Source organism: Pseudoduganella albidiflava, assembly GCF_004322755.1.
GTDB classification, from domain to species: domain Bacteria; phylum Pseudomonadota; class Gammaproteobacteria; order Burkholderiales; family Burkholderiaceae_D; genus Rugamonas; species Rugamonas albidiflava.
Genome location: NZ_CP036401.1, coordinates 173,014 through 286,984, shown reverse-complemented (window position 1 = coordinate 286,984; position 113,971 = coordinate 173,014). Strand labels below are relative to the sequence as shown.

Sequence of the window (113,971 nt, the reverse complement as noted above, 5' to 3'; positions counted from 1 at the left end):
TGGCCAGTGCGACGACCGCGAGCCCGGCTGGCAACAGCAGCATGGCCGAGGGTTCGGGCACTGGTGGCGGCGGACTGATCGTGAAGGTGGTTTCCGCGGTCCACGCGAAGCGCTCTTCCCACGAGGTGAACGGACCGTAGCGGCCACTGCCAAAGCTGACCCCGGTGTTCACCCCGCCATACCACCCGCTTTCGAATTCGTCGGTGCCGGAGTAGCCGACGGCAAAATCCAGGTTCCCGTTCAAGGCGTAGGTAAATCGGACGACTCCGCAGCTAAGATAGGGGCTGGGGTCAGCCACGCAGCCGCCTCCGGCGGGAGCGATATAGGTCTGGTTATAGGCCGACAACATCGTCAGTTCGTCAGCGGAGATGACGCCGTCGTGATTGCCGTCCGCGCCGGAGAACGAGCCGGTCAGGCGCTCTTCCGGCAGGAACTCGCCGGTCGCGGTATCGATGAATCCCTGGTACGCAAACTGCCAGGTGGTCTCCTGAGCATGGGCGCAGGCAGCACCCGCCGCCAGCACGGCGGCACACATCCAGTCTTTTCGCATTGTTTCCTCCAGGATGAAAGTAATGAAGATGACATTGCCGATGACCCGGCAGGTCATTCTTGCAAAAAAAACAGTGCTTGGGTGGGAGTGCAGATTGGAAGGAATGACCGGCCAGCGATGGCGCGAGACGGATGAAACGTCCCGCCTGCGGATGGCTCAGTAACCGATCCCGCGCGCCATCATCGCGGCCGCAATCGGGATCAGCGCGAACACATGGATCTCGGCCAGCTTGCGCCGGCGCACAGCACCCAGGTCATCGGCCGGCGGCGTGAATGCCGCATCGGCCTTCAGCGATTTCTGCCAGGCCAGGATGCGCACGGTCGGCTTGATCGACAGGATGCCGACCACGGCGAACGCACCCACTTTCACCCAGAAGACCGGATTGTCGACATAGAACGCCGCGCCTTTCGGGCCATGGAAGACCCGGCCGAAGCCGGCCACCAGGATCGCCAGCGCCAGCGCACCGTAGACCGTATCGAAGCGCCCCAGCAGTTTCACGGTGTGCGGCGACATCGCCGCGGGCCGCAGCAATGCCAGCTCCGCCGCCAGGACGGCGGCGATACCGAACACGATCAGGTGGTGGACGATAGCAAGGATGAGGTCGCTCATGGTGCCGACAATGTAGCGCCAGCACCCAGCCAATGTCAAAACACATGCTGTTGTAAAAATGTCTTTCTCAAAACCGGGGACAGTCCCCGAATCCTGGCAACAGCGGAGGCGAAAAAAAAGCCGCCTTGCGGCGGCTTTGCGGGGAGTCGACCCGGTAATCAGTTGTTGCGCTGGGCGACCACGTCGACCACGCACAGCGCTGTCATGTTGACGATGCGGCGCACAGTGGCCGAAGGGGTCAGGATGTGCACCGGCGCGGCGCAGCCCAGCAGGATCGGGCCGATCGCGATGCCGTTGCCGGCCGCCGTCTTGACCAGGTTGTAGGCGATGTTGGCGGACTCGATGTTCGGCGCCACCAGCAGGTTCGCGTCGCGCTGCAGGGTGGAATCCGGCATCAGCTTCTTGCGCAGCTTCGAGTCGAGCGCCGTGTCGCCGTGCATTTCGCCATCGACTTCCAGGTCCGGCGCGCGTTCCTTGATCAGCGCCAGCGCGGCGCGCATCTTTTGCGCGGACTCGTTGTTGGACGAGCCGAAGTTCGAGTGCGACAGCAGCGCGGCCGATGGGTGCAGGCCGAAGCGGCGCATCTCTTCGGCGGCCATGATGGTGATCTCGGCCAGCTGCTCGGCGGTCGGGTTTTCGTTGACGTGCGTGTCGACCATCACGAGCTGCCGCTCCGGCAGCACCAGCACGTTCATCGCCGCGTACACGTTGGCGCCCGGGCGCTTGCCCAGCACCTGGTCGATGTAGTGCAGGTGCAGCTGGGTGGTGCCGAAGGTGCCGCAGATCATGCCGTCGGCATCGCCCTTCTTGATCATCATCGCGCCGATCAGGCTGTGGCGGCGGCGCATTTCCAGCTTGGCGTATTCCTCCGTCACGCCCTTGCGCTTGGCGAGGTTGTAATACGACGTCCAGTAATCGCGGTAACGGTCGTCGTAATCGGGATTGATCACGTCGAAGTCCACGCCCTGCTTCAGGCGCAGGCCGAATTTCTGGATGCGCGATTCCAGCACGGCCGGGCGGCCGACCAGGATCGGGCGCGCCAGGCGCTCGTCGACCACCACCTGCACGGCACGCAGCACGCGCTCTTCCTCGCCCTCGGCGTAGACGATGCGCTTGGTGTCCGGGCTGGTGATCTTGGCCTGCGCGAACAGCGGCTTCATGAACGTGCCGCTGCGGTAGACGAATTGCTGCAGGCTGTCGGCGTAGGCTTCCAGGTCCTTGATCGGACGCGTGGCAACGCCGGACTCCTCGGCGGCCTTGGCCACCGCCGGCGCGATCTTGATCAGCAGGCGCGGATCGAACGGCATCGGGATCAGGTACTCGGGGCCGAACGACAGGTTGGTGAAGCCATACGTGGTGGCCACCACGTCCGACTGCTCGGCGTGCGCCAGGTCGGCGATCGCGTGCACCACGGCGATTTCCATTTCACGCGTGATCGTGCTGGCGCCGCAATCGAGCGCGCCGCGGAAGATGTACGGGAAGCACAGCACGTTATTGACCTGGTTCGGGTAATCCGAACGGCCGGTGCAGATGACGGCGTCGTCGCGCACGGCTTTCACGTCTTCCGGCAGGATTTCCGGGTTCGGGTTGGCCAGTGCCAGGATGATCGGGCGTGCCGCCATGCGCTTGACCATGTCCTGCTTGAGCACGCCACCGGCGGACAGCCCCAGGAAGATGTCGGCATCGCCGATCACTTCACCGAGCGTGCGCGCCGTGGTGTCGCGGGCGAAGCGTTCCTTGTCCGGGTCCATCAGTTCGGTGCGGCCCTGGTAGACCACGCCGGCCAGGTCGGTCACGAAGATGTTCTCGATCGGGAAGCCCAGGTCGACGATCAGGTCCAGGCAGGCCAGCGCGGCCGCGCCGGCGCCGGACACCACCAGCTTGCATTCCTTGATGTTCTTGCCGACCAGGCTGATGCCGTTCAGGATCGCCGCGCCGACGATGATCGCGGTGCCGTGCTGGTCATCGTGGAAGACGGGGATCTTCATCCGCTTGCGCAGTTCGCGCTCGATGTAGAAGCACTCTGGCGCCTTGATGTCTTCCAGGTTCACGCCGCCGAATGTGGGTTCCAGTGCGGCGATGATGTCGATCAGCTTGTCCGGATCCTGTTCGTTGATTTCGATATCGAACACGTCGATGCCGGCGAACTTCTTGAACAGCACGCCCTTGCCTTCCATGACCGGCTTGGACGCCAGCGCGCCGATATTGCCCAGGCCCAGCACGGCGGTGCCGTTCGAGATCACGGCCACCAGGTTGCCGCGCGCAGTGTACTTGTAGGCGGCCGCCGGATCGACGACGATTTCCTCGCAGGGCGCGGCCACGCCCGGCGAATACGCCAGGGCCAGGTCGCGCTGGTTCGTCAATGTCTTGGTCGGGGTCACACTGATCTTGCCCGGCCGCGGAAACTCGTGGTACTCGAGCGCCGCCAGACGCAGTTGTTGCCGCAATTCCTCTTTCTTGTCAGATGACGAATCCATTGCTGCTGCCTTCCTGTGCTGTCTGAAATCCTTTGATTCTAGCAGACCGCATTCCCGGCCAAAGTAGGTATTTTTACCAACGGTTCTGTCAAGACCGAATTTTATATGGTACGTATGGGCAAAACGCCCTGTTCCTATCGGAATGCCCGCGCAGGGCAGGCCCGCCAGCTTCGGGTTTACCGGTAGTACGTTCAGTAAATATCCATGACATCGAGCACGGGCCCAGGCGCCTCGCGGCGACCAGCGGCGGCTAGCGGCTTGAAATTAACAAAGATTTAACAAAAAACTTTACACCAGGCAAATTGCCTTCTAGACTACGCGCATCTCAATCCCTGGAAAGGCCTCGGCATGCGTGCCCTGCTCTGGCGTACGTGTTCCCGCGTGGCGGGCGTGGTGTTTCCGGTCTCCACGGTCGCGCTGTTCTTCACGCCGCAAAAGTCCGAATGGGAGCTGGCCTTGTCGGCCACCGCCCTCACGGCCGGCGGCGCATGGATCTATGCGCGCGGCCGGCCGCGGCGCATCATGGCGCGGGCGATGCGCCGTCGTTAACTCGGATGCCTGTGCCGGATGCCTGTGCCGGACGTCCGTCGCCGGCAGCCGCTTCCAGGACATTGCATGCCGTTACAATGGCGGCATGCTCTCCGAATTCGACCTGATCAAACAGTATTTCGTGCGCCCCGCGCGCGCCGCCAAGGCCCAGCTGGGCATCGGCGACGATTGCGCGCTGCTGGGCCTCGCGCCCGGCCGGTCGTTCGCGATCTCTTCCGACATGCTGGTGGAAGGCCGCCATTTCTTCGCCGGCGAGGATCCGTACCGCCTCGGCCATAAAAGCCTGGCCGTGAACCTGTCCGACCTGGCGGCGATGGGCGCGCAGCCGGCCGGCTTCACGCTGGCGCTGGCCCTGCCCGCCGCCGACCGCGACTGGCTGGCCGGCTTTTCCGCCGGGCTGTTCGCGCTGGCCGATGCGCACGACTGCGAACTGATCGGTGGCGACACCACCAAGGGCCCGCTCAATATCTGCATCACCGTGTTCGGCGAAGTGGCGCAAGGCCAGGCGCTGCGCCGCGACGCGGCCCAGCCCGGCGACGATATCTGGGTGTCCGGCACGCTGGGCGATGCGCGCCTGGCCCTGGCCGGCCTGCGCGGCGAAGTGGCGCTCGCGCCGGAGGCGCAGCAACTGGCCGGGACGCGCCTGCATCTGCCCACCCCGCGCGTGGCGCTGGGCCGCCTGCTGGCCGAGCGCGGCCTGGCACGCGCCGCGATCGACATTTCCGACGGCCTGGTGGGCGACCTCGGCCACATCCTGGAGCGCTCCGGCGTCGGCGCCACGATCGATATCGATGCGCTGCCCGCCGGCCCCGCCCTGGCCATGTCCCCAGCCGCCCAGGACGTCACGCTGCGCCGCGCCTGCACGGCAGCCGGGGGCGACGACTACGAGCTGTGCTTCACTGCCGCGCCGGCGCAGCGGGCCGCCATCCTGGCCGCCGGCGCGGCGTGCGGCACGCCGGTCACGCGCGTAGGCCGCATCGACGCCTCGCCCGGCCTGCAACTGACGGATGGCCAGGGCGCGCCGCTCGAACTGCGGCTGGCCGGCTTCGATCACTTCGGCACCGGCAAGTAGCGTCGGTTGCGTCGGCAAACAGCGCCGGCAAACAGCGTCGGCAAACAGCGTCGGCAAACAGCGTCGGCAATTAGCGCCGGAAAGTTGCGCCGCCCCGTCAGCGGCCCGGTAGCGCCGTGTGGTCCCCGGGCTGGCCGGCCTGCTTGCCGCTGCCGTGCATCAGCCAGTAATGGTGGAAAGCCAGGCGGATGTTGTCGCGCAGTTGCACGTCGTCCCAGGGCTTGGTGTAGAAGCGGTAGATCGCCCCCCTGTTGATCGAATCGAGCATCGCTTCGAGCCCCGTGTAGCCGGACAGGATGATGCGGATCGTGTCCGGGTACATGTCCTTCACCTTGCTGAGGAATTCGGTACCGCTCATTACCGGCATGCGCTGGTCGCACACGATCACCTGCACCGGGTGCAGCGCCAGCAGGTCGAAGCCCTCGGTGGGCGAGGAAGCCGTCAGGATCCGGTAGCCGTCGCGCCGGAACAGCCGGTGCAGCGACGACAGCACGTTGACGTCGTCATCGACGATCAGCAGCGTTTGCGGCGGCTCGGTGGCCAGGTTCGGATCCGGCGGCAGCGACTTGCCGCCCACCACCAGCTGGCCGAACGACAGCACGTTCAGGCCGCGGCTGAAGAAGAAACCCTGCACCTCGTCGCAGCGGTTACGGCGCAGGAACTCCAGCTGCGGCCGCGTTTCCACGCCTTCCGCCACCACCCGCAACTTCAGGCTGTGGGCCATGCTGATGATGGCCAGAGCGATCGCCGCGTCGTTCGGGTTGGTGACGATATTGCGCACGAAGGCGATGTCGATCTTCAGCTTGTCGATCGGGAAGCGCTGCAGGTAGGCCAGCGAGGAATAGCCGGTGCCGAAATCGTCGATCGCCACCTTCACGCCGAGCAGGCGCAGCTTGGTCAGCACGTCGATCGTGCGCTCGGCGTTCGACATCAGCGCCGTTTCCGTCAGTTCCAGTTCCAGCAGGTCGGGCGGCACGCCGTGGCGCTGCAGCGCTTCCTTCACCTCCTGTTCCAGGTCGCCTTCGATGAACTGGCGCGACGCCACGTTGACCGCCACGTTCACCGGCCCCACCGGCGAGGCCATCCACTCGGCGATCTGCCGGCAGGCCGCGTCGATGATCCAGTTGCCGGTCCGGACGATCAGGCCGGTATCTTCCAGCACGCCGACGAATTCGGCCGGGTACACGGTGCCGTGCCCGGGCCGGTTCCAGCGCAGCAGCGCCTCCGCGCCGGACACCCGGCCCGTCAGCAGGTTCACCTTCGGCTGGTAATGCAGTTCCAGTTCGTCCTGGTCGAGCGCGCGGCGCAGCGCCATTTCCAGGTCGAGCCGCGCCAGCACCTGCACGTTCATGCCCGCCGTGAAGAAGCGGTAGGCATCGCTGCCCGCCTCCTTCGCCTGGCTCATCGCCGTGTTGGCATACTTCACCAGCGTTTCCGGATCGGCCGCGTCGTCCGGATACACGGCGATGCCGATCGAGGCCGTCATCGTGGCCTGGTGCCCGCCCAGCTGGAACGGCGAGCGGAGCGCCTCGCGCACCTCGTTCGCCACCAGCACCGCGTCCTGCTGGTCGCGCTGCATCGTCAGGATCAGGCCGAATTCGTCGCCGCCCAGCCGGCCCACGGTGTCGCGGATGCGCGCCGATTGCACCAGCCGGCCGGCGAACTCGCGCAGCAGCTCGTCGCCCATCGCCGCGCCCAGCGAATCGTTGATGTTCTTGAAGCGGTCCAGGCCGATGAACAGGACGACGATGCGCCATTCCTTGTCGCGCGCCAGGTCGATCGCATCGCCCAGCGTACGGTAGAACAGCTTGCGGTTGGGCAGGCCGGTCAGGCTGTCGTAGTGGGCCGCGTGCTGCAGGCGCTCCTCGGCCACGCGCCGCTCGGAAATGTCGCGCGCCACGCAGATCAGCGTGCGCTGAAGATCGGCAGACTGCGCGGAAGACTGCGCGGGGCCCTGCGTACCGTCATGCTGCGCCAGCCCGCCCTGCTGTACCTGCCAATAGATTTCCACCGGCACCGTGGCATGGTCATGGCGCAGCAGCTCGGTTTCCAGCAGCACCGGCGCGCGCGCATCGGCGTCGGCACCGGGCGCGGCGTCGGCGTGCTCGCGCAGCGACTCCTGGCTGCCCAGGCCGATCCGCGCCGGATCCTGCGCCATCAGTTGCTGGCGCGTATAGCCCAGCATGCGGGCGGCGCCGTCGTTGACGTCGACGAAGCGCATCGATTGCGGTTCGATCAGGAAGATCGCGTCGGCCGTCGCATCCATGGCGGTGCGGAAGCGCTGCAGGTCGGCGGTGCGCTCGCGTACCGTGCGTTCCAGGACGATGTTGTGGAACCTGGCTTCGCGCTGCATCAGCCGCACTTCGATCAGGTTGCGGATCCGCGTCAGCACTTCGACCGGGTCGAACGGCTTGCTGACGAAGTCGCGCGCGCCGGCGTCCAGCGCGGCCTGCTTCTTGTCCGGCTCGGCGGTCACCACCAGCACGGGCAGGTAGCCGTCCGGCTCGAGCGGACGCAAGGCGGCCATCACGGCGAAGCCGTCCATGCCGGGCATCTGCAGGTCGAGGATGATGATGTCGTAGTTGTATTGCTCGTGCCACCCCGCCACCACGCGCGGATCGGTGGTGGAACTGACGTGCGTGTAGCCCGTCGACTGCAGCAGGTATTCCAGCAGCTGCACGTTGACGGGCTGGTCGTCGACGATCAGGATGCTCGCGTTCTGGATATCGGCCCGGCTGATCATGACTCCTCCTTCTTTTCCCTGAGCAGCTGGGCCTGCCGCTCGCCGGTAGCGTGGTCGTTGCCACGGTCGTTGCCGCCGTCGCCCGCGGTGCCGGTCCGGTCGAGCGCGGCAGGCGTACCGAGCGTGCTCAGCGTGCTATTGATCGCTTCCGTGAACTCGTCGATATTGATCGGCTTGATCAGGTAACGGAAGAATCCTGCCGCAATTCCCCGTTCCACGTCGCGCGGCATCGCGTTGGCCGTCAGGGCGATGGCCGGAATGCCGGCGGTGCGCGGGTCGGAACGCAACAGGCGCAGCACTTCGAAGCCGTCCATGCCCGGCAGGTTGATGTCGAGCAGGATCATGTCCGGCAGGTGGGCTCGCGCCAGTTCCAGGCCCAGCTGGCCATCCGGCGCCGACAGCAGGCGCAGCTCGGGCCGGAAGCGGATGATTTCCTGTACCAGCTTCAGGTTGGCCGGGTTGTCTTCCACGTACAGCAGGGTGACGCTGTCGCGCGCCGGCGCGGCCATGCCGGGCGGCGGCGCGGCCGCGACGGGGGTCGCCGGCACCGGCACCGGCTCGGTGGTCTTCAGCTCGACCCAGAACATGCTGCCCACGCCGGGGCTGCTGGTGACGCCGATCGTGCCGCCCATCAGCTCGACGAGGCGCTTGGTGACGACCAGGCCGATGCCGCTGCCCTCTTCCACGCCGGCTTCCTGGCCCAGCCGGTTGAACGGCTGGAACAGCATGCGCACCTGCTCCGGCCGCAGGCCCATGCCGGTGTCCTGCACCGACACGCGCAGCAGCCCGGGCCCGGAGGCGGCGCAGTCGATCACCACCGCGCCGCCTTCGCGGTTGTACTTGATGGCGTTCGAGAGCAGGTTCAGCAGCACCTGCTTGAGCCGCGTGCGGTCGGCCGTCACATTGGTGGTGCAGCGTTCCGGGAACAGCAGGCGGATGCCGCGCTCGGTGGCCAGCGGCGCCATCATCGCCTCGCATTCGCGCAGCATTTCAGGCAGCGCCACCGGCTCCATCGACAGCGCCACCGCCCCCGATTCGATCTTGGCCAGGTCGAGGATTTCGTTGATCAGCGTGAGCAGGTGCCGGCCGGACTTCAGGATGTGCTGGGCGAATTCCTTCTTTTGCGCCAGTGTCGAGGGCAGCTTGTCGGACGTGAGGATCTGCGCGAAGCCCAGGATCGCGTTCAGCGGCGTGCGCAGTTCATGGCTCATCGACGACAGGAACGCCGACTTGGCCTGGTTCGCGCTCTTGGCTTCCTCCATCGCCATGGCCAGTTCGCGGTTGGCCATTTCCAGCTGCAGCGTGCGTTCGTGCACGCGCTGCTCCAGCTCCTGGTTCAGCCGCATGACTTCCTGCTGCGCCTCGCGCCGGCGCTCCGATTCGCGGGCGATTTCCCGGTTCGAGGTTTCCAGCTCGCGCTTGCGGCCCTCGATATCGGCCAGCATCTGGTTGAACGAACCGGCCAGCTCGGCCACTTCATCCTCGCCCAGCCGCTCGGCGCGGCGCGACACGTCGCCGGTGGCGATCACGTCGCGCGCCACGTCGGCGATCGACAGGATCGGCCGGGTGATCACGTCGTTGAGCCGCCGGGTCACCAGCCACGCGCAGATCAGCGCCAGCAGGCCGGCGACGATGCCGATCACGATATAGTCGAGGAAGCGCGCCAGCACTTCATAGTCGGCGCGCAGGTACACGGTGCCCAGCAGTTCGCCGTTGTCGGCGATGGGCTTGAACAGGTACAGCTTGCCATCCTCGATGCGGAAGCCTTCCGGCCCCGGCGCCGCCGGCACGGTGCCCTGCTCGCCCTGCGCCGCGTAGCGCGCCACCAGCCGGCCGCCCGCGTCGTAGATGGCGCCCGCTTCGACCTGCGGGCGCAGCCGCAGCAGCGCCAGGTTTTCATGCGCCAGCCGCTCGTCGTCGAACGACAGCGCGGGCGCGCTCATGTGGCCGATCAGCTCGGCCTGGGTGGTCATGTCGTCGGTGATCGTCTGCTCATAGACGTGCAGGTCGTAGGCGACGATGGTGCCGATCGAGACCAGCACGGTCGGCAGCATCACCAGCGCGATCACGCCGAGCAGCTTGGTGCGCAGCGAGCGCAGCGCGATCATGATGCCACTCCCGGCTGCATGTGCACCTGCATGCGCTCCTGCCCGCGCTCTTCCTCACCATGCTGCACGCGATAGGCCGCCGCCAGCAGCCGCGCGCTGATGCGCAGCCGGGCCGCGGCGGCGGCCTTCAGCGACACTTCGAAGCGCACCCGTTCGCCGGCCACGAGGAAATTGATGACGCTGCCCATGCCATGTACCTGGTCGCTGTCCGATACCGTGAGGATCGGCAGGTCGCGGCAGCCGTCGAGCATGCCCTGCGCCGCAGCCCGGTCCCGCGCGCCGACAAACGCGATGTGCGGCGCGCGCTCGCCGCCCATCGCGCCGTCCTTCTTTAATTTCACCACCTGCAGCGCGCGGCCGTTGATGGTGCGGCCGCTCACCGTGCGTTCCAGCGGCGCGGCCAGCTCGTCCGCGCCATGCAGGCCGATCACGAGCGGGCTGTCGGCACGCACGAACGCCTGCGCCGGCCATTCGACGAAACCGCCGAACCGGTACAGGAAGGCGGCCTTGACCTGGCGTTCCAGTTCGCCATCGGCCCGCGCCGCGGGCATGGCCGCAGGTATGCCCGCGACCAGCGCGGCGGCCAGCCATTGCCTCCGGGTGAGCATTCCAGGTTCCACGTTGCCGCGCCCGTGTGATTGATTGGCCCTATTCTATCGTCCAGTTCCCGGCCGCGCCGCAACTTTGGCTGGCGCCCCATGCCGCAAACACGGACCCGACAATTTTTTCCCGCGCGCGTGGCCGGCAATCGATACCGCGCGCTAGAATGGACCCGGACATTCTTTGCCGAAGGAGCTACAAGTGAGTACGGACATCAACGAACTGGCCGCCCAGGTGGGCCGTGCCTTGCAGGACAAGGAATTGCTTCTGGTTACTGCCGAATCGTGCACCGGGGGCGGCGTGTCGCAGGCGATCACCGAGATCGCCGGCTCGACCGGCTGGTTCGATTGCGGTTTCGTCTGCTATTCGAATGCGTCGAAGACGGAGTTGCTGGAAGTGCCGGCCGCGCTGATCGCGCAGTTCGGCAGCGTCAGCGAGGAAGTCGCGGCCGCCATGGCGCAGGGCGCGCTGGCCAACAGCAATGCCCACCTGGCCGTGTCCACCACGGGCATCGCCGGCCCCACCGGCGCGGTGCCGGGCAAGCCGGTCGGTACCGTCTGTTTCGGCTGGGCCAATGGCGACACGGTGCATACCGAGCGGCTGGTGTTTTCCGGCGACCGCCGCGCCGTGCGCGAGCAGACCGTGGTGCACGCGCTGCAGGGCTTGCTGCGCTTCGTGAACTAGCCTTTATCCGGGAAGAGCCCCGATCCCGCCGCGTGGCCAACGCCGCGCAGCGGTTCAGCGCATGAACCCGTAATCCTCGACCGTGGTATCCGGCACGCCGGCCAGTTGCGCGATCTGCGTCAGCTCGCCGGCCGACACCGCCGCGTCTGCCTGCGCCGAGACAAAGCGGTACAGCGCCGTCGACGTGCCATTGCCGATCGCGAACAGAACGCCCTGGCCCACCGCGTAGGCGGCGTCGGCCGAACCGATCAGGGCAGCGGCGCCGGCCAGCGACAGTGGGCCCGCGGCGCCGCTGACGATGACCAGTTCCGCCTCCGTACCGAAGCTCTCGCCGGCGGCGATGGCCACCGCATGCTCGAGCGCGGCATCGTCGTCGCCGATGCCGCGTACCGACACGTCCACCAGCAGGCGGTCGGTGTGCACGACGAAATCGGCCACAGTATCGATACCGCCACCCGCGCCGCCGCCGTCGCTGCGCAGCACGAAGGTGTCCTGGCCGGCGCCACCCGTCAGCGTATCGCTGCCCAGCCCGCCCGCCAGCGTATCGTCGCCATCGCCGCCCAGCAGGCCATCGGCACCGCGGCCGCCGCCGATCCAGTTGTCGAGCGCGTTGCCGGTGCCGGTGAAGGCGCCGTTGCCCGTGTAGTCGAGCCGCTCGATCTCCGCCGCCATCGTCCAGCGCGCCAATGCCGTGCGCACCGTATCGATGCCGCCGCCGGCCGTTTCCACCACCTGGTCGCCAGCGGTGTCGACGACATACCGGTCGTCGCCCATGCCACCCTCCAGCGTATCGCTGCCGCTGCCGCCGGCCAGCAGGTCGTCGCCCTCCCCGCCCAGCAGGGAATCGCTGCCGGCGCCGCCATCGAGGCTGTCGTCGCCCGCCGCCCCGGCCAGGGTATTCGCCGCGGCATTGCCGGTCAGTACATTGGCGGCGGCATTGCCCGTGATGCTGCCCGCCACCCTCGACGTGACCGCCGCATGCTCGACGCCATCGGCCAGCGCATGGACAAAGCCCGCGGTGGCGATGGCGATCCGGGCGGTGTCGGCGCCGGCGCCGGGTGCCTCGACGATCACGTCGCCGGCCGCGCCCACCACGTAGAGATCGTCGCCATCCAGGCCGGCCATGGTGTCGTTGCCGGCCAGGCCATCGATCGTATCGGCGCCCGAGGTACCCGTCAGCAGGTCGTCGCCGGCACTGACCAGGCCCACCTGCAGCTCGGCCAGCGTGGCCGCCACGCCGGCAAATTCAAACGTTTCCGTATGGCGCACGAGGATGATCTCGCCCGTTGCCGTATCCACCAGCCGCAGGTCGTCCGCCGCCGGCCGCGATCGGGCATAGCCGGACAGCGCCTTCGCGAACACCGCCGTGTCATCGCCGGCGCCGCCATCGAGGGTGTCGCCGCCGGTGCCGCCTTCGAGGCGGTCATCGCCGTCGCCGCCGGCCAGGCTGTCCTTGCCGGCGCCGCCGCGCAGCGTGTCGTTGCCGCCGCCACCGGCCAGTACGTCGTTGCCGCTGTTGCCGTCGATGGCATTGTCCAGCCCGTTGCCGGTGAAGCGATATGCCACGCCGGCCTGCGTGCCGGCCAGGTTCTCGACATGCTGCGCCAGGGTCCAGCTGGCCAGCACCGTCTGCACGGTATCGTGGCCGCCGCCATCCGCCTCGATGACGATGTCGCCGGCCGCATCGATGACGTAGCGGTCATCGCCCGCGCCACCGGCCAGCGTGTCCAGCCCGGCGCCGCCGGCCAGCGTGTCGTCGCCGGCGCCGCCGTCGAGCCGGTCGTTGCCGGCGCCACCGTCGAGGCTGTCGTCGCCCTCCAGGCCGGCCAGCGTGTTGGCCGCGGCGTTGCCGGCCAGCCGGTTGCCGCTGTCGTTGCCGGTGACCGCGACCGCGCCGGCGCCCGTGACGATGGCGTGCTCGACATGCTGCGCCAGCGTGTAGAGGCCTTTCGCCAGCGCCACGCGCACGGTATCGGTGCCGCCGCCGGCGGCTTCGACGACGACGTCGCCGGCCGCATCGACCACGTAGGTATCGTCGCCGCCCAGGCCGGTCATCGTGTCGTCGCCCAGCTTGCCGTCGAGCGTGTCGGCGCCGGCGGTACCGGGCAGCACGTCGGCGCCGTTGCTGACGATGCCCGCCACCACGTCGGCCAGCGCCATGGTGGTGCCGGCGAAGTCGACGAACTCCACGTTGCGCAGCGTGACCACGTGGCCGGACAAGCCGGCCAGGCCGGTCAGCACGACGCTGGCCGCGTTCGGGCGCGTGACGAGGTAGTCGCCGGCGGTGCCGGCCAGCCTGGCGGTGTCGCTGCCGGCACCGCCATCGAGCGTATCCCGGCCGCCTTCGCCGGACAGCGCATCGTCGCCATCGCCGCCCAGCAGGCTGTCGTTGCCCAGGCCGCCGTGCAGCACATCGTCGCCGGCCAGGCCGGACAAGGTATCGTTGCCGCCGCCGCCCGTGACCAGGTTGGCCGCGTCGTTGCCGGTGCCGGCAAAACCGCCGCGGCCCGTGAAGGCCAGGTCTTCCACGTTGGCGGCCAGCACCAGCCGCGCCAGCGTGGTATCGACGCGGTCGTGCCCGCCGCCGGCCTGCTCGGCGATCACGACGCCGCTCGCGCCGATCCCGTACAGGTCGTCGCCATCGCCGCCGGCCAGGGTGTCCCGGCCGCTGGCGGACAGCAGCGTGTCGTTGCCGGCACCGCCGTCGAGGCTGTCGTTGCCGATGCCGCCATCCAGGCTGTCGTCGCCGGCCAGCCCGGCGAGCGTGTCGTTGCCGCCCAGGCCTTGCAGCGTGTCGGCCGTGGTGCCGCCGGTCAGCAGGTCGGCCAGCGCCGTGCCGGTGGTGCCGGCATTGCCCGCCGCTTCGTCGAAGCTCCAGGCGACACCGTCGAACAGGATGGTTTCGATATTGCGCAGCACGACGGCGACACCGCTGGCGTTGTCCGTCAACTGCAGGTCGGTGGCGTTCACGCGCACGCGCGTGGTGGCGTCGAAGCGCACCGCCAGCACGGCGGTATCGGTGCCGGCGCCGCCATCGATGGTATCGGCGCCGCCGCCGCCGGCCAGGGTGTCGTTGCCGGCGCCGCCATCGAGCAGGTCGGCGCCCAGGCCGCCCGTGATGCTGTTCGCCAGCGCATTGCCGGTGCCCGCGAAGCCGGCCGCGCCGCCGCTGTAGCGCAGCGTCTCGATGCCACCGCCCAGCGCATAGGCGGCCAGCGTGGTCCACACGGTGTCGGTGCCGCCGGACGCGCTTTCGACCACCACGTCGCCCTGGCTGCCGACCACATAGTCATCGTCGCCCGCGCCGCCCGCCATGAAGTCGTTGCCGCCGCCGCCATCCAGCCGGTCGTTGCCGCCGCCACCGCGCAGGCTGTCGTTGCCGGCGCCGCCGGTGATGCTGTCCCGGCCGGCGCCGCCATACACATCGTCGATCCCGGCGCCGCCCGTGATGGTGTCGCCCAGGTCGTTGCCGATGATCGTCGAGCCGCCGTCGCCGGCGCGCGCGACGCGCACTTCCACGCCATACGCGATCGACACGTTGCGCAGGCCCGCGGCGGTCTCGCTGAAGGCGCCTTCGTTCAGGTCGATCAGCGTGGCGGCCGTGCAGGCGGAAAAATCGAACGTGTTGACGCCGCCGGCATCCCAGATGCATGACGGGGCGGCCGTCTTGCCGAAGGTGTAGACATCGTCGCCGGTACGGTAGGCCATGTTGGCGCCATACAGGTACTGGATCGCCAGCACGTCATACAGCATGGGCGTGACCGCGAACTTGCCGTTGATGCCCGTGCTGCTGCCCTCGTAGTACGACATCAGCGTGTAGTCGGCGTTGTCCGTGGCGAGCGGCAGGTACGGGCCGGGCGCGCCGCCACCGCCCGCGTTGTAGTTGCCGGGGTGTTTCAGTCCCAGCGAATGGCCCAGTTCGTGGATCAGCACATAGGCGCCATAGCTGCCCGGCGTGAAGATCCGGTTATACGACTGGTCGTTCAGGTACAGCGCCGAGACGCCGCCCGGATTCGGATAGTAGGCGTACGCACCGCTCGTATCGCCCTGGTCGTTCATACCCATCAGCAGCCGGCCACCAGTCGCCACTTCGACGAAGGTGACATTGGCCACCGCGGACCAGGTGCCCATTGCCACGCGCGCGGCATCCTGCTGCCCCGTGGTCATCGGCACGAAGCCATGGCGGTCATCGGCGCTGGCGCTGGCCGGCGGCGTGGCCAGGAAGGAGTAGGTCAGCGTCAGCGCCATCTCCGGTCGAGCGTTCCAGCTCGTGTACGCGAGCGCATCGATAGCGTTTATTCCACTGTCCTGCATAAGTCTTTCCATAAGGCATCTTGCCAGCCGCCGATCATATCACTTTTGCGTTGCGGAAACACCGCGGCGGCTTGCGCCGTTGTTCGCGTGCGACTAATATGTGAACACCTATTCAAATGTTATCGATGAGATTGCCGTGATGCGCCAGACAAGATGAACCAGACGTCCATTCATGAAGAGTCGGTAGCCCAGCTGGCCGACCTGTTCCACCTGCTGGGCGATCCCACCCGGCTGCGCATCGTGCTTGCCTGCGTGGCCGCGCCGATCGCCGTCAGCGAGATCGCCGCCACGCTGGAGCTTTCCAGCTCGCTGGTCAGCCACCACCTGCGCCTGCTGCGCGCCGCCCGCATCGTCAAGGCCGAGCGCCAGGGCAAGCAAGTGTTTTATTCGACCGCCGATGCGCACATCAGCGGTGTCCTGCGCGACATGCTCGAGCATATCGCCGAACCCTCCACCGGAAACGACGTATGAGCGGCCACCATCACCATCATGACCACGGGCATGGTCACCATCACCACCATGGCGCCCCGGCCGACCATGGCCGCGCGTTCGCCATCGCGATCACGCTGAACGCGCTGTTCGTGGTTGTCGAATTCAGCTACGGCTTCCTGGCCAATTCCACGGCGCTGATGGCCGATGCCGGGCATAACCTGTCGGACGTGCTGGGCCTGATGCTGGCCTGGGGCGCCGCGATCCTGGCCAGGCGCGAACCGTCGGCCCGCTACACCTACGGCCTGCGCAGCAGTTCGATGCTGGCCGCGCTGTTCAACGGCATGCTGCTGATGGTGGCCTGCGGAGCGATCGCGTGGGAAGCCGTGCTGCAGCTGATCGATCCGGTGCCGGTGCATGGCAGCACGGTGTCGGTGGTGGCCGGCATCGGCATCCTCGTCAACGGCATCTCGGCGTGGCTGTTCATGAAGGGCAGCAAGGACGACCTGAATATCCGTGGCGCCTACCTGCACCTGGCGGCCGATGCCGCGATCTCGCTCGGCGTGCTGGTGTCAGGCCTGGTCGTGATGTTCACCGGCTGGATCCGGCTCGACCCGCTGGTCAGCCTGGGCATCGTGGTGATGATCGTGGCCGGGACCTGGTCGCTGCTGAAGGAATCGCTGCGAATGATGATGGCGGCGGTGCCGGACAACGTCGATTCACGCAAGGTGGAACAGTTCCTGCGCACCCGGCCCGGCGTGACGGACGTGCACGACATGCATATCTGGTCGATGAGCACGACGGAAACGGCGCTGACCGCGCACCTGGTCATGCCGGACGGCTACCCCGGCGACGTGGCGATGGATGGCATCGCGCGCGGGCTGCGCGAGCAGTTCTCGATCCACCACAGCACCTTGCAGACGGAGCTGGGCACGACGGCGCATGCCTGCTGCCTGGCGCCGGATGCGCAAGAGAATGAGCACGAGCACGAGCACGAGCACGAGCATGGGCACGAGCACGGGCAGGCGCATGAGGATGGCGATCATGGGCATGGGGATCACGACCGTGAGGATGACGGCCACGACCACGACCACGACCACGATCATGACCACGCACATGGACATGGCCACAAGCCCGGCCACGGCCACGGTTCTGAGCGCGGCAACGGTCACGGGCATGGCCACGCGCCTGGCCACGCCCACCCTCACTGATCGGCCAGCCCCGCGAACAGCTGCGTGCTCAGGTACCGCTCGCCGAACGAGGGAATGATCGTCACGATCAGCTTGCCTTCATTTTCCGGCCGGCGCGCCACCTGCACGGCGGCCCACAGCGCGGCACCGGCCGAGATGCCCACCAGCAGGCCTTCCTCGCGCGCGGCGCGGCGCGCGAAGTCGAAGGCGTCCTCGTTCTTCACGGCGACCACTTCGCTGTAGACATGGGTGTTCAATACCGCCGGCACGAAGCCGGCGCCGATGCCCTGCAGCGGGTGCGGTCCCTTGGTGCCTTTCGACAGGATCGGCGACGCTTCCGGCTCCACGGCAATACACTGGAACGATGGCTTGCGTTCCCGGATCACCTCGCCCACGCCGGTGATCGTGCCGCCGGTACCCACCCCGGCCACGAGGATGTCGGCGCGGCCATCCGTGTCGCGCCAGATTTCCTCGGCGGTGGTACGGCGGTGGATCTCGGGATTGGCGGGATTGTTGAATTGCTGCGGCATCAGGTAGCGCGGATCGGAGTGCGCCATTTCCTCGGCGCGGCGGATCGCGCCGACCATGCCTTCGGCGCCCGGCGTGAGCACCAGCTCGGCGCCATAGGCGCGCAGCAGCATGCGCCGTTCGCGGCTCATGGTTTCCGGCATCACCAGCGTGCACTTGTAGCCGCGCGCCGCGCAGACCATCGCCAGCGCGATGCCGGTATTGCCGCTGGTCGGTTCGAGGATCACCGTATCGGGCCTGATCAGGCCGGCCTGTTCGGCCGCCGCGATCATCGACAGCCCGATGCGGTCCTTCACGCTGTGGGCGGGATTGTAGAACTCCAGCTTTGCCAGGATCTGCGCCGGGGCGCCTTGTGCCAATCGGTTTATGCGCACCAGCGGCGTATTGCCGATCAGCGCAGTGACATCATTCGCAACGTTCATGAAGGGTCTCCGCATCAACAATGGGAGAACCCAGTGTAACGCCGCGAATTACTTCACGTCGAGCAGTTCGACGTCGAAGATCAGTGCCGAGTTGGCCGGGATACCCGGCATCGCGCGTGCGCCGTAAGCCAGGTTCGACGGGATGATCAGCGTGCGCTTGCCGCCGATCTTCATGCCGGCCACGCCCTGCTCCCAGCCCTTGATGACCTGGCCGGCGCCGAGGCGGAACTCGAGCGGTTCACCGCGGTCGCGCGAGGAATCGAACTTGCGGCCCTTGTGGCCGCGCGCCATCGGACGGTACAGCCAGCCCGTGTAGTGGACCGACACGGTGCCGCCGGTGACCGCTTCACGGCCGGTACCGACCTTGCTGTCGTTGACGATCAGCTGTTCCGCGGCGGGGCCGATCGTGGCGGAACCGGGCACCACCGGGCCGGCCGGCGCTTCCTGGGCGGCAGGAGACGCTTCCTGCGCGGCGGCCGGTTGTGCGGGTTGTGCGGGTTGTGCCGGTTGTGCCGGTTGTTCCGGCGCGGCGGACGGAGTCTGGGCATGCGCAAAGGAGGCGGCGCACAGCAGGAGGGACAGCACTGGAGCGGACAGACGGGTCATCATGTATTCTTTCTGTACTGGGTTTTGAGGCGGCAACATGATAGCAAATGAACCTGAAGGCCGGCCAAACGCCGGCACCACGCGCAAGCTTTTCTTTGCCCTGTGGCCGGATGAGGCGGCGCGCGCCGCATTGACCGCGCTGCAGGCACCCGTCGCGGGAAGGCGCACGCCGCCCGCCAAGCTGCACCTGACACTGGCCTTCCTCGGCCAGGTACCGGCCGATGCCGTGCCTGCGCTGCTCGCCATCCGCGACCGGCTCGCCGTACCGCCGTTGCGGCTCGTGATCGACTGCTACGGCTACTTCGCGCGGCCGCGCATCGCCTGGGCCGGCATGACGCAGGTGCCGGCCGCACTCGTGGCGCTGCATGAGGAGCTGGTGCGGGAGCTGGAAGCGGCCGGCTTTTCCGCCGCCACGCATGGCGCGTTCAAGCCGCACGTGACCCTGGCGCGGGAGGCGAAACAGGCGCCGCCCGAGGTGCCCGCAGCCCCGGTCGAGTGGACCGTGGACCGCGCCGTGCTGGTGGAATCGCTGCCGGACGGGCGCTACGTGCCGCTGGAGCGCCAGCCGGTGTCCGCCATTACGCCGGCTGGCCCACTGGCAGATCCGCCGGCGCCTCTTCTTCCGCCAGCTTCCTGAGCACATGCCCGGCGGCCACCATGCCGAACGTGGCCGTCACCACCATCGCCGAACCGAACCCCGCGCAGTTGATGCCGGTGAGGCCCGCCTTGGCGGGCGGCGCATCGTCCGGGTCGATTTCGCACACGTCGCCCGTCTCGGGAAACTTCAGCGGTTCCATCGAGAACACGGCATCCACGCCCAGCTTGTTCTTGCCGTTCGGCGGATAGTGGAACTGGCTGCGCAGCCGGCGCCGCACCTTCTTCAGCAGCGGTTCCTGTTCCGTCCTGGCCAGGTCGCGCACTTCGATCTTGGTGGGGTCGGTCTGGCCGCCGGCACTGCCGATCATGATCAGGCGGATGCCGCGCGTGCGGCAGTAGTGCACCAGCGCGGTTTTCGCCTGCGTGTTGTCCATGGCGTCGATCACGTAGTCGTAATCGTGGCCGCCGATCATTTCCTCGAGGTTGTCGGGTGTGACGAAGTCCTCGATCTCGGTCACCTGGCAATACGGATTGATCTGGGCGATGCGCTGGCGCAGCGCGGTGACCTTGGCCATGCCCACGGTGCCGGTAAGCGCCTGGATCTGGCGGTTGATGTTCGATTCGGCAACGTTGTCCAGGTCGATCAGCGTGAGGCGGCCGATGGCGCTGCGCGCCAGCGCCTCGACGATCCACGAGCCGACGCCGCCGACGCCGATCACGCAGACATGCGCGGCGCGGTACCGTTCCAGGGCCGCCGCCCCGTACAGCCGGGCGATGCCGCCGAAACGCCGGTCGAAGTCGACGTCGTGCTCGTCAATGATGTTCTCGTCACTGATGTGCACGCCGGGGCCTGGAGAAGATGGGATGATGTCGTTCATCCGCCCATTTTAACGGACGCGGCCCGAAGGATTATTCTACAATCCGTCGTTCCGAACCAAGGATGCCGCCATGACAGATCTCCTCCTCGCCCCCGCCCCCGGCTTCGACCAGCCGATCGCCATGCTGAAGCATTGCCACGACAAGATCCGCAAGCAGCTGGCGACCTTGCAAAACCTGCTGACCCACCTGCCGCAGCATGGCGCGGACGCGGCGGCGCAACAGGCGGCGCAGGCGGTGCAGAAATACTTCAACACGGCGGCCCACCTGCACCATGCCGACGAGGAAGTCGACCTGCTGCCGATGCTGGACGCGACAGCCAGCGGCGCCGACCTGGAAACGGTGCGCCGGCTGCGCCCCGAGATCCTGGCCCAGCACCAGCAGATGGACGAGGCGTGGCATATCCTCGATGGCCAGCTCGACAAGATCGCCAACGGCTCCGGCACCGAACTCTCGGCCGATGCCGTGAACACCTTCGTGCGCATGTACACGGGGCACATGGAAACGGAAGAAGGCCATATCGCGCCGATGGCGAAGCGCCTGTTCAGCCCGGAACAGATGGCCGTGCTGGGCGAATCGATGGGGCGCCGGCGCGGCATCGAGCCGGCCGTCCTCAGCAAAGGCAGCACGGCGGTGGGCGGCATCGCGCTGGCCGACCTGCGCATGGATTACGGGCGCGCCAGCCTTTCCGAGGACGACACGCTGGCCGATCCCGTGGCGCAGTTCGGCAAATGGTTCGAGGAGGCCATGAAGGCGCAGGTGAACGAGCCCAACGCGATGAGCGTGGCCACGGTGGGCAGCGATGGCAAGCCATCCTCCCGCATCGTGCTGATCAAGCAGTTCGATGCGCGCGGTTTTACCTGGTACACCAATTACGAGAGCCAGAAAGGCCAGCAGCTGGCACAGAATCCCCATGCCGCCCTGCTGTTCTTCTGGCCCGAACTGGAGCGCCAGGTGCGCATCGAGGGGCGCGTGGAACGGACCTCGGCGGAGGACAGCGATACCTATTTCTACAGCCGCCCCCTGAAGAGCCAGCTGTCGGCGATCGCCTCGATGCAGAGCGCGCCGATCGCCAGCCGGGCCGACATGGAAGCGAATTTCGCGGCCGTGGAAGCGCGCCTGCAGGCCAGTCCGGATGGCGGCGCGCAGGCGGAAGGCAAGCCGCAACGGCCGGCGCACTGGGGCGGTTATCGCCTGGTGCCCGAACGGATCGAGTTCTGGCAGGGACGCGCCTCGCGCTTCCATGACCGGATCGTGTATACGCTGCAGGCGGATGGGCGCTGGAGCAAGGGCAGGATCCAGCCCTAGTGAGCGAACCTCGGCCCGCCGGCACCGTCGAATCGTTGCGGGCCGGGAGGATCGCGTTCTTGCAAGCGTGCTTGAATCTGCCGCCCGTTGAACCTGCCGCCTATTTCAGCCGCGCGCTGTGCATCTTGCGGAACTTGGCCACCTTCGGACCGACTACGAAGGCGCAATAGCCCTGCAGCGGATGCTGGGCAAAGTAGTTCTGGTGATAGTCCTCGGCCTTGAAGTAAGGCTGTGCCGGTGACAGTTCGGTCACGATGGGCGCGTCCCACACATGGGCCATTTCGGCGATCACCTGCCGCGCGGTCGCTTCCTGCTCCGGCGACTGGAAATACACCACCGAGCGGTATTGCGTGCCGACGTCGTTGCCCTGGCGGTTGAGCGTGGTGGGATCGTGGATCGTGAAGAAGATCTCCAGGATATCGCGGTAGCTGATCACGTCGGGATCGAATTCCAGGCGCACCACTTCCGCGTGGCCGGTCGTGCCCGCGCACACCTGCTCATATGTCGGGTTCGGCTGCTGGCCGCCGGTATAACCCGACTCTACCCTGGTGACACCCTTGACCTCGAGATACACGGCTTCCGTGCACCAGAAACACCCGCCGCCCAGCACGGCGATTTCGCTCTGCGCCATACAATCCTCACTGTTCGCTCACTGTTCTATGAAGCACTACTGTAAAGCAATTGCGAAAACGTTGCCGCCCGCGGCACTGTTTCCCTTCTTGCAGTCGTGCAACCGTTCCCGGCGCCGCGCTCGGCTTGCGCAAACTTTGGCATAATGCCCGGATGAATACCAGTTCCCCACGCGCCGCCTCGCCCGCCTTCGACAGCGGGCATTTCCGGCAGGCGCTGTCGCAATTCGCCACCGGCGTCACCGTCATCACCACCCGGCTGGCGGACGGCACCTTCCGCGGCCTCACGGCCAGCTCGTTCAATTCCGTCTCGCTCGATCCGCCGCTGGTGCTGTGGAGCCTGAAGTCGCAGGCGTCCAGCATGCCGGTCTTCTCGGGCAATTCGCATTACGTGATCAATATCCTGGCCGCCGACCAGGGCCACCTGGCCAAGTTGTTCTCGACGCGCACGGAAGATCCGTTCGGCCAGGTCGAGTTCGAGCTGTCGCGCACCGGCCACCCGGTGCTGAAGGGTTGCACGGCCTGGTTCGAATGCCACAACCGCAGCCGCTATCCGGAAGGCGACCATGTGATCTTCGTCGGCGAAGTGGAGCATTGCGAATTCAACCCGCGCGAGCCGCTCGTGTTCCATGGCGGCCGGCTGGGCGGGCTGCACGTACCGGCAGCCTGAACCCTGCTGCAGGCCCGGGGGAACCGCTAGTGCGCGGCCAGCCGCGCCAGGATGCCGTACAGCGCCTTCGGATGGACCGGCTTGACCAGGTGCTCGTCGAAACCCGCTTCCAGCGCCCGCGCGCGGTCCTGCGGCGTGCCATAGCCGGTGATGGCGACGATGCAGGCCCTGGCCGTTTCCGGTAACTGCCGCAGGCGGCGCACCAGTTCATAGCCATCCATGCCCGGCAAGCCGATATCGACGAACAGCAGCGCCGGCGGGCTGGCCACGACGGCGCCCAGCGCTTCCCTGGCATCGTTGCACACCGCCACCGAATGCCCGGCCGCTTCCAGCAGCAGCGCCAGCATCTGCGCCGCATCCGCATTGTCGTCCACCACCATCAAGTGGCGCCGCCGGGCACCGCGCGGCTCCTCGCCGGCATCGGCGCCCACCACGCCGGCTTCGGGCCGCTCGGCGCGCGGCAGGCATACCGTGAAGCGGCTGCCCTGCCCGGCGCCCGCGCTGTGCGCGCTCACATGGCCGCCCTGCAATTCGATCAGCGTCTTCGCCAGTGCCAGCCCCAGGCCGAGGCCACCCTGCGAGCGGTCGGGCGAACGTTCGGCCTGCGTGAACAGGTCGAATACCTGCGGCAGCAGGGCGGGGTCGATGCCGATCCCGCTATCCTCGACGGTGGCGCGCACCTCTCGCGCGTCCGCCGTCACGCGCACGGCCACGCTGCCGCCGTCGGGCGTGTAGCGGGCGGCGTTGTTGAGCAAGTTCGACAGCACCTGGATCAGGCGCGTGCGGTCGCCATTGACCCAGGGCCGCTGCTCCGGCAGCTCGACGGTGACGCGGTGCCGCTTGGCCTGCATCAGCGCGGCGGCCTGCTCGACAGCGTCGCCCACCACGGCGCAGAAGTCGAGCGTTTCGCGCCGCAGCGTGACCAGCCCGCGCGTGACCCTGGACACATCGAGCAGGTCGTCGACCAGCTTCGTCATGTGCTCGACCTGCCGCGTGATGACGGCGCTGGTCTTGTCGATGCGCGCGGCATCCGGCGTGCCGAGCCGCAGCAGCTCGGCCGCCGCGGCGATCGGCGCCAGCGGGTTGCGCAGTTCGTGCGCCAGCATGGCCAGGAATTCATCCTTGCGTGAATTGGCTTCCCGCAGCGCGCGCATCGCCAGCACGGCGGCGGTGACGTCGCTGCCTTCGACGAAGATGCCGGAGACGGTGCCCCGATGGTCGCGGATCGGCTGGTAGATGAAGTTGACGAAGCGCTCTTCGAGCTCGCTGTCCGGCCGGCGGCGCAGCAATACCGGCATCTCGTGGCCGACGTGCGGCTCGCCGGTGCGGTAGACATCGTCCAGCAGCGCGATGAAGCCCTGGTCGCGCACTTCCGGCAGCACCTCGGCGACGGCCCGCCCGACGATGTCGTCGCGCCCCACCAGCCGCAGATAGGCGTCGTTGGCGATCTCGAACACGTGGTACGGCCCCAGCACCACCGCGAGAATGCCGGGCGCCTGCTGGAACAGCCGCCGCATGCGCCCGATCTCTTCGGCGCGGTGGCGCTCCGACAGCACCTGCTCGGTGGTTTCCGTGCAGGCGCAGAACACCCCCGCCACGCTGCCATCCTCGTCGCGCATCGGCGAATACGAGAAGGTGAACCAGGTGTCCTCGTCGTAGCCCTTGCGATGCATCGTCAGCAGCAGGTTCTCGTGGTAGGTGGCGCGGCCGGCCATCGCTTCGTCCACGATGGGCGAGATATCGTGCCAGATGTCGGCCCACACCTCGTGGAACGACCGGCCCAGCGCCTGCGGGTGCTTGCGGCCGAGGACGTCCACGTAGGCATCGTTGTACAAAAATGCCAGTTGCGGCCCCCACGCGGCGAACATCGGGAACGCCGAATTGAGCATCAGCCCGACCACGGTGCGCAGCGCCAGCGGCCAGTGTTCCGGCGGCCCCAGTGGCGAGGTGGACCAGTCATGGCCGCGCATCAGCGCGCCGACGGCGCCGCCCTCGGCCAGGAACGCTGCGGGTGTGCGGGGCATGCTGGAGCTCTCCTTGAAACTCATGTGTGGCGAGTATAGCGAAGCGGGCCGCCGCGCGGCGCCGCCGTTCCAGCACGTAAAAAAGCCGGCACGCGGCCGGCTTTCGGTGGGCGTGGCGCCGGACTCAGAACTTGAAGGTGACGCCCAGGTTGACCGCCACCGGATCCAGCTTCATCGCCTGCGTCTGGCCGGTCGAATACGTAGCCGTGGTGCGCAGCCTGGTCTTGATCACGCCGCCATCCAGCGACCAGCGCTCGTTGAGCCGGAAGCTGGCGCCCAGCTGGGCGCTCGCCGCCCACTTCGACTCCAGCGAGAACGTGGCGGCCGGGCCGCCCGTGTTCAGCACGGCCGTCAGTTGCGCCGAGCCCCGCTCGCGGCGGAAGTAGGCATAGGTGATGCCGAGGCCCACGTACGGGCGGAACACGGCATCCGGCCCGAACAGGCGGTATTGCGCGAACAGCGTGGGCGGCAGCACGTCCACCGTGCCCAGTTGCCCCGTGCCGGCAATCGCGTCGGCGCCGAACAGTTTGTGGCGGTACGGTGCGCCCATGTCCAGCTCGGCGGCGATGTTGTCGGTGATGAAGTAGGCCAGGTTCAGGATCGGCTTGGAGTCCGTGCCCACGTCGGCCTTGGTGTTCGGCAGCGCCGGAGCGGACACGTTGCCGCTCTCCACTTTCGGCGTGATCTTGTTGAAGCCGGCCTTGACGGTCCAGTCGCCCCGGGCCTGCGCCGCGGCGTTCGGCACGGCGCCCAGCACGGCGGCGAGGGTGCTGCCCAGTGCCAGCAGCTTGACGGCGGTAGTGGTCTTGTTCATGTGTTTTCTCCGGTGCGGTCTACAGCCAGCCCTTGGTCACCAGCGAGCGCGACACGAAGCGTGCCAGCAGCAGGTTGTTGAACGGCGTCGGGTGCACTTCATCGGCATACGAGTAATGGCTGACATCGCCGGACTCCAGGCTCGCCGCGGTGCAGCCCAGCGAGCTGCCCAGCGGGTTCTTCGGCGACTCCAGGTCGCAGGCCGGCTCGGTGACATTGGTCAGGCCGTACGGGCCCGGATTGGTGGCCTGGTCGTGGCTGACGGCATATACATCCACGATCACCACCTTGCTCTCGCTGCCCAGGGCGGACACCAGCTGCGCATTGAACGCCTGCACCATCTTGTCGATCAGCGCGCGGACATTGGCATCGCGCGCCCGGCCGGCCGGCGTGCTGGCCACGTCCGGCAGGTTGTTGACGACGACGTAGCCGGCGCCATTGCCGAGGATCTGCGACTTGACCAGCGTGGCCAGCTCGGCGCCGGCGGTGGCCAGCGCGGCGACCATGGCCGGTGCCTGCGCGGCAACGTAATCGGCACCTGCTTGCGCGCCGGCGGTGCCGGCTGCCTTGGTGGCGGCCTCGACGATCGTGGCGAGGCTGGCGGGCGCCTTCGTATTGCCGGCCTGGACCGCCGCGGTCACGGCGGCCTGCACGATCGACGCCTGCGTGCTGCCGCTGCGCGCACTCTCGGTGGCGATGGCCAGGCCGATCGCCGGACCGGCGGTGGCCGGGTTGGTGGCGCCGGCCGCCAGCTGCGTGGCCAGGCTGGTGCCGAAGGTTTGCTGGCCCGCCGCGGTACCGGCCGCCGTGGCGGCGCTGGAAAGCTGGGCCAGGTTGACGAGGACATCGTTGCCGCCGGCCATCACGAAGACCACTTCGTCGCCCTTGAACTTGCCGCCCGTTTTCGCCAGGTGGTTCTTGACCTGGGTGACCACGGGCACGGTCAGCGCGCCCAGCGGGCTGCCGGTCAGCTTGTGGCCGGCGCCGACCGGGTTGGTCACCCGCGCCCCGCCCTGCGCATAACTGAAGCACTCCGCATGGTTGGTGACGGGCACCGAAAAGCCCAGCGCGGCATCGCCGTCGAGGCCGGTCTGGGCCGGGCATGGGGCCGGCAGGCCGAACTGGGCCGCCATCAGCTCGGTCCAGTTCTTGCCCGTCAGTGCGGCATTGGCCGCCGTGCTGTCGCCATTGATCGTGTATTTGCCGCCGCCGAGGGCCTTTACGCCACCGACGTTGTAGGTGCCGAGATCGGACAGGCTGTCGCCGAAACTCACCTGCGACGCGAACTTGACCTTGTTGACCTGGGCACCGGGCTGCGGGTCGCCGCTGTTGCCGCCGCAGGCCGCAAGGATGGCGCTGGCCATCACGGCAAGCGCGAGTTTCATGTGTCGCATGGAGTCTCCCTGGATTGGATCGTTATCTTTTTAATAGCACGTATGTACTATTCACAATCCAGCTAATATGCCAGCCCCGGTCCTGGTAGCACAAGGGTAATTTGGCAAAAACAACACTGCCGGGGTGGTCACTCCGCCGTCAGGAAACGGTCGATGATGCCGGCCGAGCCGAAGGCGGCGCGGCGCAGGCGGTCGTTGATGCCGAGCCACGCATCGTGCTGCGGCGGGGTTTCGACGAGGATCAGTTCGACATCGGCGCGGTCCATCGTGCGCAGCGCCGCGTACAGGCCGAAGGCATAACCGGCGGGCTCGTTCGGCAGCAACTCCTGCGCGCTGGCCTGCACCAGCATCGGCGAATAGCGGATCACGGCGACACGGCGGCCACGGCCGGCCAGCGTCGTCAGCAGGCCGGGCAGCCGCGCGGTATCGGCCAGCGCCACCGGGGCCTTCGGCGCGTAATGCGATTCCAGCGTGCCAGAGGCGCGCGGCGCGGCGGCATCCGGCGCAGCCGGCATGGCGCCGATCACGGCGGCGATCTCGGCGGCACCGATATGGCCGGGCCGCAGCAGCACCGGGCCATGCGTGGCCAGCCGCGACAGGTCGACGATCGTCGATTCGATGCCGACCTGGCTGGCACCGCCATCGAGCACCGTGATCGCACCGGCGCCGAATTCCTCATTGAACTCGTCCCGCACATGCTGCGCGGTGGTCGGGCTGACATTGCCGAACTTGTTGGCCGACGGCGCGGCGACACCGCCCTTGCCGCCCTTGAACGCGGCCAGCAGCGCCATCGCCACCGGGTGCGACGGGCAGCGGATGCCCACCGTGTCCTGCCCGCCGGAGACGGCATCGGGAATATGCGCATGGCGCTTGACGATCATCGTCAGCGGCCCCGGCCAGAAAGCCCGGGCCAGCTTGCGGGCTTCGTCCGGGACTTCCGCCGCCCAGTAATCGAGGTCGGCACCCGGTGCCACGTGCACGATCACCGGGTGGTCCTGCGGCCGGCCCTTGGCCGCGTAGATGGCGGCCACCGCAGCCGGGTTTTCCGCATCCGCACCGAGGCCGTACACGGTCTCGGTGGGAAATGCCACCAGAGCGCCCGCTTCCAGGCGCGCCGCGGCGTCGAGGATCGCCTGTTCCGTCACGGTGCGATACCCAGGATACGGCAGGCGGCGTCCAGTTGCCGCTGTGCTTCCGCCAGCGTGGGCGCGACGAAGGTGACGTGGCCCATCTTGCGGCCCGGGCGGGGATCGTCCTTGCCGTACAGGTGCAGGCAGGCGCCCGGCAGCGCGACGACCTTGTCCCACGCCGGTTCGCTTTCGCTTTCGCCGTCGAACCACACGTCGCCCAGGATGTTCAGCATCACCGCCGGCGAATGCTGGCGCACGTCGCCCAGCGGCAGTTTCGCCATCGCCCGCACCTGCTGCGCGAACTGGCTCGTCACGCAGGCGTCGATCGTATAGTGCCCGCTGTTGTGCGGCCGCGGCGCCATCTCGTTGACCACCAGCGTGCCATCGGTCAGCACGAAGAATTCGATGCACAGCACGCCCACGTAGCCCAGTTCGGCCACGATGGCACGCGCCGCGTCCTGCGCCTTGCGAGCGCTATCGGCGGACACATGCGGCCCCGGCACCGTCGTCGTGAACAGGATGCCGTCGCGGTGCACGTTCTCGGCGATCGGGTAGACCACCGATTCGCCATCGGCACCGCGCGCCGTCAGCACCGATACTTCATACGCCAGCGGCAGCATCTTCTCGAGCAGGCACGTGACTTCGCCCATGCCTTCGAACGCGGCACGCACTTCGTCGCGGCTCTTCACGCGCACCTGGCCCTTGCCGTCGTAGCCCATGCGCACGGTCTTCAGGATGCCGGGCAGCAGGTTGTCGTCGATCGCGTCGATATCCTCGAACGACGCGATGACCTTGTGCGGCGCCGGCATCACGCCGGATTTGGGCGCGCAGGCCACGAAGAACGATTTCTCGGCAATTCGGTCCTGCGCGACGGACACGCCATGGGCGTTGGGTGCCACGAACACGGCTTGCGCCAGGCGCGACAGGCTGTCCGCCGGCACGTTCTCGAATTCGGTGGTGACGGCCACGCATTGCGCGGCCAGCGCATCGAGGCCGGCGGCATCCTCATAGGCCGCATTGACCAGGCGCTGGGCAACTTGCCCGGCCGGACAGTCGTCGGACGGTTCCAGCACGGCCACCTGGTAGCCCATGCTCTGGGCGGCTTGCGCAAACATGCGGCCGAGCTGGCCGCCGCCCATCACGCCCAGCCAGGCGGCCGGGTTCGCGGTAGGCAAATAGGACTTCATATTACTCATTGACAGGCAGGATCATGGCTTTCGCGGCAGCCGTCTGCTGGGTGCGGAACGCTTCCAGCTGGGCGGCCAGGGCATCGTCGGTGGTGGCGATGATGGCGATGGCGGTCAGGGCGGCATTGGCGGCACCTGCCTCGCCGATGGCAAACGTCGACACGGGCACGCCTTTCGGCATCTGCACGATCGACAGCAGCGAATCTTCGCCGCGCAGGTATTTCGACGGCACGGGCACGCCCAGCACCGGCACCACGGTCTTGGCCGCCACCATGCCCGGCAGGTGCGCGGCGCCGCCGGCACCGGCGATGATCGCGCGCAAGCCGCGCGCACGGGCCGTTTCGGCATAGGTGAACATCTCGTCCGGCATGCGGTGCGCGGAAATCACCTGCGCCTCGAACGGAATGTTGAACTGCTTCAGCATCGACACGGCATGCTGCATCACGTCCCAGTCCGAGGACGAGCCCATGATGACGCCGACCAGCGGCTTATTCTGCGCGTCGGCCATCACGCGACCTTCAGCTTCTCGCCCGTCAGGCGTTCGATGGCTTCGAAGTACTTGGCTTGCGTCTTCTCGATGACCTCGGCCGGCAGCGCCGGCGCCGGCGGCGTTTTCTTCCACTCGGTCAGCGTTTCCAGGTAATCGCGCACGAACTGCTTGTCGTACGACGGCGGCGACATGCCCGGCGCATACGAATCGGCCGGCCAGAAGCGCGACGAATCGGCCGTCAGCACTTCATCCATCAGGTGCAGCACGCCATTGTCGTCCAGGCCGAATTCGAACTTGGTGTCGGCGATGATGATGCCGCGCGTTGCCGCGTAATCGGCAGCCGTTTTGTACAGTTCGATGGAGATGTCGCGCATTTTCGCGGCCAGTTCGGCGCCGATGCGCTGTTCCATCTCGGCAAAGCTGATGTTCTCGTCATGCTCGCCCAGGTCGGCCTTGGCGGCCGGCGTGAACAGCGGCTCGGCCAGCTTGTCGGCCTGGCGCAGGCCGGCCGGCAGTTCGATGCCGCACACGCTGCCGGTGGCCTGGTAATCCTTCCAGCCCGAACCGATGATGTAGCCGCGCACCACGGCTTCCACCAGGATCGGCTTGAGGCGCTTGGCCACCACGGCGCGGCCCTTCACCTGTTCCACTTCTTCCGGCGCCACGACCGATTCCGGCGCCACGCCGGTCAGGTGGTTCGGCACGATATGGCCGAGTTTCTCGAACCAGAAATCGCTCATCTGGTTCAATACCATGCCCTTGCCCGGGATCGGCTCGTTCATCACGACGTCGAAGGCGGACAGGCGGTCGGTGGTGACGATCAGGATCTTGTCGTCGCCAACGGCATAGTTATCGCGGACCTTGCCGTGGCCGAGCAATGGCAGGGAAGAAATGGAGGTCTGGTAAAGGCTTTTCATAGGGGCGATCTTGAATAATTGCCAAGCGATCGGCAATCAATAAGCTATAAAGCGAAACCGGCGGGGAGGAGAAATCTCCCGCCCGCCGATCGAGAGTCTTCGAGTCGAATGACTCGAAGGACAGGATTTTACTGCACAATCTGGGTCAGTTCACCGGCCTTGTAGCGTTCCGCCATCTTTTCCAGGGGAATTGGCTTGATTTGCGACGCGCGGCCTTCGCAGCCGAACGACAGGAAACGGGCCTTCACGACTTCTTCCGCAGCCAGGCGTGCCGGCTTCAGGTAGTCGCGCGGATCGAACTTGGACGGGTTCTGGAACATGAACTTGCGGATCGCCGCCGTCATGGCCAGGCGGATGTCCGTGTCGATGTTGATCTTGCGAACACCGTGGCGGATGCCTTCCTGGATTTCCTCGACGGGCACGCCGTAGGTTTCCTTCATGTCGCCGCCGAATTCGCGGATGATCGCCAGCAGTTCCTGCGGCACCGACGAGGAACCATGCATCACCAGGTGCGTATTCGGAATACGCGCGTGGATTTCCTTGATGCGGTCGATCGCCAGGATGTCGCCGGTAGGCTTGCGGGTGAACTTGTAGGCGCCGTGCGAGGTGCCGATGGCGATGGCCAGCGCGTCGCACTGGGTGCGCTCGACGAAGTCGGCGGCCTGGGCTACGTCCGTCAGCAGCTGTTCGCGGGTCATCGTGCCATCCGCGCCGTGGCCGTCTTCCTTGTCGCCCTTCATCGTTTCGAGCGAGCCCAGCACGCCCAGCTCGGCTTCGACGGTCACGCCGATCGAGTGCGCGAACTTGACGACTTCACGCGACACTTCCACGTTGTAGTCGTACGACGCCACCGACTTGCCGTCGGCTTCCAGCGAACCGTCCATCATCACGGACGAGAAGCCGGAACGGATCGCGGCCATGCACACCGCCGGCGACTGGCCGTGGTCCTGGTGCATCACCACCGGGATGTGCGGATAGGCTTCGATGGCCGCGTCGATCAGGTGGCGCAGGAACGCTTCGCCGGCATATTTGCGGGCGCCGGCCGACGCCTGCATGATCACCGGGCTGTTGACGGCATCGGCGGCGGCCATGATGGCCTGCACCTGCTCCAGGTTGTTGACGTTGAATGCTGGCAAGCCATAGCCATTTTCAGCGGCATGGTCCAGCAGTTGACGCATGGATACGAGGGACATGGTAGTACTCCAATCAAATAAAAACCTTTGCGGCCGCGCGCGGGCTCCCCTGGCCCCGGCGCGCCGGCCTGAATCCTATGAAAACTCGCCCACCTTGACGATCTTGAGGGCGTTGGTGCCACCCACCTGGCCCATCGGCTCGCCCCAGGTGACGACGATCATGTCGCCCTTCTTGGCGATACCGTATTCGACCAGCAGGTCTTCGGCCTGTTTCAGCACTTCGCGGCTGGTGCCCTGCTGCAGCAGGTAGTGTGCGCTCACGTTGCGGTAGATCGATACCTTGCGCTGCGTGGTGACGCTCGGCGTCAGCGCGAAGATCGGCGTGTCGATGTTGTGGCGGCTCATCCAGAGTGCGGTGGAGCCCGATTCGGTCAGCGCCACGATCGCCTTCACGTGCAGGTGATGCGCGGTAAACAGCGCGCCGTAGGCGATCGACTGGTCGATGCGGGTGAAGCGCGCGTTGAGGAAATCGGCGTCGAGCTTGTTGTACTCGGACTGTTCGGCTTCCACGCACACGGCGGCCATCATCTCGACGGTCTCGATCGGGTAGCGGCCGGAGGCCGTTTCGGCGGACGTCATCACGGCATCGGTGCCATCCAGCACGGCGTTGGCCACGTCGGACACTTCGGCGCGGGTCGGCACGGCGTTGAAGATCATCGATTCCATCATCTGCGTGGCGGTGATGGCGAACTTGTTCGATTCGCGCGCCATGCGGATCATGCGCTTCTGCAGCGCGGGCACGGCGGCATTGCCCACTTCCACGGCCAGGTCGCCACGGGCGACCATGATGCCATCGGAAGCGTTGAGGATTTCCTGCAGCGCCGGAATCGCTTCGGCGCGCTCGATCTTGGCGATCATCTGCGGCTTGTGGCCGTACGGCTCGCCGGCGATATTGGCCAGCTGGCGCGCCATGGCCATGTCGGTGGCGCTTTTCGGGAACGAAATGGCCAGGTAGTCGGCCTGGAAGCTCATCGCGGTCTTGATGTCTTCCATGTCCTTCGCGGTCAGGGCCGGCGCGGTCAGGCCGCCGCCCTGGCGGTTGATGCCCTTGTTGTTCGACAGTTCGCCGCCGATCTTCACCGTGGTGAAGATTTCATGGCCGACGATCTTGTCGACCACCAGCACGATCAGGCCGTCGTTGAGCAGCAGTACGTCCTTGCCGCGCAAGTCGTTCGGCAGCGCCTTGTAGTCGAGGCCCACGCGTTCCTGGTTGCCCAGTTCGCCGTTCTCGCCCCATTTCGCATCGAGGATGAACTTGTCGCCATTGACCAGGTCGATCTTGCCGCCTTCGAACTTGCCGACGCGGATCTTCGGGCCCTGCATGTCGGCCATGATCGCCACTTCCCGTCCGCACTCCGCCGCCGCCTGCCGCACGAGGTTGGCGCGATCGATGTGGTCCTGCGCCTTGCCGTGCGAGAAATTCAGCCGCACCACGTCCACGCCCGCCCGGATCATGCGGATCAGGACGTTCAGGTCGGTGGAAGCGGGGCCGATGGTTGCGACGATTTTGGTGCCACGGGACATTGAGGGTTCCTCGAAGAAAAGATCGTTCAAAGAGAAAAGCGCAGCGACGGTGCGCTGCGCTTCTTCATTTACTGGCCGGACCGCTCGGCTGAGCGGGAGGCCAGGATTTCCACTGCCGGGAGGGTCTTGCCTTCGAGGAATTCCAGGAAGGCACCACCGCCCGTGGAGATATAACCAATTTTATCGGTAATGGCGTATTTTGCAATCGCCGCCAGTGTATCGCCACCGCCGGCGATCGAGAAGGCCTTCGAGTCGGCAATGGCCAGCGCCAGCGTTTTCGTGCCTTCGCCGAACTGGTCGAACTCGAACACGCCGACCGGGCCGTTCCACACGATGGTGCCGGCCGCGGCGATCTGGCCGGCCAGCTGCTGCGCGGTTTTCGGGCCGATATCGAGGATCATGTCGTCATCGGCGACGTCCGCGACATCCTTGACGGTGGCCGTGGCGGTGGCCGAGAACTCCTTGGCGCAGACCACGTCGACCGGGATCGGCACCTGCGCGCCGCGCTTGGCCATCATGTCGATGATCGACTTGGCTTCCTCGACCAGGTCCGGCTCGGCCAGCGACTTGCCGATCTTCAGGCCGGCGGCCAGCATGAACGTGTTGGCGATGCCGCCGCCCACGACGAGGTTGTCGACCTTGTCGGCCAGCGATTTCAGGATCGACAGCTTGGACGAGACCTTCGAGCCGGCGACGATCGCCAGCAGCGGGCGGGCCGGCGCACCCAGCGCCTTGCCCAGCGCATCGAGTTCGGCGGCCAGCAGCGGGCCGGCCGCGGCGACCGGCGCGAACTTGGCGATGCCGTGCGTGGACGCTTCTGCGCGGTGGGCGGTGCCGAACGCGTCGTTCACATAAACGTCGCACAGTTTCGCCATCTTCTGCGCCAGTTCATCGGCGTTTTTCTTTTCGCCCTTGTTGACGCGCACGTTTTCCAGCAGCACGACCTGGCCATCCTGCAGGCTTTCCAGGCCGGCGCCGTCGACCCACTGCTGTTTCAGTTCGACCGGCTGGCCGAGCAGTTCGGCGAGGCGCGCGGCGACCGGCGCCAGGCTGTCTTCCTGCTTGAACTCGCCTTCGGTCGGGCGGCCCAGGTGGGATGTGACCATGACCTTCGCGCCAGCCTTGACAGCGGCCTGGATCGCCGGAACGGAAGCGCGGATGCGCGTATCTTCGGTGATATTGCCGGCATCATCCTGCGGCACGTTGAGGTCGGCGCGGATGAACACCCGCTTGCCTTGCAGCGCGTTTTGCGCGATCAGATCCTGGAGACGAATGAAGGACATGGGTTCGGAAGGGACAAGTGGTAGAAAGAACACTATTTTACCGCATGCCCGCCGCTCGCCGGCCTTATGAATAAGAATGCAACAAGCCCGGCAACAGGCGCAAGGCCGTGAAGAACAGCATGCCGACGATGATCGTCTCGAGCATGCGGCGGCGCCAGGCGAACCACGCCACCGAGGCGATGCCGGCGATCAGCCGCGCATTGCCCAGGTCGAACTGCACGGTACCGCCGCCATCGAGCAGCAGGTCCGGCGCGATGATGGCCGCCAGCGCGCACGATGGCGCGTAGCGCAGCATCTCCTGCACGCGCGGGGGGATCGTGACCTTGTGGCCCACCAGCCAGAAGCCGCTGCGCGTGAGCGCGGTGGCGATCGCCAGCGACACGATGACGATCCAGATTTCCAGGTCAGACATGGTTGGCCTCGCCGTTTTCTTTCCGTTTTGCCCGGCGCCGGTCGCCGGTTTCCTCGACCACCATCGCCGTCACCATGCCCACCACCACCGCGGCCAGCAGCCCCAGCTTGTAGGGCAGGTCGGCTGCCAGCACGGACACGGCCGCCGCCACCAGCACGCCGCACAGCGCTGGCATGCTGGCCACCATCGGCACCAGGATGCAGACGATGGCCAGCGTGCCGGCGAAGCCCAGCCCCCATTCGGTAGGGACGGCATTGCCGAGGAAGATGCCGATGATCGAGCCGATCTGCCATGCCGCGCAATTCGGGTACAGCAAGCCCTTCAGGAAGGACACCTTGCCCGGCGCCGGTTCCGGATCGGGGTAGCGCTGCAGGTAAAGGGCTACCGAGATATCGCCCGACACGAAGCCGAGGCCGAGGCGCTTGTGCCACGGCAGCGAGGCGAAGTGCGGCGCCAGCAGGACCGAGAAGATGACAAAGCGCAGGTTGATTACGAGCGCCGTCACGAAAATCACCCAGATGGGCGCATTGGCGGCGATCAGCGGCAGCGCGGCAAGCTGGGCCGAACCCGCAAAGACCAGCAGCGTCATGCCCAGCGCCTGCGGGATCGACAGGCCGGACTTGATCATGGCCACGCCCACCACGACGCCCCATGCGCCGATGCCGAACAGCGTCGGCAGGCCGGTGCGGAAACCGTCGCGCCAGGCGGCGGGGTCGTGGGTGGCAAAGTCTTGGTCGCTCATGCTCGGGCTATTGCTCAGTCTGTTTTGCTCGGTTTGCCAAGTGTTGCATGATTGCCACACATCGCAAACTTGCCGGCGGCCCGGGCTGCAATTGAAATGAAAGTTACTCGGAATGCGCGCGACATTGTACTGGCGATTCTTGCAGCATGCCCGAATCCGTTAAAATCGTGCTTTTTGAACCCCGGAGCACCACAAGATGACCCAAGCCACCACGCCAGTCGAACTCGAAGGTAAGGACCTGCCGGCATACTGCCCGAACCCGGCGATGCCGCTGTGGTCCTCGCACCCGCGCGTGTTCCTGGATTTCGCCAAGAACCAGGAAGCGAAGTGCCCCTACTGCGGCACCACGTATCGCCTGAAGCCGGGCACGGTGGTCGGCCACCATTGAATATGACGAGAATCGTCCCGATACTGCGTTACAAATGGGCGCAAGGCGTTGAGCCTTGCGCCCATTTGCGCCTTGTCTCGAAACGATTTCGCCACATTCAGCTTGTCCAACGGCGGAGGCACCATGAAGAAGAAGCAGCATAACGGCAGCCCCGCCGAAGTCGAAGCGGCCTTCTACGATGCACTGAACCGCGGCGACGTGGATGCCGTGATGGCGCTGTGGGCCGATGACGAGGAAATCGTCTGCGTCCACCCGCATGGCGCCCGGCTGATCGGCCACCGCGCGATCCGCGCCTCGTGGGAAATGCTGCTGGAACCGGGCAGCCTGCAAATCCATCCTTCGCAGCTGCATGAAATGCACAACCTGATGAGCGCGGTGCACACCGTGGTCGAAGGCGCCACCGCCGCTGCCGGCGAACCGCAGCACCTGGTGGCCACCAACGTCTACGTGAAAACGCCGAAGGGCTGGCGCATGGCCGCCCACCACGTTTCCGCCGCCCCCGGCCCCGTGCCCGTCGATCCGCCCAGCCCGGTATTGCACTAAAAATGGGGACGGACCCCATTTATCGGGAAATGTTTCCCGAAAAATGGAGCCTGTCACTGAAGTTGTTTAGATAAGGCCACCCCAAGTGCAAATTCCGGGGTCAGACCCGGCGGGTCTGACCCCAGCCCTTCGCTGTTGGGGTGAATGCATGTGCTTTCAATGTAGCTTATTTGGCATGAGAGCCTGTCACCGTTTTTCCCCACGCCATGGACTACCCCGCTCCCCTCTGGCTCCCCAACGGCCACTTCCAGACGATCTACCCGGCCAAGTGCATCCCGAAACCGGTGGTGCCGTTTCGCCGCGAGCGCTGGGATACGCCGGATGGCGATTTCATCGACGTCGATTTCATCGATGGCGCGCCGGGCCAGCCGTTCGTGGTGCTGTTCCATGGCCTGGAGGGCTCGTCCGACAGCCATTATTGCCGCGCGCTGGGCAAGGAATTGCTGGACCGCGGGTGGTCCGGCGCGATCCCGCACTTCCGCGGCTGTTCGGGTGAAGCGAACCTGGCGCCCCGCTTCTACCATTCCGGCGACGCGGCCGAAGTGGACTGGGTGCTGCGCCGCCTGCATCGCCGCGCGACCGGCAAGTTCTACGCCTGCGGTGTCTCGCTGGGCGGCAACGCCTTGCTGCGCTGGCTGGGGGAATCGCAGCATGCGGCGGAATTCGTCGAAGCGGCGGTGGCCGTGTCCGCGCCGCTCGACCTGGCGCGTGGCGGCGAGGCGCTGGGGCGCGGCTTCAACCGCCTTTATCAACGCATGTTCCTGCAGACGCTGAAACCGAAGTGCGCCGCCAAGCTGGCCCATTTCCCCGGCCTGTTCGACCGCGATGCGATGCTGGCCGCGCGCGACCTCTACACCTTCGACAACGTGGTCACGGCGCCATTGCATGGCTATCGCGACACCGACGATTACTGGAACCGCGCCAGCGCCAAGCACGTGCTGGGCGACATCACCGTGCCCACCCTCGTGCTGAACGCGCTGAACGATCCCTTCCTGCCCGGCGTCCACTTGCCGCGCCGGGCCTCGCCCCACGTGGTGCTCGATTATCCGGAAGAAGGCGGCCACGTGGGCTTTGCCACCGGCCGCATGCCGGGCACGCTGCAGTGGCTGCCGCGCCGGATGATCCACTTCCTGGAGGGCGGCCACAGCATCGGCGCGCCGCAAAGCGCGCCGATGTGCGAGGCTTGAGCCATGGATGACATCGTTAAACAGGCCATGGCCAAATGGCCCGACGTGCCGCATTGCTACGGCTGGCTGGCGCTCGATGCGCGCGGCAACTGGCGCATGCGCGACGAGCAGGCACAGCGCCTCGGGCTGCCCGGCGACAAATTGACGAATGCGGCACTGGTCGGCTTCATCGTCCGCAATTACCAGCACGATGACCGCGGTTGCTGGTATTTCCAGAATGGCCCGCAGCGCGTCTACGTGAACCTGGAAACCACGCCGTTCATCGCCCGCACCGACCCCGCCCACGGCTTCGTGCTGCATACCGGCGCGCCGCTGGAACACGTCGAAGCAGCGTTCATCACGGAGGCGGGTGAATTGATCCTGCAGGCGGGAGACATCGTCGCCCAGCTGGACGACCGGGACGTGGCCCAGGCGCTGGGCGCCGTCGGCATGGCGGGCAAGCCGCTCGGCGACGACGCGCTGCTGGCCTGGCTGGAAGGCGGCACGCTGGCCGCCCCGGCCACGCTGAAGGTCAGCGGCAGTGACGTGCCGCTGCGGAAAATGGATCGCGACGCGCTAGCGGATCGGTTCGGCTTCCGGAAAGTTCCCACCCCGGCCGGCTGACGGCGCATTCCTCGTCCGCCTTGTTCAGGTCCTTGCGGCCGAACGGATCGTCCTTGGCCGTGCCCGTCCCTGCCCCGGACCCCGCCACCGGGCCGGCGCTGACACGGAACGATGCGCCGCCGAAGTCCTTGTCCTTGCTTTTCTCGCCCATCGCCTCGCGCCGCCGGGCCTGCCATTCGCGCTCGCGCGCATCGATCACGGCCTGTTCGTAGAACGACGCATCGGACGATTTGCGCGCCAGCTGCAGCTGGTCGAGCGCGGCCATCGTGCCGCCCAGCAGCGCATACGATTCGGCCAGCGCGATGTGCTGCAGCGCGATCTTGCCCATCTTCGAATACGCCTGCGCCAGCAGGTCCTGCAGTTCCGGCTCGCTGCGGTACTGCTGGATCTGGTCACGCAGGAAGCGCTCGGCCTGTTCCGGCTTGCCGCCCTTGATCAGCGCATCGGCATATTGCCAGGCGATGCCGCGGGACAGCGGATACCTGGCATGCGCTTCCTGCCCTTCGGCGATGGCCTGGGCCAGCACCTCGGGATTCTTTTCCTGGTCGACCTTGATCTCCAGCGACGTGTACGCCAGGATGCTTTCCGACAGCCCCTTCGGCAGCGGCGAGCTGAACGCACCTGCCGCGGGCGGGCGCTCGATCGTCGCGCGGGCCTTGTCGAGCCAGGCTTGCGCGCCCTTGTGGTCGTCACGCTGCAAGGCCAGGAAAGCCATGCCGTACTGGCCGGCGGCGATCTCGTGGCGGCTTTGCTGCGCCATCTGGTTGCGGAAGAATTCCTCCGACTGGGCATAGCCCTTGGTCGATTTGTCCTGCAGCACGCGGGCGCGCGAGCGGACCAGGAAGAAGTCCAGCGCATCCACGCGCTGCCGGTAAGGGGTCTCGCGGATGCGCGCCTGGATGTCGGCGATCCGCTCGGTCGTCAGCGGGTGGCTCATCAGCCAGGGCATCGACGTGTCGTACATCTTCGTCGCATTCTGCATGCGCTGGAAAAAGGCCACCATGCCGGAGGTTTCATAGCCGGCCGCGCCCATGATCTGGAAGCCCACCCGGTCCGCCTCGCGCTCGGCTTCGCGGCCGAAGTTCAGCTGGCGCTGGATCGCCACGCCCTGCCCGCCCATCATCACGCCCATCGCCGCGTCCGGGCTGTCCTTGGCGACCAGCGCCGCCAGGACCATCGCCGCCAGCGGGATCAGCGCATCGGTTTTCTGCTCGCCCAGCTGGCGGGCGATGTGCCGCTGCGCCACGTGCCCGATCTCGTGCGACAGCACGGAAGCCAGTTCCGATTCCGACTGCGCGGCCAGCAGCAGCGCCGAATGCACGCCGATGAAACCGCCCGGCAGCGCGAACGCGTTCAGCATCGGGTCGCGCACGGCAAAGAAGAAGTAATCGTAGTTCGCCTCGCCGCGCGAGCCCGGCCGGGCCGTGACCAGCGTATTGCCCAGGTTGTTCAGGTAATCGATGATGGGTGGATCGTCGAGATAATCGCGGTTGAAGCGGATATCGCGCATGATTTCCTCGCCCAGCTTGCGCTCGATGACGGGCGACAGCGCCTCGCGCGACGTATCGCCCAGGCTGGGCAGGCTCGGCACGTTGGTCGGCGCCTGCGCGCGGGCCGGGGCCGTGACCGGCAGGGACGCGACGGACGCGGCCAGCGATACAGCAAGGGACAGCAGGCAGCGGCGGGGAAATCGCATGGCGTTCACGGTGCTATGATACCTTTTCATTCAGTAACCTCAGTATTCTCCGCATGTCCGAACCTACTCCAGAACTGACCCATTTCGACAGCGCCGGCCAGGCCCACATGGTCGATGTCGGCGCCAAGGCCGAAACCCACCGCATCGCCATCGCCACCGGCACGATCCGGATGAAGCCGGAAACGCTGGCCATCATTCTATCGGGAACTGCCAAGAAAGGTGATGTGCTGGGCATTGCCCGCATCGCCGCCATCATGGGCGCCAAGCGCACCAGCGACCTGGTGCCCCTGTGCCACCCCTTGGCGCTGACCCGCGTGACCGTGGATTTCGAGACCGACGAAGCCGCTTCCTCGGTGCATTGCCGCGCGCAGGTGGAAACGTACGGGAAAACGGGCGTCGAGATGGAAGCGCTGACCGCCGTGCAGGTCGGGCTGCTGACGATTTATGACATGTGCAAGGCCGCCGACCGGGGCATGGTGATGGGCGAGATCCGCGTGCGGGAGAAGCATGGCGGGAAATCCGGGGACTGGTCGGCGACCAGTTGACCTTGGCGATGACGACTTGACATTCCAAAATGTAAGTTTTGTCCTACATCAACAACCATATCCGTTAGCCAAAGTTCTATAATCATCGGTCACTTTCCGTCTGGAACAACCGATGACTGGCACCGCAGCGCCTGAAGCAACGCCTCAGCAATTCACTTTCGAGCAGATGAACCTGCAGGTCGGCATGCGGCTGCAGGTCATTACCCATCGGGCGCTGCGCCCGGCGCAGAATTTCTCCAGCGTGATCGGATGGGTCAAGGATGAGTACCTGATCATCAAGATTCCATTTGAACAGGGCGCGCCGATCGCGCTGGGCGAAGGCGACAAGCTGACGCTGCGCGTGTTTTCCGGCGTGAACGTGTGTTCGTTCAATGCCATCGTCGAGCGCATCTTCGGCCGGCCGCTGCTGTATGCGCACGTGACGTTTCCCAAGCAGATCCAGGGGACCAGCCTGCGCATGGCGATGCGGGTCAAGGTCGACATCCCGGCACAGGTCAGAACGGCGGCAGGATTCGAGCAGGTCGGATTCCTGGTGAACCTCAGTGTTTCCGGCGCGCTGATGCATACGAAAAAGCCGATTCCCGAGGAAGTCGAACCCGTGGCCGTGCAGTTCACCCTGCTGACGGAGCCTGACAAGCGGCAGGTGATCATCACCGCCAAGGCATCGATCCGCAATGTGAACGCTGCGGAGCCTTGGCCCGACGGCAGGCCCCGCTATGCCTATGGCATGCAGTTCATCGACCTCGATCCCGCGCACTACATGATGCTGCAGAACCTGACGTACCAGGCACTGATCACGGATCGGCAAAAGATCGTGTGAACGGCGCGTAGTAAAGCAAAAAGCCCGGCGATGCCGGGCTTTTTGCTTGATGCGACTAGTTCAGTGATTAGTTCTTCACGAAACCTTTGTCGAAGCAGGCACCCGAGTATGCCCAGTTCAGACGGGCAGTTGCGGTACCAGTATTGCCACCAACGACAGCGGGCGTCAGTACGCAAGTATCGGTGGTCAGGATGCCCTTGGTAGCGTTCGGCGTAGCAGTAATAACGCCGTTGACACCAACCGCCAGGCTATTGAATACGCCAGTATTGGATGCGGCCGGGGTCACCGGCAGGCCACCGGTCACGGCGCCGCCGTTCGTGGCTGCGCTCATATCGGCCAGGGCCGTACCGTTCTGGAACGCTTCCTCAACGGCCAGCTTGTACGGGCTCATCTGGCTAATCACGTCGGTGTACGCGGCGCGCTTCACGTAGTTCTGGTAAGCCGGAATTGCCACGGCTGCCAGGATGCCGATGATCGCCACGACGATCATCAGTTCGATCAGGGTGAAACCGGCTTGGGCTTTCTGGTTCATGGATTTCATGGTGTTGCTCCTTCAGGTAGAAACGAAACGGGTTGAGATGATTGATGTAGAGCAATCCCCGTGCCAGCCCGGTTTGTGCTGTTTCCAAGCCGAAAAAGCCATTTATGGCAGTTCCAACCGGAAATAGTGACAAATTTCGTCACTTCAAGGTTCGTAGATTGTCAGGTGCAAGGAGTGTCATCTGACGAATTTTGTCAGCCCAGCCGGAAGGCCATCCGTGTGCCGGAGAGATCCAGCACGTCGCCGTCGGCCAGTGCGTGGGGCAGCTTGCCGAGCGGTGCGCCGTTCAGCAGCGGCACGCGATCGCCATCGGCATGGAGAGCGGCATAGCCGGCTTCGGTCCGGTTGATCGTCACCACCTGGATGCCGGCGCGGCCGAGACTGGTCTGTGGCTTGTCCAGCGCGAGCAGGCGGCCGGCGTTGCTGCCGTTCAGGACCTCGATGCGGGCTGGCGGGATGGCTGCCGGCATGGCGGGAATGCCGCTGATGGGCCGGATGCCGTCCGCCACGAAGTCGATGCGGTACTTGGCCAGCTTGATGGAGTCGCCATGCTGCAGGAAGTGCTTGCCGACGCGGTGGCCGTTGACGAATGTGCCATTCGTCGAATACAGGTCTTCCAGGAAGGAATCGTCGAGGATCGTGATGATGGCCGCGTGCTCGCCGCTCACGGTCTGGTGTTCGAGCACGATGTCGTTGTGGCGGTGGCGGCCGAGCGTCATGCGCTCCTTGGTGAGCTGCACGGTTTTTTCCAGCACGCCCTCGCGCGAGATCAGGATCTTCGCCAACGCATCGCCTCCCTGTGGACTGTTGTAGAAATTCGGGGTAAAGCAACCAGCTCAGCCGTACCGGTACAAAGCGGCGCACAAAAAATAACGGGGGCCGCAGCCCCCGTCATTATCGTGCAATGGCTGCTATTACAGCATTGCCTTCAGCAGCTTGGCCATCTCGGACGGGTTCTTCGTCACGGTGATGCCGCACTCTTCCATGATTGCCAGCTTGGCTTCGGCGGTGTCGGCACCGCCGGAGATCAGCGCGCCGGCGTGGCCCATGCGCTTGCCCGGAGGAGCGGTGACACCGGCGATGAAGCCGACGACCGGCTTCTTCATGTTGTCCTTGATCCAGCGTGCAGCGTTGGCTTCGTCAGGACCGCCGATTTCGCCGATCATGATGACCGCGTCGGTATCCGGATCGTCGTTGAACATGCGCATCACGTCGATGTGCTTCAGGCCGTTAATCGGGTCACCGCCGATGCCCACGGCCGACGACTGGCCCAGGCCCAGTGCGGTCAGCTGGCCCACGGCTTCGTACGTCAGCGTGCCCGAACGGGACACGACGCCGATACGGCCTTTCTTGTGGATGTGGCCCGGCATGATGCCGATCTTGATTTCGTCCGGGGTGATCAGGCCAGGGCAGTTAGGACCCAGCAGCAGGGTCTTCGAACCAGCTTTTGCCATGCGATCCTTGATTTCCATCATGTCGCGGACAGGAATGCCTTCGGTGATGCAAATCGCCAGTTCCAGCTCGGCTTCAACGGCTTCCCAGATCGCGGCGGCGGCGCCTGCCGGCGGCACGTAGATCACGGAAACGGTAGCACCGGTTTCCGATGCCGCTTCTTTCACGGAACCAAAGATTGGAATGCCTTCGAAATCTTCGCCGGCCTTCTTCGGGTTCACGCCTGCCACGAAGGCATTCTTGCCGTTCGCGTAGTCGCGGCACATGCGGGTGTGGAACTGGCCGGTCTTGCCGGTGATGCCCTGGGTGATGACTTTGGTGTCTTTGTTGATCAGAATAGACATGTTGGTTCCTTAATTAAGCTTGACCGGCAGCAGCGGCAACAACGCTCTTCGCTGCGTCTTCCATGGTGTCGGCGGCGATGATCGGCAGGCCGGAGTCGGCCAGCATCTTCTTGCCCAGGTCTTCGTTGGTGCCCTTCATGCGGACGACCAGCGGTACCTGCAGCTGCACGGCCTTCGATGCGGTGATCACGCCTTCGGCGATCACGTCGCAACGCATGATGCCGCCGAAGATGTTCACCAGGATCGCCTTCAGGCCCGGGTTCTTCAGCATGATCTTGAAGGCTTCGGTCACTTTCTCGGCCGTTGCGCCACCGCCCACGTCCAGGAAGTTGGCTGGCTCGCCGCCGAACAGCTTGATGGTGTCCATGGTGGCCATGGCCAGGCCGGCGCCGTTCACCAGGCAGCCGATATTGCCGTCCAGGGAGATGTAGGCGAGGTCGAACTTCGATGCTTCGACTTCAGCCGGATCTTCTTCGTCCAGGTCGCGGTAGGCGACGATTTCCGGGTGACGGAACAGGGCGTTGGAGTCGAAGTTGAACTTCGCGTCCAGGGCGATGACCTTGCCTTCGCCGGTCAGGATCAGCGGGTTGATTTCAGCCAGCGATGCATCGGTGTCCCAGTAGGCTTTGTACAGGCCTTGCAGGTTGGCGCGGGCATCGGCGATCGAGCCTTCCGGCACGCCGATCTTGCGGGCGACATCGTCGGCATCCGCATCGGTCAGGCCCACGGCCGGGTCGATGATCACGTTGTGGATCTTTTCCGGATGCGATTCGGCCACTTCTTCAATGTCCATGCCGCCTTCGGAGGAAGCCATCAGCACCACGCGCTGCGAAACGCGGTCGGTCACCAGCGAAACGTACAGTTCCTTCTTGATGTCGGCGCCTTCTTCGATCATCAGACGGCGAACTTTCTGGCCTTCCGGGCCAGTCTGGTGGGTCACCAGTTGCATGCCCATGATCTGTTCGGAGTATTCCTTGACCTGCTCCAGCGACTTGGCGACTTTCACGCCACCGCCTTTGCCACGGCCACCGGCGTGGATCTGCGCCTTGACCACCCAGACCGGGCCGCCCAGCGTTTCGGCAGCTTTCACTGCTTCTTCCACGGACATGCACGGAATGCCGCGCGGAACCGTCACTCCGAACTTCCGGAGGATTTCTTTGCCTTGATACTCATGGATTTTCATGCTGGCTTCCCTTCTGATGCTGAATTTGAAATGGGTTTGAAAAGTTGCTGCTACTTCAGTCGTGCGGCACCTGAGCTGTGATGGCGGCATGAACCGCCCAGCGTGGGGTCGATACCGGGCAATTGCGCGTCCTTGCGGGGATGGCAATTGTCAAGCGGGTACGTTTGCTATGCGGGTGCGTGGCGCTGGCGGCAACCGGGATCCTGGAAGCCAGCAGAGTGTCGTTGACTGAGATGTCGGTGAAACAGGTGACGAAATCCCATGGTGCACCCATGTGCGCGAACGCCTGGATGTCCATGGCGCGCTGTGGGGAGGGCGCACTCTTGAGAGGATTTGACAGAGACATAACACCGATGCCGCTCGCGCGGCCAAATTAGTAAGCAGCCATGTACTGATTTCGTACGTTGCCGCAGCTTCTACGGACAACCACCGCACCCGCGGTGCTGCATAAAACTACAAAAGTGTAGCACACCGCTGGGGCACTGGATAGCAATGTGATCGTACAACCTCCAGCGTAAAGAGGGGCGCCACGCGGGATCGCGGTGGCAGGACGTGGCGTCGGAAGCGTTGCAGTGAATAAAGTTATTTCCTGAAGTGGGGTGCAGCTGGGGTTTCAAGGAGCACAGCGCCTTGCCAGCGTAGCGGTACAGTCATGCATGACTGTCCTCCCATTCCCATTTTCCGGGAAATGTTGCAAAACAAATGGTGACTGTCACCGTTTTTCGGGCAACAAAAAACTGCCCGGCAGCTGCCCGATGTTGGGTGAATATCGAAAAACGGTGACAGGCACCATTTTCCGGGAAATGTTGCAAAACAAATGGTGACTGTCACCGTTTTTGGGGCAACAAAAAAGCAGCCCGGAGGCTGCTCTGCGTTGTGTGAATCGTTGTGTGAATATCAGATATTTCCAAACTCGTCGTCCGGGTCGTAGCCCTTCATGGCGGCGCGCACGGCTTTCTGGGAAAAGCCGCGCTGGATGAGGAAGCGCATCTGCTTGCTGCGCTCTTCGGCATCCTCGGCGACCTTGCCGTGGAACTTGCGCCGCCACACGTCGCAGCAGCGCGCCACTTCATCTTCGGCCAGGCCGGCCTTCAGGTCCTGCAACGCTTCACCCTTGACGCCATGGCTTTGCAGTTCGGCCAGGATGCGGCTGTTGCCATAGCGGGCCGAACGGCGGTGAATCAGGGATTCGGAAAAGCGCTCCTCGGACAGCCACTTGTTTTTTTCCAGCCAGTCGAGCAAGGCATCGATGTCGTCGCCCTCTTCCGCATGGCGCGCCAGCTTGCGGGCCAGTTCCAGGCGGCTGTGCTCGCGGGTGGACAGCAGGCGCAGGGCGCGGGCTTTCAGGCTGGGGGGTGGTGCGCGCATCGGGACGGGATCGGCGGGTGGGCAGGAGAAAAGCGGACAGTATAAAAAACATCGCCACCGCCGCAAAGCGGTCGGTGGCGATGAAGAGCTTTGGTCGGTGGCGATGAAGATCTTTGGTCGGTGGCGATGAAGAGCTTTTCAGGCCCAGGATCAGTCGATCGACTGAAGAGCCGGGCGGCCAGGCCGGGGCCAGGACCGGGGCCCGCGGCCAGCCGGCATTACTCGACGGCCTTCAGTTTCGGCGCTACTACTTCGCCTTCGGTCGGCGGCAGTTCGCGCACGCCCAGCGAAGCACGCACCTTGTTCTCGATCTCGCGGGCCAGTGCCGGGCGTTCGCGCAGGAACGTACGGGCATTGTCCTTGCCTTGACCGATGCGCTCGCCGCCGTAGCTGTACCACGAGCCGGACTTCTCGACGATCTTCGCTTCCACGCCCAGGTCGATGATCTCGCCTTCGCGGGAAGTGCCTTCGCCATACAGGATGTCGAAGTGCGCTTCCTTGAACGGCGGCGCGATCTTGTTCTTGACGACCTTCACCTTCGTTTCGTTACCGATCACCTCGTCGCCGGACTTGATCGAGCCGGTGCGGCGGATGTCCAGGCGCACGGAGGCGTAGAACTTCAGCGCGTTACCGCCGGTGGTGGTTTCCGGCGAACCGAACATCACGCCGATCTTCATGCGGATCTGGTTGATGAAGATGACCAGCGTGTTGGTGCGGTTGATCGTGCCGGTCAGCTTGCGCAGCGCCTGGGACATCAGGCGGGCCTGCAGGCCCGGCAGCGAATCGCCCATGTCGCCTTCGATCTCGGCGCGCGGCGTCAGTGCCGCCACGGAGTCGATGACGATCATGTCGACGGAACCGGAGCGCACCAGCGCATCGCAGATTTCCAGGGCCTGTTCGCCCGTGTCCGGCTGCGAAATCAGCAGCTCGTGCAGGTTCACGCCCAGCTTTTGCGCATAGGTGACGTCCAGCGCGTGTTCGGCGTCGATGAACGCGCAGGTGCCGCCGAGCTTTTGCATTTCGGCGATGGTCTGCAGCGTCAGCGTGGTTTTACCGGACGATTCCGGGCCGTAGATCTCGACCACGCGGCCACGCGGCAAGCCACCCACGCCGAGCGCGATATCCAGGCCCAGCGAGCCGGTGGACACGGTCTGGACTTCTTCCAGCGGGGCGGACGAATCCATCCGCATGACGGAACCCTTGCCGAACTGTTTTTCAATCTGAGCCAGCGCCGCGGCAAGCGCTTTGGCTTTTTCGGAGGCAGGTACTGCCGCTTTCTTGTCGTCCATGATTTCCTTGACCTTTAACTGTTCAATGATTCCGAATATTCCTGTGTGTACCGATCCGGTACAAGCAGTACTGTATATGTATCCAGTGGTTTGCGCAAGCGGAATCCAGCGTTTTTACAGTGCTTTTCCAATGGCCGTCGCACATTGAGTACAATGAAATTGCCTCAATGCCCGATTGCCAACATGCGTATTTTACTAGCCGAAGATGACAGCGTCCTGGCGGACGGACTCACGCGCTCGCTGCGCCAGTCCGGCTATGCCATCGACTGCGTGAAGAACGGGCAGGAAGCCGACACCGCCCTGTCCACGCAGGAATTCGACCTGCTGATCCTGGATCTCGGCCTGCCGAAGCTGCCCGGCCTCGAAGTGCTGCGCCGGCTGCGTTCGCGCGGCTCGCTGCTGCCGGTGCTGATCCTCACGGCGGCCGATTCGGTCGAGCAGCGCGTCACCGGCCTGGACCTGGGCGCCGACGACTACATGGCCAAGCCGTTCGCGCTGTCCGAGCTGGAGGCGCGCGTGCGGGCCCTCACCCGGCGCGGCCAGGGCGGCGGTTCCACCGTCGTCAAGCACGGCCCGCTCACTTATGACCAGGTGGGCCGCAGCGCCTACATCAACGACCAGATGCTGGACCTGTCGGCGCGCGAACTGGGCTTGCTGGAAGTCCTGCTGGCCCGCACCGGCCGCCTCGTGTCGAAGGAACAGCTGGTCGATCACCTGTGCGAATGGGGCGAGGAAGTCAGCAACAACGCCATCGAAGTCTACGTGCACCGCCTGCGCAAGAAGATCGAGGTGGGCGGCGTGCGCATCGCCACCGTGCGCGGTCTCGGCTACTGTCTCGAAAAATTCTCCAGCGCCGCCGCGGCCGAACCCAAGTGAATTCGCCGGCGGACCGCTCCGATGCGGCGTGGAGCCCTGCCCTCGAGGAAGAAGAGGAGATCCAGCACTCGCTGTTCGGCGAGATCCTGGACTGGATGCTGGCCCCGCTGCTGCTGCTGTGGCCGATGAGCATCGCCATCACCTACCTGGTGGCGAAATCGATCGCCAACCAGCCGTTCGACAACGCGCTGGAAGACGCCGTCACCGTGCTGTCGCAGCAGGTGCGCGAGGTCGACGGCACGGTCGAACACCGTCTGCCCGGCGCTGCGCGCGACATCCTGCGCGCCGACGACGTCGACAGCGTCTACTTCCAGATCCTCGGTCCGCAGGGCCGCCATCTCGACGGCGACCGCGACCTGCCCCGCCCCGCCCCGCAAGCGGAAGAGGACATGGCATCCCCCGGCGCCGTGCACTTCCGCAACGCCAACCTGCACGGCACGCCCATCCGCGTCGCCTACGCCTACGTCAACCTGGAAGAAGACGGCGAACGCCCGCCCCGGCTGGCGCTGGTGCAGCTGGCCGAGACGCTGGAAAAGCGCGCCAGGCTCGCCAACGAGATCATCAAGGGCGTGATCCTGCCCCAGTTCATCATCCTGCCAGTGGTGCTGGCGCTGGTCTGGTTCGCCCTGTCGCGCGGGCTGCTGCCGCTGGCCGAGCTGCAGGAGCGCATCCGCGCCCGGCCGATCGACGACCTGTCGCCGATCGCGCCCAACCAGGTGCCGGAAGAGATCACGCCGCTGGTCCGCTCGCTCAACGAGATGCTGGCGCGGCTGTCGCAATCGATCGAAATGCAGAAGCGCTTCATCGCCGATGCGGCGCACCAGATGAAGACGCCGCTGGCCGGCATGCGCATGCAGTCGGAGCTGGCGCTGCGCCAGACCGACCAGCATGAAATCCACCGCTCGCTGGAACAGCTGGCGAAAAGCTCGGAAGCCGCCACGCGCCTGGTCAACCAGCTGCTGGCGCTGGCGCGCGCGGAAAACCAGCCGCAGTCGGGCAGCGCGTTCGCCGCGCTCGACCTGGCCGACGTGGCCCGCAGCGCCGTGCGCGACTGGGTGCCGGCATCGTTCAACTACCGCATCGACCTGGGCTACGAAGGGCCCGATGCGCCCGTGCTCATCGACGGCAGCGCCGTGATGCTGCGCGAGCTGCTGTCGAACCTGATCGACAATGCACTGCGCTACACGCCGCAGGGCGGCAGCGTGACGGTGCGCCTGCGCGCCGAGGAGGCGCCCGTGCTCGAAGTCGAGGACACCGGCCCCGGCATCCCGCCGGCCGAGCGGCAGCACGTGTTCGAACGCTTCTACCGGATCCTGGGCAGCAGCGCCGAAGGCAGCGGCCTGGGGCTGGCCATCGTGCGCGAGATCGCCCAGCAGCATGGCGCCGAGGTCGACGTCTTCAGCAACCCGCGCGCCAGCCACCCGAAATATCCCGGCAGCCTGTTCCGGCTGACGTTCCCGGCGCGCCTCGCCGACAAAGCCCCGGAAGAGGAGCCGCCGTTCTATGGCTGACATGCCTGGACATCCCGACCCGGCCATCGGGACCGACCATGACGCTGCCTACTGGCGCGGCACGCGCCGCCTGACCGCGATCCTGCTGGCGGCCTGGATCGCCACCAGTTTCCTGGCCGTGTTCTACGCCCGCGAGCTGGCTGACCTGACGCTCTTCGGCTGGCCGCTGTCGTTCTACCTGGCGGCCCAGGGCGCCTCGCTGGTCTACCTCGCCATCATCGGCATCTACGCCTGGCGCATGCGCCGGCTCGACCGCCGCCACCGGGAACAGCCGTGAAGCGCACCTTCCGGCAGCGCCTGACGCGCTACTACCTGGTCTTCACCGCCTGCTTCGCCGCGTTCCTGCTGTCGCTGGCGATGCTGGAAAGCGAAGGCATGCCGCGCGTGTGGATCGGCTACATGTTCATGTTCGCCACCATCGTGCTGTATGCCTCGATCGGGCTGGTCTCGCGCACCTCCAGCGTGGCCGAATACTACGTGGCCGGGCGGCGCGTGCCGGCGCTGTTCAACGGCATGGCCACGGCGGCCGACTGGATCTCGGCCGCCAGCTTCATCAGCCTGGCCGGCACGCTGTACCTGAACGGCTTCGACGGCCTGGCCTTCGTGATGGGCTGGACCGGCGGCTACTGCCTGGTGGCGCTGCTGATCGCGCCCTACCTGCGCAGGTTCGGCCAGTACACGATTCCCGATTTCCTCGCCGAGCGCTATGGCGGGCCGGCCAACGGCCGCGCGGTGCGGCTGTGCGCAGTGGCCGCCACCATCCTCATCTCGTTTACCTACGTGGTGGCGCAGATCTATGCGGTGGGGCTGATCGCCTCGCGCTTCACGGGTGTCGATTTCTCGGTCGGCATCTTCCTCGGCCTGGCAAGCGTGCTGGTCTGCTCGTTCCTGGGCGGCATGCGCGCCATCACGTGGACGCAGGTGGCGCAGTACATCATCATCGTCGCCGCCTTCCTGATCCCGGCCATGTGGCTGTCCGCGAAGCACAGCGGCAATCCGATCCCGCAGGTGGCCTACGGCAAGCTGCTGCCGCAACTGTCGGCGCGCGAAGCCGCACTGGTGGCCGACCCCAGGGAAACCGCCGTGCGCGATGTATTCCGCGAACGCGCCGCGCAATACCAGCAGCGCCTGGACGGCCTGCCCACCGCGTGGGAAACCGGGCGCGCCGAACTGCAGCATGCCCTCGACAACGTTCGCCTGCGCAACGCCTCGCTGCTGGAAATCCGCGCCGCCGAGCGTGCGCTGATCGCCTATCCGAAGAGTGCCGACGATGCCGTGGCCATCTGGAACGCGGCGCGCAACGATAACCTGCGGCGCGCGCGGCCGCTGACGCCGCACGCGGTACCGTTCCCGGGCGCCACGCAGGAACAGTCGGACATCAAGCGCCGCAACTTCATCGCGCTGGCGTTCTGCCTGATGCTGGGCACCGCCGCGCTGCCGCACATCCTGATGCGCTCGTACACCACGCCATCGGTCGACGAAACCCGCGTGTCCGTGTTCTGGACGCTGTTCTTCATCCTGCTGATCTACCTGACCATCCCCGCGCTGGCGGTACTCGTCAAATACGACATCTACAGCGCACTGGTCGGCAGCCATTTCTCCGAGCTGCCCACCTGGGTGTCGTACTGGGCCAGCGTGGACCGGGCCAACCCGCTGATCAGCATCACCGACATCAATGGCGACGGCCTCGTGCAGCTGGCCGAGATCGCCATCGACGGCGACGTGCTGGTGCTGGCCACGCCGGAAATCGCCGGACTGCCCTACGTGATTTCCGGCCTGGTGGCGGCCGGCGGCCTGGCCGCGGCCCTGTCCACGGCCGATGGCCTGCTGCTGGCCATCTCCAACGCCCTGTCGCACGATGTGTACTACAAGATCGTCGACCCGAAGGCCTCCACGCAAAAACGCGTGACGATCTCGAAGCTGATCCTGCTGGGCGTGGCCTTCGTGGCCGCCTATTCCGCTTCGTCGAAACCGGGCGATATCCTGTCGCTGGTGGGCGCCGCGTTCTCGCTGGCCGCCTCCACGCTGTTCCCGGCGCTCGTGATGGGCGTCTTCTGGCGCCGCGCCAACCGCTGGGGCGCGCTGGCCGGCATGGCCACCGGCTTCCTGGTCTGCCAGTTCTACATGGTGCGCACCAATCCCACGCTGGGCGGCAGCGCGGCCACCCAATGGTTCGACATCGCGCCGATCTCGGCCGCCGTGTTCGGCGTGCCGGCCGGGCTCCTGGCGCTGGCCCTGGTCAGCCTGCTGACACCGCCGCCGGCACCGCGGCAGGCGGCACTGGTGCGCCACATCCGTACGCCGGAAATTAATGAGATTAAATAAAAATTGATCATGTGACATTTGGTGAGAAAGCTGGAACGGGACGCATGATAAGTTCGCTGACTTACCGTTATTACCGACTTTCATGCCGACTTCCGCTCTCCTGGCCGGGGCCCTGCTGGCTGCCGCCCTGCTGCTGCCCGGCCGCGCCGCCGCCGCGCCACCGCCCGTGCAGGACTTCTTCGACAACGCCGAATTCGGCGGCGCGCAACTGTCGCCCAACGGACGCCACCTGGCCGCCAAGGTCACTGCGGCGGAGGGCGGCCGCGACAGGCTGGCTGTCGTCGACCTGGCCACGCTGGACGCCAAGGTGGTGGCCTCGTTCGCGGACGGCGACATCGGCCACTTCCAGTGGGTCAGCGACAACCGGCTGCTGTTCGACAGCACCGACAAGGACCTGGCACCGGGCGAAGTCAATGCCGCGCCCGGGCTCTACGCGGTCGATCGCGACGGCAAGAACTTCCGCCCGCTGGCGGAGCGGCGCGGCCGCTTCGTCCGCGCCGGCGACGGCGACAAGCTGCTGCCCTGGCATACCTACATGCTGCCGCAGCCGGGCGCGCAGGATTCGGACAGCGCCTATGTGCGCAGCGTCCATTTCGAAACCAGCGGCGCCGTGCTGGCGATCGAGCTGCTGCGCCTCGACACGCGTACCGGCCGTACCGCCGAAGTGACGGAACCGGGCCATGTGCTGAACTGGATGCTCGATGCGCGGGGCGAACCGCGCATGGCGGTCACGCTGGAAGAGGGAAAGCACACCATCTGGCTGCTGGAAAAAGACAAGTGGCGCGTGGTCACCACGTTCGATGGCTATGTCGATTCCAGCGGCGGCTTCGAGCCGCTGGAATTCGCCGCCGATGGCCGGCTGTACGTGGCGGCCCGCCGCAACGGCGACCGGCGCGCCGTCCACGTGTTCGATCCGGCCACCGGCAAGGTGGGCGACCAGGCGCTGTTCGCCCTCGACAGGCACGATTTCTCCGGCCACCTGATCCAGGTAGCCGGCAAGCTGGCCGGCATCCGCTACAAGGGCGATTCGGAAGACACCGTGTGGCTCGATCCCGAACTGAAGGCGCTGCAGGAAACCATCGACGCGAAGCTGCCCGGCAATGTCAACCTGGTCGAGGTGCCGCGCCGGCCGGAAACGCCGTTCGTGCTGGTCACCACCTACTCCGACCGGCAGCCGAAGGTCTTCCTGCTGTACAACCGCGAGACGGGCAAGTTCAGCCCCGTCGGCAAGGCGCATCCCCGCATCCAGGCGCGGCAGATGGGCACGCAGGAAAACGTGCTGTACACGGCGCGCGACGGCTTGCCGATCCCGGGGCTGCTGACGCTGCCGGCCGGCGCGGGCCGCCAGGACAAGCTGCCGATGGTGGTCCTGGTGCACGGCGGCCCGTGGGTGCGCGGCACGGAATGGGGCTGGTCGGCCCACGCCCAGTTCCTCGCCTCGCGCGGCTACGCGGTGCTGGAACCGGAATTTCGCGGCAGCACCGGCTATGGCGCACGCCACTTCTCCGCCGGGCTGAAACAGTGGGGCCTGGCGATGCAGGACGACGTGGCCGATGGCGCGCGCTGGGCCATCGCACAAGGCATCGCCGATCCGAAGCGCATCTGCATCGCCGGTGCCAGTTACGGCGGTTACGCCACGCTGATGGGCCTGATCCGCGACCCCGACCTGTACCGCTGCGGCGTGGCATGGGCCGGTGTGGCCGACCTGCGGCTGATGTACGGCAGCTGGCTGCATGGTTCCGATGTGCCGAAGCAGTACATGCGCTACGGCATGCCGCAACTGATCGGCGACCTGGAAAAGGATGCCGCGCAACTGAGCGCCACGTCACCGGTGGAACAGGCGGCCCGCCTGCGCCAGCCACTGCTGCTGGCCCATGGCAGCGCGGACCGGCGCGTGCCGCGCGCCCACGGCGTGCGCTTCCGCGACGCCGTGAGCGCCACCAACAAGGCGGTCGAATGGGTCGAGTACGAAGACGAGGGCCACGGCTGGACGCTGCCGAAGAACCGCTTCGATTTCTGGACTCGCGTCGAGAAATTCCTCGACCGGCACATCGGCACCGGGGCGCCGAAATAACCTTGCCGGTGTAACGGGTGTGACATTCCGAGAGAAAACAGCGGTGGCCGGCATGCTATGTTGCCGGCTTTGCCAAACCTGTCATTCATCTCTCACCGGACATGCCTTTGAAATCGCCGCACCGTTCCCTGCTGTCGCATCTCTCCCTCCTCTTGCTGGCCGCCAGCCTGCTGACCGGCGCCCACGCGGCGTCCGCCGCCCTGCCGCCGGTGGCCGACTTCTTCGGCCCGTCCTCGTTCGGCGGCGCGCAACTGTCGCCCAATGGCCAGTACGTGGCCGCCAAGGTGCCGGGGCCGAGCGGCCGCGACCGGCTGGTCGTCGTCGAACTGGCCACCTCGAAGGCACAGGTAGTCGCCGAGTTTTCCGATGGCGACGTCGACGACTTCCAGTGGGTCAATGACGGCCGGCTGCTGTTCGACTGCACCGACAAGGACGTCGGCGCGGGCGACGTCAATGCCGCGCCGGGCCTGTTCGCGGTGGACCGGGACGGCAAGAACTTCCGCCAGCTGGCGCAGCGCCGTTCCAGCTTCATCACCACGCCGGCCGCGGCGAAGCTGCTGCCCTGGCATACCTACATGCTGCCGCAGCGCGGCGCGCAGGATTCGGACGCGGTCTACGTGCGCAGCGTGAGCTTCGAGCCGGGTGGCGCGGTGCGCTCGGAGCAGCTGCTGCGGCTGGACACGCGCACCGGCCGCAGCACCGGCGTGCCGATGCCCGGCAGCGTGCAGAACTGGGTCCTCGACGCGCGCGGCGAACCGCGCATGGCCATCACGCTGGCGGACGGCAAGAGCACGATCTGGCTGCGCGAAGAAGACAAGGCAGGCGACGCCAGGGGCGACATGGCGAGCGGCAAGTGGCGCGCCATCACCACCTTCGATGCCTGGGTATCCAGCGCGGGCGGCTTCACGCCGCTCGACTTCGATGCCGACGGCCGCCTGTACGTGGCGGCGCGCCACCGCAGCGACAAGATCGCCATCCACACGTTCGACCTGGCGGCCGGCAAGGTCGATCCGGTGCCGCGCTTCGCGGTCCAGCGCTACGATTTCTCGGGCCACCTGATCCGCAGCGGCGACAAGCTGGTCGGCGTGCGCTACCTGGGCGACACGTACGCCACCGAATGGCTCGATGCCGACATGAAGGCGCTGCAGGAAAAGGTCGATGCGCTGCTGCCCGGCCTGGTCAACCTGATCTCGCTGCCGCGCCGGCCCGAAGCGCCATTCGTGCTGGTCACCACCTATTCGGACATGCAGCCGCGCACCTACTTCGTCTACAACCGCGATACGGGCAAGCTGGACCTGCTCGGCCAGTCGCAGCCGAAGCTCGATGCCACGAAGATGGGCCGCCAGCACCTGGTCACCTACCCGGCGCGCGATGGCTTGCCGATCCCGGCCCTGCTGACGCTGCCGCATGGCGCGAAAAGTACCGACAAGCTGCCGATGGTGGTGCTGGTGCACGGCGGCCCCTGGGTACGGGGAGCGGTGTGGGAATGGTCCGCCGATACGCAATTCCTGGCTTCGCGCGGCTATGCGGTGCTGGAGCCGGATTTCCGCGGCAGCACCGGCCATGGCGCGAAACACCTCACGGCCGGCTTCAGGCAATGGGGCCGCGCCATGCAGGACGACGTGGCCGACGGCACCCGCTGGGCCATCGAGCAGGGCGTGGCCGATCCGGCGCGCATCTGCATCGCCGGCGCCAGCTACGGCGGCTATGCCACGCTGATGGGCCTGATCAAGGATCCCGACCTGTACCGCTGCGGCATCAACTGGGTGGGCGTCACCGACATCAAGCTGATGTACGGCGGCAGCTGGTTCCACAGCTCCGACCTGCCGGCCCAGTACATCCGCTACGGCATGCCGCGCCTGATCGGCGACCTGGACAAGGAAGCGGAGCAGCTGATGGCCGTCTCTCCCGTCGAGCAGGCCAGCCGGCTGCGCCAGCCGCTGCTGATGGCCTATGGCGGCGCCGACCGCCGCGTGCCGCGCGCCCACGGCACCCGCTTCCGCGACGCCGTTGCCGCCACCAACAAGGACGTCGAATGGATCGAGTATCCGGAAGAAGGCCACGGCTGGCGGCTGCCGAAGAACCGCATCGACTTCTGGAGCCGTGTCGAGAAATTCCTCGACCGGAACATCGGGCCCGGCGTACAAAAACAGGACAATTGACGACAGAATCGCGATGACGCCCGGCCGATAATGGGCTTTTCCATGCCGGGGGGCGCCATGGCCACGAAACTGATCCTGAACGGGCGCCGCGTGTCGGTCGACGCGGCGCCCGACATGCCGCTGCTGTGGGCGCTGCGCGACGTGCTGGGCATGACAGGCACCAGGTTCGGCTGCGGTGCCGGCCAGTGCGGCGCCTGCACGGTGATCGTCGACCGCGCCGCCATGCGCGCGTGCAGCGTCGCGCTGGGCGACCTGGCCGGCAAGCAGGTGCGCACCATCGAAGGCCTGGCCGATCCGAAGACGCGCCGGCTGCACCGGGTGCAGCAAGCCTGGGTGGACTGCAACGTGGCCCAGTGCGGCTACTGCCAGGCCGGCCAGATCATGAGCGCCGTCGCGCTGCTCGAGACCCATCCCCAACCCACCGATGCCCAGGTCACGGACGCCATGAACGGCAACCTGTGCCGCTGCGGTACCTATCCGCGCGTGCGCGCCGCGATCGCCCAGGCTGCGGGAGGCAAGGCATGATGAAGCGCAGCGCGGGCATGACACGGCGTAATGCCGTGAAGCTGATGGCACTGGCCGGCGGCGGGCTCCTGCTGGAAGGCTTCCTGCCCGCCGCACGCGGCAAGACAAACGGCGCCAGCGCCGGCGCGCATGTCGGGTATTTCCTGCGCATCCCGCCGGAAGGTCCGATGGAATTCGCGCTGACGCAGCATGAAATGGGGCAAGGCGTGGGTACCAGCCTGGCGATGATCTTCGCACAGGAGCTCGGGGTGCCGATGGCCGCGCTGCGCGTGGTGCCGGTGGCCGAGACGGGCGGGCGCTACGTGCTGTCCGGCACCGGCGGCAGCAACTCCGTCAAGGACAGCTGGCTGCCGCTGCGGCGCGGTGCGGCGCTGGCGCGGCAGGCGCTGGTGGCCGCCGCCGCACGGCGCTGGCAATGCGACAGCGCCGCGTGCACCGTGCAGGCGGGGCATGTCGTTGGTCCGTTGCCGGCGCAGCGCCTGTCGTTCGGCGCGCTGGCCGCGGAAGCCGCCGCCGATGCGCCGCCGGACCGGGAAGCCTTCCGCAAGCTGGCCCCGCCGCTGCGCGAGGCACCCGCGCCAGGTGGCAGCCAGCCGAATGTGTTCGCCGAAGCGATCGTGCGCGGCGAGCAGCCATACGGCATCGATACCGCCATCCCCGGCATGCTGCATGCCAGCGTGGAGCGCTCGCCCCGGCTGGGCGGAAAGGTCAGGTCGTTCGACGCGACGCGCGCTCTGCGCGTGCCGGGCGTGCGTGCCGTGGTGCTGATAGAAGGCCACGTGGCGCCGGCCCGGAACGTGGTGCCGCCCGCGCCCTATTATTCCAGCAAGGATGGCGTGGCCGTCATTGCCACCTCCACCTGGGCGGCGCTGCAGGGACGCCGTGCGCTGACCGTGGAGTGGGAAACGCCGGCCGGCCCGGCATACGACAACACCGCCTGGGAAGCCCACGCCGCCAAATTGCTGGACGATGCCGTTGTCCTTGGCGAACAGGGTAGCGCGGCCGGCGGCGGCACGGAAGTGGCGGCGGAATACGTGTACCCGTTCCAGGCCCACGCGTGCATGGAGCCGATGAATTGCGTGGCGCATCACACCAGCAGCCGGATCGACGTATGGGTGGGCGCGCAATCGCCGAACGGCTGGCGCGATGGCCTGGCCGAGCTGTTCAAGCTGCCGCAAAAGGACGTGGTGCTGCACCCGCGCTTCTCCGGCGGCGGCTTCGGCCGGCGCTTCTACATGGATACGGCGATCGAGGCCGTGCGCATCTCGGCCGCCGCCGGCCACGTTCCCGTGAAGGTGACGTGGACGCGCGAGGACGACCTGCGCCACGATCATTTCCACCCATACGCGCACAGCCGGCTGCGCGCCCGCCTGAACGCCGATGGCACGCTGGCCGCCTGGCACCACGACGAGGCGCGCGCCTACTTCGCCAGCGCGCGCGGCGAGATCCCGTGGTTCGGCTACGATGCCGGCCACGTGCGCTATGCCTTCGCCAACGCCCAGAGCGGCAGCCCGCTGCAGGGCGGTGCGTGGCGCTCGGTGGTGGCGAACCACTGGGCCTTCGCGCAGGAATGCTTCATCGACGAGCTGGCCCATGCGGCGGCGCGCGACCCGGTACGATTCCGGCTGGCGCTGCTGGCCAGCGGCGCGGACAAGCCGGCGGGCGATCGTTACAAGGTCAGCCAGGCGCGCCTTCGCAAGGTGGTGGAACGGGCCGCGGAACTTGCTGGCTGGGGCGGTGCCCCTTCCGCGGCCGCAGGCACGGGAACGCGCACGACAGCGGACACGACAACCGGCCGCGGTTTCGCCGTGTATCCCTACCTGCACGGCGACAGCTACTGTGCGATGGTGATCGACGTGGCGGTGCGCGGCAGGCAATTCCGGATCACCCGCGTGGTCGCGGTGGTCGATTGCGGCCTCGTGATCAACGCCGATGGCGCGCGGCAGCAGGTCGAAGGGGGAATCGCCTGGGGCCTGTCGGCCGCGCTGCACGGCGGCATCCGGCTGGCCGAAGGCGCCGTGGCGAACACGAATTTCCACGACACGCCCGTCTTGCGGCACGCCGACATGCCGCGCCGGATCGAAGTGCACTTCGTGCAGGAACCGGGCGCCGCGCCTTGCGGCCTGGGCGAGATCGCCCCGCCGCTGGTGGCGCCGGCGCTATGCAACGCGCTGTTCGCCGCCACCGGCCAGCGCATCCGGCGGCTGCCGGTGGCGCTGGCCTGAGCATTCCCGGCGCTCAGTTACTGCTGCTCGGTTGCTGCTGCTCAGTTGCTGCTGCTGATCACCCGCTTCTTCAGCGCCGGGTCGGCGGCGATCTCGGCGGCCGTGAACGGCAGCGTGATCCACTCGCGCCGCGAGAAGCGCTGCGTCTGGTCGGCGTGGTGCGGCGACGCGGGATCGGCCGATTGCGAATAGGCCAGCAGCGCCTCGGCACGCGGGCCATCGGCGCCGAAGCCCACCACCTGCACATAGGTCGTGCCGCCGCGCACTTCGAAGCGGCCATCGTGCGGCTCGGCCACCACGTCGATAGTGTTGAAGATGCCCAGCGCGCCTTCGCCGCCGTGGATCGGCACGGCCGGCCCACCGCGCCTGCTCACCTGGAAATCCCGCAACCTGGCATCGGCAGCGATCCCCGCGCGCTCGAATAGCCCGACCACGCCGGCCAGGCTGTCAGCCAGCTGCTGCGAGATGGCCGGATCGCGGTAGTTCAGGCCGCGCGGCGTATGGACCGGATCGTCCGGATCGAACGGCACGCTCCATGCGCCGGGCATGGCGAGCGTGTCGAGCATCGTTGCCGTGAAATACGGCAGGCCGATCCCGGCATCCAGGCCTGCGTCCCCCGTCCACGCCGCCAGGCCGGCGCAGCCGGTTGCCAGCTCGGCGGTGGCACCCGCCGTGCCGCACCACGCCAGCAGATCGGGCAGCAGGAGCGGCGCCAGGTACACCTTGTTGTCCAGTGCCATCTCCCGCAGGTCGGCGGGCGTCAGCCTGCCCTTGCCCAGCCGCGCCGCCAGTTCGCTCAGCGCCAGCCGCGTGCGGGCGCCCTGCTCTTCGCTGTCGCGCGATACCAGCGCGGGGAAGCCCGCCAGGGGCGCGGCCGGGTTGCTGAGCCACGCGCTGTCGTTCGCGTTCTGCACATAGTCGCGGCGCTCCAGCACGGGCAGCCGGCTGGCCGGCACGGTCCCGGGCTGCGGCGCGCCCGGCTCGTTGCGCCAGGCGCAGGCGGCGCGGCTGCCATCGAGGACATACAAGCCCGCTTTCGCCAGCTCGGACAGTTCGGGCACCACGCAGCCGGCCAGCGCATCGTCCGGCAGGTTGGCGATGGGAGAGACGTTCATCATCAGCGTATTGCCGGCGCGGTCGGCGGCGATCGTGTTATTCCATGGATTGCCCGCCAGGCGCAGGTTGGCGTCCTTCAGCTCCGCCAGCGATTTCGCCAGGTTCATCCGGTACCACTGCGCCACCACGCGGTGGTTGACGGCATTGGCGTCGCGCAGCACGTAGGCGGTGGTGCTGGTCCACGCCAGGCCCTCCGGGTGCGAGAACAGTGGCCCATCCCCGGTGCTGTACAGCGTGCGGCTGCGCGTTCCCATGCTGCCGTCGGGATGCTTCACCGGCACGGTGATCGTGCGCCGCAGCATCGGCCGCGACTGGCCATCGACGATGTAGCGGGTGGGATCCTGCCTGTCCAGCTGCAAAGCGTAGACGGTGGCGTGGGCCGAGGTATCCGTGGTGTGCGTCCACGCGAAGTCGCGCGTGAAGCCGATGCCGACGGCGGGCAGGCCGGGCAGTGTCGCGCCCATCACGTCCATCTTCCCCGGGATCGTCAGGTGCAGCTGGTAGAAGCGCTGCGCGTCACCCCAGGGCAGGTGCGGCTGGCCCAGCAGCATGCCGCCGCCATCGGCGCTGGCCTCGCGGCCGATGGCGACGGCATTGCTGGCGGTCAGGCGTGGCGGCGGCAACCGGACCGGCTGCCGCGTTCGCGCCGCTGCCGGCGCCGGCGTGCTCCCCTGCCCGGGCGGCTGGGTGGCGCCGATATGGCCGATCCAGCCCATGGCTGTCATGCCGGTGCGGCGCATCAGGCGGATCAGGTCCAGCTCCGTCATCGGCCGTACCCAGCTGCCGTTGCGGCACGCCTGCGGCAATCCGGCCACGCCGCGCTCCGCCAGGTAGTGGTTGAAGCCCGCCGCATAGCCGCGCATCAGCGCCTGCACCTCGGCGGGCTGCGCCTGCCAGGCTTCCTGCACGATCGCATCGTCGTTCCATTGCCGGAAGAAGAAGTCGGAATCGAGGTTGTTCACCGCGAAATCCGGGTTCTCGGAGGACGCCAGGTCGGGCCCGAAATGGCGCGAACGGTCGCCGTTCACGGTGGCGATCTCGCTGGCCAGCAGGCACGCGTTGTCCTCGGCGTAGGCATAGCCGATGCCGAAGCCCAGCCCGGCCTCGTCCTTTGCTTCGATATGGGGAATGCCGTACGAGGTGCGCTGGATGGTGGCCTGGTAGCGCGGCTGCGCGGCCGGGGGATGGTTGCCGTTGTGGTTGCCGTTGTGGTTGTCGTGGTCGTTGTTGTCGTTGCTGCCGCAGGCGGCCAGCAGGGACAGGGCGGCCAGTGCCGCCACGTTCGGTTTGCAAGTCATGGAGGGCTCCGCTGAAGTGTGGTGCGGGTACTGTGCCCGCGGCCCATGAAGGCCACCTGACGGTTCGGTGAAGATTCGATGAAGAGGCCACCACGCGGGGCGGCAAGCGGAGTAAGCTGGCGCCTGACTCGACGATCAACGACAGGAGGTTCTCGCATGGGCTCCGGCAAAATTCTGGTGGCACAGGGAGGCGGCCCCACCGCCGTCATCAACCAGTCGCTGGTGGGCGTGGCGCTGGAAGCGCGGCGCTTCCGCGACGTGACGCGGGTGTATGGCGCGCTGCACGGCGTGCGCGGCATCGTCGACGAACAGTTCGTCGACCTCACGCAGGAAACCAGCCATAACCTGGAACTGGTGGCGGCCACGCCATCGTCCGCGCTCGGTTCCACGCGCGACAAGCCGGATGTGAAGTATTGCGCCGAGATCTTCAACGTGCTGCGCGCGCACGAGATCGAGCATTTCTTCTACATCGGCGGCAACGATTCCTCCGACACCGTGCGGATCGTCAGCGAACAGGCGCGCACTGCCGGCTACCCGCTGCGGGCGATCCACATCCCGAAAACCATCGACAACGACCTGGTGGGCAGCGACCACACGCCCGGGTTCCCGTCCGCCGCGCGCTTCGTGGCGCAGGCTTTCGCGGGCGCCAACCTCGACAACGCATCGCTGCCCGGCGTGTATGTCGGCGTGGTGATGGGCCGGCATGCCGGCTTCCTCACGGCCGCCTCGGCGCTGGGCAAGAAATTCCCCGATGACGGGCCGCACCTGATCTACCTGCCCGAGCGCACGTTCTCGATCGAAGCGTTCCTGGCGGACGTGAAGGCAACGTACGAGCGGCACGGCCGCTGCGTGATCGCGGTCTCGGAAGGCATCCACGACGCCAGCGGCGAGCCGATCGCCACGCTGCTGGCCAAGGATGTGGAACGGGATGCGCACGGCAACGTGCAACTGTCCGGCACCGGCGCGCTGGCCGACCTGCTGTGCGACGAGATCAAGGCGAAGCTCGGGATCAAGCGGGTGCGCGGCGATACCTTCGGCTACCTGCAGCGCTCGTTCATCGGCTGCGTGTCGGACGTCGACCAGCGCGAAGCGCGCGAGGTGGGCGAAAAGGCCGTGCAATACGCGTTCTGGGGCGACCGCGACGGCTCCGTGGCAATCCGCCGCACCGGCTTCTATTCGGCCGACTACGCGCTGCTGCCGCTGTCCGATGTGGCGGGCAAGACGCGCACGATGGAAGACGAATTCATCGCCCCTTCCGGCACCGACGTCACCGACGCGTTCCGGCTGTACCTGCGGCCTTTGCTGGGGTCGGGCATGCCGGATGCGTTCCGGCTGCGCTGCGCGCGGGTGGCGAAGATCCTGAAACCATAAGAAGGCCTGGTCAGCCGGCGGAAGAATGGCTCAGCATCTGGCTGGAGAAGGCGAGGAAATCGTCGAGATGATCCCGGATGATCGCCACCGTGATCGGCAGTTGCAGCGTCTGATAGTCGTGTACCGCGATATTGCGGAAGCCGACCATCCTCTGCATCCCGCCCGACAATGCCGGATCGATCCAGCCGCCGTCGGCCAGCAAGCGGAACACGTCGCGCGAGCTCTGCGGAATGCCGAGCCGCTCGCGGCGGATCACGTGCTGGCCACAATCCAGTGCGGCTTCACATGCACGCTGGATGTTCAGGATCGCCGCATCCTGGCGGGTGAAGTCCGTAGCGAACGTGGTCGGGTCCTTTGCATATTCGTCACGCGCACGCGCCACGCAACGCTCGATCGTTGCAGCCTTGTTCAGGATGACGTCATCAGGTCCCGGAGTTGCCATACACTTTTCCTTCGCGGCGGATGTCCGCCAGCAGGCCGGCGCGCGCCGTATCGAGTTCCGTCTTGTCGCTGAGGATTGCGCTCTCGTACAGGATGCCTTGCGCATCCCGCTGCCACAGCAGGCGACCTTCCGTGATCACCTGGTACTGCATGACCGTCGATGCGGCCCGCAGATCCAGCAGGTCCACTTCCCGGTCTGCCACCGCTGCCAGTTTCTGGCCGATCTCCCACAGCTGCAAAGGATCGGCTTTACCCGCGACGAGCACGGCGAGATCGACATCACTGTGATCGCCTGCGTGGCCGTTTGCCTGGCTGCCGAACAGCCACACACCGAGAAGCCCGGCCAGTTCCGCCTGCAAAAAGGCGACGATGCGCTCTTCCGGCAGGCGGGCATTCATCGTGTTACACCACGATCGTCTGGTGCTCGCCCTCGGCACGGGCGCGGATGGTACCGATGCGCGACACGGTCTCGCCGGCGGCGGTCAGCTGGGCGATCGCGGCATCCGCATTGTCGGCGGAGACGATCACGGTCATGCCGATGCCGCAGTTGAACACGCGGTGCATCTCGGCGTCGGCCACGCCGCCGTGCTGCTGCAGCCACTGGAACAGCGGCGGCATCGTCCACGACTTGCCATCCAGTTCGGCCGTCAGGTGATCCTGCAGCACGCGCGGGATGTTTTCCACCAGGCCGCCGCCGGTGATGTGCACCAGGCCCTTCACTTCCATCGATTCCATCAGCGCCAGCAGCGGTTTCACGTAGATGCGGGTCGGCGCCATCAGCACGTCGGCCAGCTTGCGGCCGTGGAAGTCGGCGTCCAGGTCCGGCTTGGCCACTTCGATGATCTTGCGCACCAGCGAGTAACCGTTCGAGTGCGCGCCGGACGATGCCAGGCCCAGCACCACGTCGCCCGGGGCGATCTTGGTGCCGTCGATCAGCTTGGACTTTTCCACGGCGCCCACGGCGAAGCCGGCCAGGTCGTATTCGCCGGCCGGGTACATGCTCGGCATCTCGGCCGTTTCACCGCCGATCAGCGCGCAGCCGGCCTGTTCGCAGCCTTGCGCGATGCCCTTGATGACGTCGGTCGCGGTGGGCACGTCCAGCTTGCCGCAGGCGAAATAGTCGAGGAAGAACAGCGGCTCGGCGCCCTGCACCAGGATATCGTTGACGCTCATCGCCACCAGGTCGATGCCGACCGTGTCGTGGCGGTTCAGTTCGAAGGCCAGCTTCAGCTTGGTGCCCACGCCATCCGTGCCGGACACCAGCACCGGTTCCTTGTACTTCTTGCTGATCTCGAACAGCGCGCCGAAACCGCCGATGCCACCCATCACGCCTTCGCGCAGGGTGCGCTTGGCGAAGGGCTTGATCGCTTCGACTAAGGCATCGCCTGCGTCGATGTCGACGCCTGCGTCACGGTAGGACAGGGATACGTTGGAAGGTTGGCTCATGGTGTATTTCGCGGCGGAGGCGGTAGAATAGATAGGATACGTAGAAGGCAATTGCGGCATTTTCGCCATCAAGTCCGCGAAATGTCGTCAAATTCGTGCCATCAAGTCCGCTATTTTAGCAAAACGTTCCCACCAAATCCCCAACTTTCGCCTCCATGCCCCTTCCGCCGACCGCACAACGAGAACAAACGGTATCCCGGGCGGCGCAATGGCAGGACACGTTCGCCTCGCCGGGCATCACCTTGCACTTTTATATAATGCAGGGTGTGATGAGCGAAAAAATGATCGAAATGACAAGGAACCCGGGGCGGCAGCCATGAAACAGCTGGTGCTGGACCTCGGGGCCGAGCCGGTCCACACGCTCGAATCGTTCGAGGTGGGCCGCAATGCCGAGGTGGCGGCGCTGATGCGCCAGTTCGCCGGCCGCAGCTCGCGCGAACATTTCGCTTACCTGTGGGGTGAAGTGGGGGCCGGCAAGACCCACCTGCTGCGCGCCCTGGCCGCCACGGAGCGGGCACGCTACATCTCGCCGTTCTCGATCGAATCCGAATTCGTGTATTCCCCCGAAGTCGACCTGTACCTGCTGGACGATTGCGAAAAGCTGTCGCCGGTGGCGCAGATCGACGCGTTCGCGCTGTTCAACGAGATCCGCGCCAACGGTGCCTGGATGGTGTGCAGCGGCGCCGTGCCGCCGGCCGTGCTGCCGGTGCGCGAGGACTTGCGCACGCGGATGGGCTGGGGCCTGATCTACCAGTTGCACGGCCTGTCGGACGACGAGAAGGTGGCGGCGCTGTCCCAGGCCGCGGCCAGCCGCGGCTTGACGCTGTCGCCGGGCGTGTTACCCTATTTGCTGTCCCATTTCAGGCGCGACATGCGCTCGCTGTCCTCGATGCTGGACTCGCTCGACCAATATTCCCTGGAAACCCAGCGTCCGATCACCCTGCCGCTGCTGCGCGAGTGGCTGCAGGCGGAAAAAGATTGAAGCGCCATTGAAAGCCCCCATGAACCTGGCCCTTTTCGACCTCGACCACACCCTGCTGCCCATCGATTCCGACTACGAGTGGGGGCAATTCCTGTGCCGCCAGGGCGCCGTCGATGCCGCCGCCTTTGCGCATCGCAACGACCAGTTCTTCGCCCAGTACCAGGCCGGCACCCTGGACCCGGTGGAATACCTGGAGTTCGCGCTGGGCACGCTGGCCACGTTCGAACCGGAGCGGCTGGCCGCGCTGCAGCAACAGTTCATGGCCGAGGTGATCGAACCGAACATCACACCCGCGGCACGCGCGCTGCTCCAGCGGCACCTCGATGCCGGCGACATGGTGGCCATCGTCACGGCCACCAATCACTTCGTCACCGCGCCGATCGCGAAAGCGTTCGGCGTCGATCACCTGATCGCGGCAATGCCGGAAATCGTCGATGGCCGCATCACCGGCCGCCTCGCCGGCAAGCCCACGCAGGGCGAGGGCAAGATCCTGCATACCAGGGCATGGCTGGAACAGATGGGGAAAACGCTCGAGCATTTCGACAGCGTGTATTTCTACAGCGACTCGCACAACGACCTGCCGCTGCTGTCGATCGTCTCGCATCCGGTCGCCACCAACCCGAATGCCGTCCTGACCCGCCACGCCAACGAGCGCGGCTGGGCTTTACTCCAACTATTCAATGATTAAGAAATTCATCCGCAAGATCCTGGGCGTCAAGGATGCCCCCAACAGCAGCGAACCTGAAATCCTGGGCCCGGAGCAGCACGGCATCGACCCGAAAATGGTGTCGTCGAATGCGGTCCGCGTCACTTCCACGCTGCAGGAAGCGGGCTTCGAGGCCTTCGTGGTGGGCGGCGCCGTGCGCGACCTGCTGCTGGGCGTGAAGCCCAAGGACTTCGACATCGCCACCAACGCCACGCCCGAGCAGGTCAAGAAGCTGTTCCGCCGCGCCTTCATCATCGGCCGCCGCTTCCAGATCGTGCACGTGATGTTCGGGCAGGACCTGCTGGAAGTGACCACCTTCCGCGGCAGCGCCATCGACAACGCGCCGAAGGATGAACACGGCCGCGTGCTGCGCGATAACACCTTCGGCAGCCAGGCCGAGGATGCGGAGCGCCGCGACTTCACCATCAACGCCATGTACTACAACCCGGCCACCCAGCAGGTGCTCGATTACCACGGCGGTATCCGCGATATCCGCGCCAAGCTGCTGCGCATCATCGGCCAGCCGGAAACGCGCTACCGGGAAGACCCGGTGCGCATGCTGCGCGTGGTGCGCTTCGCCGCCAAGCTGAGGTTCGAGATCGAGCCGACCACCAATGCGCCGATCGCCGTGATGGCGCCGCTGATCAACAACGTGCCGGCCGCCCGCGTGTTCGACGAGATGCTCAAGCTCCTGATGAGCGGCAGCGCCCTCGCCTGCCTGCTGCAGCTGCGCAAGGCCGGCCTGCACCATGGCCTGCTGCCGCTGCTGGACGTGGTGCTCGAGCAGCCGCTGGGCTTCAAGTTCGTGACGCTGGCGCTGGAAGCGACGGACAAGCGCATCGCCTCCGGCAAGACCGTGTCGCCGGGCTTCCTGTTCGCCTCGCTGCTGTGGCACCAGGTGCTGGAAAAGTGGAATGCCTACCAGGCTTCCGGCGAATTCCCGATCCCCGCGCTGCACATTGCCGCGGACGAAGTGCTGGAATCGCAGACCGAGAAGCTGGCGCTGCAGCGCAAGATCGGTTCCGACATGCGCGACATCTGGGCCATGCAGCCGCGCTTCGAGCGCCGCAACGGCAAGAACCCGTACAAGCTGCTGGAACACGTGCGCTTCCGCGCCGGCTACGATTTCCTGCTGCTGCGCTGCGCTTCCGGCGAGATCGAGCAGGAGCTGGGCGACTGGTGGAGCGCGTTCTACGAAGCCGACGAAACGGTCCGCGCCGAGATGGTGACGGCCATTTCCAGCGGCGGCGCGGCGAGCAAGCGCAAGCGCGCACCACGCCGCGGCACGCGCCATGAGGAAGGCGCCGAAGCCGTGGAAGCCTCGGACGACGACGGCTTCGACGGCGACGAGCTGCATGCCGAAGGCGAACACGAAGGCGACACGGCGGCGGCCCCGAAGCGGCGCCGCCGCGGCCCGCGCCGCAAGCGCGGCGAAGGCGGCGCGCCGGACACGGCCCCGACCACGCCCACCATCGACTGATGGCAGCGGAAGCGTTGGAAGCGTTCATCGGCATCGGCGCCAATCTCGGCGACGCGCGCGCCAACGCGCTCGATGCCATCGCACGGCTGCGGCGCGTGCCCGGCATCGGCGTCACGGCCGTTTCCAGCCTGTACCGCACGGCGCCGGTCGATTCGTCCGGCGACGACTACATCAACGCCGTGGCCCGCATCAACACCACGCTGGCGCCGCACGCGCTGCTGGAGGCGCTGTTCGCGATCGAGCGGGAGCACGGCCGCGAACGCCCCTACCGCAATGCGCCGCGCACGCTGGACCTCGACCTGCTGCTGTATGGCGCCGACATCATCGACACCCCCACGCTGACCGTGCCGCATCCGCGCATGACGCAGCGCGCGTTCGTGCTGGCGCCGCTGCTGGAAATCGCGCCGGACGTTGCCGTCCCCGGCCTCGGCGCCGCCGCATCGTTCGCGCCAGACGTCGCCGGCCAGCGCATCGAACGCCTCGACTGAGCCGCCATGCAGATTCCCGTCATCGTGCAGACCGTGGGTCTGCTGACCCTGTCGAACGTCTTCATGACGGTGGCCTGGTACGGCCACCTGAAGAATTTCTCCACCAGGGCCTGGTACGTGGCGGCCTTCGCCAGCTGGGGTATCGCGCTGTTCGAATACCTGCTGCAGGTACCCGCCAACCGGATCGGCTACACGCAATACAGCCTGGCGCAGCTGAAGATCATGCAGGAAGTGATCACGCTCTCCGTGTTCGTGCCGTTCGCGATGATCTACATGAACGAGCCGTTCAAGACCGACTACATCTGGGCGGGCTTGTGCCTCGTCGGCGCCGTGTATTTCATCTTCCGGTCCTGAAGCCGCCTGGTAAAGCTGCTCCCCGGGGACCACTTCTGCACGGTCGTTCGCTTGGGGTTTAGAATACGCGCCGTAACGATTTTATTAGAGGACTTCCATGTCTGGTTATCTGCAGGGTAGTGATTTGTCCGGCGCCGCACAGGGTGCTGCAAAAGCGACAAGCGGCACGCCGGCACCGGCAAAAGCGGTGGCGAACAAGGCCGTCACGATTCCCTCGCTGGGCGCACTGCGCGCCGCCGGCGAAAAAATCTCCATGCTGACGTGCTACGACGCCAGCTTTGCGGCGCTGATGGACAAGAGCGGCGTTGAAATCCTGCTGATCGGCGATTCGCTGGGCATGGTCTGCAATGGCCACTCGTCCACGCTGCCCGTCACCGTGCAGGAAGTGGCCTACCACACGGCCGCCGTGGCGCGCGGTGCGAAGTCCGCGATGATCATGGCCGACCTGCCGTTCGGCAGCTACGGCACGCCGGAACAGGCACTGGCCAGCTGCGTGCAGCTGATGCAGGCCGGCGCCCACATCGTCAAGATCGAAGGCGCGGGATGGCTGGCCGAGACGGTGCGCTTCCTCGTCGAGCGCGGCGTGCCGGTATGCGCCCATATCGGCCTGACGCCCCAGTTCGTGCACCAGCTGGGCGGCTACAAGGTGCAGGGCAAAACCGTGGAAAGCGCCGATGCGCTGAAGGCCGATGCCTTGACACTGCAGGCCGCCGGCGCCTCGATCGTGCTGCTCGAAGCCGTGCCATCCACGGTCGGCAAGGCCGTCACCGAAGCGCTGACGATCCCCACCATCGGCATCGGCGCCGGCCCCGACTGCTCCGGCCAGGTGCTGGTGATGCACGACCTGCTGGGCGTCTTCCCCGGCCGCAAGGCGCGCTTCGTGCGCAACTTCATGGATGGCCAGCCGACCATCGAGGCCGCCTTCACCGCCTATGTTGCCGCCGTCAAGGATGGCAGCTTCCCCGCGCTCGAGCACTGCTTCTGAAAATCCCGGGACGGGCCGCGGCCTGTCACCGGTTCTTCAAAAACCGGTGACAGGCTCCAATGCCGCTTAGATAGCCCACCCCAAGTGCAGATGCTGGGGTCAGACCCGCCGGGTCTGACCCCGGCCCTTTGCTGTTGGGGTGAATGTATGCGCTTTCAATGTGCCGGGTGACGCTCAACTTAACGGCAGTCACAGGCTCCCAGTATCGGAACCTTCACCGGCTTGCATCATCTTCACGGCTGGCGCTACTCACGGCACGAAGACCAGCCGCGTGCCATGGCTCGCCTCGCACCACGCCTGCTCCACGCCACTGAGCGGCGCGACCCTGGCGTCGATGCGGAAGGTGCCGCGGACGATCTCCGTTGCCAGCGCGGGCAGCTCGCTGAGGATCGCGCGATGCGATACCGAACCGTGCCCGCTCCCCACGATCTCGACATTGGCGCCACGCAGCAGCGCACCCGGCAGCGGCGCGATATCGCCGGCCATGGAGCCGATATGCAGCCACGTGATCGGTGCGCCGCGGTCCTTTCGCCGCCGCAGTACCGTTTCCATGATGCGCACGGCCGGCTCGCCCCACACGAAATCCAGCACCACGTCCACCTCGGCGGCAAGCTCGCCCAGCCGCGCATCGCCGAGGGTCACGCAGGCGGTGGCACCGAGTTCGCGCAGCCTGGCCAGCCTGCCTTCGTCGCGGCCGGCCGCGATCACCTGCTCCGCGCCCAGGTGCCGGGCGACCTGCACCGCCATGTTCCCCGAACTGCCGGTGGCCCCGAGGATCAGCACGCTCTGGACCGCCTGGAACGGCACGCGGCAGCGCAGCGCGAGCCAGGACGCCATCGCCGGATTCATCGCGGCGGCGATGGTGACGGGGTCGCAGTCGCCAGGCAACTCGATACTGTCGGCCAGCGCGATCACGGTCTTGTCGGCCATCGTGCCCATCCGGTCCGGGGCCTGGACGAAGTAGCGCAGCTTGCCATCCGTGCCGCGCCCTACCCCGTCGACACCGGCCACCAGCGGCGGCCGGCCGGTGCTCGAGTAATGTGCCCCCGCGGCCCGCCCGCGGGTGATGTGGTGCAGCCCGGCGGCCAGGACCTCGACCAGCATTTCGCCGGGCATTTCCGGCACGGGTTCGCCGATCTCGGTGTAGCGCGGCGGCTGGTCGAACGATGTGATGACGGCAGCTTTCAAGGGATTCTCCCGGTGGACGATGCGTACGATAGAGGTCGTAAAGTTCGGAAAGTTCGAAAAGTTCGTATTACGATCTAATATTGATACGCATTGCGAACTATGTCAAGATACGATCACGATGACAAAGCAAAAATCCACGAATCCGGGAACCCAGCCCGGGAAAGACCTGGCGGACGCGCTGGTGCCGGCCGCCTTCGCGACCATGGCCGTGCTGAACAGGATCGGCGCCGAACATGACCTGTCGCTCACGCTGATGCGGGTACTCGGCATCCTGTCCGACCGGCGTCCCCGCATGGTGGAGCTGGCCGATTACCTGGGGCTGGAGAAGCAGACGATGTCGGGACTTATCGCCCGGGCGGAAAAGCGCGGCCTGGTGGGCCGCGCACCGAACGTGGAAGATGGCAGGGCTACCGATGTGTTCCTGACCGAAGAGGGAGCCAGCCTGTTCGGCCAGCTGCACGGCCAGATGCTGGAGGCGCTGGCGCCGCTCACCGGGGGGCTCGGCGCGGCGGACCAGCAACGGCTGACGGAACTGCTCGAGCGCATGCTGGCGGCCCGGCAGCGGTGATTGCCTGGCGTCGCGCCAGCGGTTAGCGCGTCGCCTGCACAGATTGGATGCACAGGCCGGACGACCGGGCCTACACCTGGATCCAGGTGGTCTTCAACTCCGTGTATTTGTCGAATGCATGCAGCGATTTGTCGCGGCCGTTGCCGGATTGCTTGTAGCCGCCGAACGGCACGGTGATGTCGTCGTTGTCGTACTGGTTGACGTGCACGGTGCCGGCGCGCAGCGCGCGCGAGGTCCGGATGGCCTTCGACAGGTCCGCCGTCCACACGGCCGCGTGCAAGCCGTACGGCGTGGCATTGGCCTGCTTCACCGCGTCGTCGAGCGAGGTAAAGCTCAGCACCGACAGCACCGGGCCGAAGATCTCTTCGCGGGCGATGCTCATGCCGGCATCGACGCCGTCGAAGATCGTCGGCGCCACGTAATAGCCGCCGCTGTCGAGCCGCACGCGTTCGCCGCCGGCCAGCAGCCGCGCGCCGGCCTGCCTGCCCTCGCCGATGTACTTCATGATCGTGGCCAGCTGGATCTCGTCGACGATCGCGCCCATCACCGTGTTCGCATCGAGCGGATCGCCCGGCGTGAAGTCCGGCACCATGGCCAGCGCCTTGTCGAGGAAACGCTCGCGGATCGACTCTTCCACGAACAGGCGCGACGGCGCATTGCAGCTCTCGCCCTGGTTGAAGAAGATCGAGCCGATCGAGGCCGCCACGGCCGCATCCAGGTCCGGGCAATCGGCGCAGACGATGTTGGCCGACTTGCCGCCCAGTTCCGTCCACGCGCGCTTCAGGTTGGTCTGCCCCGCCATCTGCACGATCTGCTTGCCCACGCGGGTCGAGCCCGTGAACGCGATGCAGTCGACATCCATGTGCAGCGCCAGCGCACTGCCCGCTTCGTTGCCATAGCCGGGCAGCACGTTGAACACGCCGGGCGGAATGCCCGCCTCCAGCGCCAGTTCGGCCAGCCGCAATGCCGTCAGCGGTGATTTTTCCGAAGGCTTGAGCACCACGCTGTTGCCCGCCGCCAGCGCCGGCGCGATCTTCCACGACGCCATCAGCATCGGATAATTCCACGGCACGATCGCGCCGACAACGCCGACCGGCTCGCGCGTGACCAGCGCCAGGCTGTCGGCCGGCGTGGGCGCGATCTCGCCATACAGCTTGTCGATCGCTTCGCCATACCAGCGGATGCAGTTCGCCGCCCCTGCCAGGTCGACGGCCAGGCTGTACTTGACCGGCTTGCCCATGTCGAGCGTTTCCAGCAGCGCCAGTTCGTCGCGGTGCTGCAGCATCAGGTCGGCGAACTTCACCAGGATGCGCTTGCGCGCCGCGGGGGCCAGGCCGGCCCAGCGGCCATCCTCGAACGCCGCGCGCGCCGCGGCGACGGCCACTTCCACATCATCCGGACCGCAGCGGGCGACCGGGCCGAGATCGCGGCCATCCACCGGCGAGCGGTTGTCGAATTGCTGGCCGGTGCGCGACCAGGTGCGCTGGCCGCCGATGAAGGCGCGGCCGTCGATGTGCAGCGCGCGGGCGCGCTCGTGCCAGCTGGCGGAATCGTTCATGGCTGTCTCCTTGAGGTGTCCGCCGATTCTACCGTCCCATATCGTTCGATAGTGTCCAGGCAATCGATAAGGAATTAACTATCAGATCGATAGTGACAATGAATTTCCATAATGACAGACCGATCGATAGTATAAGCCTTCCTTAAACATTCGATCTGATAGGTAGAGTATATGGAATTCATGGCTTCCAGGCCAGGCCGCGCACTGCTGTGCGCCATGGCCATCGTTTCCGCGCTGACGTCGCTGTCGACCGGCGCCCATGCCCAAACGCTGACGAAAGACAATGGCGCCCCCGTGGGCGACAACCAGAACAGCCAGACCGCCGGCCCGGGCGGCCCGACGCTGCTGCAGGACGTGCACCTGGTGCAAAAGCTGCAGCGCTTCGACCGCGAGCGCATTCCCGAGCGCGTGGTGCACGCAACCGGCACCGGTGCCCACGGCACCTTTACCACCACCGACGACCTGTCCGACCTGACCAGGGCGAAGCTGTTCGCCAAGGGCACGGTCACGCCGGTGTTCGTGCGCTTCTCCACCGTGATCCCGGGCCGGTCGGGCGCCGAGACCACGCGCGACCCGCGCGGTTTCGCCACCAAGTTCTATACGCAGGAAGGCAACTGGGACCTGGTCGGCAACAACCTGCCGATCTTCTTCATCCGCGACGCGATCAAGTTTCCCGACATGATCCACGCGCTGAAGCCGGATCCCGTGACCAACGTGCAGGAACCGGAACGCGTGTTCGACTTCTTCTCGCACGTGCCGGAAGCCACGGCGATGCTGACCCGCGTGTACTCGAACTGGGGCACGCCGGCCAACTACCGCCAGATGAACGGCAGCAGCGTGCATGCGCTGAAGCTGGTCAACGCCAAGGGCGACTACGTGTACGCCAAGTTCGCCTGGAAGTCGCGCCAGGGCGAGCGCAACCTGCGCCCGCAGGAAATTCCCGCCATCCAGGGCAAGAGCACCAGCCATGCCACGGTGGACCTGTATGAATCGATCAATGCGGGCAAGTTCCCGACCTGGGACCTGACGGTGCAGGTGCTGAAACCGCAAGACCTCGACAAGTTCGTCTTCGATCCGCTGGACGCCACCAAGACCTGGCCGGACATCCCCGAGCGCAAGGTGGGCACGATGGTGCTGAACAAGGTGCCGGACAACTTCTTCGAGGCCACCGAGCAGGTCGCGATGGCGCCGGGTAACCTGGTGCCGGGCATCGAGGCTTCGGAAGACCGCATGCTGCAGGGCCGCCTGTTCTCGTACGTGGACACGCAATTCCACCGCCTGGGCGCGAACTTCCAGTCGCTGCCGATCAACAAGCCGCTGGTCCCGGTGCGCAACCACCAGCAGGATGGCGCGATGAACATCGACGGCCGCAAGGGCACGGTGAACTACCAGCCGAGCCGCATCGCCAACCTGGCCGAAGACCCGAATGCCCGCGGCAGCAATCTGCCGCTGGCCGGCACCACGCAGCAGCAGCGCATCGCGAAAACGCTGAACTTCCAGCAGGCCGGTGACTACTACCGCGCACTGTCGGCACAGGACAAGGATGACCTGATCGCCAACCTGTCCGGCGACCTGAAGCGCGTGAAAAACCAGGTAAGCCTGTACACCATGCTGTCGCACTTCCACAAGGCCGATGCCGACTACGGCAAGCGCCTAGTAAAGGCGGTAGGTGCCGATGGCGCCAAGGTGGCCGAACTGGCCGCGGCACTGAAGGAATAAGCGTACAGGAATGGCGCCGGGTGGCTTCGATGACCCGGCGCCGCCTGGCAAGGACACAGCCTTACCGCGCCAGCCGTTTCTTCCCGAGCACGGCCGCGGCCGCGAGCCCGGCAACCGCCAGCAATGGCAGGCTGCCGGGCTCGGGCACTTCCAGGTCGAACCGCTGCGAGAATACCAGCAGCGACACCGTGTGGGCCCGGTCGGTCGCCCACACCAGCGCATCCTTGTGGATCCATAGCTCGGCCTGCGACGGGAAGCCCGCAGCTTCCACCGCCGGGACCGCCCCCATGGGGAAATACCAGTCCGCGGAGTTGCCGTTCCATGGCGCGCCGGGCAACGCCACCGGGCCGGCGATGCCCGGGCTGCCGGCGGCATCGCCGACATAGACGCCACGGTTTTCCAGCCGCATGTCGATCGCGTTGCCCTGCGTGGCCAGCACCACGCCAGACCGTGCGGGATCCAGCGCGGCCGCGCGAAAGCGCATCTGCAGGCCGGCGAAGGCCGGTGCGCCGCCGCCCTCGCCCCGTACCGTCAACGCGCCGCCCCTCACCTCGAACCTCAGCCAGGTCCCCGCAGCGGGCCCGCCGGCAAGCGCGGTCACATCGATCGCCGCGGGATCGAAAATGCGCAGCGGATCCGACGCGCGAAAGCTGGCGCTGAAGTTCGTGAACGCCAGGCCGCCTGCGCCCAGCGTGCCGCCGGAAAGCAGCGTGGACAGCGGTATCGCCTGCGCACTCTCCGCCACGCTGGCGGACAGCACCGTTGCCCCGATCAACTGCCAGACCTGTTTCATGATGGGCTCCTTGGGAAAGTGGGACCGCCGGCCGGTTGGCCGTGCGGCTCGCGAAACGCGCATGCTTCGTGTGCTTTGATCTCGCATAAGCCATGCCACGTCCACCACGCCCCGCACCGCCTCGGCGCCCGGCAGGGCGCGTCAAGTTTCCCGACGACCGGCGCCGGGCCGGCTGTTCCCCCTTACAACATCCGGTGGCCAATCGCCCGTAAAGTTGCTGCCGCGGCCGCATCCTGCCTTTATAATCCGGGATTTTCCGCCCGCATTTTTCCGCCCCCGAAAGTTCCAAACGCATGAACACCACCCTGATCATTTTCGTCGCGCTCTATCTCCTGGGAACGCTGGGCCTCGGCATGTGGGCGGGCACGCGGATCAAGAACACGAGCGACTTCGCCGTCGCCGGCCGCAGCCTGCCGCTGATCATGGTCATCACGACAACTTTCGCCACCTGGTTCGGCGCCGAGACCGTGATGGGCGTGCCGGCGAAATTCGTGCAGGGCGGCCTGAACGCCGTGATCGAAGACCCGTTCGGCGCCGGCACCTGCCTGATCCTGGTCGGCCTGTTCTTCGCCACCAAACTGTATAAACTGAATTTGCTGACGATCGGCGACTATTACCGCCAGCGCTATGGCAAGGGCATCGAGGTATTCTGCTCGGTGGCGATCATCCTCAGCTACCTGGGCTGGGTGGCGGCGCAGATCACCGCGCTGGGCCTCGTGTTCACGGTACTGACGAACGGCGCGCTGGCGCCGGCGGCGGGCATGGTGATCGGCACGCTGGCCGTGCTGATCTACGTGGTGGTCGGCGGTTTCCTGGCGGTGGCGGTGACCGACTTCATCCAGATGATCGTGCTGGTGGTGGGCATGACGATCATCGCCTTCTTCGCGGCCGACCTGGCGGGCGGCGCCGGCAACGTGCTGGACATGGCGCAGCGTGCCGACCTGTGGCGCCTGCTGCCGGAACCCACCTTCACCGATATCGTGTTCTTCTTCGCCGCCGCGATCACCATGATGTTCGGCAGCATTCCGCAGCAGGACGTGTTCCAGCGCGTGATGTCCGCCAAGGATGCGCCCACCGCCCGCACCGGCGCGGTGATCGGCGGCGCCAGCTACATCATTTTCGGTTTCGTGCCGATGTTCATCGTGGCGGCGGCGGTCGTGGTGATGGGCGACAGCGCGATGGAACTGGCCAAGAACGACTACCAGCGCCTGCTGCCCACCTTCGTGATGACGAAGATGCCGCTGGTGATGCAGATCCTGTTCTTCGGCGCGCTGCTGTCGGCCATCAAGAGCACCTCGTCGGCCACCCTGCTGGCGCCATCGACGAGCTTCGTGGAAAACATCCCGAAGAACCTGCGCCCCGGCATGAGCGACAAGCAGCAGCTGCTGGCGATGCGCGTCACGATCGTGGTCTTCGCCGCGCTGGTGCTGGCGTACGCGATCGCCATGCAGGGCACGTCGATCTATGAACTGGTGTCGTCCGCCTACCAGGTGACGCTGGTGGGCGCCTTCATTCCGCTGGTGATGGGGCTGTACTGGCGCCGCGCCACCACGCAGGGTGCGATCCTGTCGATCGGTGCCGGCATCCTGGTGTGGGTGCTGTTCTTCCCGCAGATATCAAGCTGGGGCGAAGCGTTCCCGGGCCAGCTGGCCGGCCTGCTGGCCGCGCTGGCCGGGATGATCATCGGTTCGCTGGCGCCGCAGGTGCTGAAGAACCGGCAGGAGCAGCCGGCGCACATCGCCGGCGCCAAGGCATAAGCGGAAACAGGAGTAAGCAGACGCCAGGCGAAAGCAGACGCCAGGCGAAAGAGCAGTACAGGCCGGAGCGAACATACAGCGGCGGGGCCGCCGCTCAGCTCCGCTCAGCTCAGCTCAGCCAGCCCCGCTCCATCGCATCGGCCAGCGTCAGGTCCAGGCAGAAGCGGATCTTCTGGATCATCTCGTCGACCTGGTCGCGTGTCATCACCAGCGGCGGCGCGATGATCATCCGGTCGCCGACGGCGCGCATGATCACGCCGTTGTCGAACATGTGCGCGCGGCACAGCATGCCCGCGCCCAGCGCCGGATCGAACCTCACCTGCTGATGCACGTTGGCGGCCTTGCGCCGGACCAGCGTGAGCCCGGCCACGAAACCCAGGCTGTCGGCCGTGCCGACCAGCGGATGCGCGGCCAGGCTGCCGAAGCGCTGCTGCAGGTAAGGGCCGGTGTCATGGGCTACCCGGTCCACCAGCCCTTCTTCCTCGAGGATGCGGATGTTTTCCAGCGCGGCCGCGCAGGCCACCGGGTGCCCGGAGTATGTAAAACCGTGGTTGAAGTCGCCGCCCTTGATCAGGAGATCCGCCACCCGGTCGCCCACCAGTACACCGCCCAGCGGCACGTAGCCGGACGTGACGCCTTTCGCGAACGTGATCAGGTCCGGCCGCATGCCGTACAGGTCGGAGGCGAACCAGGTGCCCAGCCGGCCGAAGCCGGTGATCACCTCATCGGCGATCAGCAGCACGTCGTACTTGTCGCAGATGCGGCGGATTTCCGGCCAGTAGGTGGATGGAGGAATGATGACGCCGCCGGCGCCCTGGACCGGTTCGCCGATGAAGGCGGCCACCTTGTCCGGCCCCAGCTCCCTGATGCGCTCTTCCAGCCAGCCGGCCGCATGGATGCCGAATTCCTCCGGCGTCATGCCGGCGCCGTAGTCGGCGTAATGGGGCTGCTCGATGTGGACGATGCCGGGAATCGGCAGCCCGCCCTGCACGTGCATGCCGCTCATGCCGCCCAGCGATGCTCCCGCCATGGTGCTGCCGTGGTAGGCATTGTGGCGGCTGATGATCACCGTGCGTTCCGGCTGCCCGGCCAGATCCCAGTAGCGGCGCACCATGCGCACGTTGGTGTCGTTCGCTTCCGAACCGGAACCCGTGAAGAATACGTGGTTGAAGCCGGCGGGCGCGATCTTCGCCAGCTTCGCTGCCAGCTGCACGGCCGGGATCGTGGTGGTGTTGAAGAAGCTGTTATAGAACGGCAGCGTATCCATCTGCCGCGCCACCGCCTCGGTGATGCTGCGGCGGCCATAGCCCACGTTCACGCACCACAGGCCCGACATCGCATCGAGCGCCTTGCGCCCGTCCGAATCCCACAGGTAGATGCCGTCGCCGCGCACCATCACGCGCGCGCCCTTTTGCGCCAGCGCCGCGTGGTCCGTGAATGGATGCAGGTAGTGGGCGGTGTCGAGCCGCTGCAAGCCCTTGGTGTCCGGCAGTTCCGGCACGATCGGGGTGGTGGTCATGGTTGCCTCCTGGTGAAGGCGCGGTCACGCGGGCCACGCGACAGCCGGCCATGCGGCCGGCGAAAGTTTGCGCTGACGGGAAAACGCCAGCGATTCAGTATAAACCGTTTATTCAGTATAGAACCGTTTACATGACCGGGAGCCAGACCCGCTGCCCCCGGTTCTGCCAGCGCATACCTTGCTGCGAAACGTGGATCGTCAAACGTGCAGCAGCAAATGCTCCCGTTCCCAGGGACTGATGACGGTCATGAATTCCTGATGCTCGAGGTCCTTGATGGCAGCATACACGTCGATGAAGCGCTCGCCCAGTACCCCGCGCAGCTTTTCTTCCCTGCGCAGCAGGCCCAGTGCTTCCGGCAGCCCTTGCGGCAGCTCGTACTTCATTTCATACGCGCTGCCATGCGTGATTTCGGTGGGTTCGAGATGTTCGGTCATGCCGAGGTAGCCGGCGGCCAGCGTGACGGCCAGCGCCAGGTAGGGATTGGCGTCCGAGCCGATGATGCGGTTTTCCACGCGGCGGTCCTGGATGCCCGACTCGGGCACGCGGAAGCCCACGGTGCGGTTGTCCACCCCCCACTGGATATTGATCGGCGCCGCCGTGTGGCGCACCAGCCGGCGGTACGAGTTCACGTACGGCGCCACGATCGCCAGCGCGGACGGCATGTAGCGCTGCAGGCCGCCGATGTATTGCTTGAACAGCGCCGACGGCGAACCATCCTCGTTCGAGAAGATGTTCCAGCCGGTTTTCGCGTCGACCACGCTCTGGTGGATATGCATCGCCGAACCGGGTTCGCCAGCCATCGGCTTGGCCATGAAGGTGGCGTACATATTGTGTTTCAGCGCCGCCTCGCGCAGCGTGCGCTTGAAGAAGAACACCTTGTCGGCCAGGCCCAGCGGCTCGCCGTGCAGGAAGTTGATTTCCATCTGGCCGGCGCCGATCTCGTGGATCAGCGTGTCCACGTCCAGCCCCATCAGGTCGCAGTAATCGTAGATGTCCTCGAACAGGGGATCGAATTCATTCACGGCGTCGATGCTGTAGACCTGGCGCGACGTTTCGGCGCGGCCGCTGCGGCCCACCGGCGCCTTCAGCGGCAGGTCGGGATCGGAGATCTTGGCGGTCAGGTAGAACTCCAGCTCGGGCGCCACCACCGGCTTCCAGCCCTTGTCCTCGTACAGCTTGAGCACGCGGCGCAGCACCGAGCGCGGCGCGAAATCGACCAGGCGCCCATCGGCGAAATAGCAGTCGTGGATCACCTGCGCGGTGGGATCGGTGGCCCACGGCACCATCGTGATCGTGCCGGGATCCGCCTTCAGGATCATGTCGCGATCGATGTTGGAGATCGCGCGGTCGTAGGCCGGATCGTCGGTGGGGGAATTGCCGGTCACGGTCATGCCGAGGATCGCCTCGGGGATGCGCATGCCGCGCTCCTGTGTAAACTTCACGCGCGGCAGGATCTTGCCACGGGCGACGCCGGTCAGGTCCGGTACCAGGCATTCGATTTCGGTGACCCGTTTTTCGTTGAGCCACTCGTCCATATCGGTGTAACTGAAATTCTCGCGGATAGCCACGGCTTTACTCCCTTCCTTGCTCAGTAAGTCATGACACGGCCGGGTGCGGGCCGCGTCCCTCAACTTCACATGGAAGCGCAGCTATGGGATTCCGCCCGCCCAGGCCTCGTAGGTAGTCATCAGCCCCGCTCCTGGCGACGCGCCTGGAATTCGCGGCAAGCGTTGCCGAATGCCAGGAACATCTTCATGGAGTCGGGGTTCTCCGTGATGTGCCACTCGGGGTGCCATTGCACCGCCAGCGTGAAGCCATGCGCCGCATCCACGGTATAAGCTTCCACCAGCCCGTCGTGCGCCACCGCTTCCACGGTCACGCCGGGGGCCAGCTGGTCGATTCCCTGGCCATGCAGGGAATTGACGGTAATTTCCTCCGGGTTGCCCAGCATTTCGGCAAACTTGCCCCCTTTCGTCAGGTAGATCGGGTGCGCGGGACCGTACTGCACATCCAGCGAATCGTCTTCCCTGTCGCGGTGATCCATCATGCCCGGCAATTCCTGCACGGCCTGGTGCAGCGTGCCGCCCAGCGCCACGTTGATCTCCTGGAAGCCCCGGCAGATGCCCAGCAGCGGAATCCCGCGCTTGATGGCGGCGCGGATCAGCGGCAGCGTGGTGGCATCGCGCGCCGCGTCCAGCGGCAGGGCCGGATTGCGGATCGGCTGGCCATACAGGTCGGAATGCACGTTCGACGCCGAACCGGTCAGCATGATGCCGTCCGCCACGTGCAGCACCGCTTCCATGTCCGTCAGCTCGGCCAGCGCGGGCAGGATCAATGGCATGCAACGCGCGCCGAGGACGACGGCGTTCACATACTTGTTCTGTGCGGCATGATTCGGAAAATGCCCGATTTGCCGGGTACACGCTGGAACGAGGACGATGGGACGGCGCATATGCAACTCCGCAAACGATGACGACCGATGTTTTTAATGTAACACAAAGTGAACTATTCGATTGTTCGGTCGCGTACACAATCGAGGGAAACTCAGCAATAAGCGTTGGCAATAAGCGTTGGTAACAAGCGTTGGCAGGAAGCCCGGCAGCAAGCTCGGCAATACAGGGGGCTCCCTGCTCAGCCGTGCAATTCCCCCAGCAATTCCGGATGCCGGTCCAGCAGCTTCAGCAGCCTTACCGTCGACGGATGCGGATGCGCCCTGCCAGCCTCGTAGCGCGCCATGTCGCCGCAGCCCGTGCCGAGCACGTCGTCGGCTTCGCGCGGGTCGAGCTTGAGTTTCCTGCGCACGGCGGCGATGTAGGCTGGATCGACCAGCTCGTCATCCACGCGGCGGTGGAAGGCGGCCACCAGGTCGTCGTAGCGTTCCACGGCCGCACGGTCGAGCGTCACGCCGCCGCACTGGGCGCAGTGGTAGCCCGCTACCGAAGAGATCGTGGTGTGGCGGTCCTTGTAGGTGTAGGACACGCCGTGCGTATCGTGCACCGGGTCCGGCGCACCGCAGTCGGGGCATTTCTCCATGATGGCGATTTCCTGGAAAGCTTGTCAGTCCAGGCAATTCTAGCCGCGTGGCTTGTAATGCGGCGACACCGGAGGATTGCGATGCGACTTGAACGCCTGTACTTGCTATCGGAACAAGAGAGCTCGTACACTGGCGCTTCCTGTAGCCCTGCAACCGGCAGCAGGAAGAAGGCTTTCACAAGACAAGATTCCAATCGATGCGTAGAGCCGCGCGCGAGAGAACCAATGAAACTGTTCCGACATTCCCGGCCGCCGACACCGGCCATGAAAAAATTATTGCTGGCGGCGGCTTTGTTGTTCTTGCTGGCTGGTTTCCTGAACCTGTGGACCGGAGCAAGTAACTGGCTTGTCTTCGCCAACTTCGTGATGGCCTTTGTATTCCTGATGCGATCGATGGAAAAGGGCAAGAATGGTGCCTGAGCGATGAAACACGCGGTTGTCAGCGTCGTTTTCCGGGAAGGACATCCCGGCCATGGGTAAGACCACCGACTTGCGCAGGGAACTGAAGAAGCGCTTCTACCCGTTCGCCATCTCGCAAGGGTTCCAGGTCGACACGACACACAGCCCATTCAACGTCGACTTCCGCCGCGTCATGGCCGAGGGCATCGATGTATTCGGTCTGCAGTGGGAAAAATACGGCAAACCGCGCTTTGTCGTGAACTTCGGGCATTGTTCAGCAAGCGGCGTGATTCACCATGGCGAACGGGTCCCGCCCGACAAGGTGCTTCCCTATATGGGATCGTCATCCGGGCGCTTGCAACCGAGGAAAGGCTCCGGGACGCATTGCTGGTTTTCCCAGGACCGCTCGTTCTTTCGTCGCGTCGTGCTTCAACAGAAGCCGCGTTCCGCCGCGTGTGTCGTGGATGAACTGCTGGATCTCTTTCCAGAATTGCAGGAGTGGTTTCGGCATCGACGCATGGGGCCGCATATGATCATGGCGCCTTCACGGCAGAAGTGATCCATGGCACCGGGCTGGAAGCCGGCTTCGCCGGTCAGCCCGATGTCTGCCACCCTCGATGCCTGCCAGGCAACCTTGCCAGCGCCTTACGCCGGCACCCGCACTTCGGCCAGCAGTTGCCGTATCTCCGGCACGCACGAGCCGCAGTTGCCGCCCGCCTTCACGCAGGCGGTGACCTCGGCGGTTGTTTTCAGGTCCTTGTCGCGGATGGCGTTGCAGATCGTGTTGCGGCCCACGCCGAAGCACGAGCACACGGTCGGCCCGGTATCGGCGCCCTGCTGCAGCGGGCGGCCCGCCAGCACGCCGGCGCGCTCGGCGTCGGCCAGCGTCTCGGTCGAGAACAGCCCGGCCAGCCAGGCACGTTCGGGCAAGTCCGGGCGCGGCGACACGAAGATGCACTGGGCGATGCGGTCGTCGACGATGTGCACCGCGCGGTACACGCCGGCGCTGCGGTCGGCATATTCGAGCCAGTCCGCATCGTCGTCGTCGACGCCCAGCAAACCGCGCGCCCACGTGCCGAAATCGGTGATGCGGTTGCGGCCGGCCATTTCATAGCGGGTGAAACCGGCGCCCTGCGCCCGCGTCCAGTACGCCACCTGGTCCAGGCCCAGCGGCGTGCGCGACAGCACGAAGCCGTGCCATTGCACGGGGAAGCGGTCGACCATCACCGGGGTGTGCTTGAATTCCGGCTCGCCGGACACGGGATCGACCACCGGGTTCACGACGGCGCCGACGCGGGCGTCCGATGCCGTTTGCCCGTTCCAGTGGATCGGCACGAACACGCTGCCGCGGGCGATGCCGCCGCCGTGCCGCACCCGCGCCACCATGCTGCCCCACTGCGACGAGATGCGTGCCAGTTCGCCATCGCGCACGCCGCACAGCAGCGCATCCTGCGGGTGCAGGTCGACGAACGATTCCGGCGTGTGCTCGGCCAGCTTGGGCGCGCGGCCGGTGCGCGTCATCGTGTGCCACTGGTCGCGCACGCGGCCCGTGTTCAGCACCAGCGGATATTCGCCGCCGGCCGTGTTGACGGGCAGGCGCGGCACGGTCGGCACGAAGCGGGCGCGCCCGTCCGGGAACGAGAAACGCCGGTCGTCGAAGACGCGGCGTCCGATCGGCCATTGCACGGGCTGCAGGGCGTCGTAAGCGGCGCGGTCGAGCGAGGCCAGCGCGCCGATGTCGAACACGCGCGGCAGGGCATCCGGTGCGTTGCGCCAGGCCGACAGGCGCGCATGCTCGGCGAAGATGTCCGACTGGTGCTGGAAATCGAAGCCGTCGTAGCCCAGCCGTTGCGCGAAGTCGCACAGGATCTTCCAGTCGGCCCGCGCCTCGCCAGGCGCCGGCAGGAAGCCCCGCTGGCGCGAGATGCGGCGCTCGGAATTGGTCACCGTGCCATCCTTCTCGGCCCAGGCCAGCGCCGGCAGCAGCACGTGGGCGAAGGCGTTGGTGTCGGTGTCCTGCACCACGTCCGAAGCGATCACCAGTTCGGCTTTCGACAGCGCGCGGCGCACCTGGTCCGCATCCGGCAGGCTGACCATCGGGTTGGTGGCGATGATCCACACCGCCTTGACTTTCCCGGCTTCGATCGCCTGGAACAGGTCCACGGCCTTCAGCCCGGGCTTGTCGGCGATGCGCGGCGAATCCCAGAATTCGCGCACGGCGGCGCGGTGTTCCGGCTTGTCCAGGTCCAGGTGGGCCGCCAGCATGTTGGCCAGGCCGCCCACTTCGCGCCCGCCCATCGCGTTCGGCTGGCCGGTGATCGAGAACGGGCCCATGCCCGGCTTGCCGATGCGGCCCGTGACCAGGTGGCAGTTGATGATCGCGTTGACCTTGTCGGTCCCGGCGGACGACTGGTTCACGCCCATCGAGAAACCAGTGATCACCTTCGCCGTGGCGGCGAACGATTCGTAGAATGCCAGCACGTCTTCCACCGGCAGCCGGCAGGCTTTCGCCACCTCTTCGGGAGTGATGTCGGCAGCTTCCAGTGCCTCGTTCAGGCCGCGCGTGTGGTTGGCGATGAAGGCAGCGTCCACGGCCTCGCCGCGCGACAAGTAGGCCAGCAGGCCGTTGAACAGCCACACATCGGTGCCCGGCTTCACGGGCAGGTGCAGGTCGGCCAGCTCGCAGGTGGCGGTACGGCGCGGGTCGATGACGACCAGCTTCATGTCCGGCCGGGCTTCCTTCGCGCGCATGATGCGCTGGAACAGGATCGGGTGGCACCAGGCCAGGTTCGAGCCGACCAGCACGATCATGTCGGCGCTTTCCAGGTCGTCGTAGTTGACCGGCACCAGGTCTTCGCCGAAGGCCCGCTTGTGGCCCGCCACGGCGGACGACATGCACAGCCGCGAATTGGTATCGATGTTGGCGCTGCCGACATAGCCCTTCATCAGCTTGTTGGCAACGTAATAGTCTTCCGTCAGCAACTGGCCGGACACGTACAGGGCCACCGAATCCGGCCCGTGCTCGTCGACGATCGCGCGCCATTGGCCGGCGGCGCGGTCCAGCGCCTCGTCCCAGGAAACCTGCCGCAGCGCGCCGCCTGGTTGCCCGCCTTCGCGAACCTGTGGATGCAGCAGCCGCCCTTCCAGGCCCAGCGTCTCGCCGAGCGCCGAGCCCTTCACGCACAGCCGGCCGAAGTTCGATGGGTGATCCACGTCGCCGGACACGGTGGCGGACTGCGGCCCCTGGGGCACGGCCTTGACGCCGCAGCCGACGCCGCAATAAGGACAGGTGGTGGCGATGGACAGGTGTTGCTGGGACAGGTTCACGATGGTTCCAATTCTCGAATTTATGCAGCGAGCGCGGGGCCGAACAGCAGCTGGTGGCGCATCGCGCTGATGTCGGCGCCGCGCTGGATCAGGTCGAAGTACCACGGCCCATCCTGCACGTCGCCGTACAGCACGGCGCCGACCAGGCATGGCCCGTCCAGCACCAGCCGCTTGTAGACGCCGCGGCGCGCATCGCGCAGCACCAGGTCTTCGCTGCCTTCGGCGCCGATGAAGTCGCCGACCGAATACAGCTCGATGCCGGTCACCTTCAGGCGCGTGGGCGATGCCTGCTGCACATAGCGACGGTGGCCCGCGCCGGCCAGGTGGGCGGCGCAGACCTTGGCCTGCTCCCAGATCGGCGCGACCAGGCCGAACGTGGCGCGGCGGTGCTGCACGCATTCGCCGACGGCGTACACGCGCGGATCGTACGACTGCAGCGTGTCGTCGACCACGATGGCGCGCTCGCAATGCAGCCCGGCCGATTTCGCCAGTTCGATGTTGGGGCGCACGCCGGCCGTCATGACCACCAGGTCCGCCGGGATCTCGGTGCCATCCTTGAAGCGCACGGCCGTCACGCGGTCCGGGCCGACGATTTCGGCGGTCTGCGCTTCCAGCATGAACTTCAGGCCGCGTGCCTCCAGCGCGCGCTGCAGCAGTTGCGCGGCCGGCTTGTCGAGCTGCTGGTTCATCAGCGCATCGGTCACGTGCACCACGGTGACCGCCATGCCCTGCTTGAGCAGCCCGTTGGCGGCCTCCAGCCCCAGCAGGCCGCCGCCGATGACGACGGCATGCGTGTGGTCGCGGGAAGCGGAGAGCATGCTTTCGACGTCGGCGATGTCGCGGAACGCCAGCACGCCGGGCAGCTCGTGGCCCGGCACGGGAATGATGAACGGCTTCGACCCGGTCGCGATCAGCAGGCGGTCGTAGCGCACTTCATGGCCGGACTGCGCCCGCACGATGCGGCGGCGGCGGTCGATGTGCACCACCGGATCGCCGGCGTGCAGCGTGATGCCGTTCGCTTCGTACCACTCGCGCGTGTTGAGCATGATGTCGTCGACCGACTTCTCGCCTGCCAGCACGGGCGACAGCAGGATGCGGTTGTAGTTACCGTGCGGTTCGGCGCCGAACACGGTGATGTCGTACAGGTCCGGCGCCAGGGCGAGCAACTCCTCGACCGTGCGCATGCCGGCCATGCCGTTACCGACGACGACCAGGGCGGGCTTCATGGTGTCGTCCTCAAGCCCCGACCCATACCTTGCCGCCCTCGATGCGCGCCGGCCAGGTCGGCACCGAGTTTTCCGGCGCTTCCAGGCATTCGCCCGTCTGCAGGTCGAAATGGTGCTTGTAGATCGGCGAGGCGACGACGATACGCTCGCCCAGGCTGCCCACCAGGCCGCGCGACAGCACGGACGCTTCCGAATTCGGATCGTAGTTGCCGATCGCGAACACGCGGATGTCGTTCCCCTGGTTCAGGCGGAACACGGCGACCTGCTCGTTGTTCAGCAGGGCGCACACGCCGGTGTTCGGCACGATGTCTTCCACGCCGCAGATCGCGGTCCAGTTGGCGGCTTCGTTGTCACGTTTCATGTTGGCTCCTAGTCAGCTGTTCAAGAGATTGGTCAGGCGGCTTTGATGGGGATGACGCGTTTCTTTTCCTGCACGGTGGCGGGCCGGATCTGGCCGCGCTCTTCGATGAACACCACGTTCTCGTCCTTCTTCTCGCTGTTGACGAAATGGCGGAAACGGGCGCGCGTTTCCGGGTTGTTCACGGCTTCCTTCCACTCGCAAATGTAGGTATCGACCACGCGCTGCATGTCGGCTTCCAGTTCGGCAGCCAGTTCGAGCTTGTCGTTGATGACCACGTCCTGCAGGTATTCCAGGCCGCCTTCCAGGTTGTCGCGCCACGTGCTGGTGCGCTGCAGGCGGTCGGCCGTACGGCTGTAGAACATCAGGAAGCGGTCGACGTACTTGATCAGCGTTTCCTTGTCGAGGTCGGAGGCGAACAGTTCGGCGTGGCGCGGCTTCATGCCGCCGTTGCCGCACACGTACAGGTTCCAGCCCTTTTCGGTGGCGATGATGCCGACGTCCTTGCCCTGCGCTTCGGCGCACTCGCGGGTGCAGCCGGATACGCCGAACTTGATCTTGTGCGGCGTGCGCAGGCCCTTGTAGCGGTTCTCCAGTTCGATGGCCAGGCCCACGCTGTCGTCCACGCCGTAGCGGCACCAGGTGGAACCCACGCACGACTTCACGGTGCGCAGCGATTTGCCGTAGGCGTGGCCGGTCTCGAAGCCGGCGGCGATCAGTTCTTCCCAGATCGACGGCAGTTCGTCGACACGGGCACCGAACAGGTCGACGCGCTGGCCGCCGGTGATCTTGGTGTACAGGCCGTATTTCTTTGCGACCTGGCCCACCGCGATCAGGCCATCGGGCGTCACTTCGCCGCCCGGCATGCGCGGCACCACCGAGTACGTGCCGTCCTTCTGGATGTTGCCCAGGTAGTAGTCGTTGGTGTCCTGCAGGCTGGCGTGTTCCTTCTTCAGCACGAAGTCGTTCCAGCACGTGGCCAGGATCGAGCCGGCCAGCGGCTTGCAAACGTCGCAACCGAGGCCCTTGCCGTGCTGGGCCAGCAGTTCGTCGAAGGTCTTGATATTGCCGGCGCGGATGATGTGGAACAGTTCCTGGCGCGAGTGCGGAAAGTGTTCGCAGACATGGTTGTTGACGTCCATGCCCTGCTTCTTCATCTCGGCCTTCATCACCTGCGTGACCAGCGGCACGCAGCCGCCGCACGAGGTGCCAGCGTTGGTGCAGCTCTTCAGCGCGCCGATCGACGTGGCGCCATCGGCCACCGCGGCGCAGATCGCGCCCTTGGTCACGTTGTTGCACGAGCAGATCTGCGCGGCGTCCGGCAGCGAATCCACGCCCAGGCCCGGCTTGGCCTTGCCGTCCGATTGCGGCAGGATCAGGAATTCCGGCGATTCCGGCAGCTCGATGCGGTTCAGCATCATCTGCAGCAGCGTGCCGTATTCGCCGGCATCGCCGACCATCACGCCGCCCAGCAGGTACTTGCCGCAATCGGACACGACGATCTTCTTGTAGACCTGCTTGCGCTCGTCGGTGAACTGGTAGCTGCGCGCGCCTTCCACCTTGCCGTGCGGGTCGCCGATGGAGGCCACGTCCACGCCCATCAGTTTCAGCTTGGTGCTCATGTCGGCGCCATTGAATTCGGCCGACTGGCCAGCCAGCTGTTTCGCCACCACGCGGGCCATGTCGTAGCCAGGGGCCACCAGGCCGTAGATCATGCCGTTCCACAGCGCGCATTCACCGATCGCGAACACGTGCGGATCGGAGGTGCGGCACTGGTTGTCGATGGTGATGCCGCCGCGCGGGCCGATGGCCAGGCCGGCTTCCTTGGCCAGCTGGTCGCGGGGGCGGATGCCGGCGGAGAACACGATCATGTCCACGTCGAGGTGCGTGCCGTCGGCGAACTGCATGCGGTGCGCGCCTTCCTCGCCGTCGACGATCGCGGTGGTGTTCTTGCCGGTATGCACCGTCACGCCCAGTTCGGCGATCTTGTTGCGCAGGATGCGGCCACCGCCATCGTCGACCTGCACGGCCATCAGGCGCGGCGCGAATTCGACCACGTGCGTGATCAGGCCCATGTCGCGCAGCGCCTTCGCGCATTCCAGGCCCAGCAGGCCGCCACCGATGACGACGCCGGTCTTCAGGCGGGCGCCCGCTTCGGCCATGCCTTCCAGGTCCTCGATGGTGCGGTAGACGAAGCAGTCCTTGCGGTCGCGGCCATCGATCGGCGGCACGAAGGGATAAGAACCAGTCGCGAGCACCAGCTTGTCGTAAGACAGAATGTCACCGGTGCTGGCCGTGACCGTCTTCGCCGCCAGGTCGATCGACTCGGCGCGCGCGTTCAGGCGCAGCACCATGTCGGAGCGGTCGAAGAAGCCCGGCTTCACCAGCGACAGGTCGTCCGCGCTCTTGCCGCTGAAGAATTCCGACAGGTGCACGCGGTCATAGGCCGGGCGCGGTTCTTCGCACAGCACCGTGACCTGCATGTCGGCGACGGGATTGTCCGCCAGGCTTTCGAGGAATTTGTGGCCAACCATGCCATGACCGATGACGACGATTTTCATGTTCTGCTCCGTGACTCAGTAATCAGTATTCAAATTTGCAATGCAGATCAGGCGGCGGCGCGAGCCAGCGCATGTTCTTCATTGGTGGCGGCCGAGAAGCGCAGCGCGATCGCGCAGACTGCGGAAATCAGCACCAGGAAGCCCAGGATCGACAGCGTCTGCTGCGTGCTGCCCACGCCCTTCATCAGGAAACCGGCAGCGACCGCACCCACGTTGCCGCCGGCGCCGATGATGCCGGTGACGCCGCCCAGCGCGCGCTTGTCGATGAACGGCACCAGCGCGTAGGTGGCGCCGCAAGCCATGTGCACGCACATGCCGAAGGACAGCATGGCGAAGATGGCGACCGTGGCGGTATCGGCCTTGGCGAACCAGATCAGGCCGGCGCCTTCGCCCAGCATCAGGATGAACAGCAGCGTGACACGGGCGTTCAGGCTGCCGCGCAACGCCATCTTGTCGGACACGAAGCCGCCCAGGGCACGGGCGAACAGTGCCAGCAGGCCGAAGCTGCCGGCGGCCAGGCCCGCCTGTTTCAGCGACATGTCGAACTGGTCGACGTAGTAGGTGGCGGCCACGTTGTGGATGAACAGTTCCACGCCGAAGCATGCGCCGTAGGTGATGAACAGCAGCCAAACGCGGTAGTTCGCGGCGGCCAGCTTGAAGCTGTCCCAGCCGCCTTTTTTACCGCCTTCGATTTCGATGCCGGCCTTGCGCAGCTCGGCGTAGTTGCCTTGCGGGCAGTCCTGCGTGAATTTCCAGTACAGCGCGCCCACGATGATCATCAGCACGCCCGGCACGATCAGCGCCAGGCGCCAGCCCATGGTTTCCGACACGCCCAGCATCAGGATCGCGGCCATGATCAGCGGCATGGTCGCTTGCGTGACGCCGCCGCCGGCATTGCCCCAGCCGGCCGTGGCCGCGTTGGCGGTACCGACCACGCGCGGGCCGAACATCACCGAGGTGTGGTACTGCGTGATGACGAAGCTGGCGCCGATCGCGCCGATCAGCATGCGGAAGAACAGGAAGCTTTCGTAGCTTTGCGAAGCGGCCACGCCGAACACGGGGATGGAGCCGAACACCAGCAGCGCGGTGTGCGCCTTGCGCGGGCCGTAGCGGTCGCACATCGGACCGATGATCATGCGCACCAGGATCGTGATCGCCACCGCGGCGATGTTGATATTGGCGATCTGCCCGGCCGTGAGGCCGAATTCGCCCTTGATGACGGGCATCAGCGGGGCGCAGGCGAACCAGGCGAAGAAGCAGGCGAAGAACGCCATCCACGCCAGGTGGAACGCACGCATCTGTGGCGTGGCGAACGAGAAGAGCTTGATGCTGTCAGCTTTGCGGGTCACGTTGCTGGTCATTTTTTCATCCCTGTTATCGGAAGCTACAAGCAAAAAAAAGCGCCCGAGCAGTTCTCGCGGAAACGTGTTTCGTGAAACATGTTTCGTGAGTCTGCCCGGACGCCGTTGTCCTGATGCCGCCCCGCCATTGGGACGGCTATGCAATGTTCAGGAGATCGCCTTTGACCTCTTGCCCTGTACTTTGCAAGAGGCGTGCCAGCTTTTTTTCAGGGGCTTCCAGGGGGGCGCAGGGGCTGCGCGAATGGTTCTGGGGCGGGGAGGATGGGAAAAGGCGGGGCGGCATGCAAGCTGGCGGTGCAGTGCCGCCCGCTTATGGTGCAGCGCAATGTCAATTTCGCATGTGGACCGGGAAGGAGGCCGCATAGGCCTCCGGGTCGGTGCCATCCCAGACGTGGCCGTCGACCAGCGTCGAGCTGCGCAGCACCTCCGCCGGTACGGCCACGCCGGCCATTTCAGCCGCCTCGCGGTACAGGCGCAACTGGGTAACCGACTGCGCCACCGCCAGGTAATCGGGGTCGTCCTTCAGCAAGCCCCAGCGGCGGAACTGGGTCATGAACCACATGCCATCCGACAGCCACGGATAGTTCGCCTGGCCGCCCTGGTGGAAGCACATCGGGTGTTCATCCCGCCACGCATGCCCGGCGCCATCGTCGTAGCGGCCCAGCATGCGGGGCAGGATCGCCGCCTTGCCGGTATTTATATAAGGCACGGCGGCGATGATCTCGGCGGTGGCACGGCGGTTTTCATCGCTGGCATCGATCCACCTGCCCGCCTCCAGGACGGCCGCGACCAGCGCGCGGCACGTGTTCGGGTGGGCGCGCACGAATTCCAGCGACGCACCGAGCACCTTTTCCGGATGATCCGGCCAGATCTGCTGGCTGGTCGTGGCGGTGACGCCGACGCCGTCGAGCACCGCCTGGTGGCCCCACGGATCGCCTGCGCAGAAGCCGTCCATGTGGCCCTCGACGAGGTTGTAGACCATCTGCGACGGCGGCACGGTGATCGCCCGCACGTCCTTCATCGGGTGGATGCCGTGTGCGGCCAGCCAGTAATACAGCCACATCGCATGGGTACCGGTCGGGAAGGTCTGGGCGAACACGTACTGGCGGCTGTTTTCGTCCACGTTACGCGCCATCAGGGCGGCCAGCGAGGCACCATCCGTGGCGCCCTGCTCCGCCAGGCGGCGCGACAGCGTGATGGCCTGGCCGTTGCGGTTCAGGTTCATCAGCACGGCCATGTCGCGCGGCTGGGCGCCGATGCCCAGCTGGGTGCCGTAGACCAGGCCATACAGCGCGTGGGCCGCATCGAGTTCGCCGGTCATCAGCTTGTCGCGCACGCCGGCCCACGAGGTTTCGCGCGACAGCGCGATGCGGATGCCGTGCTTTTCGTCGAAGCCCAGCATGGCCGCCATGACGACCGGCGCGCAGTCGGTCAGCGGGTTGAATCCTATGTTGACGGTTTTCTTTTCGATTTGCATGACTGCTCCAGCGGGGCGGCACTGCGTGCTCAACCCAGCAAGTCCTCCACGTCCAGTATCCGCTGGGCGATCTCGGCCAGCTTCAGTTTCTTGTTCATCGCCATCGTCCGCAGGCGCTGGTAGGCCTGGTCCTCCGTCATGCCGTGGCGGCTCATCAGCAGCCCCTTGGCGCGGTCGACCACCTTGCGCTCGGCCAGTTTGAGCTTGGTGTCCTGCAGTTCATCCAGCAGCTTCTGCTCCTTGCGGAAGCGCGCCAGCGCCACCGAGAGCACCGGCTTGATGCGTTCCGGCTTCAGGCCGGCCACGATGTAGGCCGATACGCCCGCCTCCATCGCGGCATCCATCGACGACTGCTTGTCGTCCTCGGTGAACATGACGATCGGGCGGCGTTCGTCGCGGGTCGCCACGACGATGTGCTCCAGCACGTCGCGCGCATCCGATTCGGCATCGACGATGATCATGTCCGGCTGCAGCCGGGCGATTTCTTCCGGCAGGTGGAAGTCGGCCGGCAGCGACGCCACGAGGTCGTAGCACGCTTCCATCAGGCCGGCATGCAGCGCGGCGGCGCGCAGCGAGGCGTCGCTTTCGTGGGGAGGGTGAACTAAAACGATGCGGAGATGGCGGCTCATGCCCTATTGCAAAGCAAGAATTGTGCCTGCGCGTCGAACAAACTCGTTACGGTCGAGCTCGTGTCATGGTGGTATAGCAGAGCTCGTGTCAGGGGGGCAGGCACCCTGACACGAGCTCTGCTGTTTGGATACGAATCGCGGCATGATGGTTATAACCCTGGCATTCGGCGCCGGTGACTTATAGCGAGCTCGGCAATGTCAGGGTGCCTGACCCCCTGACATTTGCAAAGACGGTCAAGCGGCTGAGCCTGTGTCATGGGGTCAGGCACCCTGACACGGGCTCAGCTATTGGAGCGCATGCCCCAGCGTTGTACCGTCGTGCGCTCCAGGGCGGCGAACAGCAGGTGTTCGACGGCGAGGCCGATCAGGATCACGGCGGCGAGGCCGGCAAATACCTTGTCGGTGTACAGCTCGTTGCGGTTCTGGAAGATGTACCAGCCCAGGCCGCCCTTGCCGGACGAGGCGCCGAACACCAGCTCGGCGGCGATCAGCGTGCGCCATGCGAAAGCCCAGCCGATCTTCAGCCCGGAGACGATCGCCGGCAGCGCGGCGGGTACCAGGATCTGGATTACGAACGGCAGCCCGGCCAGCCCGTAGTTGCGGCCCGCCATCCGCAGCGTGGGCGGCACCGACTGGAAGCCGGCGTAGGTTCCCAGCGCCAGCGGCCACAGCACCGCATGCACGATGACGAAGACCAGGCTGGCGTTGCCAAGGCCCAGCCACAGCATGGCCAGCGGCAGCAGCGCGATGGCCGGCAGCGGGTTGAACATGGCGACCAGCGTTTCCAGCAGGTCGCGGCCCAGCCGCGTGGACACCGCCAGCGCGGTCAGCACGAAGGCCAGCGCGATGCCGGCGACATACCCCTGCACCAGCACGGCCAGCGACACCTCCACCTTCTCGATCAATTCGCCGCTGGCGATACCGTCGACGAACGCGCGCGCCGTCTGCAGGAAGGTGGGCAGCAGCAGGTCGTTGTCCTGCCAGCGCGCGGCCAGTTCCCACAGCAGCGCCAGCACGGAAAGCACCACGGCCTTGCGCAGCCAGCCCTGCTGCCACAGGCGCTGCGCGGCCGGCAGGGGGCGCTGCAGCGACGCCGGCGCGGCGGGCGCCAGGTCATACTGGAATTCCTGGCGGATGGGCGGTTCGAGCGTGCTCACAGGGCGATCCTTTCCGCTGCCTCCGCCGGCTCGGCCCGGGGTGCCGCGCCGAACAGCAGGTGATGGATGCGCTGCGCGGCGTGCTGGAAGTCGGCGCTTCCGCCACTGTGCAGCCCGAACTGGTGGCTGTTCAATTCGGCGCGCACGCGGCCCGGATGCGGCGACAGCAGCAGGATGCGGTTGCCGACCACGAGGGCCTCCTCGATCGAGTGCGTCACGAAGAGCAGCGTGAACGGCGATTCCTCCCACAGCTTCGTCAGCTCTTCCTGCATGGCGCGTCGCGTGAGGGCGTCGAGCGCGGCGAACGGTTCATCCATCAGCAGCACGGCAGGCTGCATGGCCAGCGCGCGGGCAATCGCCACACGCTGCTTCATGCCGCCGGACAGCGTGTGCGGATAGGCGTTCTCGAAACGCTCCAGACCCACCCGGGCGATCCAGTGCCGCGCCCGTTCCCTGGCTTCGGCACGGCCGCAGCTTTTCGATGCCAGCAGCGGGAACGTGACGTTTTCCAGCACCGTCTTCCACGGCGGCAGCTGGTCGAACTCCTGGAACACGCAGATGCGGTCTGGCCCCGGCTTCGTGATCGGCTTGCCGCCCAGCGTGATCGAACCCGCCGCCGGCGTGATGAAACCGCCGACCGCCTTCAGCAGCGACGACTTGCCGCAGCCGGATGGCCCCAGCAGCACGAAGCGGTCGCCGCCGAACACGTCGAAGTCGACATCCTGCGTGGCGCGCACGGCATGGCCGCCGCTGCGGTATTCGAGGGTGACGCCGCGGGCGCGCAGCAGCGCCTCGGCGGACGAAGGTGGCCGAACGACCTGCAGCGGTGCCATGTCAGCTCCCCTTCGCCACCAGCGGCTCTTCGAAGAAATAATCGCGCCAGGTCGCCGGCTTGTTTTTTACGGCACCCACGCGGTGCATGAACTGGGCGATCTTCAGCGTGTTCTGCGGCGCGATGTTGAACTGCACCTCGGGGTTCTTGAAGATCTTCACGAGCAGGGCACGGTCGATATTGCTCTTGTTGGCTTTCAGGTAGATGTCGGCCGCGCCTTCCGGGTTCTTCGCCGCGTAGTCGGCGGCCTCGGCCAGCGCCTGCACGAACGAGCGCAGCGTCTTCGGGTTCTCCTTGCGGTATTTCTCGGTGGCGTACAGCAGCGTGGCCGATGCCGGACCGCCCAGCACGTCATACGATTTCAGGATCACGCGCGCATTCGGGTTCTGCGCCAGTTCCTGTTCCTGGAACGGCGGCGTGGCGAAGTGGCCGCTGATCTCGGTGCCGTTCGAGATGATGGCCGCGGCGGCATCGGGATGCGGCAGCGTCTGCGTAAACTTGTCGAGCCGGGCGAATTCCTTGTCGCCCCACTTCTGCGCCGCGGCCAGCTGCAGGATGCGCGATTGCACGGAGACCGTGACGGCGGGCAGCGCGATGCGGTCGTTCCCGGTGAAGTCCGCGATCGATTTCACTTTCGGGTTGTTGGTGATCAGGTAGTACGGGAAGCTGCCCAGCGATGCCACGCCCTTCACGTTCTGCCGGCCCCGGGTGCGGTCCCAGACGGTGATCAGCGGGCCGACGCCGGCTCCGGCGATGTCGATGCTGCCCGCCAGTAAGGCGTCGTTGATGGCGGCACCACCCGAGAGCTGCTTCCATTCGACCTTCACGTCCACGCCATTCTGCTTGCCGTATTTTTCGATGAGCTTCTGCTCCTGGGCGATGTTCAGGATCAGGAACGGCACGCCGAATTGCTGGGCGATGCGGATGGTACCTTCGGCCTGGGCGCCGGTGGCGAGAACCAGCGCGAGCGCGCCGGCGGCGATATGCAATGCTTTCATCAATTTTCCAGAATGGTTGGTCGGCCACCGCGGCGGCCTGTCACGTGGGTGTGCAGAAACATTTCAAAAAATCCGGTGACAGGCTCCAATTTCGCGGAAACATTTCAAAAGAAATGGTGACAGGCTCCGATTTCGCGGAAACATTTCAAAAGAAATGGTGACTGTCACCGTTTTTAACAAAAAAGAATCGGAGCCTGTCACCGGTTTTTCAGTAAGGCACGTCGCCTTCGATGGTGGTGCGGTACAGCTTGCGGCGCTGGTCGGCCGGACAGCCGGCGGCCAGGTGCATCAGCGAGCGGTTGTCCCAGAACACCATGTCATGGGGCCGCCATTCGTGGCGGTACACGTGCGCGGGCTTCACGCTGTGGGCGAACAGCTCTTTCAGCAGCGCGGCGCTGGCATCCTCGGGAATGCCGACGATGCGCGTGGTGAAATGCTCGCTGACGAACAGCGCCTGCCGCCCCGTTTCCGGGTGCGTGCGCACGACCGGGTGCACCACCGGTTTCACTTCGTCGATCTGCGCTTGCGTGAGGTTCGGGCGCCATGGGCTGCGCCGCTGCAGTTCGGCGTATTGTTTCAGGTAGCTGTGCTCGGCCCTGGCGTAGCGGATCTCGCGCTTCACCGCCTCCGGCAGCGTGTCGTAGGCCAGGTGCATGTTGGCGAACAGCGTGTCGCCGCCTTCGGCCGGCAGCTCCTGTGCATGCAGCATCGAGCCCAGGCTGGGCCTTTCCTTGTAGGACAGGTCGGAATGCCAGAAATGGCCGGCGTCGCCCAGGCCGATCGGCTTGCCGTCTTCGACGATATTCGAGACGACGAGGACTTCCGGGTGCCCCGCCAGCTGGAAATTTCTCAGCACATGGATTTGCAAGGGCCCGAACAGGCGGGAAAAATTCACCTGCTGTTGCGGCGTGATGCGCTGGTCCCGGAACACCAGCACGTGGTGCTCCAGGTGGGCGGCATGCAGCTGCAACAAGGCCTTGCGGGAGAGCGGCTGTGCCAGGTCGAGGCCAATCACTTCAGCGCCAAGGGGACCTTCGAACGGGCGAATGTGCAGCGATGCTTCACGTGAAGTTTCTGCATTTACCGCGGCATTCTTGACAGCACTTGGTACTGCGGCACTCAGGACTGCGGACATGTGATGCGCTCCAGCTGACGGGGTCGGAAGCTCGTCCGGCACCGCGCTTTCCACGGCCACGGCACCAGTCGAGTGAAGCCAGTCTATGCCGCGCGCATCATGATGAAAACGAATGCTTTTTGATATCGATATGCGGTTTGCATCAGCCGGGCGTTGCGCCGCCGGCCAGTTGCTGCGCCGTTTTCAGCGCCTCCACGATCGCCGCGAATGCCGCCTGGCGCGACTCGCGATCGGGTACCCGCAGGGCATACGCGGGGTGATAGGTGACGACGACCCAGCGCCCTTCATGCTCGAACGGCGCATCCATGTAATCCTTCATCGTCACGCTGCCGGTCTGCAGGACCGACTTCAACGCGGTGCTGCCGAGCGCCACCAGCACGTCCGGCGCGACCGTTTCCAGTTCCGTCTCGAGCCAGTAGCGGCAGGCCATCACTTCCTTCTGCGCCGGCGTCTTGTGCAGGCGGCGCTTGCCGCGCGGCTCCCACTTGAAGTGCTTGACGGCGTTGGTGACATACACGGTGCGCCGGTCCAGGCCCGCTTCATCCATCGCCTTGTCCAGCAGGTCGCCGGCCGGGCCGACAAAAGGCTTGCCGGCCAGGTCTTCCTGGTCGCCCGGCTGCTCGCCCACCAGCATGATCTTCGCGCGCCGCGCACCTTGCCCGGCCACGGCCTGCGTGGCGTTCTGCCACAGGTCGCAGCGGCGGCATTCGTCCAGCGAACTGGGTTGCTGGCGTTCGGGCGCCGCCTTTTCCGGAGCGATGGGAATCGTGGTGCCGCCGCGCTTGCCGACGGTATCGAGCTGCCCGACCTTGCGGGCACCGGCGGCGGCCTGCGTGACCATGTGCGGCACCACGGCCGCTTCGGGCAGGTTCTTCCAGAACCGCTGGCGGATGTGGTTGTGCATGATGTCCGCATTCAGGCGGGCCGGATTGAAGATGCTGCGGTAGTATGTGAGCCACAGGGATTCGCCGGCATCGTCGAAGTCCGCCGCGCTGCGCGCCAGGGCCTCGCCGGTATGCAGGGAGGCGCCATCCCACAGCACGGTGGCCTCGGGCGTGGCGATCATCCAGCTGGTCTTGCCCATGCGTTTCGCGAAGTGCTGCGCCACCTGGGGCAACACGTCGTGCGCGGGCTCGAACCACGCGACGAAGCGCGGCGCGCCCGCTTCTTCGGGACGCTCGCGAAAGCGCAGGTAGGCATGCATGTCGTGTTCTTCATGCCGCACGGCCCGGACCATGCCGGCAAGGCGTGCACCGTCTTCATCCGCCATCGATATGACCTCGTGTTCGCCAGCGTGCCAGCGCCACAGCACGCGGTAAAGGAAGGCCCAGCGGTCGTGGGCGCGATAGCAGGCGGCGCCTTGCAGCATCTCCATCAGTCTGCGGGAGATACGCGGCTGCGCACCGGCTGGAAGATTCAGGGGCGGCGGGTCCGATCGCTCATCGGGGTTATGAGTTTCCTCACTGGCCAACTTACTTGCCAAACTGCTTGCTGGTTCGATTGCACCTTCAACTGCCGACTCGGTTACTGCCTTGCTACGTGCTGCAACTTCTACTGCGACTTCAACTGCTGCTTCATTTACATCTACATCAACTGCCACTTCATTTACTGCCACTTCATTTACTGCCACTTCATTTACTGCCACTTCAACTGCTACTTCAACTGCCACTTCATTGACTGCTACTTCACTTGCTACTTCACTTGCTGCTTCGGCTATTGCCTTACTGCCCGAGTCGTTCACCAGCTCACCTACAGCCATGGGAGGCATTGCACTCAGCAGGTCTCCGCCGCCTTCCTGCAAGACCCATTGTACGTATTCGGGCGGAATGCGGCGCACGATCAGGGCCCGCGCGGCGGCGCGCCATTCGCCGAACGAGGTGGCCACCACCGGCTGGCCGGACAGCACGCGTGCCACCACATCCACCTGGCCGCCTGTCATGCGGCCTGCAGTTCCGGGAACAATGCCATCTGCTGCGGCACGTCGGCCATGGCCCGGCGCAGCGTATCGGACGACGTGGTATCGCGCGCCGGCCGGTAGTCGGCGGTGACGATGAATGGCGCCACTTTCTTCATGCTGCAGCGCAGGCGCGCAAGGTCGGCCCAGCGCACTTGCCTCATGCGGCGCAGCTCGACGATGCGCTGCGCGTTGCGGATGCCGATGCCGGGGATGCGCGCGATCATCTGTGGCTCGGCGCGGTTCAGGTCCATCGGGAAGTGTTCGCGGTGCGCCAGTGCCCAGGCCAGCTTCGGGTCGATGTCGAGCGACAGGTTGCCCGATGCGGGCAGCAGTTCCTTCGCCTGGAAGCCGTAGCTGCGCAGCAGGAAGTCCGCCTGGTACAGCCGGTGCTCGCGCAGCAGCGGCGGCGGTGCCAGCGGCACGCTCTTCGGGCTTTCCGGAATCGGGCTGAAGGCGCTGTAGTAGACACGCTTGAGCTTGTAGCTGCCGTACAGCGTTTCCGCCGTGGTAAGGATGCGTGCATCGTCGCTCGCATCGGCGCCCACGATCATCTGCGTGCTCTGCCCCGCCGGCGCGAAGGTCGGCGACCGCGGCTCCGCTTCCTTCTCGTCCAGCTTCAGGCGGATATTACCCATCGCCAGCTTGATGGTGTGGACGTTCTTCTCGGGCGCCAGTTTCTGCACGCTGTCCTGCGTGGGCAGTTCGATGTTGACGGACAGCCGGTCGGCATAGCGGCCGGCCGCCTCGATCAGCGCCGGGTCGGCATCGGGAATCGTCTTCAGGTGGATGTAGCCGCGAAACTGGTGCACTTCACGCAGCTCGCGCGCGACGGCGACCAGCTGTTCCATCGTGTAGTCGGCGGACTGGATGATGCCGGAGCTGAGGAACAGGCCGTCGATGTAATTGCGCAGGTAGAAGTCGACGGTGAGCTTGACCACTTCCTGCACGGTGAAGCGGGCGCGCGGCACGTTCGACGTGCGGCGGTTGACGCAGTACTGGCAATCGTAGACGCAGAAATTGGTCAGCAGGATCTTCAGCAGCGATACGCAGCGGCCGTCCGGCGTATAGCTGTGGCAGATGCCCATGCCGTTGGTGGCACCCAGGCCATCCTTGCCCTCCGACGAACGCTTCGGCGCGCCACTGCTGGCGCACGATGCATCGTATTTCGCCGCATCGGCCAGGATTTCAAGTTTGTCGTTCAGCTCCATGTTCGGCACCCAACTGTACAGATATACAGTATACCGAAGTCCTGTTCAGGACACCGTACGGGCGTGGCAAAAAGCGGGTCAGGCGCGGTTCAGAGCACCAATTCGGTGGTGGCCTATATGCTGGAATGTGCAGTTGAATCGCATGCATTCACCCCAGCAGCAAGGGCTGGGGTCAGGGTGGAGTACTGGCTGGTAGGCCAGTACCGCTACGCCGGCAAGGAGCGATGCTCCTTGAAACCCCGGCTACGCCCCGGCGGGGTGAAGCAGGGGTTTCGCGAAGCATGCTTCGCGCCTGCGGAACGGTGCTGGCATGCAGGCCGGCATTCCTTCCTGACCCCGGAATTTGCTCTTGGGGGGCTTATCTAAGCGGCGTTACGGACAGTCCCTGATTTGAGCTTCTGCTTTGCGGCGCGTTACGCGGCGCTGTAGTTGTTGGACAGCCGGTCTTTCAGCTTCTCCTGCAGTTCGGAGAATTGCGTGATCGTCATGCCCAGGTCGTGCAGGTGGCCGTCGTTGATGCCGTAGACCCAGCCATGCACGGTCACTTGCTGGCCGCGGTCCCACGCGTCGCGCAGGATGGTGGTGGAACTGACGTTGACGACCTGCTCGACCACGTTCAGCTCCACCAGCTTTTCGCTGCGCACGCGTTCGTCGAGCACGGTGCCGAGGTAGCGTTCATGCTTCTGGCTCACGTCCGCCACGTGGCGCAGCCAGTTGTCGACCAGGCCCACGCGGGCGCCGGTCAGCGCGGCGTGCACGCCCTTGCAGCCGTAGTGGCCCACGATGATCACGTGCTTTACCTTCAGCACTTCGATCGCGAACTGCAGCACGGAGAGGCAGTTCAGGTCGGAGTGGACGACGACGTTGGCGATGTTACGGTGCACGAACACATCGCCCGGCAGCAGGCCAAGCAGTTCATTGGCGGGAACGCGGCTGTCGGAACAGCCGATCCACAGGTATTCGGGAGAAGCCTGGTTGGCCAGGCGCTGGAAGAATTCCGGGTCGCGCGCGACCATCGAATCGGCCCAGCGGCGGTTGTTGTTCAGCAGTTCCCGCAGGTCGGAGGGCTTGGTATCGTTCATGATGCTCCTTTCAGACGTGACAAGGCCGCCGGTTGCAGGCCTCACAACGCGGCGGCCGTAGATACAAATGCCAGTTTACCCGATTAATGCCCGGTCGGCCGAACGTACTTTTTTGGTAGCGGTCACTCGATACGGGCTTCCGCCCGCATCGACAGCCTTATTCGAAGAAGTCCTTGACCTTGTCCATCCACGTCTTCGATTGCGGGCTGTGCTTCGAGCCGCCCTCGGTCGTGGCGCGTTCGAACTCGCGCAGCAGTTCCTTCTGCTTGTCGGTCAGCTTGACCGGCGTTTCCACGGCCACGTGGCAGAACAGGTCGCCCGGATAGCCGGAACGCACGCCCTTCACGCCCTTGCCCTTCAGGCGGAAGGTCTTGCCGGACTGTGTACCTTCGGGAACGGTGAACGACACCTTGCCGGACAGCGTGGGCACTTCGATTTCGCCACCCAATGCCGCCTTGGCGAACGAGATCGGCATTTCGCAGTGCAGGTCGTCGCCTTCACGCTGGAACACCGCGTGCGCCTTGATGTGGATTTCCACATAGAGGTCGCCCGGCGGCCCGCCATTGGTACCCGGTTCGCCGTTGCCGGACGAGCGGATGCGCATGCCGTTGTCGATGCCCGCCGGGATCTTCACTTCCAGCGTCTTGTTGCGCTTGATGCGGCCGGCGCCCGAGCACGTGGGGCACGGTTCCGGGATGATCTTGCCGGTACCGTGGCACTTCGGGCAGGTTTGCTGGATGCTGAAGAAGCCCTGCTGCATGCGCACCTGGCCGTGGCCGCCGCACGTGGAGCAGGTGACCGGCGACGTACCCGGCTTGGCGCCCGAGCCGTGGCAGGAATCGCATTTGTCCCATGCCGGCACGCGGATCGTCGTGTCGAAGCCGTGCGCGGCCTGCTCCAGCGTGATCTCGAGGTTGTAGCGCAGGTCCGCGCCGCGGTAGACCTGGGGTCCGCCGCCGCGCCGGCCGCCACCGCCGCCGAAGATGTCGCCGAAGATGTCGCCGAACGCATCGCCGAAGCCGCCGGCACCGCCGAAGCCGCCACCGCCCATGTTCGGATCCACGCCGGCGTGACCATAGCGGTCATACGCCTCGCGCTTTTCCGGATTGGTCAGCATCTCGTAGGCTTCCTTGACTTCCTTGAACTTCTCTTCCGCCTCTTTGTTGTCCGGGTTGCGATCCGGGTGGTACTTCATCGCAAGCTTGCGATAAGCCTTCTTGATCTCTTCTTCGGAGGCATTTTTTGCCAGGCCGAGAATCTCGTAAAAATCACGCTTTGCCATATGCAGGCACCTAACTGAACTGAATAGAAGGGGGACTGTATCAGGCGGCCGGGGTTACCGCCACCTGACGCCACCGCCCAGTGACCACTGCGACGTTGGCGTTGTGAAACAACCTCAAAACCCTGCCGATTATGCAAAAACGCCGAGCGGGCCACCGTACTACGGCCGCTCCGCTCGGCGGGGCCGGGAACGCCGTCGTCAGGCGTGTTCCCGGCCGGGTCTTGACAGCTCGCGCCGGCTTATTTGTTGTCTTTGACTTCCTTGAAGTCGGCGTCGACAACGTCATCCTGCTGCGCGCGGTTGTCCGCGCCGCCGCCCTGCTGGCCGCCCGGAGCCTGCTGGCCCGCGTCCGCACCGCCGGCTGCTGCCTGCTGCGCCTGCATGTCGGCGTACATCTTCTCGCCCAGCTTCTGCGCGGCTTCGGTCAGCGCAGCCACCTTGGAGTCGATGGTCGCCTTGTCGCCGGACTTGATTTCGCCTTCCAGGTCGGTGATGGCCGCTTCGATCTTGGCCTTCTCGTCGGCACCCAGCTTGTCGCCGTATTCGGTCAGCGACTTCTTGGTGGAGTGCACCAGCGCGTCGGCCTGGTTGCGCGACTCGGCCAGTTCCTTCACTTTCTTGTCTTCTTCGGCATTCAGCTCGGCGTCCTTCACCATCTTCTGGATTTCCTCTTCCGACAGACCGGAGTTGGCCTTGATGGTGATCTTGTTTTCCTTGCCGGTGGCCTTGTCTTTCGCGCCCACGTGCAGGATGCCGTTGGCGTCGATGTCGAAGGTCACTTCGATCTGCGGCGTGCCGCGCGATGCCGGCGGGATGCCTTCCAGGTTGAACTCGCCCAGCGCCTTGTTGCCGGCGGCGATTTCACGCTCGCCCTGGTAGATCTTGATGGTCACCGCAGGCTGGTTGTCGTCGGCCGTCGAGAACACTTGCGAGAACTTGGTCGGGATCGTGGTGTTCTTGTGGATCATCTTCGTCATCACGCCGCCCAGCGTTTCGATACCCAGCGACAGCGGGGTCACGTCCAGCAGCAGCAGGTCCTTGCGGTCGCCCGACAGCACGGCGCCCTGGATCGCGGCACCCACGGCCACGGCTTCATCCGGGTTGACGTCCTTGCGCGGATCCTTGCCGAAGAACTCCTTCACTTTTTCCTGCACCTTCGGCATACGGGTCATGCCGCCGACCAGGATGATGTCGTCGATGTCGGAGACCTTCACGCCGGCATCCTTGATGGCGGTGCGGCACGGCTCGATCGTCGCGGCGATCAGTTCCTCGACCAGCGACTCCAGCTTGGCGCGGGTGATCTTCAGGTTCAGGTGGACCGGCGCGCCGTTCGCCATGGCGATGTACGGCTCGTTGATCTCGGTCTGCTGCGACGACGACAGTTCGATCTTCGCGCGCTCGGCCGAAGCCTTGATGCGCTGCAGGGCGATCGGGTCCTTCTTCAGGTCCAGGCCGTTGATCTTCTTGAACTCTTCGATGATGTAGTCGATCACGCGCTGGTCGAAGTCTTCGCCGCCCAGGAACGTGTCGCCGTTGGTCGACAGCACTTCGAACTGCTTCTCGCCATCCACGTCGGCGATCTCGATGATCGACACGTCGAACGTGCCGCCGCCCAGGTCATACACGGCGATCTTGCGGTCGCCCTTGTCGGTCTTGTCCAGGCCGAACGCCAGCGCGGCCGCGGTCGGCTCGTTGATGATGCGCTTCACGTCCAGGCCGGCGATGCGGCCGGCATCCTTGGTGGCCTGGCGCTGCGAGTCGTTGAAGTATGCCGGCACGGTGATCACGGCTTCGGTGACTTCCTCGCCCAGGTAATCCTCGGCGGTCTTCTTCATCTTGCGCAGTACTTCCGCGGAGATCTGCGGCGGCGCCAGTTTCTTGTCGCGCACGCTGATCCAGGCATCGCCGTTGTCGGCCTTGTTGATCGAGTAAGGCATCAGGCCGATGTCCTTCTGCACTTCCTTCTCGTCGAACTTGCGGCCGATCAGGCGCTTCACGGCGAACAGCGTGTTCTTCGGGTTGGTGACCGCCTGGCGCTTGGCCGGCGCACCGACCAGGATCTCGCCATCTTCCTGGTAAGCGATGATGGAAGGCGTCGTACGCGCGCCTTCGGCGTTCTCGATGACCTTCGGCTGGCCATTTTCCATGATGGCGACGCAGGAGTTGGTGGTGCCCAGGTCGATACCGATCATTTTGCCCATGGTTTGTTCTTCCTCGTAACGGATTAGTTTCTGAATAAGTCTTATATGCGGAAAAGCTTCTTACTTTTCAAGTGCTTGCGATCACTTCGGCTGGGCAGCCGTGACGATGGCGGGCCGCAGCAGGCGATCCGCGATCGTGTAACCCTTTTGCAGTACAGCAACGACGGTATTGGCTTCCTGCTCGGCGGGCACCATGGCGACGGCCTGGTGGCGGTTCGGGTCCAGCTTGTCGCCCGCGGCAGGCACGACTTCGAGCAGCTTGTTGCGTTCAAACGCGGAGGTCAGCTGCTTCAGCGTCATTTCCACGCCCTCCTTCAGCGACTCGACGGATGGCGTTTCCACTTTCAGCGCCATCTCCAGGCTGTCCTTCACCGGCAGCAGTGCCTCGGCAAAGCTCTCCACGGCGAACTTGTGGGCCTTGGCCACGTCTTCCTGGGCGCGGCGGCGGATATTGTCGGCTTCGGCCTTGGCGCGCATGAAGGCGTCGTGCATTTCGGCCAGCTTGGCTTCCGTGGCGGACAGCTGCTCTTCCAGGCTAGGATTGGCTGCGGACTCGGAAGGAGCCTGCTGCTGCGAAGGCTGCTGCGGAGCCTGTTGCTGCGCCTGGGCTGCCTGCTGCACGTCCTCGGGATTCTGGCTGGCCTGGTTTTCCTGGTCTTGCATCGTTTGACTCCTGAAATCGTGTTTGTTTGACATTGCTCTTGCTGCACTGGCCGAATCTGGGGCTATTCCCATGTCATTTCAAGGGGAATTCTGCACCGGGCGCGCGGCACTGTTCGGACAGCGCTTGACAAGAAGCCGGCAAATCATGGCCGGACAAAGCCGGCCAGCCTGTTATTTTAACAGGCTGGCACTCCTCGCCCGCAAGTGCTAACAACGTGCGGGAGCGGCAATGTTGCGCGATTGCAGCTGATGAAGGACCGTCGCGTGAAGATTTATTCGCTGGCGCCCAGAGCGATGGCGCGGTCGCGGCCGATGGCGGCATCGTGCTGGCGCATGGCGCGCTGCGATGGCGACACCATGGCCGGCCAGCCGATCATGTGCTGCTCGGCGACCTGGGCCAGTGCGGCGATCCAGGCCGGGCTTTCGTTCAGGCAGGGGATGTAGTGGAATTCCTTGCCGCCGGCGCTAAGGAAGTCATGGCGCACTTCCATGGCGATTTCTTCCAGGGTCTCAAGGCAGTCGCTGGTGAAGCCGGGGCAGATCACGTCGATGCTGCGCACCCCTTCGCGGGCCAGTTTCTGCACGGTTGGCGCGGTGTATGGCTGCAGCCATTCGGCCTTGCCGAAGCGGGACTGGAAGGTGACGATGTAGTCGTCTTCGCGCAATTTCAGCGCGGCGGCCAGCAGGCGCGCCGTCTTGTGGCATTCGCAGTGGTACGGATCGCCCAGCATCAGCGTGCGCTTGGGCACGCCGTGGAAACTCATCACCAGCTTTTTCGCCCGGCCATGGTGTTCCCAGTGCGACAGCACGTTCTGGCGCAGCGCCTCGATATAGGCTTCGTGGTCGTGGTAGTTCTTCACCAGCCGCAGTTCGGGAATATTGCGGATCTTCCGGTAGTGCTTGAACACGGCATCCCAGATCGAACCGGTGGTGGTGCCGGAATATTGCGGGTAGGCGGGCAGCACCACGATACGGTCGCAGCCATCGGCCTTCAGCCGGGCCAGCACGTCCGGCAGCGCCGGCGTGCCATAACGCATCGCCATCGCCACCGTCACGTCCTGGTGCCCGCGGGCCTGCAGCGCCTCGTGCAGCAGCATCGCCTGGTTTTGCGTGTGGATGCGCAGCGGCGAGCCGTCTTCCGTCCAGATCGACGCGTATTTCTTGGCCGACTGGCCGGAACGGAACGGCAGGATCACGCCGTGCAGGATGAACCACCACAGCGCCCTGGGAATCTCGACCACGCGCGGATCGGATAAAAACTGCTTCAGGTAACGGCGCACCGCGCCCCGCGTGGGCGCATCGGGCGTGCCGAGGTTGACCAGCACGACCGCGCTGCCGCTGACGGTACCGTGCTGGTGGGGAGGTTCTTTCGCGAAAGCCATGGAATCGTTCTATCAATCAGGGTAGACCCCGATTATATGCGGCCCGCCGCGCCGCCGCTGCCGGCCGCGTGCCGATACTGCCGGGCTCGCGCCCGAAAAAAGAACGGCACCTTGGTGGACACCGGCCGGGCGGCCGCGGCCGAAACGATCAGGAAGCCAGCAACTCGCGGGCGTGCTTGCGGGTGGTGGCGGTGATTTCCAGGCCGCCCAGCATGCGGGCGACTTCCTCGACGCGGGCCTTGGCATCGAGCACTTCGATGCGCGAGGCGGTCTTGCCGTTGGCCAGCGTGCTTTTCGCCACCTGGAAGTGGCTGTTGCCCTGGCTGGCCACCTGCGGCAGGTGGGTCACGCACAGTACCTGCCGCTCCTGGCCCAGGCGCTTCAGCAGCCGGCCCACCACTTCGGCGACACCGCCGCCGATGCCGCTGTCGACCTCGTCGAAGATCAGCGTGGGCACGGTGGTGGCGTTCGATGTGATGACGGAAATGGCGAGCGAGATACGCGCCAGTTCGCCGCCGGACGCCACCTTGGCCAGCGGGCGCGGCGCCACGCCGGCGTGGCCGGCCACCAGGAACTCCACCTGTTCGAGGCCCTTGGCCGACGGTTCGCATGGATGCAGTGCCACTTCGAAGCGTCCGCCTGTCATGTTCAGGTCCTGCATCGCCCGGGTGACCGCATCGCTCAAGGCCCGCGCCGCGGCGGCGCGCGTGGCGGACAGCTTGCGGGCCACCGCCAGGTAGTCTTCCTTCAGCTTTGCTTCCTGCTTGCGCAAGCCTTCGATGTCGGTGGCATCGGCCAGCTGGTTCAGCTGCGCAGCCAGGCGGGCGTGTTCGGCCGGCAGGTCGTCGGGGTCGACGCGGAACTTGCGGGCCGACGAATGCAGCGCTTCCATCCTTGCATCCACTTCGCGCAGGCGATCCGGGTCCAGCTCCACCTTGTCGAGGTAGGTGTTCAGCGCATAGGCCGATTCCTGCAGCTGGATGCGGGCCGATTCGATCAGGTCGACGATGGGCTGCATTTCGGCATCCACGGACACCAGCTTGGCCAGCTTCTGGTTCAGCGACGACAGTTGCGACACGATCGGCTGCTCGTCCGACTCGGAAATGGCGGCGAGCGCTTCCTGCGCGCCTTCGAGCAGGCTGGCCGCGTGCGACAGCCGGCTGTGCTCGTTGCCGATCTCGGCCCATTCGCCCGGCTTCGGCGCCAGCTTGTCCAGTTCGCCGACCTGCCATTCCAGCCGCTCGCGTTCGAGCAGGACATTGGCGGCGTTGGTTTCGAATTCCTCCAGCTGCTTGGCCAGCGCGCGCCAGGCCTTGTAGGCGGTGGCCACTTCCTTGCCGTTCGCGCTGGCCTGGCTGTCGAGCAGTTCGCGCTGCGCATCCGTCTTGAGCAGCGACTGGTGGGCATGCTGGCCGTGGATATCCACCAGCAGGTCGCCCAGCTCGCGCAGCTGGGCCGCCGTGGCGGCGATGCCGTTGATGTAGGCCTTCGAGCGGCCGGCGTTGTCGATCACGCGGCGCAGCAGCGCGCCGCCATCCTCGGAGGCGCACTCGTTCGCTTCCAGCCATTGCCGCGCCGCGTCGGTGATGGCGAAATCGGCCGTGATGTCGGCCTTGGCCGCGCCTTCGCGCACCACGCTCGCATCGCCCCGCCCGCCCAGCGCGAGGGTGAGCGCATCGATCAGGATCGACTTGCCGGCGCCTGTTTCGCCCGTGAACACCGTGAAGCCGGCGGAAAATTCCAGTTCGATGGAATCGACAATGACGAAATCGCGGATGGACAATGTACGCAGCATAGGTCTCGCAGAAGGCCTTCTTGTTAGATTTTTCCGTCCGTGGACGGGTACTCGTTCCAGTGCAGTTTTTCGCGCAGCGTGTTGTAGTAGCTCCAGCCTTCCGGATGCAGGAAGGTGATCGCGTGCGGCGAACGGCGGATGTGGATGCGGTCTTGCGGCATCAGGCTGGCGAACGTCTGCATGTCGAAGTTCACGGTGATGTCGCGCCCGCGGTTGATCTCGATGACGATCTCGCTGGAATCGGGCAGCACGATCGGGCGGTTCGACAGCGCGTGCGGCGCGATCGGCACCAGCACGATGCCGCCCAGCGTGGGGTGCAGCAGCGGCCCGCCGGCCGACAGCGCGTAGGCGGTGGAGCCGGTGGGGGTGGAAACGATCAGGCCGTCCGAACGCTGGTTGTACATGAAGTGATCGTCGACATCGACGCGCAATTCCACCATGCCGGAACCGGCGCCGCGCGCCACCACCACGTCGTTGACGGCCAGGCCGACGTGGATCGCCTTGCCATCGCGCAGCACGCGCCCTTCCAGCAGGGTGCGGCGCTCGGCCTTGTGCGTGCCGGCCAGGATGCGGCCCAGCACGGGCAGCATGCCTTCCAGCGGGATATCGGTCATGAAGCCGAGCCGGCCCTGGTTGATGCCGATCAGCGGCACCTCGAACGGCGCCAGCTGGCGGGCGATGCCCAGCATGGTGCCATCGCCGCCCATCACGATCGCGCAATCGCATTTTTCGCCGATGCCCTGCGCGCTCATCGCGGGGATCTCGGGCATGTTCAGGTGGGCGGCCGTATCCGTTTCAAACACGACACTGAAGCCGCCGTCGCGCAGGAAAGCGAGGACATCGCGCACGGAATCTTCGATGCCGGCCGTGTTGGGCCGGACGACCAGCGCGATCGTGTTGTACATGGCAGGGGTGGCGGGCATAAGGAGCTCTTCGATGGGGCAGACGGTGGGCCAGGTTCATGCACCCGCGGATTGCATCAGTGGAAGCATCAGTGAAAGCATCAGCGGAGCATCACTGCAAGCGTCACAGGACACATCACAGGACACATCGCAGACGCGTCACAAGATACCTCACAGAAGCAAACCGCGCGGCACGGCGAAGGGTAACCCATTTCAATGCCGTTTCGCCATGCAAGCCACGTGTATGCAACCAAGTGCGATTGTTTTTACGATCGTTTGCTTGATCGTTTCACCATCTCTCCGCAAACAAAGTACGCTCACGATTACTGTACGTTTAACCAGTATAAGCTGCGCTGATCACTTGTGCAAGATCAGGGCGCCATGGCCACGCCGAGGAACGCCGCTGCCACGATCGCCACCACCACCGACAGCAGGTGCAGCGCCATCAGCACCGCCCAGCGCCACGCGGTGCCGAACAGGCCCTTGCGGTAGACGCGCTGCATGGCCCACGGCAGGTAGCCGATCAGCCAGCAGAACAGCATGAACTTGATGAACCCGTCCGGCATCAGCAGGAAGATGGAAAATACCGCAAAGGCAAACGCGTTGGCATGCAGCGCGAACAGCAGGTGTTCGCCATAACGCCGGCCGGTGCCCAGGTACAGCCCCTTCAGGTACAGCGCGAACACCGGCATCAGGAAGAACATCGCATACGGCGCGTAACGGAAGAAGCCATCCTTCAGCACGCGCGCCTTGTCCTGCGGGCCGAGCGAATCGAAGCGGTCGACCGTGCGCCGCACGGCGGGCGCCCAGCGTTCCACGTCCGGCCCTAGCGCGTCGCCCAGCCGGATCCGCCCGTCCTCGTCCTCCGTTTGCGCCGCCTTGCCCTGCCCGGCGCCGGCGGTGGCCGCGGCCGGTGCCGAAGGCTCCGTTTCACTGTAGATGTTTACGCCCGAGAACTTGACCAGTGCGAAGAACAGGATCGACAGCGTCAGGTAGACCCGCAGCGGTTCCACGTAGCGCCGGCGCCGGCCTGACAGGTATTCGTTCGTCAGCGCGCCCGGCCGGAACAGCAGCCGCGTGAAAGTACCCCACAGCTTGCCTTCCAGCGCCACGTAATGGGTGATGAATTCGTGGGCGAACTCGGCAAGGCTCGGCATGTGCAGCCGCGTTTCCTGCCCGCAGTGGGCGCAGTAATTGCCGGACACGGCGGCGCCGCAGTTGCGGCAGTCGGCGGGCACCGCATGGTGATCGGGTGCGTGGTTCGGAACAGGTTTCAAACGATGGCTTTCGGTGGCGATCCAGCCCTCCATGCTAACGATTCCATGCCGGAATTGCACCGGATATGCACTACGGCAATGGCATTCCTGCAACAGTCCAAGCGGGCGACCGTGATCGAAGGTAACCGATAAGATGAGATTCAGTTAAGAAATTGGAGAATGGCATCATGAACGACTCGAGGGAACCGAATACGAAGGACCGCCAGGTCAACACCAACGTGCACATCGAAGATGATGCCGGCAAGCGCCTGCCGCACGAGCGCGACCAGTCGCCCGAGGGGGTGCAGCACCAGAAGGAACGCACGCGCATCGAGCAGGCCGGGCGCGACATCGACGCCGGCCTGGTCGACACCGACGAGTACGGGCGCGACGCCGGCATCCAGAAACCGGCCCCGGCCGGCGAATCGGCCGAAGCGGACCCGCTGCCGGTGATCAAGCGCGATTGAGCGGAAGTACTGAGCAGGAAGCACGAAGCACGAACCACTGAGCACGAACCACTGACCAGGCGGCCGGGCCAGCGCGATTGAGCGGGCCAGGCTGATTCAACCCACAACCGTCCACAAGCGATAACACGTCATGAAACCGATCCTCGTCCTTGGCGCCTTGCTGGCCAGCGGTGCCGCGCTGGCCCAGAACGCCCAATACCCGGCCGGCTGGGGCCCCAATCCCCAGTTGCCGGCACCGGAAAAATCGCTGATCCCGACCGTGAACGTGGCGCCCACCGATGTGTGGCGGGAAAACGAAAAACCGGTCCCCGCGGCCGGCTTCACGGTCACGGCCTACGCGCGCAACCTGGACCATCCGCGCTGGCTCTACGTGCTGCCCAACGGCGATGTGCTGGTGGCCGAGACCAATGCGCCGCCGAAGCCCGAGGACAGCAAGGGCGTCAAGGGCGCGATCATGAAGCACATGCAGAAGAAGGCCGGTGCCGTCACGCCGTCGGCCAACCGCATCACGCTGCTGCGCGGCGTGGATGCGAACGGCGCGGCGCAGCAGCGCCACGTCTTCCTGAAGAACCTGAGCTCGCCGTTCGGCATGGTCCTGGTGGACAAGGATTTCTATGTGGCGAACTCGGATGCCGTGGTGCGCTTCCCCTACGAGGAAGGCAAGACGGCGATCGCGGCGACGGGCGCAAAGGTGATGAGCCTGCCGGCCGGCCCGCTGAACCACCACTGGACGAAGAACATCACCGCCAGCCCGGATGGCAAGTTCCTGTACATGACGGTGGGCTCGAACTCGAACGTCGCCGAGAACGGCATGGACAAGGAAGAAGGCCGCGCCGCGATATGGCAGCTGGAGCGCGCCACCGGCAAGTCGCGCCTGTTCGCCACGGGCTTGCGCAACCCGAACGGCATGGCGTGGGAACCGAAGACGAAAACGCTGTGGACCGTCGTCAACGAACGCGACGAACTGGGCAACGACCTGGTGCCGGACTACCTGACCTCGGTGCAGGACGGCGGCTTCTACGGCTGGCCCTACAGCTGGTTCGGCCAGCATGTGGACACCCGTGTCAAGGAACAGCGCCCGGACCTCGTGGCGAAGGCGATCGTGCCGGATTACGCGCTGGGCGGCCATACGGCTTCGCTGGGCCTGGAATTCTATGAAGGCAAGCTGTTCCCGGCCAGCTACCACGGCGGCGCCTTCATCGGCCAGCACGGCTCGTGGAACCGCAAGCCGCATAGCGGCTACAAGGTGGTGTTCGTACCATTCGCGGACGGCAAGCCGTCCGGCCCGCCGCAGGATATCCTCACCGGCTTCCTCAGCAAGGAAGAACGCGCCAAGGGCCGCCCGGTCGGCGTGGCGGTGGCCAAGGATGGCGCGCTGCTGGTCGCGGACGACGTGGGCAACACCATCTGGCGCGTGGTGCCGGCCGCCAAGTAATCCGGTCCCTGCGTCGCGGCAGGCTGTTTCGCTGCCGCTGTTTGCGCTATATTCTTGCTTTTTTATAAAGCAGGAAGTCATGTATAAGTTGTTGCCCGCAGTGGTTGGCAAACGCTCCTCCCGCCGCACGGGCTGCCGCAAAGGCAAAGCCAGGACCGTACTGTATTGCGTGCTGCTGGCACTTGCCGCCACCACCCTGCCCGGCTGCTCCCGGGACGATGCGCCGCCACGCGTGGCGGCGGTCCCGAAACCGGCACAGCCGCAAGCTGTGGCCGCCGTCGCCAGCAACGATCCCCATGCGGCGTTGATGCGCGCCATCTTCGGTGACGACTACCTGCCCGCCGAGGGCCA

At 65.8% G+C, this 113,971-nt stretch carries 99 protein-coding genes and 1 pseudogene (2 of these 100 running past the window's edge); 37 read left to right on the top strand and 63 right to left on the bottom strand.

The genetic code is table 11. From position 1 onward, the window contains the following. From EYF70_RS01215 to EYF70_RS01205, 3 genes are all read right to left on the bottom strand, one after another. On the bottom strand, positions 1-607 hold the 5' portion of the coding sequence (locus tag EYF70_RS01215) for a PEP-CTERM sorting domain-containing protein (RefSeq protein ID WP_131143770.1). Its footprint begins 29 nt before the window's first position; only the first 607 of its 636 coding nucleotides appear in the window; its start codon is at positions 605-607; its stop codon lies off the left edge, out of view. A 99-nt stretch (positions 608-706) separates the two neighbouring features. Further along, positions 707-1,159, bottom strand: a complete 453-nt coding sequence (locus tag EYF70_RS01210; protein ID WP_131143769.1) for a DUF2214 family protein — start codon at positions 1,157-1,159, stop codon at positions 707-709. A gap of 158 nt (positions 1,160-1,317) precedes the next feature. Further along, on the bottom strand, positions 1,318-3,636 hold the full coding sequence (locus EYF70_RS01205; protein ID WP_131143768.1) for an NADP-dependent malic enzyme: 2,319 nt from the start codon (positions 3,634-3,636) through the stop codon (positions 1,318-1,320). Positions 3,637-3,984: 348 nt separating this feature from the next. Between EYF70_RS01205 and EYF70_RS01200 the strand changes: the two genes are divergently transcribed. Beyond that, complete coding sequence (locus tag EYF70_RS01200) at positions 3,985-4,185, top strand: hypothetical protein (protein ID WP_131143767.1); 201 nt, start codon at positions 3,985-3,987, stop codon at positions 4,183-4,185. Positions 4,186-4,270: 85 nt separating this feature from the next. Next, positions 4,271-5,257, top strand: a complete 987-nt coding sequence (thiL, locus tag EYF70_RS01195; protein WP_131143766.1) for a thiamine-phosphate kinase — start codon at positions 4,271-4,273, stop codon at positions 5,255-5,257. A 97-nt stretch (positions 5,258-5,354) separates the two neighbouring features. Here thiL and EYF70_RS01190 read toward each other — a convergent pair whose 3' ends face one another. The 3 genes from EYF70_RS01190 to EYF70_RS01180 are packed head-to-tail and all read right to left on the bottom strand — an operon-like array spanning position 5,355 to position 10,716. Beyond that, positions 5,355-8,000: an EAL domain-containing protein gene (locus EYF70_RS01190; RefSeq protein WP_131143765.1), complete on the bottom strand. Its 2,646-nt coding sequence runs from the start codon at positions 7,998-8,000 to the stop codon at positions 5,355-5,357. Further along, positions 7,997-10,108: a sensor histidine kinase, YfiR-like protein-associated gene (locus EYF70_RS01185; RefSeq protein WP_131143764.1), complete on the bottom strand. Its 2,112-nt coding sequence runs from the start codon at positions 10,106-10,108 to the stop codon at positions 7,997-7,999. The genes EYF70_RS01190 and EYF70_RS01185 overlap by 4 nt, the downstream gene beginning before the upstream one ends. Continuing rightward, positions 10,105-10,716, bottom strand: coding sequence for a TOL_0243 family YfiR-like periplasmic protein (locus EYF70_RS01180; RefSeq protein WP_131143763.1), 612 nt, complete (start codon positions 10,714-10,716; stop codon positions 10,105-10,107). The genes EYF70_RS01185 and EYF70_RS01180 overlap by 4 nt, the downstream gene beginning before the upstream one ends. Before the next feature lie 193 nt (positions 10,717-10,909). Between EYF70_RS01180 and EYF70_RS01175 the strand changes: the two genes are divergently transcribed. Continuing rightward, on the top strand, positions 10,910-11,392 hold the full coding sequence (locus EYF70_RS01175) for a CinA family protein (RefSeq protein WP_131143762.1): 483 nt from the start codon (positions 10,910-10,912) through the stop codon (positions 11,390-11,392). Between the two features lie 54 nt (positions 11,393-11,446). On the opposite strand, the gene EYF70_RS01170 is transcribed toward EYF70_RS01175, so the two are convergent. Further along, a complete protein-coding gene (locus EYF70_RS01170; RefSeq protein WP_131143761.1) occupies positions 11,447-15,718 on the bottom strand; it encodes a M10 family metallopeptidase C-terminal domain-containing protein in 4,272 nt (1,423 codons plus the stop codon). A 141-nt stretch (positions 15,719-15,859) separates the two neighbouring features. On the opposite strand from EYF70_RS01170, the gene EYF70_RS01165 reads away from it, so the two are divergent. After that, entirely contained in the window at positions 15,860-16,177 is a 318-nt protein-coding gene (locus tag EYF70_RS01165) for an ArsR/SmtB family transcription factor (protein ID WP_131143760.1), read from the top strand. Further along, positions 16,174-17,103 (top strand): annotated as a pseudogene (locus tag EYF70_RS01160) (cation diffusion facilitator family transporter); the annotation flags it as partial. The gene EYF70_RS01165 and the pseudogene EYF70_RS01160, both read left to right, overlap by 4 nt. A gap of 236 nt (positions 17,104-17,339) precedes the next feature. Here EYF70_RS01160 and cysK read toward each other — a convergent pair. Together cysK and EYF70_RS01150 are read right to left on the bottom strand one after the other, a co-directional pair. After that, a complete protein-coding gene (cysK, locus tag EYF70_RS01155; RefSeq protein ID WP_131143758.1) occupies positions 17,340-18,275 on the bottom strand; it encodes a cysteine synthase A in 936 nt (311 codons plus the stop codon). Between the two features lie 48 nt (positions 18,276-18,323). Further along, on the bottom strand, positions 18,324-18,884 hold the full coding sequence (locus EYF70_RS01150) for an FKBP-type peptidyl-prolyl cis-trans isomerase (RefSeq protein ID WP_307722106.1): 561 nt from the start codon (positions 18,882-18,884) through the stop codon (positions 18,324-18,326). A gap of 34 nt (positions 18,885-18,918) precedes the next feature. Between EYF70_RS01150 and thpR the strand changes: the two genes are divergently transcribed. Continuing rightward, on the top strand, positions 18,919-19,518 hold the full coding sequence (gene thpR / locus EYF70_RS01145) for an RNA 2',3'-cyclic phosphodiesterase (RefSeq protein ID WP_131143757.1): 600 nt from the start codon (positions 18,919-18,921) through the stop codon (positions 19,516-19,518). Here the strand turns inward: thpR and tcdA are convergent. Beyond that, positions 19,460-20,356 (bottom strand): tRNA cyclic N6-threonylcarbamoyladenosine(37) synthase TcdA, encoded by an 897-nt coding sequence (gene tcdA, locus EYF70_RS01140; RefSeq protein WP_131143756.1) that lies wholly within the window; start codon positions 20,354-20,356, stop codon positions 19,460-19,462. The two genes, thpR and tcdA, sit on opposite strands and share 59 nt — an antisense overlap. Before the next feature lie 70 nt (positions 20,357-20,426). Here tcdA and pdxH point away from each other — a divergent pair, with 70 nt between their 5' ends. Continuing rightward, positions 20,427-21,662, top strand: a complete 1,236-nt coding sequence (gene pdxH / locus EYF70_RS01135) for a pyridoxamine 5'-phosphate oxidase (protein WP_131143755.1) — start codon at positions 20,427-20,429, stop codon at positions 21,660-21,662. Between the two features lie 100 nt (positions 21,663-21,762). On the opposite strand, the gene msrA is transcribed toward pdxH, so the two are convergent. Beyond that, positions 21,763-22,293, bottom strand: coding sequence for a peptide-methionine (S)-S-oxide reductase MsrA (gene msrA / locus EYF70_RS01130; protein WP_131143754.1), 531 nt, complete (start codon positions 22,291-22,293; stop codon positions 21,763-21,765). Positions 22,294-22,445: 152 nt separating this feature from the next. Here msrA and EYF70_RS01125 point away from each other — a divergent pair, with 152 nt between their 5' ends. Next, positions 22,446-22,961, top strand: a complete 516-nt coding sequence (locus tag EYF70_RS01125; RefSeq protein WP_131143753.1) for a flavin reductase family protein — start codon at positions 22,446-22,448, stop codon at positions 22,959-22,961. Between the two features lie 26 nt (positions 22,962-22,987). Here the strand turns inward: EYF70_RS01125 and EYF70_RS01120 are convergent, their stop codons facing one another. From EYF70_RS01120 to EYF70_RS01065, 12 genes are all read right to left on the bottom strand, one after another. Beyond that, positions 22,988-24,985: a PAS domain-containing hybrid sensor histidine kinase/response regulator gene (locus tag EYF70_RS01120; RefSeq protein ID WP_165497542.1), complete on the bottom strand. Its 1,998-nt coding sequence runs from the start codon at positions 24,983-24,985 to the stop codon at positions 22,988-22,990. A 124-nt stretch (positions 24,986-25,109) separates the two neighbouring features. Continuing rightward, on the bottom strand, positions 25,110-25,799 hold the full coding sequence (locus tag EYF70_RS01115) for an OmpW/AlkL family protein (RefSeq protein ID WP_131143751.1): 690 nt from the start codon (positions 25,797-25,799) through the stop codon (positions 25,110-25,112). A 19-nt stretch (positions 25,800-25,818) separates the two neighbouring features. Beyond that, complete coding sequence (locus tag EYF70_RS01110) at positions 25,819-27,192, bottom strand: SGNH/GDSL hydrolase family protein (RefSeq protein ID WP_131143750.1); 1,374 nt, start codon at positions 27,190-27,192, stop codon at positions 25,819-25,821. A gap of 128 nt (positions 27,193-27,320) precedes the next feature. After that, entirely contained in the window at positions 27,321-28,337 is a 1,017-nt protein-coding gene (locus EYF70_RS01105; protein WP_131143749.1) for an L-threonylcarbamoyladenylate synthase, read from the bottom strand. Beyond that, a complete protein-coding gene (locus EYF70_RS01100) occupies positions 28,334-29,509 on the bottom strand; it encodes a 5-(carboxyamino)imidazole ribonucleotide synthase (RefSeq protein WP_131143748.1) in 1,176 nt (391 codons plus the stop codon). Before EYF70_RS01100 ends, EYF70_RS01105 begins: the two co-directional genes overlap by 4 nt. Position 29,510: 1 nt before the next feature. Further along, positions 29,511-30,017 (bottom strand): 5-(carboxyamino)imidazole ribonucleotide mutase, encoded by a 507-nt coding sequence (gene purE / locus EYF70_RS01095; protein WP_131143747.1) that lies wholly within the window; start codon positions 30,015-30,017, stop codon positions 29,511-29,513. Then, on the bottom strand, positions 30,017-30,916 hold the full coding sequence (locus EYF70_RS01090) for a phosphoribosylaminoimidazolesuccinocarboxamide synthase (protein ID WP_131143746.1): 900 nt from the start codon (positions 30,914-30,916) through the stop codon (positions 30,017-30,019). Before EYF70_RS01090 ends, purE begins: the two co-directional genes overlap by 1 nt. A gap of 128 nt (positions 30,917-31,044) precedes the next feature. Continuing rightward, on the bottom strand, positions 31,045-32,109 hold the full coding sequence (fba, locus tag EYF70_RS01085; RefSeq protein ID WP_131143745.1) for a class II fructose-bisphosphate aldolase: 1,065 nt from the start codon (positions 32,107-32,109) through the stop codon (positions 31,045-31,047). Between the two features lie 75 nt (positions 32,110-32,184). Next, positions 32,185-33,633, bottom strand: coding sequence for a pyruvate kinase (gene pyk / locus EYF70_RS01080; RefSeq protein WP_131143744.1), 1,449 nt, complete (start codon positions 33,631-33,633; stop codon positions 32,185-32,187). A gap of 68 nt (positions 33,634-33,701) precedes the next feature. Next, positions 33,702-34,916, bottom strand: coding sequence for a phosphoglycerate kinase (locus tag EYF70_RS01075; protein WP_131143743.1), 1,215 nt, complete (start codon positions 34,914-34,916; stop codon positions 33,702-33,704). Between the two features lie 64 nt (positions 34,917-34,980). Then, complete coding sequence (locus EYF70_RS01070) at positions 34,981-35,328, bottom strand: AzlD domain-containing protein (RefSeq protein ID WP_131143742.1); 348 nt, start codon at positions 35,326-35,328, stop codon at positions 34,981-34,983. After that, complete coding sequence (locus EYF70_RS01065; RefSeq protein WP_131143741.1) at positions 35,321-36,070, bottom strand: AzlC family ABC transporter permease; 750 nt, start codon at positions 36,068-36,070, stop codon at positions 35,321-35,323. Before EYF70_RS01065 ends, EYF70_RS01070 begins: the two co-directional genes overlap by 8 nt. A 196-nt stretch (positions 36,071-36,266) precedes the next feature. Between EYF70_RS01065 and EYF70_RS01060 the strand changes: the two genes are divergently transcribed. From EYF70_RS01060 to EYF70_RS01045, 4 genes are all read left to right on the top strand, one after another. Next, a complete protein-coding gene (locus tag EYF70_RS01060; protein WP_130187406.1) occupies positions 36,267-36,458 on the top strand; it encodes a zinc-finger domain-containing protein in 192 nt (63 codons plus the stop codon). Between the two features lie 123 nt (positions 36,459-36,581). Beyond that, on the top strand, positions 36,582-37,001 hold the full coding sequence (locus EYF70_RS01055; protein WP_131143740.1) for a YybH family protein: 420 nt from the start codon (positions 36,582-36,584) through the stop codon (positions 36,999-37,001). Between the two features lie 206 nt (positions 37,002-37,207). After that, complete coding sequence (locus EYF70_RS01050) at positions 37,208-38,188, top strand: YheT family hydrolase (protein ID WP_131143739.1); 981 nt, start codon at positions 37,208-37,210, stop codon at positions 38,186-38,188. A 3-nt stretch (positions 38,189-38,191) separates the two neighbouring features. Next, positions 38,192-38,791 (top strand): DUF2946 family protein, encoded by a 600-nt coding sequence (locus EYF70_RS01045; RefSeq protein WP_131143738.1) that lies wholly within the window; start codon positions 38,192-38,194, stop codon positions 38,789-38,791. Here EYF70_RS01045 and EYF70_RS01040 read toward each other — a convergent pair. Further along, on the bottom strand, positions 38,700-40,487 hold the full coding sequence (locus EYF70_RS01040) for a beta-barrel assembly-enhancing protease (RefSeq protein WP_131143737.1): 1,788 nt from the start codon (positions 40,485-40,487) through the stop codon (positions 38,700-38,702). The genes EYF70_RS01045 and EYF70_RS01040 overlap by 92 nt on opposite strands. A gap of 53 nt (positions 40,488-40,540) precedes the next feature. On the opposite strand from EYF70_RS01040, the gene moaC reads away from it, so the two are divergent. Together moaC and EYF70_RS01030 are read left to right on the top strand one after the other, a co-directional pair. Next, a complete protein-coding gene (moaC, locus tag EYF70_RS01035) occupies positions 40,541-41,032 on the top strand; it encodes a cyclic pyranopterin monophosphate synthase MoaC (RefSeq protein ID WP_131143736.1) in 492 nt (163 codons plus the stop codon). Between the two features lie 112 nt (positions 41,033-41,144). Continuing rightward, on the top strand, positions 41,145-41,852 hold the full coding sequence (locus EYF70_RS01030) for a flagellar brake protein (RefSeq protein ID WP_131143735.1): 708 nt from the start codon (positions 41,145-41,147) through the stop codon (positions 41,850-41,852). 67 nt (positions 41,853-41,919) lie between these two features. On the opposite strand, the gene EYF70_RS31885 is transcribed toward EYF70_RS01030, so the two are convergent. The 7 genes from EYF70_RS31885 to recA all read right to left on the bottom strand — a co-directional run bounded on the left by EYF70_RS31885 (position 41,920) and on the right by recA (position 48,029). After that, positions 41,920-42,393: a pilin gene (locus EYF70_RS31885; RefSeq protein ID WP_307722105.1), complete on the bottom strand. Its 474-nt coding sequence runs from the start codon at positions 42,391-42,393 to the stop codon at positions 41,920-41,922. A gap of 194 nt (positions 42,394-42,587) precedes the next feature. Further along, positions 42,588-43,178, bottom strand: a complete 591-nt coding sequence (locus tag EYF70_RS01020; protein WP_131143734.1) for an FHA domain-containing protein — start codon at positions 43,176-43,178, stop codon at positions 42,588-42,590. 129 nt (positions 43,179-43,307) lie between these two features. Continuing rightward, a complete protein-coding gene (gene sucD / locus EYF70_RS01015; protein WP_131143733.1) occupies positions 43,308-44,189 on the bottom strand; it encodes a succinate--CoA ligase subunit alpha in 882 nt (293 codons plus the stop codon). A 13-nt stretch (positions 44,190-44,202) separates the two neighbouring features. Then, entirely contained in the window at positions 44,203-45,372 is a 1,170-nt protein-coding gene (gene sucC / locus EYF70_RS01010) for an ADP-forming succinate--CoA ligase subunit beta (RefSeq protein WP_130187385.1), read from the bottom strand. Positions 45,373-45,427: 55 nt separating this feature from the next. After that, on the bottom strand, positions 45,428-45,670 hold the full coding sequence (locus tag EYF70_RS01005; protein ID WP_131143732.1) for a hypothetical protein: 243 nt from the start codon (positions 45,668-45,670) through the stop codon (positions 45,428-45,430). A gap of 599 nt (positions 45,671-46,269) precedes the next feature. Continuing rightward, positions 46,270-46,740, bottom strand: a complete 471-nt coding sequence (recX, locus tag EYF70_RS01000; protein WP_131143731.1) for a recombination regulator RecX — start codon at positions 46,738-46,740, stop codon at positions 46,270-46,272. Between the two features lie 218 nt (positions 46,741-46,958). Next, positions 46,959-48,029: a recombinase RecA gene (gene recA, locus EYF70_RS00995; RefSeq protein WP_131143730.1), complete on the bottom strand. Its 1,071-nt coding sequence runs from the start codon at positions 48,027-48,029 to the stop codon at positions 46,959-46,961. A gap of 183 nt (positions 48,030-48,212) precedes the next feature. Between recA and EYF70_RS31325 the strand changes: the two genes are divergently transcribed. From EYF70_RS31325 to EYF70_RS00955, 8 genes are all read left to right on the top strand, one after another. Further along, positions 48,213-48,905 carry a response regulator gene (locus EYF70_RS31325; protein WP_131143729.1) on the top strand — a complete coding sequence of 231 codons (693 nt, stop codon included), beginning with the start codon at positions 48,213-48,215 and terminating at the stop codon, positions 48,903-48,905. After that, positions 48,902-50,416, top strand: a complete 1,515-nt coding sequence (locus EYF70_RS00985) for a sensor histidine kinase (RefSeq protein WP_165497531.1) — start codon at positions 48,902-48,904, stop codon at positions 50,414-50,416. The genes EYF70_RS31325 and EYF70_RS00985 overlap by 4 nt, the downstream gene beginning before the upstream one ends. Further along, positions 50,409-50,693, top strand: a complete 285-nt coding sequence (locus tag EYF70_RS00980) for a DUF4212 domain-containing protein (protein WP_131143728.1) — start codon at positions 50,409-50,411, stop codon at positions 50,691-50,693. The genes EYF70_RS00985 and EYF70_RS00980 overlap by 8 nt, the downstream gene beginning before the upstream one ends. Further along, complete coding sequence (locus EYF70_RS00975) at positions 50,690-52,741, top strand: sodium:solute symporter family protein (RefSeq protein ID WP_229420649.1); 2,052 nt, start codon at positions 50,690-50,692, stop codon at positions 52,739-52,741. The genes EYF70_RS00980 and EYF70_RS00975 overlap by 4 nt, the downstream gene beginning before the upstream one ends. A gap of 82 nt (positions 52,742-52,823) precedes the next feature. Beyond that, on the top strand, positions 52,824-54,815 hold the full coding sequence (locus EYF70_RS00970; RefSeq protein WP_131143727.1) for a prolyl oligopeptidase family serine peptidase: 1,992 nt from the start codon (positions 52,824-52,826) through the stop codon (positions 54,813-54,815). A gap of 107 nt (positions 54,816-54,922) precedes the next feature. Next, the gene (locus EYF70_RS00965) at positions 54,923-56,977 is read left to right on the top strand and encodes a S9 family peptidase (protein ID WP_229420648.1); all 2,055 of its coding nucleotides are present in this window, start codon (positions 54,923-54,925) and stop codon (positions 56,975-56,977) included. Positions 56,978-57,034: 57 nt separating this feature from the next. Continuing rightward, the gene (locus EYF70_RS00960; RefSeq protein ID WP_131143725.1) at positions 57,035-57,502 is read left to right on the top strand and encodes a (2Fe-2S)-binding protein; all 468 of its coding nucleotides are present in this window, start codon (positions 57,035-57,037) and stop codon (positions 57,500-57,502) included. Further along, positions 57,499-59,727, top strand: a complete 2,229-nt coding sequence (locus EYF70_RS00955) for a xanthine dehydrogenase family protein molybdopterin-binding subunit (protein WP_131143724.1) — start codon at positions 57,499-57,501, stop codon at positions 59,725-59,727. The genes EYF70_RS00960 and EYF70_RS00955 overlap by 4 nt, the downstream gene beginning before the upstream one ends. A 41-nt stretch (positions 59,728-59,768) precedes the next feature. Here EYF70_RS00955 and EYF70_RS00950 read toward each other — a convergent pair whose 3' ends face one another. After that, on the bottom strand, positions 59,769-62,141 hold the full coding sequence (locus EYF70_RS00950) for a penicillin acylase family protein (protein WP_131143723.1): 2,373 nt from the start codon (positions 62,139-62,141) through the stop codon (positions 59,769-59,771). Positions 62,142-62,297: 156 nt separating this feature from the next. Between EYF70_RS00950 and EYF70_RS00945 the strand changes: the two genes are divergently transcribed. After that, entirely contained in the window at positions 62,298-63,512 is a 1,215-nt protein-coding gene (locus EYF70_RS00945; RefSeq protein ID WP_131143722.1) for a 6-phosphofructokinase, read from the top strand. 10 nt (positions 63,513-63,522) lie between these two features. On the opposite strand, the gene hepT is transcribed toward EYF70_RS00945, so the two are convergent. From hepT to purM, 3 genes are read right to left on the bottom strand one after another with little or no spacing between them, the layout of a single operon-like run. Beyond that, positions 63,523-63,954, bottom strand: coding sequence for a type VII toxin-antitoxin system HepT family RNase toxin (gene hepT, locus EYF70_RS00940; RefSeq protein WP_131143721.1), 432 nt, complete (start codon positions 63,952-63,954; stop codon positions 63,523-63,525). After that, entirely contained in the window at positions 63,935-64,351 is a 417-nt protein-coding gene (gene mntA, locus EYF70_RS00935; RefSeq protein ID WP_218943745.1) for a type VII toxin-antitoxin system MntA family adenylyltransferase antitoxin, read from the bottom strand. Before mntA ends, hepT begins: the two co-directional genes overlap by 20 nt. A 4-nt stretch (positions 64,352-64,355) precedes the next feature. Further along, a complete protein-coding gene (gene purM / locus EYF70_RS00930) occupies positions 64,356-65,399 on the bottom strand; it encodes a phosphoribosylformylglycinamidine cyclo-ligase (protein ID WP_131143720.1) in 1,044 nt (347 codons plus the stop codon). A gap of 316 nt (positions 65,400-65,715) precedes the next feature. On the opposite strand from purM, the gene hda reads away from it, so the two are divergent. The 6 genes from hda (at position 65,716) to panB (ending at position 70,394) form a co-directional block, all read left to right on the top strand. Then, a complete protein-coding gene (gene hda / locus EYF70_RS00925; RefSeq protein WP_131143719.1) occupies positions 65,716-66,381 on the top strand; it encodes a DnaA regulatory inactivator Hda in 666 nt (221 codons plus the stop codon). 19 nt (positions 66,382-66,400) lie between these two features. Beyond that, complete coding sequence (locus EYF70_RS00920; protein ID WP_131143718.1) at positions 66,401-67,069, top strand: histidinol-phosphatase; 669 nt, start codon at positions 66,401-66,403, stop codon at positions 67,067-67,069. Further along, positions 67,062-68,567: a polynucleotide adenylyltransferase PcnB gene (gene pcnB / locus EYF70_RS00915; RefSeq protein ID WP_131143717.1), complete on the top strand. Its 1,506-nt coding sequence runs from the start codon at positions 67,062-67,064 to the stop codon at positions 68,565-68,567. The genes EYF70_RS00920 and pcnB overlap by 8 nt, the downstream gene beginning before the upstream one ends. Next, entirely contained in the window at positions 68,567-69,055 is a 489-nt protein-coding gene (folK, locus tag EYF70_RS00910) for a 2-amino-4-hydroxy-6-hydroxymethyldihydropteridine diphosphokinase (protein WP_131143716.1), read from the top strand. The genes pcnB and folK overlap by 1 nt, the downstream gene beginning before the upstream one ends. A 6-nt stretch (positions 69,056-69,061) precedes the next feature. Further along, entirely contained in the window at positions 69,062-69,409 is a 348-nt protein-coding gene (locus EYF70_RS00905) for a DMT family protein (protein ID WP_131143715.1), read from the top strand. Positions 69,410-69,506: 97 nt separating this feature from the next. Continuing rightward, on the top strand, positions 69,507-70,394 hold the full coding sequence (gene panB / locus EYF70_RS00900; protein ID WP_131143714.1) for a 3-methyl-2-oxobutanoate hydroxymethyltransferase: 888 nt from the start codon (positions 69,507-69,509) through the stop codon (positions 70,392-70,394). Positions 70,395-70,643: 249 nt separating this feature from the next. On the opposite strand, the gene EYF70_RS00895 is transcribed toward panB, so the two are convergent. Further along, positions 70,644-71,582, bottom strand: coding sequence for a zinc-binding dehydrogenase (locus EYF70_RS00895; RefSeq protein ID WP_131143713.1), 939 nt, complete (start codon positions 71,580-71,582; stop codon positions 70,644-70,646). Positions 71,583-71,700: 118 nt separating this feature from the next. Between EYF70_RS00895 and EYF70_RS00890 the strand changes: the two genes are divergently transcribed. After that, complete coding sequence (locus EYF70_RS00890; RefSeq protein ID WP_131143712.1) at positions 71,701-72,150, top strand: MarR family winged helix-turn-helix transcriptional regulator; 450 nt, start codon at positions 71,701-71,703, stop codon at positions 72,148-72,150. 70 nt (positions 72,151-72,220) lie between these two features. Here the strand turns inward: EYF70_RS00890 and EYF70_RS00885 are convergent, their stop codons facing one another. After that, positions 72,221-73,708, bottom strand: coding sequence for an aldehyde dehydrogenase (locus EYF70_RS00885; protein ID WP_131143711.1), 1,488 nt, complete (start codon positions 73,706-73,708; stop codon positions 72,221-72,223). A 180-nt stretch (positions 73,709-73,888) separates the two neighbouring features. Here EYF70_RS00885 and EYF70_RS00880 point away from each other — a divergent pair, with 180 nt between their 5' ends. Next, positions 73,889-75,427 carry a catalase gene (locus tag EYF70_RS00880; RefSeq protein WP_371861697.1) on the top strand — a complete coding sequence of 513 codons (1,539 nt, stop codon included), beginning with the start codon at positions 73,889-73,891 and terminating at the stop codon, positions 75,425-75,427. Between the two features lie 61 nt (positions 75,428-75,488). Here the strand turns inward: EYF70_RS00880 and EYF70_RS00875 are convergent, their stop codons facing one another. Then, positions 75,489-76,220, bottom strand: coding sequence for a PEP-CTERM sorting domain-containing protein (locus tag EYF70_RS00875; RefSeq protein ID WP_165497541.1), 732 nt, complete (start codon positions 76,218-76,220; stop codon positions 75,489-75,491). 293 nt (positions 76,221-76,513) lie between these two features. Here EYF70_RS00875 and EYF70_RS00870 point away from each other — a divergent pair, with 293 nt between their 5' ends. Next, on the top strand, positions 76,514-77,977 hold the full coding sequence (locus tag EYF70_RS00870; RefSeq protein ID WP_131143709.1) for a high affinity choline transporter 1: 1,464 nt from the start codon (positions 76,514-76,516) through the stop codon (positions 77,975-77,977). A gap of 109 nt (positions 77,978-78,086) precedes the next feature. Here the strand turns inward: EYF70_RS00870 and EYF70_RS00865 are convergent, their stop codons facing one another. From EYF70_RS00865 to EYF70_RS00850, 4 genes are all read right to left on the bottom strand, one after another. Continuing rightward, positions 78,087-79,496 carry an aspartate aminotransferase family protein gene (locus EYF70_RS00865; protein ID WP_131143708.1) on the bottom strand — a complete coding sequence of 470 codons (1,410 nt, stop codon included), beginning with the start codon at positions 79,494-79,496 and terminating at the stop codon, positions 78,087-78,089. A gap of 198 nt (positions 79,497-79,694) precedes the next feature. After that, positions 79,695-81,065 carry a glutamine synthetase family protein gene (locus EYF70_RS00860; protein ID WP_131143707.1) on the bottom strand — a complete coding sequence of 457 codons (1,371 nt, stop codon included), beginning with the start codon at positions 81,063-81,065 and terminating at the stop codon, positions 79,695-79,697. Between the two features lie 119 nt (positions 81,066-81,184). Next, positions 81,185-81,949: a gamma-glutamyl-gamma-aminobutyrate hydrolase family protein gene (locus EYF70_RS00855; protein ID WP_131143706.1), complete on the bottom strand. Its 765-nt coding sequence runs from the start codon at positions 81,947-81,949 to the stop codon at positions 81,185-81,187. A 179-nt stretch (positions 81,950-82,128) separates the two neighbouring features. After that, positions 82,129-82,530 carry a type II TA system antitoxin MqsA family protein gene (locus EYF70_RS00850; RefSeq protein ID WP_131143705.1) on the bottom strand — a complete coding sequence of 134 codons (402 nt, stop codon included), beginning with the start codon at positions 82,528-82,530 and terminating at the stop codon, positions 82,129-82,131. A gap of 225 nt (positions 82,531-82,755) precedes the next feature. Between EYF70_RS00850 and EYF70_RS00845 the strand changes: the two genes are divergently transcribed. Next, positions 82,756-82,950, top strand: a complete 195-nt coding sequence (locus EYF70_RS00845) for a hypothetical protein (RefSeq protein WP_131143704.1) — start codon at positions 82,756-82,758, stop codon at positions 82,948-82,950. A 52-nt stretch (positions 82,951-83,002) separates the two neighbouring features. After that, positions 83,003-83,488 (top strand): hypothetical protein, encoded by a 486-nt coding sequence (locus EYF70_RS00840; protein WP_131143703.1) that lies wholly within the window; start codon positions 83,003-83,005, stop codon positions 83,486-83,488. Positions 83,489-83,574: 86 nt separating this feature from the next. Here the strand turns inward: EYF70_RS00840 and EYF70_RS00835 are convergent, their stop codons facing one another. From EYF70_RS00835 to EYF70_RS00735, 21 genes are all read right to left on the bottom strand, one after another. Continuing rightward, positions 83,575-86,256 carry a nitrate reductase gene (locus tag EYF70_RS00835; RefSeq protein ID WP_131143702.1) on the bottom strand — a complete coding sequence of 894 codons (2,682 nt, stop codon included), beginning with the start codon at positions 86,254-86,256 and terminating at the stop codon, positions 83,575-83,577. Between the two features lie 20 nt (positions 86,257-86,276). Beyond that, positions 86,277-87,482, bottom strand: a complete 1,206-nt coding sequence (locus tag EYF70_RS00830) for an NAD(P)/FAD-dependent oxidoreductase (protein WP_131143701.1) — start codon at positions 87,480-87,482, stop codon at positions 86,277-86,279. Between the two features lie 10 nt (positions 87,483-87,492). Next, a complete protein-coding gene (nirD, locus tag EYF70_RS00825) occupies positions 87,493-87,843 on the bottom strand; it encodes a nitrite reductase small subunit NirD (protein WP_131143700.1) in 351 nt (116 codons plus the stop codon). Between the two features lie 32 nt (positions 87,844-87,875). Further along, complete coding sequence (nirB, locus tag EYF70_RS00820) at positions 87,876-90,401, bottom strand: nitrite reductase large subunit NirB (RefSeq protein WP_131143699.1); 2,526 nt, start codon at positions 90,399-90,401, stop codon at positions 87,876-87,878. Positions 90,402-90,448: 47 nt separating this feature from the next. Further along, complete coding sequence (locus EYF70_RS00815) at positions 90,449-91,762, bottom strand: MFS transporter (protein WP_131143698.1); 1,314 nt, start codon at positions 91,760-91,762, stop codon at positions 90,449-90,451. A 328-nt stretch (positions 91,763-92,090) separates the two neighbouring features. After that, positions 92,091-93,239, bottom strand: coding sequence for a CmpA/NrtA family ABC transporter substrate-binding protein (locus tag EYF70_RS00810; RefSeq protein ID WP_131143697.1), 1,149 nt, complete (start codon positions 93,237-93,239; stop codon positions 92,091-92,093). Positions 93,240-93,268: 29 nt separating this feature from the next. Next, positions 93,269-93,868: an ANTAR domain-containing response regulator gene (locus tag EYF70_RS00805; protein WP_131143696.1), complete on the bottom strand. Its 600-nt coding sequence runs from the start codon at positions 93,866-93,868 to the stop codon at positions 93,269-93,271. Between the two features lie 281 nt (positions 93,869-94,149). Further along, entirely contained in the window at positions 94,150-95,025 is an 876-nt protein-coding gene (locus tag EYF70_RS00800; RefSeq protein ID WP_131143695.1) for an ABC transporter permease, read from the bottom strand. Then, positions 95,022-95,858, bottom strand: a complete 837-nt coding sequence (locus EYF70_RS00795) for an ABC transporter ATP-binding protein (RefSeq protein WP_131143694.1) — start codon at positions 95,856-95,858, stop codon at positions 95,022-95,024. The genes EYF70_RS00800 and EYF70_RS00795 overlap by 4 nt, the downstream gene beginning before the upstream one ends. A gap of 1 nt (position 95,859) precedes the next feature. Further along, positions 95,860-96,855, bottom strand: a complete 996-nt coding sequence (locus EYF70_RS00790) for an ABC transporter substrate-binding protein (protein ID WP_131143693.1) — start codon at positions 96,853-96,855, stop codon at positions 95,860-95,862. Positions 96,856-97,063: 208 nt separating this feature from the next. Continuing rightward, positions 97,064-97,990, bottom strand: a complete 927-nt coding sequence (locus tag EYF70_RS00785; protein ID WP_131143692.1) for a TauD/TfdA dioxygenase family protein — start codon at positions 97,988-97,990, stop codon at positions 97,064-97,066. 142 nt (positions 97,991-98,132) lie between these two features. Further along, a complete protein-coding gene (locus tag EYF70_RS00780) occupies positions 98,133-99,365 on the bottom strand; it encodes a UdgX family uracil-DNA binding protein (RefSeq protein ID WP_229420647.1) in 1,233 nt (410 codons plus the stop codon). Positions 99,366-99,925: 560 nt separating this feature from the next. Then, positions 99,926-101,155, bottom strand: coding sequence for a putative DNA modification/repair radical SAM protein (locus tag EYF70_RS00775; RefSeq protein ID WP_131143691.1), 1,230 nt, complete (start codon positions 101,153-101,155; stop codon positions 99,926-99,928). Positions 101,156-101,568: 413 nt separating this feature from the next. Beyond that, positions 101,569-102,237: a carbonate dehydratase gene (gene can / locus EYF70_RS00770; RefSeq protein WP_131143690.1), complete on the bottom strand. Its 669-nt coding sequence runs from the start codon at positions 102,235-102,237 to the stop codon at positions 101,569-101,571. 157 nt (positions 102,238-102,394) lie between these two features. Then, the gene (dnaJ, locus tag EYF70_RS00765; RefSeq protein WP_131143689.1) at positions 102,395-103,519 is read right to left on the bottom strand and encodes a molecular chaperone DnaJ; all 1,125 of its coding nucleotides are present in this window, start codon (positions 103,517-103,519) and stop codon (positions 102,395-102,397) included. Positions 103,520-103,758: 239 nt separating this feature from the next. Next, a complete protein-coding gene (dnaK, locus tag EYF70_RS00760) occupies positions 103,759-105,720 on the bottom strand; it encodes a molecular chaperone DnaK (protein WP_131143688.1) in 1,962 nt (653 codons plus the stop codon). An 81-nt stretch (positions 105,721-105,801) separates the two neighbouring features. After that, positions 105,802-106,383, bottom strand: coding sequence for a nucleotide exchange factor GrpE (gene grpE, locus EYF70_RS00755; RefSeq protein ID WP_131143687.1), 582 nt, complete (start codon positions 106,381-106,383; stop codon positions 105,802-105,804). Positions 106,384-106,655: 272 nt separating this feature from the next. Further along, positions 106,656-107,765 carry a ferrochelatase gene (gene hemH / locus EYF70_RS00750; protein WP_131143686.1) on the bottom strand — a complete coding sequence of 370 codons (1,110 nt, stop codon included), beginning with the start codon at positions 107,763-107,765 and terminating at the stop codon, positions 106,656-106,658. 148 nt (positions 107,766-107,913) lie between these two features. After that, the gene (gene recN, locus EYF70_RS00745) at positions 107,914-109,560 is read right to left on the bottom strand and encodes a DNA repair protein RecN (protein ID WP_131143685.1); all 1,647 of its coding nucleotides are present in this window, start codon (positions 109,558-109,560) and stop codon (positions 107,914-107,916) included. Between the two features lie 23 nt (positions 109,561-109,583). Continuing rightward, positions 109,584-110,483, bottom strand: coding sequence for an NAD kinase (locus tag EYF70_RS00740; RefSeq protein ID WP_131143684.1), 900 nt, complete (start codon positions 110,481-110,483; stop codon positions 109,584-109,586). Positions 110,484-110,833: 350 nt separating this feature from the next. After that, a complete protein-coding gene (locus EYF70_RS00735) occupies positions 110,834-111,772 on the bottom strand; it encodes a DUF3667 domain-containing protein (RefSeq protein ID WP_131143683.1) in 939 nt (312 codons plus the stop codon). Positions 111,773-111,906: 134 nt separating this feature from the next. On the opposite strand from EYF70_RS00735, the gene EYF70_RS00730 reads away from it, so the two are divergent. The 3 genes from EYF70_RS00730 to EYF70_RS00720 form a co-directional block, all read left to right on the top strand. Next, complete coding sequence (locus tag EYF70_RS00730) at positions 111,907-112,185, top strand: hypothetical protein (protein ID WP_131143682.1); 279 nt, start codon at positions 111,907-111,909, stop codon at positions 112,183-112,185. Positions 112,186-112,315: 130 nt separating this feature from the next. After that, a complete protein-coding gene (locus EYF70_RS00725) occupies positions 112,316-113,620 on the top strand; it encodes a PQQ-dependent sugar dehydrogenase (protein WP_131143681.1) in 1,305 nt (434 codons plus the stop codon). Between the two features lie 169 nt (positions 113,621-113,789). After that, a protein-coding gene (locus EYF70_RS00720; RefSeq protein WP_131143680.1) for a hypothetical protein crosses the window boundary here: on the top strand, positions 113,790-113,971 show its start. It continues 712 nt past the right edge of the window; 182 of the gene's 894 nt are visible here — the first part of the coding sequence; the start codon lies at positions 113,790-113,792; the stop codon falls past the right edge of the window.

Excerpts from the sequence above, each read along its gene's own strand:
- EYF70_RS01210 (WP_131143769.1), bottom strand. The coding sequence starts at position 1,159 with ATGAGCGACCTCATCCTTGCTATCGTCCACCACCTGATCGTGTTCGGT.
- EYF70_RS31325 (WP_131143729.1), top strand. The coding sequence starts at position 48,213 with ATGCGTATTTTACTAGCCGAAGATGACAGCGTCCTGGCGGACGGACTC.
- purE (WP_131143747.1), bottom strand. The coding sequence starts at position 30,017 with ATGGCCGACGCGCAGAATAAGCCGCTGGTCGGCGTCATCATGGGCTCG.
- EYF70_RS00870 (WP_131143709.1), top strand. The coding sequence starts at position 76,514 with ATGAACACCACCCTGATCATTTTCGTCGCGCTCTATCTCCTGGGAACG.
- pyk (WP_131143744.1), bottom strand. The coding sequence starts at position 33,633 with ATGTCCCGTGGCACCAAAATCGTCGCAACCATCGGCCCCGCTTCCACC.
- EYF70_RS01060 (WP_130187406.1), top strand. The coding sequence starts at position 36,267 with ATGACCCAAGCCACCACGCCAGTCGAACTCGAAGGTAAGGACCTGCCG.
- EYF70_RS00855 (WP_131143706.1), bottom strand. The coding sequence starts at position 81,949 with ATGCGCCGTCCCATCGTCCTCGTTCCAGCGTGTACCCGGCAAATCGGG.
- EYF70_RS01045 (WP_131143738.1), top strand. The coding sequence starts at position 38,192 with ATGGATGACATCGTTAAACAGGCCATGGCCAAATGGCCCGACGTGCCG.
- can (WP_131143690.1), bottom strand. The coding sequence starts at position 102,237 with ATGAACGATACCAAGCCCTCCGACCTGCGGGAACTGCTGAACAACAAC.
- EYF70_RS01125 (WP_131143753.1), top strand. The coding sequence starts at position 22,446 with ATGAATACCAGTTCCCCACGCGCCGCCTCGCCCGCCTTCGACAGCGGG.
- EYF70_RS00980 (WP_131143728.1), top strand. The coding sequence starts at position 50,409 with ATGGCTGACATGCCTGGACATCCCGACCCGGCCATCGGGACCGACCAT.
- EYF70_RS01050 (WP_131143739.1), top strand. The coding sequence starts at position 37,208 with ATGGACTACCCCGCTCCCCTCTGGCTCCCCAACGGCCACTTCCAGACG.
- EYF70_RS01180 (WP_131143763.1), bottom strand. The coding sequence starts at position 10,716 with ATGCTCACCCGGAGGCAATGGCTGGCCGCCGCGCTGGTCGCGGGCATA.
- EYF70_RS00790 (WP_131143693.1), bottom strand. The coding sequence starts at position 96,855 with ATGAAAGCATTGCATATCGCCGCCGGCGCGCTCGCGCTGGTTCTCGCC.
- pdxH (WP_131143755.1), top strand. The coding sequence starts at position 20,427 with ATGACAGATCTCCTCCTCGCCCCCGCCCCCGGCTTCGACCAGCCGATC.
- EYF70_RS00795 (WP_131143694.1), bottom strand. The coding sequence starts at position 95,858 with ATGGCACCGCTGCAGGTCGTTCGGCCACCTTCGTCCGCCGAGGCGCTG.
- EYF70_RS00780 (WP_229420647.1), bottom strand. The coding sequence starts at position 99,365 with ATGGAGATGCTGCAAGGCGCCGCCTGCTATCGCGCCCACGACCGCTGG.
- EYF70_RS00880 (WP_371861697.1), top strand. The coding sequence starts at position 73,889 with ATGGCTTCCAGGCCAGGCCGCGCACTGCTGTGCGCCATGGCCATCGTT.
- folK (WP_131143716.1), top strand. The coding sequence starts at position 68,567 with ATGGCAGCGGAAGCGTTGGAAGCGTTCATCGGCATCGGCGCCAATCTC.
- recN (WP_131143685.1), bottom strand. The coding sequence starts at position 109,560 with ATGCTGCGTACATTGTCCATCCGCGATTTCGTCATTGTCGATTCCATC.
- hepT (WP_131143721.1), bottom strand. The coding sequence starts at position 63,954 with ATGGCAACTCCGGGACCTGATGACGTCATCCTGAACAAGGCTGCAACG.
- EYF70_RS00805 (WP_131143696.1), bottom strand. The coding sequence starts at position 93,868 with ATGAGCCGCCATCTCCGCATCGTTTTAGTTCACCCTCCCCACGAAAGC.
- EYF70_RS00875 (WP_165497541.1), bottom strand. The coding sequence starts at position 76,220 with ATGAAACAGGTCTGGCAGTTGATCGGGGCAACGGTGCTGTCCGCCAGC.
- EYF70_RS00830 (WP_131143701.1), bottom strand. The coding sequence starts at position 87,482 with ATGAAGCCCGCCCTGGTCGTCGTCGGTAACGGCATGGCCGGCATGCGC.
- EYF70_RS00885 (WP_131143711.1), bottom strand. The coding sequence starts at position 73,708 with ATGAACGATTCCGCCAGCTGGCACGAGCGCGCCCGCGCGCTGCACATC.
- EYF70_RS01065 (WP_131143741.1), bottom strand. The coding sequence starts at position 36,070 with ATGAGCGACCAAGACTTTGCCACCCACGACCCCGCCGCCTGGCGCGAC.
- EYF70_RS00735 (WP_131143683.1), bottom strand. The coding sequence starts at position 111,772 with ATGGAGGGCTGGATCGCCACCGAAAGCCATCGTTTGAAACCTGTTCCG.
- panB (WP_131143714.1), top strand. The coding sequence starts at position 69,507 with ATGTCTGGTTATCTGCAGGGTAGTGATTTGTCCGGCGCCGCACAGGGT.
- EYF70_RS31885 (WP_307722105.1), bottom strand. The coding sequence starts at position 42,393 with ATGAAATCCATGAACCAGAAAGCCCAAGCCGGTTTCACCCTGATCGAA.
- EYF70_RS00775 (WP_131143691.1), bottom strand. The coding sequence starts at position 101,155 with ATGGAGCTGAACGACAAACTTGAAATCCTGGCCGATGCGGCGAAATAC.
- moaC (WP_131143736.1), top strand. The coding sequence starts at position 40,541 with ATGTCCGAACCTACTCCAGAACTGACCCATTTCGACAGCGCCGGCCAG.
- hemH (WP_131143686.1), bottom strand. The coding sequence starts at position 107,765 with ATGGCTTTCGCGAAAGAACCTCCCCACCAGCACGGTACCGTCAGCGGC.
- EYF70_RS00945 (WP_131143722.1), top strand. The coding sequence starts at position 62,298 with ATGGGCTCCGGCAAAATTCTGGTGGCACAGGGAGGCGGCCCCACCGCC.
- nirB (WP_131143699.1), bottom strand. The coding sequence starts at position 90,401 with ATGAAAATCGTCGTCATCGGTCATGGCATGGTTGGCCACAAATTCCTC.
- EYF70_RS00785 (WP_131143692.1), bottom strand. The coding sequence starts at position 97,990 with ATGTCCGCAGTCCTGAGTGCCGCAGTACCAAGTGCTGTCAAGAATGCC.
- EYF70_RS01185 (WP_131143764.1), bottom strand. The coding sequence starts at position 10,108 with ATGATCGCGCTGCGCTCGCTGCGCACCAAGCTGCTCGGCGTGATCGCG.
- EYF70_RS00970 (WP_131143727.1), top strand. The coding sequence starts at position 52,824 with ATGCCGACTTCCGCTCTCCTGGCCGGGGCCCTGCTGGCTGCCGCCCTG.
- EYF70_RS00725 (WP_131143681.1), top strand. The coding sequence starts at position 112,316 with ATGAAACCGATCCTCGTCCTTGGCGCCTTGCTGGCCAGCGGTGCCGCG.
- EYF70_RS00840 (WP_131143703.1), top strand. The coding sequence starts at position 83,003 with ATGGGTAAGACCACCGACTTGCGCAGGGAACTGAAGAAGCGCTTCTAC.
- hda (WP_131143719.1), top strand. The coding sequence starts at position 65,716 with ATGAAACAGCTGGTGCTGGACCTCGGGGCCGAGCCGGTCCACACGCTC.
- EYF70_RS00865 (WP_131143708.1), bottom strand. The coding sequence starts at position 79,496 with ATGACCACCACCCCGATCGTGCCGGAACTGCCGGACACCAAGGGCTTG.
- fba (WP_131143745.1), bottom strand. The coding sequence starts at position 32,109 with ATGTCCCTCGTATCCATGCGTCAACTGCTGGACCATGCCGCTGAAAAT.
- EYF70_RS01115 (WP_131143751.1), bottom strand. The coding sequence starts at position 25,799 with ATGAACAAGACCACTACCGCCGTCAAGCTGCTGGCACTGGGCAGCACC.
- EYF70_RS01055 (WP_131143740.1), top strand. The coding sequence starts at position 36,582 with ATGAAGAAGAAGCAGCATAACGGCAGCCCCGCCGAAGTCGAAGCGGCC.
- EYF70_RS01120 (WP_165497542.1), bottom strand. The coding sequence starts at position 24,985 with ATGCCCCGCACACCCGCAGCGTTCCTGGCCGAGGGCGGCGCCGTCGGC.
- EYF70_RS01165 (WP_131143760.1), top strand. The coding sequence starts at position 15,860 with ATGAACCAGACGTCCATTCATGAAGAGTCGGTAGCCCAGCTGGCCGAC.
- EYF70_RS01200 (WP_131143767.1), top strand. The coding sequence starts at position 3,985 with ATGCGTGCCCTGCTCTGGCGTACGTGTTCCCGCGTGGCGGGCGTGGTG.
- sucC (WP_130187385.1), bottom strand. The coding sequence starts at position 45,372 with ATGAAAATCCATGAGTATCAAGGCAAAGAAATCCTCCGGAAGTTCGGA.
- pcnB (WP_131143717.1), top strand. The coding sequence starts at position 67,062 with ATGATTAAGAAATTCATCCGCAAGATCCTGGGCGTCAAGGATGCCCCC.
- grpE (WP_131143687.1), bottom strand. The coding sequence starts at position 106,383 with ATGCAAGACCAGGAAAACCAGGCCAGCCAGAATCCCGAGGACGTGCAG.
- EYF70_RS01030 (WP_131143735.1), top strand. The coding sequence starts at position 41,145 with ATGACTGGCACCGCAGCGCCTGAAGCAACGCCTCAGCAATTCACTTTC.
- EYF70_RS01150 (WP_307722106.1), bottom strand. The coding sequence starts at position 18,884 with ATGATGACCCGTCTGTCCGCTCCAGTGCTGTCCCTCCTGCTGTGCGCC.
- thiL (WP_131143766.1), top strand. The coding sequence starts at position 4,271 with ATGCTCTCCGAATTCGACCTGATCAAACAGTATTTCGTGCGCCCCGCG.
- EYF70_RS00950 (WP_131143723.1), bottom strand. The coding sequence starts at position 62,141 with ATGACTTGCAAACCGAACGTGGCGGCACTGGCCGCCCTGTCCCTGCTG.
- EYF70_RS01090 (WP_131143746.1), bottom strand. The coding sequence starts at position 30,916 with ATGAAAAGCCTTTACCAGACCTCCATTTCTTCCCTGCCATTGCTCGGC.
- EYF70_RS01040 (WP_131143737.1), bottom strand. The coding sequence starts at position 40,487 with ATGCGATTTCCCCGCCGCTGCCTGCTGTCCCTTGCTGTATCGCTGGCC.
- EYF70_RS01110 (WP_131143750.1), bottom strand. The coding sequence starts at position 27,192 with ATGCGACACATGAAACTCGCGCTTGCCGTGATGGCCAGCGCCATCCTT.
- EYF70_RS01205 (WP_131143768.1), bottom strand. The coding sequence starts at position 3,636 with ATGGATTCGTCATCTGACAAGAAAGAGGAATTGCGGCAACAACTGCGT.
- dnaK (WP_131143688.1), bottom strand. The coding sequence starts at position 105,720 with ATGGGCAAAATGATCGGTATCGACCTGGGCACCACCAACTCCTGCGTC.
- EYF70_RS00890 (WP_131143712.1), top strand. The coding sequence starts at position 71,701 with ATGACAAAGCAAAAATCCACGAATCCGGGAACCCAGCCCGGGAAAGAC.
- EYF70_RS00960 (WP_131143725.1), top strand. The coding sequence starts at position 57,035 with ATGGCCACGAAACTGATCCTGAACGGGCGCCGCGTGTCGGTCGACGCG.
- EYF70_RS00730 (WP_131143682.1), top strand. The coding sequence starts at position 111,907 with ATGAACGACTCGAGGGAACCGAATACGAAGGACCGCCAGGTCAACACC.
- EYF70_RS01070 (WP_131143742.1), bottom strand. The coding sequence starts at position 35,328 with ATGTCTGACCTGGAAATCTGGATCGTCATCGTGTCGCTGGCGATCGCC.
- EYF70_RS01170 (WP_131143761.1), bottom strand. The coding sequence starts at position 15,718 with ATGGAAAGACTTATGCAGGACAGTGGAATAAACGCTATCGATGCGCTC.
- EYF70_RS01005 (WP_131143732.1), bottom strand. The coding sequence starts at position 45,670 with ATGGACATCCAGGCGTTCGCGCACATGGGTGCACCATGGGATTTCGTC.
- EYF70_RS00740 (WP_131143684.1), bottom strand. The coding sequence starts at position 110,483 with ATGCCCGCCACCCCTGCCATGTACAACACGATCGCGCTGGTCGTCCGG.
- EYF70_RS01075 (WP_131143743.1), bottom strand. The coding sequence starts at position 34,916 with ATGTCCTTCATTCGTCTCCAGGATCTGATCGCGCAAAACGCGCTGCAA.
- EYF70_RS00905 (WP_131143715.1), top strand. The coding sequence starts at position 69,062 with ATGCAGATTCCCGTCATCGTGCAGACCGTGGGTCTGCTGACCCTGTCG.
- EYF70_RS01100 (WP_131143748.1), bottom strand. The coding sequence starts at position 29,509 with ATGAAGTCCTATTTGCCTACCGCGAACCCGGCCGCCTGGCTGGGCGTG.
- EYF70_RS00810 (WP_131143697.1), bottom strand. The coding sequence starts at position 93,239 with ATGCAAATCGAAAAGAAAACCGTCAACATAGGATTCAACCCGCTGACC.
- thpR (WP_131143757.1), top strand. The coding sequence starts at position 18,919 with ATGATAGCAAATGAACCTGAAGGCCGGCCAAACGCCGGCACCACGCGC.
- tcdA (WP_131143756.1), bottom strand. The coding sequence starts at position 20,356 with ATGAACGACATCATCCCATCTTCTCCAGGCCCCGGCGTGCACATCAGT.
- recX (WP_131143731.1), bottom strand. The coding sequence starts at position 46,740 with ATGCGCGCACCACCCCCCAGCCTGAAAGCCCGCGCCCTGCGCCTGCTG.
- nirD (WP_131143700.1), bottom strand. The coding sequence starts at position 87,843 with ATGAAACGTGACAACGAAGCCGCCAACTGGACCGCGATCTGCGGCGTG.
- cysK (WP_131143758.1), bottom strand. The coding sequence starts at position 18,275 with ATGAACGTTGCGAATGATGTCACTGCGCTGATCGGCAATACGCCGCTG.
- EYF70_RS00920 (WP_131143718.1), top strand. The coding sequence starts at position 66,401 with ATGAACCTGGCCCTTTTCGACCTCGACCACACCCTGCTGCCCATCGAT.
- dnaJ (WP_131143689.1), bottom strand. The coding sequence starts at position 103,519 with ATGGCAAAGCGTGATTTTTACGAGATTCTCGGCCTGGCAAAAAATGCC.
- EYF70_RS00845 (WP_131143704.1), top strand. The coding sequence starts at position 82,756 with ATGAAACTGTTCCGACATTCCCGGCCGCCGACACCGGCCATGAAAAAA.
- sucD (WP_131143733.1), bottom strand. The coding sequence starts at position 44,189 with ATGTCTATTCTGATCAACAAAGACACCAAAGTCATCACCCAGGGCATC.
- purM (WP_131143720.1), bottom strand. The coding sequence starts at position 65,399 with ATGAGCCAACCTTCCAACGTATCCCTGTCCTACCGTGACGCAGGCGTC.
- EYF70_RS00955 (WP_131143724.1), top strand. The coding sequence starts at position 57,499 with ATGATGAAGCGCAGCGCGGGCATGACACGGCGTAATGCCGTGAAGCTG.
- EYF70_RS00815 (WP_131143698.1), bottom strand. The coding sequence starts at position 91,762 with ATGACCAGCAACGTGACCCGCAAAGCTGACAGCATCAAGCTCTTCTCG.
- msrA (WP_131143754.1), bottom strand. The coding sequence starts at position 22,293 with ATGGCGCAGAGCGAAATCGCCGTGCTGGGCGGCGGGTGTTTCTGGTGC.
- mntA (WP_218943745.1), bottom strand. The coding sequence starts at position 64,351 with ATGAATGCCCGCCTGCCGGAAGAGCGCATCGTCGCCTTTTTGCAGGCG.
- EYF70_RS00850 (WP_131143705.1), bottom strand. The coding sequence starts at position 82,530 with ATGGAGAAATGCCCCGACTGCGGTGCGCCGGACCCGGTGCACGATACG.
- EYF70_RS01190 (WP_131143765.1), bottom strand. The coding sequence starts at position 8,000 with ATGATCAGCCGGGCCGATATCCAGAACGCGAGCATCCTGATCGTCGAC.
- recA (WP_131143730.1), bottom strand. The coding sequence starts at position 48,029 with ATGGACGACAAGAAAGCGGCAGTACCTGCCTCCGAAAAAGCCAAAGCG.